Source organism: Streptomyces roseolus, assembly GCF_014649855.1.
In the GTDB taxonomy this organism is placed as follows: Bacteria; Actinomycetota; Actinomycetes; order Streptomycetales; family Streptomycetaceae; genus Streptomyces; species Streptomyces roseolus.
This window is the reverse complement of record NZ_BMTV01000004.1, coordinates 1-113,791: the sequence shown is the minus strand read 5'-3', so window position 1 is coordinate 113,791 and position 113,791 is coordinate 1. Positions and strand designations below refer to the sequence as shown.

Annotated in this window: 99 protein-coding genes, 1 tRNA gene and 1 pseudogene (1 of these 101 cut by a window edge); 46 read left to right on the top strand and 55 right to left on the bottom strand. The window is 73.9% G+C overall.

Annotated features, from left to right (window positions below):
- Window positions 1–59, bottom strand: the beginning of a protein-coding gene (locus IE245_RS05975; protein ID WP_189945671.1) for a hypothetical protein. 118 nt of this gene lie to the left of the window's left edge; the window shows 59 of its 177 coding nt (coding positions 1–59); its start codon is at window positions 57–59; its stop codon lies beyond the left edge, outside the window.
- 220 nt (window positions 60–279) lie between these two features.
- On the opposite strand from IE245_RS05975, the gene IE245_RS05970 reads away from it, so the two are divergent.
- Both IE245_RS05970 and IE245_RS05965 read left to right on the top strand, forming a co-directional pair.
- Window positions 280–2,922 carry an alpha/beta fold hydrolase gene (locus IE245_RS05970; RefSeq protein ID WP_189945670.1) on the top strand — a complete coding sequence of 881 codons (2,643 nt, stop codon included), beginning with the start codon at window positions 280–282 and terminating at the stop codon, window positions 2,920–2,922.
- Window positions 2,919–3,788 carry an ABC transporter permease gene (locus IE245_RS05965; protein ID WP_189945669.1) on the top strand — a complete coding sequence of 290 codons (870 nt, stop codon included), beginning with the start codon at window positions 2,919–2,921 and terminating at the stop codon, window positions 3,786–3,788. Before IE245_RS05970 ends, IE245_RS05965 begins: the two co-directional genes overlap by 4 nt.
- Before the next feature lie 54 nt (window positions 3,789–3,842).
- Here IE245_RS05965 and IE245_RS05960 read toward each other — a convergent pair whose 3' ends face one another.
- Window positions 3,843–4,559, bottom strand: coding sequence for a helix-turn-helix transcriptional regulator (locus IE245_RS05960; RefSeq protein ID WP_189945668.1), 717 nt, complete (start codon window positions 4,557–4,559; stop codon window positions 3,843–3,845).
- Window positions 4,560–4,826: 267 nt separating this feature from the next.
- On the opposite strand from IE245_RS05960, the gene IE245_RS05955 reads away from it, so the two are divergent.
- The 4 genes from IE245_RS05955 to IE245_RS05940 all read left to right on the top strand — a co-directional run bounded on the left by IE245_RS05955 (window position 4,827) and on the right by IE245_RS05940 (window position 10,694).
- Window positions 4,827–6,458: a vWA domain-containing protein gene (locus IE245_RS05955; protein ID WP_189945667.1), complete on the top strand. Its 1,632-nt coding sequence runs from the start codon at window positions 4,827–4,829 to the stop codon at window positions 6,456–6,458.
- Between the two features lie 266 nt (window positions 6,459–6,724).
- On the top strand, window positions 6,725–7,192 hold the full coding sequence (locus IE245_RS05950; protein WP_189945666.1) for an anthrone oxygenase family protein: 468 nt from the start codon (window positions 6,725–6,727) through the stop codon (window positions 7,190–7,192).
- Between the two features lie 297 nt (window positions 7,193–7,489).
- The gene (locus IE245_RS05945) at window positions 7,490–8,497 is read left to right on the top strand and encodes an AfsR/SARP family transcriptional regulator (protein ID WP_229851099.1); all 1,008 of its coding nucleotides are present in this window, start codon (window positions 7,490–7,492) and stop codon (window positions 8,495–8,497) included.
- A 157-nt stretch (window positions 8,498–8,654) separates the two neighbouring features.
- Window positions 8,655–10,694, top strand: a complete 2,040-nt coding sequence (locus IE245_RS05940) for a helix-turn-helix domain-containing protein (protein ID WP_189945665.1) — start codon at window positions 8,655–8,657, stop codon at window positions 10,692–10,694.
- Window positions 10,695–10,843: 149 nt separating this feature from the next.
- Here the strand turns inward: IE245_RS05940 and IE245_RS05935 are convergent, their stop codons facing one another.
- Entirely contained in the window at window positions 10,844–11,971 is a 1,128-nt protein-coding gene (locus IE245_RS05935) for an IS701 family transposase (RefSeq protein WP_444545730.1), read from the bottom strand.
- 544 nt (window positions 11,972–12,515) lie between these two features.
- Here IE245_RS05935 and crcB (IE245_RS05930) point away from each other — a divergent pair.
- The 3 genes from crcB (IE245_RS05930) to crcB (IE245_RS05925) are packed head-to-tail and all read left to right on the top strand — an operon-like array spanning window position 12,516 to window position 13,401.
- A complete protein-coding gene (crcB, locus tag IE245_RS05930; RefSeq protein ID WP_189945663.1) occupies window positions 12,516–12,929 on the top strand; it encodes a fluoride efflux transporter CrcB in 414 nt (137 codons plus the stop codon).
- Window positions 12,926–13,051 (top strand): hypothetical protein, encoded by a 126-nt coding sequence (locus tag IE245_RS37655; RefSeq protein WP_268256520.1) that lies wholly within the window; start codon window positions 12,926–12,928, stop codon window positions 13,049–13,051. Before crcB (IE245_RS05930) ends, IE245_RS37655 begins: the two co-directional genes overlap by 4 nt.
- Window positions 13,048–13,401, top strand: coding sequence for a fluoride efflux transporter CrcB (gene crcB / locus IE245_RS05925; protein WP_189945662.1), 354 nt, complete (start codon window positions 13,048–13,050; stop codon window positions 13,399–13,401). The genes IE245_RS37655 and crcB (IE245_RS05925) overlap by 4 nt, the downstream gene beginning before the upstream one ends.
- Window positions 13,402–13,411: 10 nt before the next feature.
- Here the strand turns inward: crcB (IE245_RS05925) and pucL are convergent, their stop codons facing one another.
- Complete coding sequence (gene pucL, locus IE245_RS05920) at window positions 13,412–14,332, bottom strand: factor-independent urate hydroxylase (protein WP_189945661.1); 921 nt, start codon at window positions 14,330–14,332, stop codon at window positions 13,412–13,414.
- A 266-nt stretch (window positions 14,333–14,598) separates the two neighbouring features.
- Here pucL and IE245_RS05915 point away from each other — a divergent pair, with 266 nt between their 5' ends.
- The 5 genes from IE245_RS05915 to IE245_RS05895 are packed head-to-tail and all read left to right on the top strand — an operon-like array spanning window position 14,599 to window position 19,272.
- Window positions 14,599–14,751, top strand: a complete 153-nt coding sequence (locus IE245_RS05915) for a hypothetical protein (protein ID WP_189945877.1) — start codon at window positions 14,599–14,601, stop codon at window positions 14,749–14,751.
- Window positions 14,748–14,837: a K(+)-transporting ATPase subunit F gene (kdpF, locus tag IE245_RS05910; RefSeq protein WP_123452475.1), complete on the top strand. Its 90-nt coding sequence runs from the start codon at window positions 14,748–14,750 to the stop codon at window positions 14,835–14,837. The genes IE245_RS05915 and kdpF overlap by 4 nt, the downstream gene beginning before the upstream one ends.
- Before the next feature lie 8 nt (window positions 14,838–14,845).
- Window positions 14,846–16,510, top strand: coding sequence for a potassium-transporting ATPase subunit KdpA (gene kdpA, locus IE245_RS05905; RefSeq protein WP_189945660.1), 1,665 nt, complete (start codon window positions 14,846–14,848; stop codon window positions 16,508–16,510).
- Complete coding sequence (gene kdpB / locus IE245_RS05900) at window positions 16,507–18,615, top strand: potassium-transporting ATPase subunit KdpB (RefSeq protein WP_189945659.1); 2,109 nt, start codon at window positions 16,507–16,509, stop codon at window positions 18,613–18,615. The genes kdpA and kdpB overlap by 4 nt, the downstream gene beginning before the upstream one ends.
- Before the next feature lie 6 nt (window positions 18,616–18,621).
- Window positions 18,622–19,272, top strand: a complete 651-nt coding sequence (locus tag IE245_RS05895) for a potassium-transporting ATPase subunit C (protein ID WP_189945658.1) — start codon at window positions 18,622–18,624, stop codon at window positions 19,270–19,272.
- Here IE245_RS05895 and IE245_RS05890 read toward each other — a convergent pair.
- Both IE245_RS05890 and IE245_RS05885 read right to left on the bottom strand, forming a co-directional pair.
- Window positions 19,266–20,438, bottom strand: coding sequence for a winged helix DNA-binding domain-containing protein (locus tag IE245_RS05890; protein WP_189945657.1), 1,173 nt, complete (start codon window positions 20,436–20,438; stop codon window positions 19,266–19,268). The genes IE245_RS05895 and IE245_RS05890 overlap by 7 nt on opposite strands.
- Window positions 20,439–20,541: 103 nt before the next feature.
- Window positions 20,542–20,847, bottom strand: a pseudogene (locus IE245_RS05885) (ATP-binding protein); the annotation flags it as partial.
- 152 nt (window positions 20,848–20,999) lie between these two features.
- Here IE245_RS05885 and IE245_RS05880 point away from each other — a divergent pair.
- The 3 genes from IE245_RS05880 to IE245_RS05870 all read left to right on the top strand — a co-directional run bounded on the left by IE245_RS05880 (window position 21,000) and on the right by IE245_RS05870 (window position 23,237).
- Entirely contained in the window at window positions 21,000–22,100 is a 1,101-nt protein-coding gene (locus IE245_RS05880) for an ABC transporter substrate-binding protein (RefSeq protein WP_189945656.1), read from the top strand.
- Between the two features lie 326 nt (window positions 22,101–22,426).
- The gene (locus IE245_RS05875) at window positions 22,427–22,750 is read left to right on the top strand and encodes an ArsR/SmtB family transcription factor (protein WP_189945655.1); all 324 of its coding nucleotides are present in this window, start codon (window positions 22,427–22,429) and stop codon (window positions 22,748–22,750) included.
- Window positions 22,740–23,237 (top strand): GNAT family N-acetyltransferase, encoded by a 498-nt coding sequence (locus IE245_RS05870; RefSeq protein ID WP_229851098.1) that lies wholly within the window; start codon window positions 22,740–22,742, stop codon window positions 23,235–23,237. The genes IE245_RS05875 and IE245_RS05870 overlap by 11 nt, the downstream gene beginning before the upstream one ends.
- Here IE245_RS05870 and IE245_RS05865 read toward each other — a convergent pair.
- The 3 genes from IE245_RS05865 to IE245_RS05855 form a co-directional block, all read right to left on the bottom strand.
- Entirely contained in the window at window positions 23,234–24,295 is a 1,062-nt protein-coding gene (locus IE245_RS05865) for an ArsO family NAD(P)H-dependent flavin-containing monooxygenase (protein ID WP_189945654.1), read from the bottom strand. The genes IE245_RS05870 and IE245_RS05865 overlap by 4 nt on opposite strands.
- Before the next feature lie 83 nt (window positions 24,296–24,378).
- Window positions 24,379–25,464, bottom strand: a complete 1,086-nt coding sequence (gene arsB, locus IE245_RS05860; RefSeq protein WP_189945653.1) for an ACR3 family arsenite efflux transporter — start codon at window positions 25,462–25,464, stop codon at window positions 24,379–24,381.
- Complete coding sequence (locus IE245_RS05855; RefSeq protein ID WP_189945652.1) at window positions 25,461–25,769, bottom strand: ArsR/SmtB family transcription factor; 309 nt, start codon at window positions 25,767–25,769, stop codon at window positions 25,461–25,463. Before IE245_RS05855 ends, arsB begins: the two co-directional genes overlap by 4 nt.
- Before the next feature lie 74 nt (window positions 25,770–25,843).
- Between IE245_RS05855 and IE245_RS05850 the strand changes: the two genes are divergently transcribed.
- Together IE245_RS05850 and trxB are read left to right on the top strand one after the other, a co-directional pair.
- Entirely contained in the window at window positions 25,844–26,275 is a 432-nt protein-coding gene (locus tag IE245_RS05850; RefSeq protein WP_189945651.1) for an arsenate reductase ArsC, read from the top strand.
- Window positions 26,276–26,282: 7 nt separating this feature from the next.
- Window positions 26,283–27,284 (top strand): thioredoxin-disulfide reductase, encoded by a 1,002-nt coding sequence (gene trxB / locus IE245_RS05845; RefSeq protein WP_189945650.1) that lies wholly within the window; start codon window positions 26,283–26,285, stop codon window positions 27,282–27,284.
- A 56-nt stretch (window positions 27,285–27,340) separates the two neighbouring features.
- Here trxB and IE245_RS05840 read toward each other — a convergent pair whose 3' ends face one another.
- From IE245_RS05840 to IE245_RS05830, 3 genes are read right to left on the bottom strand one after another with little or no spacing between them, the layout of a single operon-like run.
- Window positions 27,341–28,054 (bottom strand): ATP-binding cassette domain-containing protein, encoded by a 714-nt coding sequence (locus tag IE245_RS05840; RefSeq protein WP_308436596.1) that lies wholly within the window; start codon window positions 28,052–28,054, stop codon window positions 27,341–27,343.
- Window positions 28,042–29,874 carry a phosphate ABC transporter permease subunit PstC gene (gene pstC, locus IE245_RS05835; RefSeq protein WP_189945649.1) on the bottom strand — a complete coding sequence of 611 codons (1,833 nt, stop codon included), beginning with the start codon at window positions 29,872–29,874 and terminating at the stop codon, window positions 28,042–28,044. Before pstC ends, IE245_RS05840 begins: the two co-directional genes overlap by 13 nt.
- 3 nt (window positions 29,875–29,877) lie before the next feature.
- Complete coding sequence (locus tag IE245_RS05830) at window positions 29,878–30,795, bottom strand: phosphate ABC transporter substrate-binding protein (RefSeq protein WP_229851097.1); 918 nt, start codon at window positions 30,793–30,795, stop codon at window positions 29,878–29,880.
- A 141-nt stretch (window positions 30,796–30,936) separates the two neighbouring features.
- On the opposite strand from IE245_RS05830, the gene IE245_RS05825 reads away from it, so the two are divergent.
- Entirely contained in the window at window positions 30,937–31,326 is a 390-nt protein-coding gene (locus IE245_RS05825; protein WP_189945648.1) for an ArsR/SmtB family transcription factor, read from the top strand.
- A gap of 24 nt (window positions 31,327–31,350) precedes the next feature.
- On the opposite strand, the gene IE245_RS05820 is transcribed toward IE245_RS05825, so the two are convergent.
- The 5 genes from IE245_RS05820 to IE245_RS05800 are packed head-to-tail and all read right to left on the bottom strand — an operon-like array spanning window position 31,351 to window position 35,779.
- A complete protein-coding gene (locus IE245_RS05820; RefSeq protein ID WP_189945647.1) occupies window positions 31,351–32,058 on the bottom strand; it encodes a glutamine amidotransferase-related protein in 708 nt (235 codons plus the stop codon).
- Complete coding sequence (locus IE245_RS05815) at window positions 32,055–32,408, bottom strand: hypothetical protein (protein WP_189945646.1); 354 nt, start codon at window positions 32,406–32,408, stop codon at window positions 32,055–32,057. The genes IE245_RS05820 and IE245_RS05815 overlap by 4 nt, the downstream gene beginning before the upstream one ends.
- A complete protein-coding gene (gpmI, locus tag IE245_RS05810) occupies window positions 32,405–33,937 on the bottom strand; it encodes a 2,3-bisphosphoglycerate-independent phosphoglycerate mutase (RefSeq protein ID WP_189945645.1) in 1,533 nt (510 codons plus the stop codon). Before gpmI ends, IE245_RS05815 begins: the two co-directional genes overlap by 4 nt.
- On the bottom strand, window positions 33,934–35,235 hold the full coding sequence (aroA, locus tag IE245_RS05805; RefSeq protein WP_189945644.1) for a 3-phosphoshikimate 1-carboxyvinyltransferase: 1,302 nt from the start codon (window positions 35,233–35,235) through the stop codon (window positions 33,934–33,936). The genes gpmI and aroA overlap by 4 nt, the downstream gene beginning before the upstream one ends.
- Before the next feature lie 34 nt (window positions 35,236–35,269).
- On the bottom strand, window positions 35,270–35,779 hold the full coding sequence (locus IE245_RS05800) for a hypothetical protein (protein ID WP_189945643.1): 510 nt from the start codon (window positions 35,777–35,779) through the stop codon (window positions 35,270–35,272).
- Window positions 35,780–36,169: 390 nt separating this feature from the next.
- On the opposite strand from IE245_RS05800, the gene IE245_RS05795 reads away from it, so the two are divergent.
- On the top strand, window positions 36,170–37,102 hold the full coding sequence (locus IE245_RS05795) for a helix-turn-helix domain-containing protein (RefSeq protein ID WP_229851096.1): 933 nt from the start codon (window positions 36,170–36,172) through the stop codon (window positions 37,100–37,102).
- Window positions 37,103–37,210: 108 nt separating this feature from the next.
- Here IE245_RS05795 and IE245_RS05790 read toward each other — a convergent pair whose 3' ends face one another.
- The 3 genes from IE245_RS05790 to IE245_RS05780 all read right to left on the bottom strand — a co-directional run bounded on the left by IE245_RS05790 (window position 37,211) and on the right by IE245_RS05780 (window position 39,810).
- Window positions 37,211–38,812, bottom strand: a complete 1,602-nt coding sequence (locus IE245_RS05790) for a GNAT family N-acetyltransferase (RefSeq protein WP_189945641.1) — start codon at window positions 38,810–38,812, stop codon at window positions 37,211–37,213.
- Window positions 38,813–38,891: 79 nt separating this feature from the next.
- On the bottom strand, window positions 38,892–39,206 hold the full coding sequence (locus IE245_RS05785; protein WP_189945640.1) for a hypothetical protein: 315 nt from the start codon (window positions 39,204–39,206) through the stop codon (window positions 38,892–38,894).
- A gap of 250 nt (window positions 39,207–39,456) precedes the next feature.
- Window positions 39,457–39,810: an ArsR/SmtB family transcription factor gene (locus IE245_RS05780; RefSeq protein WP_030496241.1), complete on the bottom strand. Its 354-nt coding sequence runs from the start codon at window positions 39,808–39,810 to the stop codon at window positions 39,457–39,459.
- A gap of 114 nt (window positions 39,811–39,924) precedes the next feature.
- Here IE245_RS05780 and IE245_RS05775 point away from each other — a divergent pair, with 114 nt between their 5' ends.
- Window positions 39,925–40,989 (top strand): permease, encoded by a 1,065-nt coding sequence (locus IE245_RS05775; protein ID WP_229851095.1) that lies wholly within the window; start codon window positions 39,925–39,927, stop codon window positions 40,987–40,989.
- Between the two features lie 111 nt (window positions 40,990–41,100).
- Here IE245_RS05775 and IE245_RS05770 read toward each other — a convergent pair whose 3' ends face one another.
- Complete coding sequence (locus tag IE245_RS05770; RefSeq protein WP_189945639.1) at window positions 41,101–41,466, bottom strand: ArsR/SmtB family transcription factor; 366 nt, start codon at window positions 41,464–41,466, stop codon at window positions 41,101–41,103.
- 142 nt (window positions 41,467–41,608) lie between these two features.
- Here IE245_RS05770 and IE245_RS05765 point away from each other — a divergent pair, with 142 nt between their 5' ends.
- Both IE245_RS05765 and IE245_RS05760 read left to right on the top strand, forming a co-directional pair.
- Window positions 41,609–41,782 (top strand): hypothetical protein, encoded by a 174-nt coding sequence (locus IE245_RS05765; protein WP_189945638.1) that lies wholly within the window; start codon window positions 41,609–41,611, stop codon window positions 41,780–41,782.
- A 16-nt stretch (window positions 41,783–41,798) separates the two neighbouring features.
- Complete coding sequence (locus IE245_RS05760) at window positions 41,799–43,004, top strand: pyridoxal phosphate-dependent aminotransferase (protein ID WP_189945637.1); 1,206 nt, start codon at window positions 41,799–41,801, stop codon at window positions 43,002–43,004.
- A gap of 73 nt (window positions 43,005–43,077) precedes the next feature.
- On the opposite strand, the gene IE245_RS05755 is transcribed toward IE245_RS05760, so the two are convergent.
- From IE245_RS05755 to IE245_RS05745, 3 genes are read right to left on the bottom strand one after another with little or no spacing between them, the layout of a single operon-like run.
- Window positions 43,078–43,806: a TIGR02391 family protein gene (locus IE245_RS05755; protein WP_189945636.1), complete on the bottom strand. Its 729-nt coding sequence runs from the start codon at window positions 43,804–43,806 to the stop codon at window positions 43,078–43,080.
- Between the two features lie 44 nt (window positions 43,807–43,850).
- Complete coding sequence (locus IE245_RS05750) at window positions 43,851–44,216, bottom strand: ArsR/SmtB family transcription factor (RefSeq protein WP_189945635.1); 366 nt, start codon at window positions 44,214–44,216, stop codon at window positions 43,851–43,853.
- 39 nt (window positions 44,217–44,255) lie between these two features.
- A complete protein-coding gene (locus IE245_RS05745) occupies window positions 44,256–45,311 on the bottom strand; it encodes a flavin-containing monooxygenase (protein ID WP_189945634.1) in 1,056 nt (351 codons plus the stop codon).
- A gap of 106 nt (window positions 45,312–45,417) precedes the next feature.
- On the opposite strand from IE245_RS05745, the gene IE245_RS05740 reads away from it, so the two are divergent.
- Together IE245_RS05740 and IE245_RS05735 are read left to right on the top strand one after the other, a co-directional pair.
- Window positions 45,418–46,812 carry an NAD(P)-binding domain-containing protein gene (locus IE245_RS05740; RefSeq protein WP_189945633.1) on the top strand — a complete coding sequence of 465 codons (1,395 nt, stop codon included), beginning with the start codon at window positions 45,418–45,420 and terminating at the stop codon, window positions 46,810–46,812.
- Entirely contained in the window at window positions 46,809–48,071 is a 1,263-nt protein-coding gene (locus tag IE245_RS05735; RefSeq protein WP_229851094.1) for an MFS transporter, read from the top strand. Before IE245_RS05740 ends, IE245_RS05735 begins: the two co-directional genes overlap by 4 nt.
- Window positions 48,072–48,217: 146 nt before the next feature.
- Here IE245_RS05735 and IE245_RS05730 read toward each other — a convergent pair whose 3' ends face one another.
- The 6 genes from IE245_RS05730 to IE245_RS05705 all read right to left on the bottom strand — a co-directional run bounded on the left by IE245_RS05730 (window position 48,218) and on the right by IE245_RS05705 (window position 52,857).
- The gene (locus IE245_RS05730) at window positions 48,218–48,535 is read right to left on the bottom strand and encodes a hypothetical protein (RefSeq protein ID WP_189945631.1); all 318 of its coding nucleotides are present in this window, start codon (window positions 48,533–48,535) and stop codon (window positions 48,218–48,220) included.
- Window positions 48,536–48,804: 269 nt separating this feature from the next.
- A complete protein-coding gene (locus tag IE245_RS05725) occupies window positions 48,805–49,173 on the bottom strand; it encodes a hypothetical protein (protein WP_189945630.1) in 369 nt (122 codons plus the stop codon).
- Window positions 49,174–49,349: 176 nt separating this feature from the next.
- Window positions 49,350–49,886, bottom strand: coding sequence for a DUF7919 family protein (locus IE245_RS05720; protein ID WP_189945629.1), 537 nt, complete (start codon window positions 49,884–49,886; stop codon window positions 49,350–49,352).
- A 40-nt stretch (window positions 49,887–49,926) separates the two neighbouring features.
- Complete coding sequence (locus tag IE245_RS05715) at window positions 49,927–50,412, bottom strand: Imm21 family immunity protein (RefSeq protein ID WP_189945628.1); 486 nt, start codon at window positions 50,410–50,412, stop codon at window positions 49,927–49,929.
- Window positions 50,413–50,686: 274 nt separating this feature from the next.
- Entirely contained in the window at window positions 50,687–52,534 is a 1,848-nt protein-coding gene (locus tag IE245_RS05710; RefSeq protein ID WP_189945627.1) for a TerD family protein, read from the bottom strand.
- Window positions 52,535–52,784: 250 nt separating this feature from the next.
- Window positions 52,785–52,857: transfer RNA gene (locus IE245_RS05705), tRNA-Arg, on the bottom strand.
- A gap of 299 nt (window positions 52,858–53,156) precedes the next feature.
- On the opposite strand from IE245_RS05705, the gene IE245_RS05700 reads away from it, so the two are divergent.
- The 7 genes from IE245_RS05700 (at window position 53,157) to IE245_RS05670 (ending at window position 62,096) form a co-directional block, all read left to right on the top strand.
- Window positions 53,157–54,776 carry a dynamin family protein gene (locus IE245_RS05700; protein WP_189945626.1) on the top strand — a complete coding sequence of 540 codons (1,620 nt, stop codon included), beginning with the start codon at window positions 53,157–53,159 and terminating at the stop codon, window positions 54,774–54,776.
- Between the two features lies 1 nt (window position 54,777).
- Window positions 54,778–56,622, top strand: a complete 1,845-nt coding sequence (locus IE245_RS05695) for a YfjP family GTPase (RefSeq protein ID WP_189945625.1) — start codon at window positions 54,778–54,780, stop codon at window positions 56,620–56,622.
- A gap of 333 nt (window positions 56,623–56,955) precedes the next feature.
- Window positions 56,956–57,447, top strand: coding sequence for a single-stranded DNA-binding protein (locus tag IE245_RS05690; RefSeq protein WP_189945624.1), 492 nt, complete (start codon window positions 56,956–56,958; stop codon window positions 57,445–57,447).
- A gap of 257 nt (window positions 57,448–57,704) precedes the next feature.
- The gene (locus IE245_RS05685) at window positions 57,705–59,117 is read left to right on the top strand and encodes a Cys-Gln thioester bond-forming surface protein (RefSeq protein WP_373305278.1); all 1,413 of its coding nucleotides are present in this window, start codon (window positions 57,705–57,707) and stop codon (window positions 59,115–59,117) included.
- A 216-nt stretch (window positions 59,118–59,333) separates the two neighbouring features.
- Window positions 59,334–60,998 (top strand): energy-dependent translational throttle protein EttA, encoded by a 1,665-nt coding sequence (ettA, locus tag IE245_RS05680; protein WP_189945622.1) that lies wholly within the window; start codon window positions 59,334–59,336, stop codon window positions 60,996–60,998.
- A 7-nt stretch (window positions 60,999–61,005) separates the two neighbouring features.
- A complete protein-coding gene (locus tag IE245_RS05675; protein ID WP_189945621.1) occupies window positions 61,006–61,431 on the top strand; it encodes an acyl-CoA thioesterase in 426 nt (141 codons plus the stop codon).
- Entirely contained in the window at window positions 61,428–62,096 is a 669-nt protein-coding gene (locus tag IE245_RS05670; protein ID WP_189945620.1) for a DUF8010 domain-containing protein, read from the top strand. The genes IE245_RS05675 and IE245_RS05670 overlap by 4 nt, the downstream gene beginning before the upstream one ends.
- Before the next feature lie 66 nt (window positions 62,097–62,162).
- Here the strand turns inward: IE245_RS05670 and IE245_RS05665 are convergent, their stop codons facing one another.
- The 19 genes from IE245_RS05665 to IE245_RS05570 all read right to left on the bottom strand — a co-directional run bounded on the left by IE245_RS05665 (window position 62,163) and on the right by IE245_RS05570 (window position 90,456).
- Window positions 62,163–62,759: a hypothetical protein gene (locus IE245_RS05665; protein WP_189945619.1), complete on the bottom strand. Its 597-nt coding sequence runs from the start codon at window positions 62,757–62,759 to the stop codon at window positions 62,163–62,165.
- A 47-nt stretch (window positions 62,760–62,806) separates the two neighbouring features.
- Window positions 62,807–63,754: an ABC transporter ATP-binding protein gene (locus tag IE245_RS05660; protein WP_189945618.1), complete on the bottom strand. Its 948-nt coding sequence runs from the start codon at window positions 63,752–63,754 to the stop codon at window positions 62,807–62,809.
- Window positions 63,751–66,624 (bottom strand): ABC transporter permease family protein, encoded by a 2,874-nt coding sequence (locus IE245_RS05655; RefSeq protein ID WP_229851093.1) that lies wholly within the window; start codon window positions 66,622–66,624, stop codon window positions 63,751–63,753. Before IE245_RS05655 ends, IE245_RS05660 begins: the two co-directional genes overlap by 4 nt.
- Window positions 66,624–69,908: an ABC transporter permease gene (locus tag IE245_RS05650; protein ID WP_189945617.1), complete on the bottom strand. Its 3,285-nt coding sequence runs from the start codon at window positions 69,906–69,908 to the stop codon at window positions 66,624–66,626. Before IE245_RS05650 ends, IE245_RS05655 begins: the two co-directional genes overlap by 1 nt.
- A gap of 200 nt (window positions 69,909–70,108) precedes the next feature.
- Window positions 70,109–70,489 carry a globin gene (locus tag IE245_RS05645; protein WP_189945616.1) on the bottom strand — a complete coding sequence of 127 codons (381 nt, stop codon included), beginning with the start codon at window positions 70,487–70,489 and terminating at the stop codon, window positions 70,109–70,111.
- 64 nt (window positions 70,490–70,553) lie between these two features.
- Window positions 70,554–71,102 (bottom strand): FHA domain-containing protein, encoded by a 549-nt coding sequence (locus IE245_RS37900; protein ID WP_308436595.1) that lies wholly within the window; start codon window positions 71,100–71,102, stop codon window positions 70,554–70,556.
- Between the two features lie 1,882 nt (window positions 71,103–72,984).
- Window positions 72,985–74,310, bottom strand: a complete 1,326-nt coding sequence (locus IE245_RS05630) for a vWA domain-containing protein (RefSeq protein WP_189945614.1) — start codon at window positions 74,308–74,310, stop codon at window positions 72,985–72,987.
- Between the two features lie 44 nt (window positions 74,311–74,354).
- Window positions 74,355–75,740: a PP2C family protein-serine/threonine phosphatase gene (locus IE245_RS05625; RefSeq protein ID WP_373305277.1), complete on the bottom strand. Its 1,386-nt coding sequence runs from the start codon at window positions 75,738–75,740 to the stop codon at window positions 74,355–74,357.
- The gene (locus IE245_RS05620) at window positions 75,737–78,298 is read right to left on the bottom strand and encodes a serine/threonine-protein kinase (protein WP_373305276.1); all 2,562 of its coding nucleotides are present in this window, start codon (window positions 78,296–78,298) and stop codon (window positions 75,737–75,739) included. The genes IE245_RS05625 and IE245_RS05620 overlap by 4 nt, the downstream gene beginning before the upstream one ends.
- Window positions 78,295–79,584 (bottom strand): coiled-coil domain-containing protein, encoded by a 1,290-nt coding sequence (locus tag IE245_RS05615; protein WP_189945612.1) that lies wholly within the window; start codon window positions 79,582–79,584, stop codon window positions 78,295–78,297. The genes IE245_RS05620 and IE245_RS05615 overlap by 4 nt, the downstream gene beginning before the upstream one ends.
- Window positions 79,585–79,627: 43 nt before the next feature.
- Window positions 79,628–80,656, bottom strand: a complete 1,029-nt coding sequence (locus IE245_RS05610; RefSeq protein ID WP_189945611.1) for a glutamate ABC transporter substrate-binding protein — start codon at window positions 80,654–80,656, stop codon at window positions 79,628–79,630.
- Between the two features lie 11 nt (window positions 80,657–80,667).
- Window positions 80,668–82,116: a GlnX family signal transduction membrane protein gene (locus tag IE245_RS05605; protein WP_189945610.1), complete on the bottom strand. Its 1,449-nt coding sequence runs from the start codon at window positions 82,114–82,116 to the stop codon at window positions 80,668–80,670.
- A 312-nt stretch (window positions 82,117–82,428) separates the two neighbouring features.
- The gene (locus IE245_RS05600) at window positions 82,429–83,406 is read right to left on the bottom strand and encodes an N-acetylglucosamine kinase (RefSeq protein WP_189945609.1); all 978 of its coding nucleotides are present in this window, start codon (window positions 83,404–83,406) and stop codon (window positions 82,429–82,431) included.
- Window positions 83,397–84,662: a 6-phospho-beta-glucosidase gene (locus IE245_RS05595; RefSeq protein ID WP_189945608.1), complete on the bottom strand. Its 1,266-nt coding sequence runs from the start codon at window positions 84,660–84,662 to the stop codon at window positions 83,397–83,399. Before IE245_RS05595 ends, IE245_RS05600 begins: the two co-directional genes overlap by 10 nt.
- A gap of 7 nt (window positions 84,663–84,669) precedes the next feature.
- Entirely contained in the window at window positions 84,670–85,536 is an 867-nt protein-coding gene (locus IE245_RS05590) for a carbohydrate ABC transporter permease (protein WP_189945607.1), read from the bottom strand.
- Between the two features lie 3 nt (window positions 85,537–85,539).
- Window positions 85,540–86,547, bottom strand: coding sequence for a carbohydrate ABC transporter permease (locus IE245_RS05585; RefSeq protein ID WP_189945606.1), 1,008 nt, complete (start codon window positions 86,545–86,547; stop codon window positions 85,540–85,542).
- 16 nt (window positions 86,548–86,563) lie between these two features.
- A complete protein-coding gene (locus IE245_RS05580; protein ID WP_189945605.1) occupies window positions 86,564–87,910 on the bottom strand; it encodes an ABC transporter substrate-binding protein in 1,347 nt (448 codons plus the stop codon).
- Window positions 87,911–87,967: 57 nt separating this feature from the next.
- The gene (locus IE245_RS05575; RefSeq protein WP_189945604.1) at window positions 87,968–89,176 is read right to left on the bottom strand and encodes an ROK family transcriptional regulator; all 1,209 of its coding nucleotides are present in this window, start codon (window positions 89,174–89,176) and stop codon (window positions 87,968–87,970) included.
- Window positions 89,177–89,388: 212 nt separating this feature from the next.
- Window positions 89,389–90,456, bottom strand: coding sequence for a mechanosensitive ion channel family protein (locus tag IE245_RS05570; RefSeq protein WP_189945603.1), 1,068 nt, complete (start codon window positions 90,454–90,456; stop codon window positions 89,389–89,391).
- 258 nt (window positions 90,457–90,714) lie between these two features.
- Here IE245_RS05570 and IE245_RS05565 point away from each other — a divergent pair, with 258 nt between their 5' ends.
- On the top strand, window positions 90,715–91,278 hold the full coding sequence (locus IE245_RS05565) for an HNH endonuclease (protein WP_043230089.1): 564 nt from the start codon (window positions 90,715–90,717) through the stop codon (window positions 91,276–91,278).
- 51 nt (window positions 91,279–91,329) lie between these two features.
- Here IE245_RS05565 and IE245_RS05560 read toward each other — a convergent pair whose 3' ends face one another.
- Window positions 91,330–94,551 carry a glycoside hydrolase family 84 protein gene (locus IE245_RS05560; protein WP_189945847.1) on the bottom strand — a complete coding sequence of 1,074 codons (3,222 nt, stop codon included), beginning with the start codon at window positions 94,549–94,551 and terminating at the stop codon, window positions 91,330–91,332.
- Window positions 94,552–94,899: 348 nt separating this feature from the next.
- Between IE245_RS05560 and IE245_RS05555 the strand changes: the two genes are divergently transcribed.
- The 3 genes from IE245_RS05555 to IE245_RS05545 are packed head-to-tail and all read left to right on the top strand — an operon-like array spanning window position 94,900 to window position 97,464.
- Window positions 94,900–95,115 (top strand): hypothetical protein, encoded by a 216-nt coding sequence (locus IE245_RS05555; RefSeq protein ID WP_373305285.1) that lies wholly within the window; start codon window positions 94,900–94,902, stop codon window positions 95,113–95,115.
- Window position 95,116: 1 nt separating this feature from the next.
- Window positions 95,117–97,213 (top strand): 4-alpha-glucanotransferase, encoded by a 2,097-nt coding sequence (gene malQ, locus IE245_RS05550; protein WP_189945601.1) that lies wholly within the window; start codon window positions 95,117–95,119, stop codon window positions 97,211–97,213.
- Window positions 97,214–97,233: 20 nt separating this feature from the next.
- Window positions 97,234–97,464, top strand: a complete 231-nt coding sequence (locus IE245_RS05545) for a hypothetical protein (protein WP_189945600.1) — start codon at window positions 97,234–97,236, stop codon at window positions 97,462–97,464.
- A gap of 82 nt (window positions 97,465–97,546) precedes the next feature.
- On the opposite strand, the gene IE245_RS05540 is transcribed toward IE245_RS05545, so the two are convergent.
- The gene (locus IE245_RS05540; RefSeq protein ID WP_189945599.1) at window positions 97,547–98,053 is read right to left on the bottom strand and encodes a MarR family winged helix-turn-helix transcriptional regulator; all 507 of its coding nucleotides are present in this window, start codon (window positions 98,051–98,053) and stop codon (window positions 97,547–97,549) included.
- Window positions 98,054–98,191: 138 nt separating this feature from the next.
- On the opposite strand from IE245_RS05540, the gene IE245_RS05535 reads away from it, so the two are divergent.
- Genes IE245_RS05535 through alc form a run of 4 tightly spaced genes read left to right on the top strand, consistent with a single transcriptional unit; the run spans window position 98,192 to window position 102,213 of the window.
- Entirely contained in the window at window positions 98,192–99,145 is a 954-nt protein-coding gene (locus IE245_RS05535) for an EamA family transporter (protein WP_189945598.1), read from the top strand.
- Window positions 99,146–99,150: 5 nt separating this feature from the next.
- The gene (locus IE245_RS05530; RefSeq protein ID WP_189945597.1) at window positions 99,151–100,080 is read left to right on the top strand and encodes a DMT family transporter; all 930 of its coding nucleotides are present in this window, start codon (window positions 99,151–99,153) and stop codon (window positions 100,078–100,080) included.
- A 23-nt stretch (window positions 100,081–100,103) separates the two neighbouring features.
- Window positions 100,104–101,030 (top strand): LysR family transcriptional regulator, encoded by a 927-nt coding sequence (locus IE245_RS05525; RefSeq protein WP_189945596.1) that lies wholly within the window; start codon window positions 100,104–100,106, stop codon window positions 101,028–101,030.
- 58 nt (window positions 101,031–101,088) lie between these two features.
- Window positions 101,089–102,213 (top strand): allantoicase, encoded by a 1,125-nt coding sequence (gene alc / locus IE245_RS05520; RefSeq protein WP_189945595.1) that lies wholly within the window; start codon window positions 101,089–101,091, stop codon window positions 102,211–102,213.
- Window positions 102,214–102,283: 70 nt separating this feature from the next.
- On the opposite strand, the gene pepN is transcribed toward alc, so the two are convergent.
- A complete protein-coding gene (pepN, locus tag IE245_RS05515) occupies window positions 102,284–104,863 on the bottom strand; it encodes an aminopeptidase N (protein WP_189945594.1) in 2,580 nt (859 codons plus the stop codon).
- Window positions 104,864–105,005: 142 nt separating this feature from the next.
- Window positions 105,006–106,022 carry an aspartate-semialdehyde dehydrogenase gene (locus IE245_RS05510; RefSeq protein ID WP_189945593.1) on the bottom strand — a complete coding sequence of 339 codons (1,017 nt, stop codon included), beginning with the start codon at window positions 106,020–106,022 and terminating at the stop codon, window positions 105,006–105,008.
- A gap of 174 nt (window positions 106,023–106,196) precedes the next feature.
- On the opposite strand from IE245_RS05510, the gene IE245_RS05505 reads away from it, so the two are divergent.
- Together IE245_RS05505 and IE245_RS05500 are read left to right on the top strand one after the other, a co-directional pair.
- The gene (locus IE245_RS05505) at window positions 106,197–106,670 is read left to right on the top strand and encodes an RNA polymerase sigma factor (protein ID WP_189945846.1); all 474 of its coding nucleotides are present in this window, start codon (window positions 106,197–106,199) and stop codon (window positions 106,668–106,670) included.
- Between the two features lie 2 nt (window positions 106,671–106,672).
- Window positions 106,673–107,374, top strand: a complete 702-nt coding sequence (locus tag IE245_RS05500) for a hypothetical protein (RefSeq protein ID WP_189945592.1) — start codon at window positions 106,673–106,675, stop codon at window positions 107,372–107,374.
- Between the two features lie 55 nt (window positions 107,375–107,429).
- Here IE245_RS05500 and IE245_RS05495 read toward each other — a convergent pair whose 3' ends face one another.
- Window positions 107,430–110,747, bottom strand: coding sequence for a S8 family serine peptidase (locus IE245_RS05495; RefSeq protein ID WP_189945591.1), 3,318 nt, complete (start codon window positions 110,745–110,747; stop codon window positions 107,430–107,432).
- A 194-nt stretch (window positions 110,748–110,941) separates the two neighbouring features.
- Window positions 110,942–111,484 carry a CGNR zinc finger domain-containing protein gene (locus IE245_RS05490; RefSeq protein ID WP_189945590.1) on the bottom strand — a complete coding sequence of 181 codons (543 nt, stop codon included), beginning with the start codon at window positions 111,482–111,484 and terminating at the stop codon, window positions 110,942–110,944.
- A 137-nt stretch (window positions 111,485–111,621) separates the two neighbouring features.
- On the opposite strand from IE245_RS05490, the gene IE245_RS05485 reads away from it, so the two are divergent.
- The 3 genes from IE245_RS05485 to IE245_RS05475 all read left to right on the top strand — a co-directional run bounded on the left by IE245_RS05485 (window position 111,622) and on the right by IE245_RS05475 (window position 113,710).
- Entirely contained in the window at window positions 111,622–112,077 is a 456-nt protein-coding gene (locus IE245_RS05485; protein WP_189945845.1) for a VOC family protein, read from the top strand.
- 142 nt (window positions 112,078–112,219) lie between these two features.
- Window positions 112,220–113,101, top strand: coding sequence for a pyridoxamine 5'-phosphate oxidase family protein (locus tag IE245_RS05480; RefSeq protein WP_189945589.1), 882 nt, complete (start codon window positions 112,220–112,222; stop codon window positions 113,099–113,101).
- 54 nt (window positions 113,102–113,155) lie between these two features.
- Entirely contained in the window at window positions 113,156–113,710 is a 555-nt protein-coding gene (locus IE245_RS05475; protein WP_229851091.1) for an HPP family protein, read from the top strand.
- The last annotated feature ends 81 nt before the right edge of the window (window positions 113,711–113,791 follow it).

Here is a 113,791-nt window from a genome sequence, read left to right as displayed (position 1 = left end):
GCGGCGAGGAAGCCGACAGCGAGCAGACCGGCCAGAGCGATCGAGATGCGCCGAAGCATGTTCTCTCCTTCGAGTGGGGGCGTTCGCCACGACTCTTCGGCACCTCCCGGCCCACCGCACGCCGGGAGACGCGATCGGGTGGTGGTCCCACCGCCGCACGGCCGTCCCGGGCGTACCGCGACCGCTGTACGCGGACCCGCCGCGTACGCCTCCAGGAGGCCGCCGATCTCCGCCCCCGGGCGCCGCCCGCGCACAGCCGGTCCGCCTACGCTCGGGGCCATGCGACTCCGACTTCCCCGGTGGGCCGCGGTCACCGCCGCCCTCGCCGTCCTCGCGGGCGCCGGCACCTGGACCGCCGCCGCCCTGGACGAACCCCCGCCCGTCCAGCGCGAGGACCGGCCCCTCACCCTCGACGGGGTGCGGATCGACACCTCGTACTTCACCGCCGGCCCCTCCGGCCGCCGCCCCGCCGTGCTGCTCGCCCACGGCTTCGGCGGCTCCAAGGACGACGTCAGGGCGCAGGCCGAACGCCTCGCCCGCGACGGGTACGCCGTCCTCACCTGGTCCGCGCGCGGCTTCGGCGCCTCGGGCGGGAAGATCGGCCTCAACGACCCCGCGCACGAGGTCGCGGACGTGCGGGGGCTCCTCGACTGGCTCGCCGCCCGCCCCGAGGTCCTGCTCGACGAGGCGGGCGACCCGCGCGTCGGCGTCACCGGCGCCTCCTACGGCGGCGCGATCTCCCTCCTCGCCGCCGGGCACGACCCCCGCGTCGACGCCATCGCCCCCCAGATCACCTACTGGAACCTCGCCGACGCCCTCTTCCCCGGCGGCGTCTACAAGAAGCTGTGGTCCGGGATCCTCTTCTCGATGGGCGCCGACGCCCGGGGCGACGCCTGCGGCCGCTTCGCCCCCGAGATCTGCGCCCTGAAGGAACGCGTCGCCGTCTCCGGCGCGCCCGACGCCGAGGCCCGCGCCCTCCTGGAGGCCCGCAGCCCCTCCGCCGTCGGCGACCGCGTCAAGGTCCCCACCCTGATCGTCCAGGGCCAGACCGACTCCCTCTTCACCCTCGACCAGTCCGACGCCATGGCCCGCGCCCTCGCCGCCAACGGCGCCCCCGTCGCCGTCGACTGGGCCTCCGGCGGCCACGACGGCGGCGACCGCGAGACCGGGCGCGTCGAGGACCGGATCGGCGCCTGGTTCGACCGCTGGCTGAAGGAGGACGCCTCCGTCGACACCGGCCCCGCCTTCCGGGTGAGCCGCACCGGAGGCGTCGACTCCACCGACGGCCGCGCCACCCTCCGTGCCGCCACCGCCGACCGCTACCCGGGCCTGCGCGAAGGCACCCGCGACCTCGCCCTCACCGGACCGCCGCAGCGCTTCGCCAACCCGGCCGGCGGCGCCCCGCCCGCCGTCTCCGCCGTGCCCGGTCTCGGCGGCGGCCTCGGCGGCCTCTCCTCCTCCCTCGGCGTCGGCCTGGCCCTCGACTTCCCCGGCCAGCACGCCCGCTTCGACACCGCCCCGGTGACCGGCCCGCTGCGGATCACCGGCACCCCGACCGCCCGGGTCAGGGTCACCTCCACGGCCCCCGACGGCTCCGCCGTCCTCTTCGCCAAGGTGTACGACGTCGGGCCGGACGGACGTCAGCAGGTGCTGCCCGCCCAGCTCGTCGCCCCGGTCCGCGTCGATGACGCCGGAAAGGGCCGCTCCGTCACCCTCACCCTGCCCGCGATCGACCACGAGGTGGAGGCCGGCCACCGGCTCCGCCTGGTCGTCTCGGCCACCGACCTCGGCTACGCCTCCCCGGCCGCCACCGCCGGCTACACCGTCGCCGCCGAGGGCCCGCTCACCGTGCCCACCGCGCCGGCCGTCACCACCCAGGCCGCCGGCCTGCCCTGGTGGGTCTGGGGCCTGCCGCTCGTCGGCCTGGCCGTCGCCGCCGTCCTCCTCCTGACCGCCCGCCGCCGCGCCGCCGGCCCGGCGCCCGACCCCGGACTCGCCGCCGTACCCCTCCGGATCACCGGCCTGTCGAAGAAGTACAAGGGCGGCGAGCGGTACTCCGTCCGCGACCTCTCCTTCCAGGTCGAACAGGGCCAGGTCCTCGGCCTGCTCGGCCCCAACGGCGCCGGGAAGACCACCACCCTGCGCATGCTCATGGGCCTGATCACCCCCGACGAGGGCGAGATCCGGGTCTTCGGCCAGGCCATCCGGCCCGGCGCCCCGGTCCTCTCCCGGGTCGGCTCCTTCGTCGAGGGCGCCGGCTTCCTGCCGCACCTCACCGGCCGGGAGAACCTGGAGCTGTACTGGAAGGCCACCGGCCGCCCCGCCGAGGACGCCCACCTCGACGAGGCCCTCCGCATCGCCAACCTCGGCGGCGCCCTCGAACGGGCCGTCCGCACCTACTCGCAGGGCATGCGGCAGCGCCTCGCCATCGCCCAGGCCATGCTCGGCCTGCCCGACCTCCTCATCCTCGACGAACCCACCAACGGCCTCGACCCGCCGCAGATCCGCGAGATGCGGGAGGTGATGATCCGGTACGCGGCGGGCGGCCGCACCGTCATCGTCTCCAGCCACCTCCTCGCGGAGGTCGAGCAGTCCTGCACCCACCTCGTCGTCATGGACCGCGGGCAGCTGGTCCAGGCAGGCCCGGTCGCCGAGATCACCGGGGCGGGCGACACCCTCCTCGTCACCCTCGGCGAGCCGGTCGCCGACGCGCTCGTCGAGAAGGTCGCCGCCCTGCCCGGCGTCGGCACGGCGGTCCGCACCGACGGCGGCCTCCTCGTCGGCCTGTCCTCGGCCGACGGCCCCGCCGACCCGACCGCGCTCATCGGCGAACTCGTCCGCCTGGACGTCCCGCTGACCGGGGTCGGCCCGCACCGACGCCTGGAGGACGCCTTCCTGACCCTGATCGGAGGATCCGCATGACCGCGACGGCCCCCGGACCCGACGCCCTCGCCCCCGGCTACCGTCCCGGGCGCACCCTGCCGCTGCGCGTCGAGGCCCTGCGCCAGTGGAAGCGCCGCCGCACCCTGGTGATGGCGGGGGTGCTCGCCGCCCTGCCGCTCGTCCTGATCGTGGCCTTCGCCATCGGCGGCCCCGACGCCGACGACCGCGGCGGGCGGATCACCCTCATCGACACGGCCACCGCCTCGGGCGCCAACTTCGCGGCGACCTGCCTCTTCGTCTCGGCCGGTTTCCTCCTCGTCATCCCCGTGGCGCTCTTCTGCGGCGACACGGTCGCCTCCGAGGCCGGCTGGTCCTCCCTCCGCTATCTGCTCGCCGCGCCGGTGCCGCGGTCCCGGCTGCTCGCCGCCAAGCTGGCGGTGGCGCTCGGCTACAGCGCCGCCGCGCTCTTCCTGCTGCCGCTGCTCGCCCTCGCCGTGGGCACGGTCGCCTACGGCTGGGGACCGCTCCAGCTCCCCACCGGCGGCTCGCTCCCGGCGGGGGAGTCCGTCCTGCGCCTGCTGATCGCCACCTCCTTCGTCCTGGTCTCCCAACTGGTCACCGCGGGGCTGGCCTTCTGGCTCTCCACCCGCACCGACGCCCCGCTCGGCGCGGTCGGCGGCGCGGTCGGCCTGACCATCGTCGGCAACGTCCTGGACGCGGTCACGGCGCTCGGCGACTGGCGCGACTTCCTGCCCGCGCACTGGCAGTTCGCCTGGATCGACGCCCTCCAGCCCCGCCTGGAGTGGGGCGGCATGGCCCAGGGTGCGGCGATCTCCGTCACCTACGCCCTGGTCCTCTTCGCGCTCGCCTTCCGCGGCTTCGCCCGCAAGGACATCGTGTCCTAGGGCCCTGGAGAGCCCCGTGTCCCCGGCCCTGACGGGGCCTTTCGCACCGGGGTCTCACAACCACCCCCTCCGAGCCGCTTCCGCGCCCGCGCGGAAGCGGCTCGTCGTTCCCAGGGCGGCCATCAGCTCGCCCACCCGTCGGCTGTACGTCCGCGCCGACATGCCGAGCCGGGCCGCGGCCGCCTCGTCCGTCAGCCCCGAGACCAGCGCCTCCAGGACGGGGCGCAGCAGCTCCGGTGGTCCGCCCGCCGACCGGGGCGGTGGCAGGCGGACCAACTCCTCCGCCGTCGCCCAGCAGGCGTGATGGGCCCGCACCAGCGCCTGCACCACCACCGGGTCCCGGATCAGCAACAGGCCGTTGTACAGCAGCTCCAGGTCGAGCGGGACCGCCGCCACCGTCCGGTCCACCACGATCAGCTTGAACGGGATCGCGTCGGCGAACCGCGCCCGCCCCGGTATCCGCGGCCCGTCCTCCAGCCGGGGCAGCGCGTGCCGGGGCACGATCCGCCGCACCTCCCCGGCCCGCTCCGCCGCCGCGCGCATGCACGCTCCCGCCAGCTCCAGGAACGGCTCGGGGATCGCACGCGACGCCGAGGCCACCGGGTCGTCGAAGGTCAGCAGCTCGTGCCGGGTCGAGGCGGCCAGCCCGGCGAGCGCCGCGCTGATGCGCCGCGCACCCCGGACCGGCCGCCCCGCCGGCCGCTGTCCCTCGGTCGCGGCCCGGTTCATCGCCGAACGGGCGAGCATCACGGAGCCCGCGCTCTCTGCCACCGCTGACCACCCCCGCCCGATCGATGTCCACTCCATGTACTCATGCGACTGCGCACGGTGACAACCCCTGTGGACAAACCTGGCGTCTCCATGCCACTGCCCCCCGTTCCGCCTTCCGTTGCCACATCGAGATCCATCCGCAACTCCTTCGCGGGGTCCGCCCGCGCCTCCCGTTCGTCACAGTCGCAGAGGCCCGGACGCGGCCCGGCCCCGCCCGGCGGTGCGCCGCGTCCGGCACAACTTCCGTACAGGAACGGGGAGTCGACCATGAAACGTCCGCACTGGAGAAGCACCACCAGGAGCACCACCAGGAGCGCCGCCCTCGCCGGAGCGCTCGCCGCCGCCCTCCTCGTCGGCGGCTGCGCCGGCGAGGCGAACGACTCGACGCGCGCGTCCGGCGACCACCGCGAGGCCGTACCCCGACTGCCCGGCGGCGGCACCGCCGCCCCGCCGGCTCCGGCCGACGGGCGGACGGACGGGCCCGGCGACCAGCGGCCCCCGGGCGCGCCCGAGGGCGAGCAGCGGGCCCCGAGCCCCGCCCCCGACTACCTCTCCACCTTCGCCCTGGACGTCGACACCGCCTCGTACGGCTACGCCCGCCGCTCGCTCGCCGAGGGCCGGCTGCCCGACCCCGCCACCGTCCGGCCGGAGGAGTTCGTCAACAGCTTCCGCCCCGACTATCCGCGCCCCGCCGACGACGGCTTCAGCGTCACCGTCGACGGCGCCCGCACCGGCGAGGAGGGCTGGTCCCTCGTCCGGGTCGGCCTCGCCACCCGGGGTGCCGACCGGGCCGGCGAGCGCCCGCCCGCCGCCCTCACCTTCGTCGTCGACGTCTCCGGTTCGATGAACGAGCCGGGCCGGCTCGACCTCGTCCAGCACGCCCTGCGGCTCGCCGCCGACGAGCTCCGCGACGACGACTCCGTCGCCCTGGTCGCCTTCAGCGACGAGGCGGAGACCCTGCTGCCGATGACCCGCCTCGGCGACGCCCGCGGCCGTGTCCGCGAAGCCGTCGACTCCCTCGCCGTCCGCTCCTCCACCCACCTGGAGGCGGGGCTGCGCACCGGTTACGACGTGGCCGCCGAGGGGCACCGGAAGGGCGCCACCAACCGGGTCGTGCTGCTCTCCGACGCCCTCGCCAACACCGGCGAGACGGCGGCCGACGCCCTCCTCGGCCGCATCGACGAGCAGCGTCGGGAGAAGGGCATCACCCTCTTCGGCGTGGGCGTCGGCAGCGACTACGGCGACGCGCTGATGGAGCGGCTCGCCGACAAGGGCGACGGCCAGACCACGTACGTCTCCACCCGCGAGCAGGCCCGCAAGGTCTTCGTCGACCAGCTGCCCGCCCAGGTCGAGCTGCGCGCCCGGGACGCCAAGGCGCAGGTCGCATTCGACCGGGAGACCGTGGAGCGCTTCCGGTTGATCGGCTACGAGAACCGCGAGGTCGCCGACGAGGACTTCCGGAACGACCGGGTCGACGGCGGCGAGGTCGGCGCCGGGCACACGGTCACCGCCCTGTACGCGGTGAAGACGCGGCCCGGCGCGAGCGGCCGGATCGCCACCGCCACCGTCCGCTGGCTCGACCCCGACTCCCGTTCCCCGCAGGAGCGTTCGGGCACGGTCGAGGCGGGCGCGCTGCGCGCCGGACTCTGGGAAGGGGGCCACGACAGCCTGCAACTCTCGGCGATCTCCGCCTATTTCGCGGAGGAGCTGCGCGGTGGCGGCCGGCTGCCGGGCGCGCCGCGCCTCGGCGAGCTCGCCGGGTACGCCGACGCCATCCGGGGGCGCTCCGGCTCCGCGGTGGTGGGGGAGCTGGCCGAGGCGGTGCGGCAGGCCGACCGGCTGATCGGGGAACGCCCCTCCGAGGAGGGCGAGTTCCGCTCCGGCGACCCGTACTCCTGATCCTTCCCGGCCGGTGCCCCCGTCCGCCCGGCCGGCGCCCCCGATCCGCATGCCCGATCCGTACGTCCGACCCGTACACGCGATCCGTACACCCGGGCCTTCCGGCCCCTGCCGCGCGCGGCAGGGGCCGGACCCGTCCGTGCCGCACGGCCCTGCGCGCCCGTGCCGCACGGCCCAACGCGTCCGCGCGGCAAGGCCCGACGCGTCCGTGCGGCGGGCCCGGAGGGGAACGGGCGGCTCCGCCACGGGCGCGGCATCATGACCCCATGGCCACCCTGCTGCTCGCCCTCGCCGTCGGAAGCACCGGCCTCTACGCCGGTTTCCTCCTCGTCTTCCTCACCGGGATCATGCCCGCCCTGGGCCGCCTCACGGACGCCGCGTTCGTCACCGCGATGCGCCGCGTGAACGAGGCGGTGCCCAGGGCCGTCTTCCTGACGGTCTTCGCCGCCTCCGCGGTCCTCCCGGTCGCCGCCTACCTGGTGCCGGTGGAGGGGCGGACCGGGACGCAGCGGTGGCTGGTCCTCGCGGGCTTCGTGTGCGCGGTCCTCAACCACCTGGTCACCGTCGTCGGGAACGTCCCGCTCAACAACGCGCTCGCCGCGGCCGAGGGCCCCGACGAGGACCCGTCGGCGACCCGCGCCGCCTTCGAGGCACGCTGGAACGGCTACCACCGGCTCCGTACGGCCCTGATCCTCGCCTCCTTCGGCCTTCTCACCGCCGCCGCGGTCGGCTGAAACAGACCGTCGGGTCGGGATGTCCGTCAGGATGGCGTGAACTCATCGAAGATCGCGCTCCCGGCATCCACAGGGTCCCTGCGAAACCAAACCCCCGAGTCCGAAACATGCTGCTGGCATGCATCGGCTTTCGGCCCCTGGCGTGAACGCGACGTTCTTATTTGCTACCAAATCGGGCGAACTTATCTCATTTCAGGGACCCTGATTTCATACCTTCCGGTTTCTTATTGACATGACCAGGGGGGTCTTTTTTTAATCAACCCGAGGATCCGCTTGCGCAGACACCGAGGGGGCATAGTGGACATCCACATCCTGGGGGGACTGTCGGTCCGCGAGGGCGGGGTACCGATCACTCCGACAGCGGCCGCGCCACGCCAGGTCCTCGCCCTGCTCACCGCCTTCGCCGGGCAGGTCGTGCCCGTCACCGTCCTCACCGAGGAGCTGTGGCCGTCCGGCGCGCCGCGCGGCGCCCGCACCGAGATCGCCGCCCACATCGCGGAGCTCCGGGCGCTCATCGCCCGCGCCCTCCACGAGTCGGAGGAGGACGCCGGCGCGGGCGGCTGGACCGAGCGGCGCACCGCCGACGCCGTCCTCGTCTCGCTCCCGGGCGGCTACCGCCTCGACACCGGCGTCGGCATCCACGACATCGGCCAGTTCGAGCGCGCGGCCGGCGCCGGCTACCGGGCCATGGACGCCGGCGACCTGGCCCGCGCCTCGCTGCGGCTCGGCGAGGCCCTCGCCCTCTGGCGCGGCGAACCCTACGCGGGCGTGGCCGCCGGCCCCTGCCTCCGCCGCGAGATAGAACGCCTGGAGTCCGCCCGCCTCAGCGTCCTCGACCAGTGGGTGGAGGCCCAGCTCGGCCTCGGCCGGCACGAGGCGATCCTCTCCGAACTCCCCGGGCTCGCCGCCCGCTACGCCACCAACGAACCGCTCCAGGCCCACCTCATGGTCGCCCTGCTCCGCTGCGGCCGCCACGAAGAGGCCCTCGCCGTCTACGAGCGGCTGCGCACGGTCCTCCAGCGGGAGACCGGCATGGAGCCCTCCGCCCGCCTCCGCAGGCTGCGGCACTCCGTCCTCGCCGTCCGCCACACGCGCGCGGGCGCCGCGACCGGCACCCGCACCTCGCCCACCGGCGGCTCCGAGGGCCTCTTCGGGTACGCCGTCGTGCCCGCGCCCCCGCGCGCGCCCGCCACCGAGGAGACGCCCGCCGTCACCTGGTACGGCCCCACCGTGACGCGCGTCCCCGGCCAGCCCAAGCCGGTCCGCGCCGGCACCGCCACCGCGGGCGTCGCCGTGGCCGTCTGACGCGCCGTCGGTTCCGCCCGCCACGGGAGGGCGGAGCCCGGGGAATGAAGTGCCGCACGTCACCGTTGACCCGCTTCCGGGACCGAATTAGTTTCGGCCGCGAGGACAGGTTTTCTCCGAGGTGCCCGATTTAGGCCTGACGACGGGGGTGGGGGAGATGGACAAGCGGGGCGAGGACCGGGGCGCGGGCGCCGACGCGCTGCTCGCCGTCCTGGAACTGCTCGCCGGACAGGGCGCTCCCGCCCAGTTCGACGCCCTCGTCGACGAGGCCCGCCTCGCCGGACTCGACGGCGCCGGACTCGGCCGCCTGGAGCGGGCCGTCGCCCTGGCCCGCTCCCTCCACGACGAGCGCGCCACCGACCGGGCCCGCGCCGCCCGCAGCGGCGCGTCCCTCGCCGTCCTCACCGACACCGCCCGCGATCTGACGCTCGGCTACGACCTGGACGGCCTGCTGCGGATCGTCACCCGCCGCGCCCGCCGGCTCCTCGGCCTCGACATGGCGTACGTGACGCTCCGCGGCCCCCGGGGCGCCTGCTACATCCGCGTCACCGAGGGCTCCCGCACCGGCGGCGACACCGGCGAGACCACCGGACCCGGTCTCAGCGTCGGCCTGCGCATCGGCGCCGGGAACTGCCTCGGCGGCGTCGTCCAGCGCACCGGCGAACCCATCTGGACCCCCGACTACCCCGCCGACGAGCGGTTCACCAGCGGCGCGGCCCCCGACCCGGCCGCCGCCCTCGACGACGCCGAGGTCGTCGATCCCGGCGACGAGGCCGTCCGCGCCGAAGGCCTCCGCGCCATCCTCGCCGTGCCCCTGCGCAGCGGGGACTCCGTCATCGGCGCCCTCTTCGGCGCCGACCGCCGGGTCCGCGAGCACACCCCGCAGGAGATCGCCCTGCTCGGCGCCCTCGCCGACCTCGCCGCCCTCGCCGTCGAGAAGGCCGGACTCCTCGACCGCACCCGCGCCGAACTCCTCGAACTGGAACGGGACAGCGCCCGCGTGCGCACCAGCCTCGCCCGGATGCGGCACGTATCCGAGGCCCACGGCCGGATCATGAACCTGGTCCTCGCCGGCGGCGACCTCCCGCACGTCGCCAAGGCCGCGGGCGACGCCCTCGACGCCACCGTGATGGTCCGCGACCCCGGCGGCCGGCGCCTCGCCGCCTGCGGCGACTTCCCCGGACTCGACGAGGAGGCCGTCGCCAAGGCCTCCCTCGACGCCCACGCGCTGCGCCGGCCCGTCCTCGCCGCCGACTCCGTCTGGGTCGCCCCCGTCATCGCCGGCTCCGAGGACCTCGGCGGCCTCGTCGTCCGCGTCGACGGAGGCCTCACCGACGAGGACGAACGGCTCCTCGAACTCGTCGCCCAGTCCGTCGCCCTGCTCCTCCTGATGCAGCGTTCCACGGCCGTCGCCGAGGGGCCCGTCCGCGACGAACTCCTCGACGACCTCATCGCCGACCCGCCGCACGCCCCGCAGCAGAGCGCCCGGCGCGCCCGGCGACTCGGCGTGGACCTGCGCAAACCGCACGTCCTCGTGGTCGCCCGGCCCGAGGGCGGCGAGCAGGGCCGGGCCGTGGTCTGGGCGTCCTCGTACGCGTACCGGCTCTCCGGCCTCAAGACCGTGCAGGGCGGCTGCGTGGTGCTGCTGCTTCCCGGAGTCGACGCCTCCGCCGCCGCCTCCGCGGTCTCCGAGGAGCTCACCCCGCTCCTCGGCCACCCCGTCTCCGTCGCCGCCGCGGGACCCGGCGGCAGCCCCGACGCGGTCGGCCCGCTGTACGCGGAGGCGCTGCGCTGCCTGGACGCGATGAGCGCCCTCGGCGGTACGGGCTCCGCAGCGGCCGCCGCCGACCTCGGCTTCCTCGGCATGCTGCTCTCCGACGACCACGACGTCGACGGTTTCGTGGAGAACGCGATCGGACCCGTCCTCGACTACGACGCCGAGCGGCTCACCGACCTCACCCGCACCCTGGAGGCGTACTTCGCCTCCGGAGGCAGCCCCACCAACGCGGCCGAGGCCCTGCACGTCCACCCCAACACCGTCTCCCGCCGCCTGGAACGCATCGGCGAACTCCTCGGCCCCGAATGGCAGAAGCCCGGCCAGGTCCTGGAGGTCCAGCTCGCCCTGCGCCTGCAGCGCACCCGCGAGGTGCTGGGCCGCCGCAGAGCCGCCACCGCGCCGGCCCGCCCCCTCGACTGACCGCGGACCCCGCACCCCGCCCGCCACGCGCGCGTGGGCGCCCGTCCGCGCCGTGCGGACGGGCACCCCTCGGCCCCGGTGGCCCGTTGGGGCGGGCTCGGGCGGACGGCCGGACGGGACCGTCCGGCCGCAAGACGTACCGGAGCGGGTCAGCCGGCGCGCCGCGGGGCGTCGCACGCCGTGTCCCACGACGAGCCGAGCACCGTCGCCGTGTGCGCGGCCGAGGCCAGCGTGATGTGCCGGTGCCAGCCGCGGTACGAACGGCCCACGAAGTCCCGCAGGCCCGCCGCCTCGCCGACCGCGGCGAAGTCCCGCTCCACCCGGTGCGCCAGCTTCGTCAGCCGCAGCAGCGAACCGACCGTCGCCTGCGTCAGATCGCTGATCCACACCCGGGCCGGGCCCCGGCGCGGGTCGTCCCACTCGCCGAGCAGCATCAGCGGCCGCATCCGCTCCCCGCCGGGCGACGGCAGCGCCACCCGGACGGCCGTCGCGAGCGAGGTCCGCGAGGTCCGCGCGCCGCCCACCGTGTCCACCCAGCTCACCGGTCGCCGCAGTCCCTTCAGGGACTCCAGTATCTGAGCCGCCGGCAGCGGGCCCGCGCCGAAGCCCGGCAGCGAGCGGTCCGCGATCGCGAGCCGCGAACCGGCACCGATCCGCGCCACCACCGGCACCCCGGCCGCGGCGAGCCGCGCCAGCGCCGCCCGCCCCGCGCCGCCCCGGATGTCGAGGAGCACCGGCTTGCGGGTGATGTCGGTCCAGCTCGCCGTCTCCAGGGCGGCGGAGACCGCGCACTCCTCCAGCGTCTCCTCGCCGGCCTCCTCGGGGACCTCCGCGCGGTCGCGCCGCGTCCGGTCCTTCACCCACGGATCCGGCAGGAACAGCCGCCAGTTGACCGGGGCGCTCAGCTCCTCCCCGGCGAACCAGACGCCGAAGGCCTGCTGGCCCTGGAAGACCTGCCCGCGCTCCGGGTCGAAACGCCGGTCCACGCCCACCGAGTGCTCGCCGGCCTTCGGGATCGGCATCGGCCGCACCACCCACGCCTGCGGATGCCCGCCGCGCTCCAGGAACCGTCCGAGCGAGGCGCGCATCGGCTGCCAGTCCCAGGTGGAACTGGAGATGAAGTGGTGCAGGCTCTGCTCGGCGGCCGGCCCGCCGATCTGCGCGGCGATGTTCCGGATCGACTTGCGGCCCTGTGCGGTGAGCAGCCCGTGCAGGTACTGCTCGGCCTTCAGCCGCTGGTCGCGGCGGGCGAAGCCGGAGAAGAGCGCGGAGGTCAGCTCGGTGTAGACGTCCGCGCCGGGACGCGGCGCGGCGGCCCGGGGAACGGCGCGGACCCGGGGACGCGGAACGGTCGTCGGGACGGCCACGGCGGCCGCCCCGCGCTTGATTGCGACGGATGTACTCACGACACTCCTGCCCGTCCTGCCCGAGGGTTGCGCAGCTGCCTCCCGCTGCCCCTCCACCGTCTCTCCTCCACCCCCGTCCCGACGAGGTGGACCCGGCACCCGAATCGGCCTCCTGATGGTGGCCGGACCACCGCCCCGCCCCTGACCTGCGCTTCGGCCCCTTCCGTACGGGCCGCGCGGCACCCCGGAACCACCCCGGGGGCGTCCCCCGAGTGCCCCCGCACCCACCTCCCCCACCGGGGGTGGTGGCCGGGCCACACCCCCGGGAGGAGCTGACAGATTCGCCGGACCCGCTTTGACCCGTCGCGCTCCGTCGCCGGACCATCGCAGAGCGAGGCGGCACGGGCAGGACCCGGTTAATGCCCCAGGCCGGTACCGCGGCCCGTGCGCCTCGCACCACCCCTAACCTGGGGGCATGGACATCCGGGAGCAGACGCCGGTCGTCGCGGCGGTCGCCGCGGGCGGTGCCCTCGGCGCGTCCGCCCGCTATGCCGCGACCCTCGCCTGGCCGACCGCGCCCGGCGCCTTCCCCTGGACGATCTTCCTGGTCAACGCGGTGGGCTGTGCCGTGATCGGCCTCCTGATGGTCTTCGCGACCGAGGCCCCGACGGCCCCGCACCCGCTCCTGAGGCCCTTCCTCGGCACCGGGTTCTGCGGCGGCTTCACCACCTTCTCGACGTACGCGCTCGACACCCGGGGCCTGTTCGGCGCGGGCAGCCCCGCCGAGGGCGTCCTCTACCTGGGCGGCACCCTGGTCACCGCGCTCGCCGCCGTCGTCGGCGGAGTCGCCGCGGGCCGGGCCCTGTGGACGCGGAGGGAGCCGGCGTGACCCGGCGGGAGGAGCGGAGGCGCCCCGTGACCGTCCCGGCGCCGCGGCCGACGGTCGTCGTCGGCGAGGCGGTGCGCCGGGCGGGCTCCGCCGACGCCCCGGAAGGGGTGCCGGCGGAGTGAACTGGCTGCTCGTCGCCCTCGGCGCCGCCGTGGGCGCGCCGCTGCGCCACCTCACGGACCGGGCCGTGCGGGCCCGCCACGACTCCGTCTTCCCCTGGGGGACCTTCACCGTCAACGTCGTGGGCTCGTTCGCCCTCGGCCTGCTCACCGGCGTCGCCTCGGCGCAGGCGCACCTGCTCCTCGGCACCGGCCTGTGCGGCGCCCTCACCACGTACTCGACCTTCTCGTACGAGACGCTGAAGCTGTACGAGGGCGGGGCGAAGGGGTACGCGGTGCTGAACGCGGTGGGCGGCCCGGCCGCCGGACTCGGAGCCGTATGGCTCGGGGCCGAGGCGGCCGGGCTGCTCTAGCGGGTGCCCGTCAGGCGGTGATCCAGTCGGACGTGGCGATCACCGGCTGCACGCCGTCGCGGTGGACGGTGCCCTCGATGAGGCCGTACATGCGGTCGGCCGCGAAGTACACCTCGTTGTCGTTCTTCAGGCCGAAGGGCTCCAGGTCCACCAGGAAGTGGTGCTTGTTCGGCAGGTTCAGCCGCACCTCGTTGACGGTGGGCACGTGGTCCAGGACCCGGCAGGCCATCGCGTGCAGGGTCTGCTGGAGCGAGTAGCTGTACGTCTCCGCGAACGCCTCCAGCATGTGCCGGCGGGCCTTCTCGTACGAGCGGTCCCAGTCGTGCTCCGGGTCCGCCGCCGCCGTGGCCGAGTTCGCCCAGCGGGCGGTGACCTTGGTGGCCAGGATCCGGTCGTACGCCTCCTGGAGCGTCGTGTACTCGTCCTTGATGAAGCCGTGGAACTCGGAGTTGGTCGAGTTCATCACGGTCAGGTCCTTCAGACCGGACAGCACCTGGAGACCGGTGGTCTCGCTGTAGGTGACCTGCGCGGTGCGCACCTCCTGGCCCTTGCGGACGAAGGAGTGCTGCTCCTTGCGGGTCGGCACCGGGATCCGCTCCCAGGCGTACTCCTCGACGCGGATCTGCGCCTCGCGGATCACCGGCTGGGAGGTCACGAAGTGCTTCGCGAGGAGGATCGCGAACGCCTCGGGGGAGGCGATGCCGTGCTCCTTGGCGAAGGCGTAGACCGTGTTCTTGGTGGTGTCGGTCGGCAGACAGTTGGCGTTGTCGCCGGTCAGGTGGACGTCGCGGTACTCGCCGCGCAGCGCCACCGACACGTTCAGGTCGCGGATCTCGTGCCAGGCGCCGTCCTCGCCGCCCTTGCGGGCGATCCTGACGATGCGGTTCTCGGCCTTGCCGTACTGGTTCTGGGCCAGGACGTGCTTGCTCATGCGGTTCAGCTCCTGCGGGTACGCGGATACGGGTATCCCGTACGCCCGGCGTCCGGCGCGCCCGCGTCCCGCGGTCGTGCGCCCCCCGCCGTCCGGCCCGTGAACGGCGGACCGCCCCGGGACTGACGAGCATCCCGGTCCGTAGGTGTGGCTCGAAGATAAGCGGCCGGAAGGTCACTGGCAATGGGGGAGCCCCGGACGGGCCGGGTCGTAGGGGAAGCGTCAAGACGGGCATTCGCGGCGTTAGGGGCACGTCAACGGAGGCGGTGGGGGCCCGGGGAGGGGGTTTCCTCATCTCGTCCGAGAATCCTCTCTTCCTTCCCCAGGGAGTCACGATGGCCGATCTGGCCTTCGTCGCCACCACGCTCGCGGTCTTCGCGCTGGTGGCGCTCATCGCCAAGGGGGTGGCGAAGCCGTGAGTGCCGAGAACGTCGTCGGTCTCCTCGTGGCCGCCGCCCTGCTGGGCTATCTCGTCCTCGCCCTCGTCAAGCCCGAGAGGTTCTGAGCCCCGAGATGAGTCCTGTCCTCGCTGGAGTCCTCCAGCTCCTCGCGCTGGTGGCCGCCCTCGGTCTGTCGTACGGACCGCTCGGCGACCACATGGCGCGCGTGTACTCCTCGGAGAAGCACCTGAGACCCGAGAAGTGGGTCTACCGGGCGATCGGCGCGAACCCCTCGGCGGAGATGCGCTGGCCCGCGTACCTGCGTGGGGTGCTGGCCTTCTCCGCGGTCGGCGTGCTGTTCCTGTACGGGCTCCAGCGGGCGCAGGGTTCGCTGCCCGGCTCGCTGGGCTTCGTGTCGATCGACCCCGACCAGGCCTTCAACACCGCCGCCTCGTTCGTGGCCAACACCAACTGGCAGTCGTACTCCGGCGAGCAGACCATGGGCCACGTCGTCCAGACCGGCGGCCTCGCCGTGCAGAACTTCGTGTCGGCGGCCGTCGGCATGGCCGTCGCGGTCGCACTCGTACGCGGTTTCGCCCGGTCCCGCACCGGTGAACTGGGCAACTTCTGGGCCGACCTGGTCCGGGGCGTCGTCCGGATCCTCCTGCCGATCTCGGTGATCGGCGCCCTCGTCCTGGTCGCCTGCGGGGTGATCCAGAACTTCTCCGGGATCCACGAGGTCGGGCAGTTCACCGGCGGTCCGCAGCAGTGGAACGGCGGCGCGGTGGCCTCGCAGGAGGTCATCAAGGAACTGGGCACGAACGGCGGCGGGTACTTCAACGCCAACTCGGCCCACCCCTTCGAGAACCCCAACGGGCTGTCGAACCTCTTCGAGATCTATCTGATCCTCGTCATCCCCTTCGCGCTGACCCGGACCTTCGGGCGGATGGTCGGCTCGCTGCGGCAGGGCTACGCGATCCTCGGCACGATGGCCGTGATCTGGATCGGCTTCACCGCGCTGATGATGTGGACCGAATTCGCGGGCCGGGGAACGGCCTTCGAGCTCGCGGGCGGGGCGATGGAAGGCAAGGAGACCCGCTTCGGGATCGCCGGCTCCTCGCTCTTCGCGGTCGCCACGACCCTGACGTCGACCGGCGCGGTGAACTCCTTCCACTCCTCGTACACGGGCTTCGGCGGCGGCATCACGATGCTCGGCATGCAGCTGGGCGAGATCGCGCCCGGCGGCGTCGGCTCCGGCCTGTACGGCATGCTGATCATGGCGGTCATCGCCGTGTTCCTCGCCGGCCTGATGGTCGGCCGCACACCGGAGTACCTGGGCAAGAAGATCGGCACCCGCGAGATCACGTGCGCGGCCTGCTACCTCCTCGTCACCCCGGCGCTCGTCCTCGGCTTCACGGCCGCGTCGCTCGCCCTCGACACCCCCGCCCACTCGATGACGAACTCCGGCGCGCACGGCTTCTCCGAGATCCTCTACGCGTACACCTCGGGCGCCAACAACAACGGTTCGGCGTTCGCCGGTCTGGGCGCGGACACCCAGTGGTTCAACTCGACGATCGGCATCGCGATGCTCCTCGGCCGGTTCCTGCCGATGGTGTTCGTCCTCGCGCTGGCCGGCTCGCTGGCCGCGCAGCGGCCCGTGCCGGAGACGGCCGGCACGCTGCGGACCGAGAAGCCGCTGTTCACGGGTCTGCTGGTCGGCACGATCACGATCGTCACCGGTCTCACCTACTTCCCGGCCCTCGCCCTTGGCCCGCTCGCCGAAGGACTCGCAGCATGAGCACCCTCACCCCCGCCCGGCCCCCGAAGACCGGGACGCCCGCCGGCACGCCCACCGGGACCGGACGCGTCGGCGGCGGACTCTTCGCCCCCCGGCAGCTGCTCGCCGCCTTCCCGGACGCGCTCAGGAAGCTCGACCCGCGCGTGATGGTGAAGTCGCCGGTCATGTTCGTGGTGTTCGTCGGCTCGGCCGTCACCACCGTCCTCGCCGTCCTGCACCCCGGGGACCGGTTCGGCTGGGCGATCACCGCCTGGCTGTGGCTGACCACGGTCTTCGCCAACCTGGCGGAGGCGGTGGCCGAGGGCCGCGGCAAGGCGCAGGCCGACACCCTCCGCAAGGCCAGGACGGACACCGTCGCCCGCCGGATCATCGGGAAGAACGAGGAACGCGTCCCCGGCACCGAGCTGCGGATCGGCGACCTGGTGGTCTGCGAGGCCGGTGACGTCATCCCGGGCGACGGCGACGTCGTCGAGGGCGTCGCCAGCGTGGACGAGTCCGCGATCACGGGCGAGTCCGCCCCCGTCATCCGCGAGTCCGGGGGCGACCGGTGCGCGGTGACGGGCGGTACGAAGGTCCTGTCGGACCGGATCGTCGTCAAGATCACGACGAAGCCCGGCGAGACGTTCATCGACCGCATGATCAACCTGGTCGAGGGCGCGGCACGGCAGAAGACGCCCAACGAGATCGCGCTCAACATCCTCCTCGCGTCCCTGACGATCGTCTTCCTGCTGGCCGTCGTCACCCTGAAGCCGTTCGCGATCTACGCGGGCGCCGACGAACAGACCTCCCTCGTCGTCCTCACGGCGCTGCTGGTGTGCCTGATCCCGACGACGATCGGTGCGCTCCTCTCGGCGATCGGCATCGCGGGCATGGACCGGCTGGTCCAGCGCAACGTCCTGGCCATGTCGGGGCGGGCGGTCGAGGCCGCCGGCGACGTGTCGACGCTGCTGCTCGACAAGACGGGCACGATCACCCTGGGCAACCGGCAGGCCGCCGCGTTCGTCCCCGTACGCGGGACGACGGAGGCGGAGCTGGCGGACGCCGCCCGGCTCTCGTCCCTCGCCGACGAGACCCCCGAGGGCCGTTCGATCGTGGCCCTGGCCCAGGAGAAGCACGGGCCGCGCGACCTCCACCGGGGCGCACTCGCCGACGCCGCCTGGATCGGGTTCACCGCCCGGACCCGCATGTCGGGCGTCGACGTCGACGGACGCAAGGTCCGCAAGGGCGCGGCCGGTTCGGTCGTGGCATGGGTCGAGGAGCGGGGCGGCACCGTCGCCGAGGACGCGCGGGCGCTCACGGACCGGATCTCCCGGGCCGGCGGCACCCCGCTGCTCGTCGCCGTGGAGGACGGCGACGGCGCGCGCGTCCTCGGCGTGGTCCACCTGAAGGACGTCGTCAAGGAGGGCATGCGGGAACGGTTCGACGAGCTGCGCCGCATGGGCATCAAGACGGTCATGATCACGGGTGACAACCCGCTGACCGCGAAGGCGATCGCCGAGGAGGCCGGGGTCGACGACTTCCTCGCCGAGGCCACCCCCGAGGACAAGATGGCCCTCATCAAGCGCGAGCAGGCCGGCGGGAAGCTCGTCGCGATGACCGGCGACGGCACGAACGACGCGCCCGCGCTCGCGCAGGCGGACGTCGGCGTGGCGATGAACACGGGCACGTCGGCCGCGAAGGAGGCCGGCAACATGGTCGACCTCGACTCCGACCCGACCAAACTCATCGAGATCGTCGAGATCGGCAAGCAACTCCTCATCACCCGAGGAGCCCTGACCGCCTTCTCCCTCGCCAACGACGTCGCGAAGTACTTCGCGATCATCCCCGCGATGTTCGCCGTCGCCCACCCCTCGCTCGGCAAGCTCGACATCATGGGCCTGGCCTCGCCCGAGTCCGCGATCCTCTCCGCCGTCGTCTTCAACGCCCTGATCATCGTCGCCCTCGTGCCGCTGGCCCTGAAGGGCGTGCGCCACCGGCCGGGCAGCGCGGACTCCACGCTCCGCCGCAACCTCGGCGTCTACGGCCTCGGCGGCCTGATCGCCCCGTTCATCGGCATCAAGCTCATCGACCTGCTCCTCACCCTCCTCATCCCCGGAATCGGCTGACCCACGATGAACAACTCCGTAGGAAACACCGGGCGCGTGCTCTGGGCGGGCCTGCGCGCCCTCCTCGTCCTCACCCTCGTCTGCGGCGTCCTCTACCCGCTCGCGGTCACCGGCATCGCCCAACTCGCCTTCCCGGCGCGGGCCGACGGCTCCGAGGTCGAGGACGCGAGCGGGAAGGTCGTCGGCTCCGAGCTCATCGGCCAGACCTACCTCGACGGCGACGCCCCCGACCTCCGCTGGTTCCAGCCCCGCCCGTCCCGCGGCCTCGGCACCAACAGCGTCAACACCCGGTACTCGATCATCCTCTCCGGCGCCACCAACCGCTCCGGCGACAACGAGGACCTGATCCGGTGGGTCACGGACGCCAAGGCGGCCGTCGTCGAGGACAACTCCACCCCCGGACACCCGGTGAAGCCCTCCGACGTGCCCGCCGACGCGGTCACCTCCTCCGGCTCCGGCCTGGACCCGCACATCTCCCCGGAGTACGCGCGGCTCCAGGTCCACCGGGTCGCCGCGCGCAACGGGCTCGACGCCGCGGCGGTCGGGAAGCTGGTCGCCGACCACACCGACGACCGGATCCTCGGCTTCATCGGGGAACCCCGCGTCAACGTCCTGGAGCTCAACGTCGCCCTGCGCGAGCTCGTCGGCCGTCAGTAGGGCAGGACACGGGTCTCGGCCGCCGGCAGGCCCTTCGCCCACCAGTGGTCGTACCGCCCGTACACCCGCGGATCGCGGTCGGCGAGCAGCGCCCCCAGGGACGCCGCCTCGGCCGCGAGCCCGTCCCAGTCGGCGGCCGCGAGCGGGTGGAACGCCGCCGCCTCGATCCCGCCCCCGACCGGCCGCCAGGCGCCCGCCACGTATCCGTCGACCAGGAGCGTCGGCAGCACGTCGCCGTTGACCCGTATGACGTGCTTCCGGTACGCGGCGGGGACGATCCGGCTCCGGTCCGCGTACGCGAGCAGCGTGCTGTCCCACATCGCCATCAGGCGCGGCGGGGCGGGTACGGCGCCGTCCGGGCGGGCCGCCCCCGGCAGGTCGTACAGGACCGCCCCGTCCGGGCCCGCCAGGACCTCCGCCGCGCCCCGCTCGACGAGCGCGTCGAGCGCCGCGCGGGCCCGGCCGCGCTGCACCAGGCCGAACCGGCCCAGATCCGCCGCCGACGCCGGGCCGAACCCCGCGAGATAGCGGCGGGCCAGCGTCCTCAGCCCCTCGGCGGCGGCCTCCGGTCCGGCCGTGGGCGGCCCGGGCGGCGCGGCGACGAAACCGGGGGAGGCGACGTACTGCCACGGCGGGCCGCTCGGCACGTGCCAGAGCGGCGCGTACTGCCGCAGCAGCCGCCCCGCCGCCGGGGTGAGGCGCCCGCCGCCCCACAACTCCTCCGCCCGCAGCCGCAGTTCCTCCCCGGTGCGGGAGCGGCCGGCGTACGCGAGCAGCTCCGGCAGCAGCGCGTCGGCGTCCTCCGGGGCGAGCCCGGTGTCGGTGAACCGCCGGTCCCGCAGCCGGCTGCCGCGCAGCGTCGGCTCCACCGCCGCCCGGAAGGGCCGGTAGTCGTCGGCGTGCACGAGGTGCAGGGTGATCCGCATCAGCGTCGAGCGGACCAGCCGGAAGCCCTCGACGGCCGCGTCGAGGCCGGCCGGGTCGAAGCCCTCCGTCCTGTTCCACAGCGCCACGTACGGCGAGCCCGGCTGCTGCGCCTGGAGCGCCACCACCCGCCGGACCGCCTCCTCCACGGACACCGGCTCCCGCGCGAGCAGCAACTGGCGGGCGAGCGTGGCCCGGTTGAGGGCGCGGGCGGTGAGGGCGGGCTCCACGGACGCGGTCATGGCTCCGATGGTGACAGGCGGCACCGACAATCCCGACGCTTCACCGGCGGTCCCGGGGCCTCCCGGACGGGCCCCGCGCCTCACCGGCGGCCCCGGGGCCCCACTGCTCGCGCAGCCCCCAGGGCGACCCGTACTCAGTGAGCAGGTCCAGGAAGGGCCGCGGGCCGAGGGCCTCGGCGCCGAGGACACCGGAGCCGGCCCGGACGCCGGTGGCGAGCGGTTCGAGCGCGAGGACCGGGTTGACGGCGGTCTGCCGGACGACGGCCTGGGAGCCGTACGCGCGCATCGACCACTCGTTGTCGACCACGTGGTACAGGTACACCTCGCGCGGCGCCCCGTCCTCCACGCCCTTCACCCAGGTGCCCGCGCAGGTCTTGTCGCGCACGCGGTCGCCGAGCGCCGCCGGGTCCGTACGGTCGGGTTCCGCCCGGTGCAGCTCCTGGAGAGCGCGGCGAGGACCCGGCGGCCGTTCGGAAATGCGGCCCCGCCGGAACGGCCCCGCGCGAACAATGGGGAGGGAACCGCACACGCCGCCTCCACCGACCCCCAGGAGCCCCGCCCATGAGCACCCCACCCGCCCCGCGGATCGGCGTCCTCGCACCGCTGAGCCGCCCCGGCTGGACGGAGGCGGGCCGGCATCTGCTGGCCGGTCTGGAACTGGCCGCGGAGGAGGTCAACGCGGCCGGAGGGATCGCCTCCGCCGCCGGGCCCGGCGGCGGGCCGCTGGAGCTCCTGGTCAGGGACACGGCGGCCGACCCGCGCCGGGCCGAGGCGGCCGTGGACGAGCTGGCGGCCCTCGGGGCGGTCGCCCTGGCGGGGGAGTACCACAGCGTGGTGGCCCGGGCCGCCGCCGCCCGCGCCGAAGCCCTCGGCCTGCCGTACCTCTGCTCCTCCGCGGTGATCGACGCGCTGACCGACGCACCGGCGGAACGGGTGGCGCGCCTGGCTCCCGCCCAGTCCCACGGCTGGCGCGTCTACGCGGAGTTCCTCCTCGCCGCGGGCCACACGCGCCTCGCGGTCGCGACCGAGCCGAGCGCCTACTGGGCGGCGGGCACCCGCATCCTCCGCGAGCGGCTGGCCCCGCGCGGCGGCACCGTCACGGAACTCGACGCGCGCGCCCTGGCACCGGCGGCGCTCGCCGACGCCCTGGCCGCCGACGGCGCGACGGCACTGCTCCTCCTCACCGGCTTCCCGGACCCGGCGGTCGAACTGGTCAGGGCCGTCCGCCGCGACCCGCGGCTCGCCGACGTCCTGATCGGCGCGCCGGCCGGCCAGCCGGAGTTCGCGGAGTGGGCGGCGCTGCTCGGCGACGAGGCCGGCGGGGTCCCCTTCCTCCGCTACCTCCCCGCCCGGCCGACCGTCCTCGGCGCCCGCGTGGAGGCGTCCCTCCGCGACCGCCTCGGCGCCGCGCCCTCCTTCGTGGCCTTCGAGGGGTACGACACGGTCACCGTCCTCGCCGGGGCGCTCCGAACCCACGGCACGGACCGCGCGGCCCTCGCCGAGGGCTGGCCGACGGTGGCCGCGCAGGGCACCCGCGGCGAGATCCGCTTCACCCGCCCGTCCCCTTCCGCCCCCGTCTGGCAGTGGACCGGAGCCCCGGTCCAGGTGGCCGACCGCGACCCCGCGGACCCCGCCCGCTTCCGCACCCTCCTCGCGCGGTAGGCGAGCCGAAGGGGCCCCGGCCCGCACCGCGCCACGAGAGGGCCGGGCCACGAGAGGGCCGCGGCCCTGTGCGCCGAGGGCGTCGTCGGCACGCCCGAGGCCGTGGCCCCGGCCCGCCGTGGCCCCGCCCGCTGTGTCGCCGAACGCGCCACCGGGGTGCGTGTGGGCCGCCGTCGGTCGTCCACCCGCTCCTCCCGGCGGACCGTCACCGTGTCCCCTTCCGTCTTGCCGATGGCCTCGCGCACCTCCGCCTGCGCCTGCGCGCGGTGCGCCAGGAAGCCGGGGCGCTGGCCGGAACTCCCTTCATCGAATATCGTCGATGATCGATGAACACCCCAGAGGCGATCACCGAGGACGAGGCCCGTACGTACGCCACGTGGTTCCGGGCCCTCGGCGACCCGACCCGCGTCCGGCTGCTGCACCTGCTCGCCGGGGCGGGGCGGGCGATGACCGTGGGCGAGCTGGTCGCCCGGGTGGACGTCGGTCAGTCGACCGTCTCCCACCACCTGAGGATCCTGGCCGAGGTCCGCTTCGTCCTTGCCGAGAGGCGGGGGACCTCGACCCTGTACGCCGTGAACCGCGCCTGCCTGTCGGTGTTCCCCCGCGCGGTGCGGTCGATCATGGGCGAGGAGGTGCCCGATGGGTGCTGAGTACGTGGTGGGCCCGATGACCGCCGGTCACGCCGAACAGGTCCTGGCGATCTACCGGTCCGGGATCGACGAGGGCGACGCCACCTTCGAGACCGCCGCCCCGACGTGGGAGGTCTTCGACGCCGGCCGGCTGCCCGGGCACCGCTTCGTCGCCCTCGACGGCGCCCGCGTGCTCGGCTGGGTCGCCGCCTCCGCCGTCTCCGACCGCTGCGTGTACGCGGGGGTGGTCGAACACTCGGTGTACGTCCGCCCCGAGGCCCGCGGGCGCGGCGTCGCCGGCGCGCTCCTGCGGGCGCTGATCGACTCCACCGAGGCGGCCGGGATCTGGACGATCCAGTCCGGGGTCTTCCCCGAGAACGCGGCGAGCCTCGCCCTCCACGAGCGCGCGGGCTTCCGCGTCATCGGCCGGCGCGAGCGCGTCGGCCGCCACCACGGCCGGTGGCGGGACACGGTGCTGCTTGAGCGCCGCAGCCGGGTCGTCGGCTAACCCAGGAGTTCGGCGATCGCGCGGGCCGCGTCGCGGGCGGGGCGGCCGACGCCGATGAGGGTGGCGGAGGCGGGACCGGTCCAGTCGCCGTAGCCGAGGAGGTGGAGGCGGGGCTCGCCGACCGCCTGGGTGTTGGTGGTGGGGACGTGGCCTCGGGGGCCGCGCAGGCCGAGCGGGGCGAGGTGGGAGAGGGCGGGGCGGAAGCCCGTGCACCAGATGATCGCGTCGGCCTCGGCCGTGGTGCCGTCGGGTCGTTCCACGCCGGTCTCCGTGAGCCGGGCGAACATCGGCTGGGGCTTGAGGAGTCCGGCGTCGCGGGCGGCGCGGACCGGGGGAACGGCGACGATGTCGCCGAGGGAGGCGACGCCGCCGGTGTCGGTGCGGCCTTCGTCGAGGGCGCGGCGGCGGGCGGTGGCGTGGTCGAAGAGGGCGCGGCCGTCGATGTCGTCGGCGAGGTAGCGGGGTTCGCGGAGGGTGGTCCAGGTGAGGTCGGAGCCGTACGCGAGGTCGGCGGCGATCTGGGCGCCGGAGTTGCCGCCGCCGACCACGATGACCTTCCGGCCCGCGAAGTCGGACGGGCGCCGGTATTCGACCGTGTGGAGCTGGGTGCCCTGGTACTCCGTGCGGCCGGGGACGGCCGGGACGAAGGGGCGGGACCAGGTGCCGGTGGCGCTGACGACCGCGCGGGCCCGCCACGTACCGGAGTCGGTCTCGACGCGGAGGCGTTCGCCGTCGCGGTGGACTCCGGTGACGCGGACGGGGCGGTGGACGGGGAGGTCGTAGCGCTGTTCGTAAGCGGTGAGGTACGCGACGACGTGGGCCGCGTCCGGATACGTCTCGCCCGGCTGCGGGGGCATCGGGCGGCCGGGGAGGGAGGAGTACGCGGCGGGGGAGAAGAGGTGCAGGGAGTCCCAGGTCTGCCGCCAGGCCCCGCCGGGGGCCGTACCGGCGTCCAGGACCACGAAGTCGAGGCCGGCCCGGCGCAGGTGGTAGCCGGCGGCGAGGCCCGCCTGGCCGCCGCCGATGACGACGACGTCGACGGCCTCGTGCTGAGTCATGCCCGGGTTTCCCTTCTCGGCGGCGGTGCCCCGGCCCGCGCGGTTGCGGGACGGGGCGCCTCGGTGGTGACGCGGGACTGTGCCTACTGCTGGGCGGGGGCGAACTTCCTGCGCCAGGCCAGCGACACGTACACCAGAGCGACGAGGACCGGGACCTCGATCAGCGGGCCGACCACTCCGGAGAGGGCCTGGCCGCTGGTGACGCCGAAGGTGGCGATGGCGACGGCGATGGCGAGCTCGAAGTTGTTGCCGGCGGCGGTGAAGGCGAGGGTGGCGGTGCGGTCGTAGTGCAGGCCGATCGCCTTGCCGAGGGCGAAGGTGCCGAACCACATCACCGCGAAGTAGACGAGGAGCGGCAGCGCGATCCGGGCCACGTCGAGGGGCTGCGAGGTGATCGTCTTCCCCTGGAGGGCGAAGAGGATGACGATCGTGAAGAGCAGGCCGTAGAGGGCCCACGGGCCGATCTTCGGCAGGAACGTCGCCTCGTACGACTCCCGGCCCATCCGCTTCTCCCCGATGCGGCGGGTCAGGAAGCCGGCCAGCAGCGGCACGCCGAGGAAGATGACCACGTTCAGGGCGATCTTCCACATCGAGATGTCGAGTGTCTCGCCCTCGCCCAGGCCCAGCCAGTCGGGGAGGAGGTCGAGGTAGAACCAGCCCAGCAGACCGAAGGCCAGGACCTGGAAGACGCTGTTCAGGGCGACGAGGACGGCGGCGGCCTCGCGGTCTCCGCAGGCGAGGTCGTTCCAGATGATGACCATGGCGATGCAGCGGGCGAGGCCGACGATGATCAGGCCGGTGCGGTACTCGGGCAGGTCCGGCAGGAAGATCCACGCGAGCGCGAACATCACCGCGGGACCCAGGACCCAGTTGACGACCAGCGACGAGACCATGAGCTTCTTGTCGCCGGTGACCGCGTCGAGCTTGTCGTAGCGGACCTTCGCGAGCACCGGGTACATCATGATCAGCAGCCCGACGGCGATCGGCAGGGAGATCCCGCCGATCTCGACCTTCGCGAGGGCGTCGTTCAGGCCGGGGATCAACCGCCCCAGACCGAGGCCGAGGCCCATGGCGAGGAGGATCCAGACGGCGAGGAAGCGGTCGAGCGTCGACAGCTTCGCGACGACCGAGGAGTCCTCGGCGGCGGTCGCGGGGGCGGCGGGGGTCACGGGCAGGACCTCTTGGAGTCGGCGTGGGCGCGGGCGGTGGCGGCGAGGCCGGCGAACTGGCCGGCGAGCTGCTCGATGACGTCGGGCCGCAGTCGGTAGTACGTGAACCGGCCGCACGGCTCGGTGTCCACCACGCCCGCCTCGCGCAACACCCTGAGGTGGTTGGAGAGATTGGTCTGTCTGGCTCCCGTCTCCTCGACCAGGTGCGTGGTGCACAGGGTCTCGCGGGCGAGCAGGGTCACGATCTGGAGCCGCAGCGGGTCGGCGAGGACCTTCAACAGCTCAGTGTCGACTGACGTCAGCATGGACTGATACTGTCACATCAGTGAAGGGTGATGCCAGTCCGGGCTGATGCCCGTCTGTCACGAAGGAAGAACCGATGTCCGAGTCTCTGCTCGCGTCCGTGCTGTTCGTCTGCGTCCACAACGCGGGGCGTTCCCAGATGGCCGCCGGCTTCCTCCGGCATCTCGCGGGTGACCGTGTGGAGGTCCGGTCCGCCGGCTCCCTTCCGGGCGACCAGGTCAATCCGGCCGCCGTCGCCGCCATGGCCGAGCTCGGCATCGACATCTCCGACCAGAAGCCGAAGGTCCTCACCGCCGAGGCTGCCCAGGCGTCGGACTACATCATCACCATGGGCTGCGGCGACGCCTGCCCCTACTTCCCCGGCAAGACCTACCTCGACTGGGTCCTGGAGGACCCGGCCGGCCAGGGGGTCGAGGCCGTCCGTCCCATCCGGGACGAGATCAAGGGGCTCATCGAGGGCCTCATCGCAGAGATCGACTCCAAGAACGCCGAGAAGCAGGAGAACTGACCTCACCATGACGACCACCACGACCGGCGCCGAGAACGACGTCCGCGAGGTCATCATCATCGGCTCCGGCCCCGCCGGGTACACCGCCGCGCTCTACACCGCCCGCGCCCAGCTGAAGCCGCTTCTCTTCGGCAGCTCCATCTTCGTCGGCGGCTCCCTCACCACGACCACCGAGGTCGAGAACTTCCCCGGCTTCCCCACTGGCATCGACGGCCCGGACCTCATGGACAACATGCGGGCCCAGGCCGAGCGGTTCGGCGCCGAGATGATCGATGACGACATCGTCTCCGTCGACCTGACCGGTGACATCAAGCTCCTCACCGACTCCGCCGGCACCGTCCACCGTGCCAAGGCCGTGATCATCGCCACCGGCTCCGGCTACCGCAAGCTCGGCCTCCCCAAGGAGGACGAGCTGTCCGGACGCGGGGTCTCCTGGTGCGCCACCTGCGACGGCTTCTTCTTCCGCGACCGCGACATCGTCGTGGTCGGCGGCGGCGACACCGCCATGGAGGAGGCCACCTTCCTCACCCGCTTCGCCCGCTCGGTCACCGTCGTCCACCGCCGCTCCACCCTGCGCGCGTCCAAGACCATGCAGAACCGGGCCTTCGCCGACGACAAGATCTCCTTCGCCTTCGACAGCGAGGTCGTCGAGATCAAGGAGACGAACGGCATGCTGTCCGGAGTCGTCCTGCGCGACGTCATCTCGGGACAGACCCGGGAGCTGGACGCGACCGGCCTGTTCATCGCCATCGGCCACGACCCGCGCACCGAGCTCTTCGCCGACCAGCTCGAACTCGACGACGAGGGCTACCTGAAGACCGAAACCCCCTCGACCCGTACGAGTCTGCCGGGCGTCTTCGGTGCGGGTGACGTCGTCGACCACACCTACCGCCAGGCCATCACGGCCGCGGGCTCCGGCTGCGCCGCCGCCCTGGACGCCGAGCGGTACCTTGCCGCTCTCCGGGACGCCGAACCGGTCGACGGGACCGAGCTCGTCGCCGCGGGCTGAACAGACGCCGGGCCCGGGCCATCGTGCTTTCTCCACGACGGACCGGGCCCGGTTCATCATGCCGGTACGAGCGAAGCCGTCTCGGGCAGCTCCAGTCGCACCGTGCGGTCGCACAGCCGCTCCACCTGGCCGGGGTCGTGCGAGACCAGCAGGACTGTACGGTTGCCGCGCAGGGCGGCGACCGACTCCTCGACCGTGTCCCGGCTGCGCTCGTCCAGGGCGCTGGTCGGCTCGTCGAGCAGGAGCGCCGCCGGCTCCAGGGCGAGGGCCCGGGCGAGGCACAGGCGCTGGCGCTGGCCGTTGGAGAGCGATTGCGCCGGGGTGTCGAGCCGGTCGCGGACCTCGTTCCACAGGCCCGACTCCCGCAGCGCCTTCTCCATCCGGTCCCGCATCTCCGTACGGGAGGCGCGGACCAGGTGGCGCAGGCCGAACAGGGCGTTGTCCATGATGCTTCCGCCGAAGACCACCGGCGTCTGCGGCACCAGGACGACGGTGCTCCGCAGAGAGGCGTCCCCCTTGCCGCAACAGATCGTGCGTCCCTGCACGTCCACCTCGCCGTCGCGGCGCAGGCCGTGCGGCAGCAGATCGACGAGGGCGCGCAGCACCGTCGACTTGCCGGCGCCGGACGGGCCGCACAGGCCGGTCGTGGAGCCGGCGGGCAGCTCGAAGGTGACCGGGCCGACCAGGGTCTTCTTTCCGTCGAGGACGCGCAGATCGCGGACGGCGATCACGTTCTGCGGGTGCGCGTTCCCCGTCTTCACGTTGTCCAACGTCGTGCTCCTTCGAATCGGTTGCGCAGGAAGACGGCCAGGGTGAGCAGTCCGGCGGTGATCAGGACCAGGACGAGGGCGCTGCCCCACGCCTGGGCGATGGCCTCGGGGGCGCCGGAGTCCTGCGACAGGGTGAAGATGTGCGTGGGCAGGGCCTGGACCGGTGCGTTGACGATGCCGGTCGGGAGGGCGGGGGCCCCGAAGAACACGGTGGCCGTGAAGATCAGGGGCGCCGTCTCGCCCGCCGCGCGGGCCAGGCCGAGCAGCAGGCCGGTGAGCGTGGCCGGCCAGGTGTAGGGGATGACGACCGAGCGGATGTACTGCGAGCGGGTCAGGCCCAGCGCGAGCGCGCTCTCGGTGAGTTCGCCCGGCATGCCGCGCACGCGGCCGGCGGTGGTGAGGGCGACGACCGGGACCACGACGGGCACCAGGACCACGGCGCCGGCCAGCCAGGAACGGCCCCAGCCCATGGTCGTGCACAGGAGGACGTATCCGGCGAGGCCGAGCAGGATGGTGGGTGTTCCGCCGACCGCCACGGTCAGCGTCTCCAGGATCCGGGAGGTCTTGGCGGAGGCGCGGGTTCCGATCACGATGCCCGCTCCGTAGCCGAGCGGCAGCGCGATCAGCGCCGTGGTCGCGAGCAGCAGGAGGGTGCCGACGATCTGGTCGCGGATGCCTCCGTCGGCGGCGCCGGCGGACGGGGTGAACCAGAAGGCCGGGTTGAGGGCCGCGCCGCCGCGGGCCAGCAGGATGCCGAGCATGCCGAGCAGGAGGGCGGTCGGCAGCAGCAGGGCGCCGTAACGGACGGCCGTGGTCAGCCGGTCCTTGGGGCCGCGCATCCACGCGGAGGTCCGCCGGACGCGCGGTCCGCGCCGGACCCGGGCCGAGGTGCCGCGGGTGCCCCAGACGGTGGCAGCGGCGACGAGGGCCAGCAGGATGATGCCGAGTCCGCAGAGGGCGGCGAAGTACGGGCCCGAGGTGCCGGCGAGCATGGGTTCGGGGCCGGCGAGCTTGGTGGTGAGCGTCTGGCCGGGGCGGACGAGCGAGGAGAAGAAGTCGCCGAACGACTCCGGGAGGCGCCCGTCGGCGCGGCCGATGACCATGAAGACCGCGATGGCCTCGCCGAGCGCCCTGGCCAGGCCAAGGAGGACGCCGGCGCGCATGCCCGAACGGGCCTGGGGCAGGACGGCGGAGCGGACGACCTCCCGGCGGGTCAGGCCGAGGGAGTACGCGGCCTCCCGGTAGCGGCCGGGTACCGCGGCGAGGGCGTCCACGCTGACCGCCACGATCGTCGGCATGATCATCACGGCGAGGACGATGCCGGCGGCGAGGATGCTGTCGCCGCCCGGCACGTCGCCGAGGCCGGCGACGAACGGCCGGATCACCATGATGCCGATGAGGCCGTAGACGATGGAGGGGACGGCCGCGAGGAGTTCGATGCTCAGGCGCAGCGGCTTGGCGAGGCGGGGCGGCAGGTACTCGGAGAGGGCGATGGCCGCCGCCCAGCCGACGGGTACGGCGAGCACGAGCGCCAGGACGCAGACGACCGCCGATCCGTAGATCATGGCCAGGCCGCCGAAGGCCAGGTTCCCGGGGCTCCAGACGGAGTCCGTGAGGAGGGCTCCCCAGTCGACCGTGCCGCTCGCGATGCCGTCGGCCAGGTAGCCGACCAGGACCACGAGGGCGAGTGCGACGGACAGGACGCCGCTGTAGGCCCAGCCCCAGACCCATCTCGCCCGGCCGGGGCGGCCGCCCTTCTCGGGCGGCCGCGTCGCGGTGGTTCCGGGCGCCTTGGCGGGGCGCTCCAGAGTGAGGCTCATCGGTCAGAGCCCCATCTGCTGACGGGTCAGGTACCCGTGCTTCGGGAGAAGCTTCTGGCCCTCGGCGGAGAGGATGTAGTCGATGTACTGCTTGGCGGCGCCCTTGGGCTGACCGTTGGTGATCATGTACAGCGGGCGGGTCATCGGGTACTTCCCGGAGGCCACGTTCTCCAGGCTGGGGGCGATGCCGTCCAGCGGCACGGCGACCAGGTCGGGGTGGCCGTCGATGAAGCCGGTCGACAGCGGGGCGATGGAACCGCGGGTGGACTTCAGCTTGTTGCGGGTCTCGGTGTTGCCGCCGACGACGGCGTAGTTCGCGGACTGCGGCGGGGCCGGCGGCTCGCCCTTGCCGTAGACGAACTTGTCGAGCACCTCACGGGTGCCGCGGCCGGGCTCCTTGTCGTACACGAAGACCTGCAGGTCGGGGCCGCCGACCTCCTTCCAGTTGGTGATCTTCCCTTCGAACAGGCCCTGCACCTGTGCCTTGGAGAGGCTCTTGACCCCGCCGTCGGCGACCTCCTTGGTGATGATGACGCCGACCGCGTCCGCGCCGATCTGCGTGGTCACGAAGTCGGCGTCCGGGTACGCCTTGCTGTCCTTGTCGGAGAGCGGCTTGGAGCTCAGCGCGATCTCGATCTGGCCGGTGCCGAGCTGGGAGATGCCGCCGGCGGAGCCGCCCTGGGTGGCGACGGTGATGTTCAGGCCCTTGGACTTGAGCGCCTCGGCGGCGTCGGAGGCCACCGGGGCGACCGTGGTGGATCCGCTGGCCTGCAAGGCCCCCGTGTCGGCCTTCGCGGCACCGGCGCAGCCGGTGAGGACGGCGGCGAGGACGAGGCCGGCGGATGCGGCGGCTCCCTGCCGCATCCGGCGCGAGGTGAAGGCCGGCACGGTGCTTCGGAACGTGGTGGAGGTGACAGACATGGCGGTGCCTTTGCGGTGGTGGGGAAGGAAGAAGGAGACGGGCGGGAGCTGTTCGGACATTCGCTGAATGACAGGCGAACAGTGAGTGAACTCGCTCGATGTGACTCAGCCGGTCGGCCGGGCGGACATAGGGTGATCGTCATGTCAGCAGAACAAGCGACCGGTAATCGCTCGGGGTTGCTGCCCTTCGTCTACGAGGATCCGACCTGCGGGCCGCCTCTCGACGTGGAACCGCTGCCCCGGGAGCGGGCTGAGGCGCTGGCCCGGAACGTGAAGGGCATCGCCGACCCGACCCGGTTGCAGATCCTCAGCGTGCTGCTGGCCGCTCCGGACGGCGAGGCGTGCGTGTGCGACATGACGCCGCTGCTGGATCTCGCCCAGCCGACCGTCAGTTACCACATGAAGATCCTGGTGGACACCGGCCTCGTGAGCCGCAGGAAGCGGGGCACGTGGGCCTGGTACGCGATCCGGCCCGAACACCGGGCCGTGCTCGACGCGCTGATCTGGGGCGAGGGCCCGGCGGAGGCGTGAGCCGCCCCGGCCGGGCGCACCGGCTCAGACGGCGACGGCCGCCCGGGCGCTCACCTCGGCCGTGAAGGCCGTGATCAGCCGGTGGATCCGGCCCGGCCCCGAAACCAGCTCGGGCTGGAACAGGGTGCCGATGAAGAACGGGTGGCCCGGCACCTCGGCGGCCCGCGGGGCGCCTTCCTCGTCCCAGCCGCTGAACAGCACGCCCGCGCCGGTGAGCAGCTCGACGAACTCCGCGTTCAGGCCGTACTTGCAGTGGTACGTCTCCGTCGAGCGCTCGGCGCCCTCGTAGACCGCCGCCAGCCGGCTGCCGGCGGTCAGCAGCAGGGGCGCCTGCTCGCCGGCGAGGCAGCAGGTGAGCGGCACGATCAGCGGGGTGGCCGCCTCCGGGTCGTACTGCACGTCGTCGGCGTCGGTGAGACCGGCGACGCTGCGGGCGTACTCGATCAGCGCGTGCTGGAAGCCGCCGCAGGTGCCCAGGTAGGGAACGCCGTTCTCGCGGGCGTGCCGGACGGCGGCGAGGACGCCGTCCTTGTTCTCGTACGGGGAGCCGGGCACGACCCACAGGCCGTCGAAGCCGTCGAACGACTCCGGGCCGGTGATCGTCTCGGTGGGCACCCATACGGTGTCCACCTCCAGCTCGGCGCGGAAGCTGTCGAGCCGGGCGTGCGCGGGGGACTTGCCGTGGTCCCCGATCAGCGCCACGCGCGGACGCGGTCCGGTGACGGTGGTCATGAGGCGTGCTCCTGGTCGGTGTCGAGGGCGCGTCCGAGGCGGACGAACCCGTGGGGGGAGAGGCGGGCGACGAGCAGTCCGTCGCGCTCGGCGGTGGTGGACGCGCCGCCGAGGAACAGCAGCGGTCCTTCGCCGGGCGGCAGCAGCGGTTCGGGAAGCACTTCCTGGACCTCGGAGGTGAGGTTGGTGACGGTCAGCACGTGGGCCGAGCCGTCGGCGCTGACGAGCACCTCGACGGCCAGCCCGGGGCCCGCGTCCGGCTCGTGGCGGACGGCGCCGTCGGCGTAGGCGCCGGCGAAGCGGGTGCCGTCCGGCGTGGCGGTCTGGGCGAGCGGGGGCGCGAGGGTCACAGCAGGCTCCTTCCGGTCATGGCGGGGCCGCTCGGACGACCGAGCAGGGCGAGCACGGTGGGCGCGATGTCGGCGAGGCTGCCGCCGTCACGGAGGGCGTCGGGCAGGAGCTGCCCGGGCGCCGGGACGACGACCGCCGGGACCGGATTGGTGGTGTGTCCGCCGTACGGGAGCGGGGTGCCGTCCGGGCCGGGCTTGGACATCCGCTCGGCGTTCCCGTGGTCGCCGACCAGCACCACCCAGCGGCCGGTGGCCGCGGCGGCGGTCAGGATCCGGTCCACCTGCCGGTCGGTGTGTTCGGCGGCCCTGACGGTGGCGTCGTGGTCGCCGGTGTGGCCGACGACGTCGATGTTGGCGAGGTTGGCCGCCACGAGGGCGACGTCGGTGCGGCCGGCGGCCGCGATCACCGCGTCGGCGACCCGGTCGAGGTTCATCTCGGGCCGCGCGGTGTACTCGGGCGCCTCGTCCGACGTGATCCGGACGTGCTCCTCGACCTCCCGGCGCCGCTCGTCCCGCCCGTTCAGGTAGTACGTGACGTGCTCGAACTTCTCCTGCTCCGCGATCCGTACGGACCGCAGGCCGTGGGCCTCCAGCTGGTCCGCGAGGCCGCCGGAGGCGTCGGCGCGGCCGACCAGGGCGGGGATGTCCGCCTCGGTGTCGTACTGGGTGAGGGAGAGGATCCGTACGTCGCTCTCGGCCAGGTGCTTCACCAGGTCGTCGGCGAGCTGCTGGATGCGGTCGCTGCGGAAGTTGGCGAACAGGATCGCGTCCCCGTCCCGCACGGTCGCCAGCGGTTCGCCGTCGGCGTCGGTGAGGACGGTCGGGGTGACCCACACGTCGCCGTCGCCGGCGCCCGCCAGGATCTGGCCGTGGTCGCGGGCCAGGGCTCCGCGGCCGTCCGCCACCGCCTGGGTGACCTTCGCGGTCAGCTCCAGGTCGCCGCTCTTGTCGAGGGCGTAGCCGCGGCCGGAGACCGTGGCCAGGCGGCCGACACCGGTCGTCGCGAAGAACTCCTCGACCCGGCCGAGGTAGTGGCAGGCCGTGCGGTCGGCGACGTCCCGGCCGTCGGTGATCGCGTGCACCCAGACCCGCTCGACGCCACGGGCGGCGGCGATCGAGAGCAGCTCGTGCAGGTGGTCGACGTGGGCGTGGATCTGCCCGTCGGATGCCAGGCCGATCAGGTGCAGGGCGCCGCCGCCCGCTGCGAGCGCGTCCAGCGCCTCGGTCAGGCGCGGGTTGTCGCGCAGACCGCCGGAGTCGATCTGCCGCTGGACGAGCACGCTGTCGTAGTCCAGCGGGCGGCCGGCGCCGATGACCATGTGGCCGATCTCGGAGTTGCCGACCGTGCCGGGCAGCAGGCCGACGTGCTCGCCGGACGCCTCCACGAGGGTGGCGGGGTACTTGGCCCGGATGCCGTCCAGGACGGGGGTGTCCGCGACCGCGAGGGCGTTGCCGGGGACCGGCTCGGTGTGGCCCCAGCCGTCGAGGACGAGCAGGATGCCGGGACGGGTGTCGGGGGTCTCGGTCATCGCAGGGTGTCCAGGGTCTGCCAGAAGGCGGGGAAGGACTTGGCGACGCAGCCGGGGTCCTTGATGACGACGCCCGGGGTGCGCAGGCCCATGACCGCGAAGGTCATGGCGATGCGGTGGTCGTCGTAGGTGTCGATGACCGCGCCGTGCGAGGGGCCGCCGTGGACGGTCATGGCGTCGTCGTACTCGTCGACCTTGACGCCCATCTTGCGCAGCTCGGTGGTGACGGCCGCGATGCGGTCGCACTCCTTCACCCGCAGGCTGGCGATGTTGGTGATGTGGGTCGGTCCCTCGGCGAAGGCGGCGACGGCGGCGAGTGAGGGGACGACGTCGGGCATGGCGTCCATGTCGACCTCGATGCCTCGCAGCTGCCCGCCCTTGACGGTGACCGAGTTCTCGGTGACCTCGGTGTGCGCGCCCATCCGGCCGAGGACCTCGACCAGGCCGACGTCCCCCTGGTGGGAGGCGGAGCCGATGCCGGGGATGGTGACCCGGCCGCCGAGGACCGCGGCGGCGGCGATGAAGTACGACAGGCCCGAGGCGTCCGGCTCGACGATCGCGTGGCCGCCCTTGAAGGACTGGCCGGCGGGCACCTTGAACCAGCGGTAGCCGTCCCGCTCGACGGTGATGCCGTGCTCGGCGAGGGTCGCCAGGGTCATCTCGACGTACGGCTTGGAGACCAGCTCGTCGACGATCTCGATCTCCGTGTCCTGCTTCGCCAGCACGGAGCTGATGAGGAGCGAGGAGGTGTACTGGCTGGAGACGGCGCCGGAGATCTTCGTCTTCCCGCCGGCGAAGTTGCCGCCGGTGACGCGGATCGGCGGCGAGCCGTTGCCGCGCACGGCGACCGCCTCGACGCCGAGGCCCGGGAGGGCCGCGAGCAGGTCGCCGAACGGGCGCTCCTGCATCCGGGCGTTGCCGGTGATGGTGGTGGTGCCCTCGGCGAGGCCCGCCATGGAGATGAGGAAGCGCAGCGGGGTGCCCGCGCCGCCGACGAAGATCTCCTCCTGCGGGGCCGTCATCGGCTTGCCCGTGGGGGTGAACGAGATGCGCGCGGCCTCGTGGTCGATCTCGGCGCTGACGTGCCCGAAGGACTCGACGGCCTTGGTGAAGAAGACGGTGTCGTCGGAGATGAGCGCGCCGTCGATCACGCCTTCCTTGCCGGACAGGGCGGCGACGGCGATCTGCCGGTTGGTGTAGCTCTTCGAACCGAGGACCTTCACGTCGTGGTCGATGGCGGCCAGCGGCTCGACGGTGAGCTCTTCGGCCTTGAGACGGGGGTCGTTGATGCCGCTCATGGGTGGTACTCCTCGCAGGGGTGTGTGATCTGGATCACGCAGGAAGGGGGCCCGAGCCGGGGAGGGCGTCGGGAAGGCGGGGGGTGGCGGTAATCCGCCAATGAGCCAGAGAAGGGCTGGAATTCAGCGCGCGCAGGCAGATTTCCCACGCGGCGGAAATCGCCTCGGCGGGGTGGCGCGTCCGATGGAAGAAGGTCAGCTCTATTCGACCGGGAGCGGAACTGGCGTGGACATGTTCAAGGTCGTCCTCGGTCATCGCGGACGCCCAGACGATGTCCGTCACCGTCGCCGCCGCCAGGTCTCGGTGTGTGGCGGCGTCGGTGGCGACGAGGGTGGCGGTGGCCATGAGCACGGGGCCTCCCGGTCGGGCGGCGAGCCCGGGTACGGACCACACGTGCTGGTCGGCCACGGCGGGAGCGACCTCGCCGTACAGGTGGGCGTGGCGGCACTTCGGACCGCAGCCGTGCCCGCCGGCGGGCGAGAAGCCCAGGGCGACGGCGGCGGCCCTGTTGGCCAGGCGCAGCAGACTCCGCGCAGCGGACATGGCTGTCCTCCGTGTGTGGTGGATGGAATGCCCCGCGAAAAGGGGCGTGAGGAGAGGTGCGGAATCCGTGGTGCCGGCCTGCCGAACCTTTGTGATCACCAGTCTGCCGAGCCGCCGGGGGAGGCGGAAGGGATATCCCTTGGCATGAACTGCGTCCGGCAACGACCTGCCTGAGAGGGCTAATTCCGGCCGCCGTGAGCGAGGGGGGCGAGGCGTGGCGGCGTCCGATCGCAGGGTGGACACATCTTGTCGACGGATGTCCTGAGCTGCAAAGATCGGCGCTCGCCGATGGACTGACGAGTACGTCTCGCATATTGAGACGTGGGCCGGGGGGTCGCTGTGCTGGCGAGTTTGGGACTGGATGCGGACGCCGAGACGGTCTATCGCCTGATGCTCACGCACCAGGACTGGGGCGTCGGAGAGCTCGCCTCTCATCTGGCCCGCCCTGAGGCGGACATACGTGAGGCCCTGGACCGGCTCGCCGAGCTCAATCTCCTGCGCCGCTCACTCCAGGCCCCCGGCGGCGTGCGCCCCGTCAGTCCCAACCTGGGCTTCCAGCTCCTGCTCCAGCGGCAGCAGGCGGAACTCCTGGCTCAGCAGCAGCAGTTCGCGGAATCACAGGCGGCCATCAGCACGCTGCTCGCCGAGTACGCCGAGCTGCGGACCGGCGAACGACACGGCGTCGAGTACCTCCAGGGCATCGACGCCATCCAGGCCCGGCTCGAGGAGCTGGCCCATCGCAGCACCACCGAGTGCCTGTCCTTCATGCCCGGCGGCGCTCAGTCCGCGGCCAGTCTGGAGGCGAGCCGGCCCCTCGACGAGCAGCTGATGCGGCGCGGCGTGCGCGTCCTGACCGCCTACCTCGACAGCGTCCGCAACGACACCCCCACCGTCGAGTACGCGCACTGGCTGCACGACAACGGCGGCGAGGTGCGCACCGTCCCGGCCCTTCCGCTGCGGATGGTGCTCTTCGACCGCGAGGTCGCCCTGCTTCCCGTCGACCCGGACAACACCAAGAAGGGCGCCGTCCAGCTGACCGGCCCCGGCGTCATGACCGCTCTGGTCGCCCTGTTCGATCAGGTCTGGGAGCGCGCGGCTCCCCTCGGCAGCGTCCGTGACCGGGACGAGGCCGGCCTGACCGCGCAGGAACGCGAACTCCTGCGCCAGCTGACGCAGGGGGCCACCGACGAGATCGCCGCGAAGAAGCTCGGCATCGGCCTGCGCACGGAGCGCCGGATCATGTCCGAGCTGATGGCACGGCTCGGCGCCCGCAGCCGCTTCGAGGCCGGGGTCCTCGCGGCGAAGGCGGGCTGGACGGACTGACGGATCCGCCGACGGCCTCTCGCTGCCGGGAAACACAGGCTGGTCCGGTGCGCGAGGCACCGGACCAGTTCTATGGAGTTGCGGCGAGGAGAGGATCGATTTTGTGGGTCAGCCGCAGCAGCCGCCCTCGGGCTGGAGGGGCTTGATCGGCTCGTAGGCGGTGCTGCCGAGCAGCTTCGCCTTCAGGCGGCCGATCGCCGTCGTCGGCGCCGCTTCCTCGGCCGCGCCGAGCGTCTCGCGGCGGGCCTGGCCGTAGGCGGCGTGCAGCTCGGCGACCTTCGGCCGGAGCGCGGTGTCGGTGACCAGGACGACGGAGCGGATCTGCCCCGGGCGGAAGCCGCGCAGCCGCTTGGCCTCGTCCGCGCCCGGGCCCGCCTCGATCGCGGTGAGGCCCTCGGCGAAGGCGTCGCGCAGCGGGCGGTCGAGCGCGATCTCGAAGTAGACGCCGCTGCGCTCGCCCAGCGCCTCGTAGTCGAAGCCGGCCCACTTCACGAAGAGGCGCTTGCCCCGTCGGACCACCACCGAAGCCGCGACCACTGCCTCGTCCTTGTGGACGACGTACGCGCGAATGTCGGCGCCGCCCTCGACGAGCGCGGTCAGCAGGGCGCCGATGTGCGCCTCGTCCTCACCGCCCTCGTACTTCTGGCGGTTCTGCGTGACGAGCTCGGTGATCCGCCCGATCAGCGGGCGGAGCTCCTCGCGGTCCTTGCGCTCGATGCGGGTGCCGGAGTTGTCTGCGCGCTCGCGGTCCTCCTTCACGCGGCGCCGCTTCCGGGCCGGGAGCGAGGCGAGGTAGGCGTCGTAGCTGTCGTGCTGGAGGTCGAGCAGGTTGTTCTCGCCGTGGAAGGCGATGTCACCGCCGTACGCCTGGAGCGCCAGGGCGAGGACGTCGCTGTAGGCGCTGTTGTGCAGCCACGGGGCGGTGATCGAGCGGATGCCGGCCTCGATCGCCGCCGGGACGACGCGGTCGACCAGGTCGGCGACGAGCAGCGGGTCCTCGACGGAGGCGGTCGCCTCGGAGCGGTAGCCGAGCGGCGAGCCGAGCAGCAGTGACGGGAAGAACGCGTCGGTGCCGAGGGCCTCGACGGCGTCGGTGGCGGACTCGCAGCAGGAGGTGGTGGCCGAGCAGCAGGCGGCGGTGCCGTCCTTCGGCTGCCAGCCGAGGAGTGTACGGGGGTCGGCGTCCACGATCGGGTCGACGTCGAAGACGTACCCCGGGAGGAAGGCGATGTCGCCCTCGCCGCGGTCGGCGACGGTGTGCCACGCCTTGGCGCCCTGCAGGCTCTCCTCGGTCGCCCTCAGCCAGTCGACCTGGGCGTACGGGGTGGGGTCGGTGGCCTGCGGGATGCCGCCGCCGAGCGCCGTGATCGCGTCGTCGAGGGAGAGGCCGGTGCGCACCTCGGCGGGGTGGGCCTGCTCCTCCTGCGGGCCGCAGCAGCCGGAGGCCACGACCGGCTCGGGCTCCGCGGGGCCGCAGCAGCCCGACGCGGCGGGCTCGGCCTCCGGCTCGGCGGCCGGGGTGCCGCAGCAGCCGGACGCCTCGACGGGCTCGGGCTCGGCGGTTTCGCTGCCGCAGCAGGAGGACTCCTGCTCCTCGGCGGCCTTTTCAGCCGGCTCGGGGGCCGAGCAGCAGCCGGTGGAGGCGGTCTCGACGACCGGGAGGGCCGGGGAGGGTTCCTCGGCGGTGGTGCTGCAGCAGGTGGTGCTCATGGGGTGCTCTCCTCGTGGGGTCGGCGGTGCGCGGGGGTGCGGGGTGGGCTGCCCGGGGGGAAGGGCGAGGGCTGGCTGGTCAGTCCCGGCCGGCGCCGTCGGTGGAGGGGTCGGTCGGGGCCGAGTCCCAGCCGGCGCCGTTGGAGCCGTCGTTCGTCGTGGTGGGCGCCACGTCCCAGCCCGCGCCGTCGATGGAGGAGGCGAGGACGACGGTCGGGGCCACGTCCCACCCCGCGCCGTCCGTGGAGTCGGTGGGCGCGGTGGGGGCCGTGTCCCAGCCCGCTCCGGCGAGGGCGGGGACGGCGCCGGCGCCCAGGGTCGAAGTGGCACCGAGTCCGATCACGGCGACGAGTGCGGCGGTGGCAAGACGCATCGAGGTACGCGAAACAGACATGGCTCTCCCCTGGCGATGACGGTGGCTTTTTGTCGGCCGGCGGCCTTGGCGGCCGTTCCCGGTGTCCCGGGGGCTTGTCGCCCTTCCGGTGTTCATGAGTCTGTCCGAGCTCACCCAGGGTGTGGAAGGGATCACCGCTGGCAGGAAACGCGTCCGGCATCCACCTGCCTGAAGATGCCGAAGGGCCGGTTCCGAGCGCGTGACGCGCGCATGAACCGGCCCTTGGCGGAAGGTGAGTCGGCGAGGCTCCTCAGCCCGTGGCGAGGAGCTGGGGCGACGGGTCCAGTGCCTGGCAGAGCACGCTCATGCTCTCCGGGGCGATCCGGTAGTAGGTCTGGCGCCCGCGCTTCTCGCGCTCCAGGAACCCGGCCTCGTACAGCACCCGCAGGTGGTGCGTGACGGTCGGCTGGGTGAGTCCCAGGGGTTCGGTGAGGTCGCAGGTGCACGCCTCGCCGCTCGGCTGGGAGCGGATCAGGCCGAGCAGGCGCAGGCGGGTGGCGTCGGCGACCACCTTCAGGGCGGTCGCGAGATCGTCGGCGGCCTCGGGCGTGAGCGGGCCGGCGAGCACGGGGGAGCAGCACAGCTCCGAGATCGACGTGGGCATACCGGACTCAACGATGGCCGTCTATGAATTGTTCCCGAGATGCATTGACAGTCATCTATGAGTTCCGGCAGAGTCTGACTCATCGACAGCCGTCTATGAATTGCTGGAGCCCCCGTGATCGACACCGTCCTCGACGTCCTGTGGCGCACCGCCCAGGACGTCGGCCACTCCCTCGCCGCCAACTGGCCGTTCCTGCTGATCAGCGTGGTGCTGGCCTCGGCCATCCCCGTCTACGTCGGAGCGGACCGCCTGTCGGCGTGGATGCGGCGCAAGACCGCGGTCGCGGTGCTCGGTGCGATCGTCCTGGCGACCCTCACCCCCTTCTGCTCCTGCGGCACGACCGCGGTGGTGCTCGGGGCGCTCGCCTCCAGCGTTCCGTGGGCCCCGGTGGTCACGTTCATGGTGGCCTCGCCCCTGACCAGCCCCGAGGAGTACGTGCTGTCGACCGGTCTCTTCGGCTTCGACTTCGCCACCACCTTCTTCGTGGCCGCGATGGTCCTCGGCGTCTTCGCCGGCGTCATCACCTGGCTCATCGAGAAGACCGGCTGGCTGGAGGGCCAGGCCCGTCTCACCGCGAACCAGGCGGAGGAGAAGGCGTCCGAGGGCTGCTGCAGCGACGAGGGCGAGACCGGGGGCGGCTTCGGTGGTGGCGTCTCGGCCGGTGGCGGCGTCCCCGCCGGTGGCGGCGGCCTGGCCCGTACGGCCCTGCTCACCCGCCCGGTCGCGCCGAAGCCGGCCCCGGCGCCGGCCCCTGTCGGCGTCGTGGAGCGCCTGAAGCTCAAGGAGTTCGGCGAGGAGCTGAAGGTCAACGTCAAGCGCCTCGCCCTCTACTTCCTGGGCTTCGCCACCCTTGGCTTCCTGCTCATCAACTCGATCCCGACGCACTACCTCACCGAGTTCCTCGGTGACGGCAACGTCTTCGCGGTCCCGGTCGCCGCCCTCATCGGCATCCCGGTCTACCTGAACTCCGACGGCTCGCTCCCGCTGGTCGCCACCCTGATGCAGGGCGGCATGGGCCCCGGCCCGGCGCTCGCCTTCCTCGTGACCGGCGCGGGCACCAGCATCGGCGCCATCAGCGGCATGCTCCTCATCGCCCGCTGGCGCGTCGTCGCCCTGGTCGTCGGCATCCTCTTCGCCGGCGCGCTCGTCCTGGGCTACACGGCCCCCATCTGGCTCTGACCCTCGCGGGCCGGCACCCGGCACCGCGAGCGCCACCGGCGCCGGCACGCGTAAGACGGCATCGGCCCGCCCCCAGGCTTCGGGGCGGGCCGCAGCCGTTTCCGCGGGTTCTCAGCAGCGTGACGGTTCACGGGCCGCGCTCCGCATTCCCGCCAGCGGGCCCATCAGGTGCTCGATCCGGTCCGGGCGGACGAAGTAGTAGACCTCGTTCGCGCGCCGTTCCGAGGCGAGGATGCCGGCCTCGCGCAGCTTGCGCAGGTGGTGGCTGATGGTCGGCCCGGTCAGGTCGAACTCGGCGGCGATCTCTCCCATGCACACCTCGCCCGCAGGGCAGCAGGCCACGATGCTGGCGATCCGCAGGCGCACCGGATCCGCCAGGGCCTTGAACATCCCCGACAGCTCCTCTGCCTGATCCGGCGTCATGGGGACGGGGCAGCAGGAACCGGACGGCGTCACGGTGGTCAAGGGCTCGATCATGCGGCCCAATGTGGCCGATGGTGACGCGCCGCGTCCAGAGTCGACCGCCTCCCGGACCCGTCGTGGCTGATTCATTGACAGTCATCTATGGGTTGGGTCATACTCATCTCATAGATGAGCGTCTATGAATCGAGGTCGCGTCATGTCGTCCCTTCTCGCCTCCTTCCGTCGCCTGCGCGTCACCCGCCGCCCCACCCGCACGACCGACGTGCGGTTCTGCGACAGCTGCGTGGAGGTCGTCGACCGGGGCGCCCGCGCGGCGGCCCTCCGGCGCGGCCACGAGACCACGCTCACCCACCTCGCCGTCCGCCTCTGACCCCGTAGGGAACCCCGTGAACCCGCTCCGTCCCTCCGCGCGCGCCGCCGCCGTTCCGCCCTCGGCCACCGCCGCGCTCGACGCCCACGCCAAGGCGCTCGTCGCCGCGGGCGCTGACGTCATCAACCTGACCAGCGGCGAGCCGGCGTTCCCCACCGTCGAACCCGCCGCACGCGCGGCGGAACAGGCCGTCGCCGAGGACTTCACCCGCTACACCCCGGCTGCCGGCATCCCCGAACTCCGTACGGCGATCGCCGCGCACCTCAACCGCCACGGCACCGCGTACGAGGCGTCGCATCTCGTCGTGACGGCGGGCGCCAAGCAGGCCCTCCACTACGCCTTCACCGCCCTCCTCGAACCGGGCGACGAGGTGCTCGTCCCGGCCCCGTACTGGGTCAGCTACCCCCACCTCATCGCCTTGGCCGGCGGAACCCTGGTCCCCGTCCGCCCCGCCCCCGGCGCCGGCCTGAAGGTCACGCCCGAGCAGGTGCGGGAAGCGGTCACCGACCGCACGCGGGTCCTCCTCCTCAACAGCCCCGCCAACCCCTCCGGCGTCGTCTACAGCCGCTACGAACTGGCCGCCCTGGCCGAAGTGGCCGTGGAACACGACCTCGTCGTCGTCAGCGACGAGATCTGTGACCACTGGGTCTTCGGCGACGCCCGCTTCGCCTCCGTGGCGGCGCTGGGTGCCGAGATCGCCGCCCGTACCGTCACCATCGGCGGCGTCTCCAAGACCTTCGCCATGACCGGCTGGCGCATCGGCTGGCTCGCCGCCTCCGCCGAACTGGCCTCCACCGTCACGGCCCTGCAGAGCCACACCGCCTCGGCCCCGTCCTCCATCGCCCAACGGGCGGCCCTCGGCGCGCTGACGGCCGACCTCGGCACCGAACTGGAACGCCGCCGCTCCGCGCTCGACGCCCGCCGCCTCGCGACCGTCAAGGCGATCGGTGACGTCCCTGGTCTGCGGGTCGACGGCGACCCCGAGGGCGCCTTCTTCCTCCTCGCCGACGTCACTGGCCTGTACGGGAGGACGTGCGCCGGCCGCACGATCACCTCCGCCGCCGAATTCGCCGAACTCCTCCTGAGTGAAGCCCAGGTGGCGGTCGTCCCAGGCGCGGACTTCGCGGCCCCGGACCACGTCCGCATCTCGTACACGGTCCCGCCCGAGCAGCTCGACGAGGCGCTCGGACGTCTGGCGGGGTTCGTGGGCGCGTTGTCCTGACTCCCGAAGACCACCACCCCGTCCCCCCACCGAGAAGGGGCGCCGATCGCGACGGTCGGCGCCCCTTCCGCGTTCACCGCTCGACGGTGGCCGAGTCCACCCAGCGCGCGAGCACGCTGATGGCCGCAAGCTGCTCCAGTGCCTCGTGCTCCGGCAGCTCCGACAATCCGTCCTCATGACTGTTGGGGTTCCGAATGCCCGCGAAGCACCCCTCGGCGAACGAGGCCGCACCCCGGTGAACGCTCTTGAAGGTGTCGCTGCCGTCGTCCGGCATCAGGCGGAGCCGAGGCTGGCCAGGCTTGGGGGCGTCCTTGGAGAAGGCGTTCACGAAGAGGGCCGTCTCGCTGGCGTCCCGCCGACCCAGCTTGTTCTGGGTCTCGGCGTTCACCTTGCGCGCGGCCGCGGTGACAGCCTGCCGGAAGTGGCCGCTCTGCCAGAGGGCCCGGGCGCCTTCCCAGGCCCAGGGGTGCATGGTCGAGGCGCTGAGTTGGGGAGCGTCGTCCCCGAGTCGTTCGCGGATTTCCGCATCTCGCTGGAGGGCGACATCGGCCCTCTGGGCTGCTTCCCGGTGCTGGTACCAGCGATTTGCCGCGTTTTCCTCCGAGGGGACGCTGGTCCGCCACGTGGGTAGGACACGGTCCAGGATCTGCTCGACCGCCTGGGCGCTCGCGACGATCTCGTCGTCGGAGCCGAACGTCAGCATGCGGGACGTGATGAAGGTGCGGGTCGATGCCGAGCGCATCGTCGTCAGCGTCAGGAACTTGGCGATCTCGGCTCGCGCCCAATCGACATCAATGGCCATACCGTCATCATGCGACCGGCCACTGACAATTGAGCGGGCTTCGCTCAGGCTGTGGCCGCCGTCGGGCTCAGCAACTGTCCCATCGCCGCCAGGACCCCCGGCTCCACCCGGTAGTACACCCAGGTCCCACGTCGCTCGGAGGTGAGCAGGCCGGCTTCCTTCAGCTTCTTCAGGTGGTGGGAGACGGTCGGCTGGGAGACGCCGACATCGGAGATGTCGCACACGCACGCCTCGCCGCCCTCGTGGGAGGCGACGGCGGAGAACAGCCGCAGGCGCACCGGGTCGCCCAGCGCCTTGAACATCAGGGCGGTCCGCTCGGCTTCCGCGGCGGTCAGGGGCCGCTCGGTGAGCGGTGGGCAGCACGGTTCGACGGCGGGCTCCAGCAGCGGCAACACCTTCGCGTTCGACATATGTCTATGTTGACACACGTCAAAGCAAAGGTCCCGGGGTCATGGGAGACGCAGCTCGCGCGCCAGGCGCGCGGCGACGCGTCGGGCGTCGCGGCCGACCCCGCGGAGGGACGCGGACGACAGGCTGCGCTGCCGTTCCAGCCCCACGTGCGCCAGGCGGGGGTGGGCGAGTGAGGTGCCGCCTCGATGCCGGGGCCCGTCGGCGCGGTCGAGGGTGTCGAGCGGGGCGAGGTAGCCGAGGTCGGGCCGGTAGCCGGTGGCCAGGATGATCGCGTCCACCTCTTCCGTCACGCCGTCGGCCCAGGTCACGGACGGACCGTCGATACGGGCGAAGAGGGGGCGTCGATCGGGCCGGCCGGAGTCGAGGGCGGCGCGGTAGCGGCCGTCGTCGATGACCGCCATCGTCGCCGGACGCCGCTGGAAACGGCCCAGCGGCGCCGCGTCCACGCCGGTGACCGCGAGCCAGAAGTGCAGGTCCCGCCCGAACGGCCGCTGTGCGAACCAGCGCACCGGAGCCCGGCTCGCCAGGCTCACCCGCGCCGCCCCGGCGAGTTCGACCGCGACCTGCACCGCAGAGTTCCCCGCGCCCACCACCACGACCCGCTGCCCCGCGAACGGGACCGGGGTGCGGTACTCCGAGACGTGCGTCACCGTGCCGGTGAAGGAGTCCAGTCCGGGCAGTGCGGGCCGGTTCGGCCGCCCGAAGCCGCCGGTCGCCGTGACCACCGCATCGGCACCCAGCGTCCGCCCGTCGGCGAAGTCGAGTTCGAAGCCCTTCCCGGCCGTGCGCACCGCGGTCACGCGATGTCCGGTGCGCAGGTCGGCGCCCAGGCGCTCGGCGTACCGCAGCAGGTAGGCCACCACCTCGTCCCGGTGGGGATGGCGGTCCGGGTCGCCCCCGAAGGGCAGTCCCGGCAGCGAGCTGTACCGGGCGGGCGAGAACAGGGTGAGGCTGTCGTAGTACCGCGGCCACGAACCGGTCGCCCGGTCGGAAGCCTCCAGGATCACCGGGGTCAGCCCTTCGCGCAGGAGGTGGTGCGCCGAGGCGAGGCCCGACTGCCCGGCTCCGATGACGGCCACATCGACGTGCTCCACGAACGCTTCTCCGTTTCGATGAATGTCTATGTTGACGTCTATCGATATCCGATGCATGCTGAGGGCGCAAGAGATCGACGGACGTCGAAACACAAGGGGACTCGTCATGAACGCCACCGCCACCGAGCACCTGCCCGTCGTGGTCGTCGGAGCCGGTCCCGCCGGCCTGGCCGCCGCCGCCCACCTCGTCGAACGCGGTCTGGAGCCCCTGGTCCTGGAGGCCGGTGCGCGGGCGGGCGCGGCGGTACGCGAGTGGGCCCACGTGCGGCTCTTCTCGCCCTGGAGCGAGGTCACCGATCCGGCGGCGGAGAAGCTGCTGGCCCCGACCGGCTGGGCGAAGCCGGACCCGGCGGCGTACCCCACCGGCGGTGACTGGGCGGACCGCTACCTCCAGCCGCTCGCCGACGTCCTCGGTGCCCGCGTCCGCACCGGCGCCCGCGTCACCGGCGTCTCCCGCGCCGGCCGGGACCGGATCGTGGACGCCGACCGCGAGGCCCAGCCGTTCGCCGTCCACGTCACGTACGCCGACGGGCGCGAGGAGCGGATCCTGGCCCGTGCGGTCGTCGACGCCTCCGGCACGTGGGCCCTCCCCGGTCCCGCAGGCGCCGACGGCCTCCCGGCCCTCGGCGAACGGGCCGCCGCCGACCGGATCTCGTACCGCGTCCCCGACCTCACCGACCCCACCACCCGCGCCCGGTACGCGGGCAGGCGCACCGCCGTCATCGGCTCCGGCGCCTCCGCCTTCACCGCGCTCGCCTCCCTCGCCGCCCTCGCCCGCGAGGAGGCGGGCACGAAGGCGCTCTGGGTCCTCCGCCGGGGCCTGACCGGCTCCACCTTCGGCGGCGGCAGCGCCGACCAGCTCCCCGCCCGCGGTGCCCTCGGCCTCGCGGCCAAGGCCGCCGTCGACGACGGGCACGCGGACGCCGTCACCGGCTTCCGCACCCAGGCGATCGAGCGGGCCGCCGACGGGCGCCTCGTCCTGGTCGCCGAGGACGGCCGCCGTCTCGACCCGGTCGACGAGGTGATCGTCCTCACCGGCCTGCGCCCCGACCACTCCTTCCTCGGCGAACTCCGCCTCGGCCTGGACGACCGCCTCCAGGCGCCGGTCGAACTGGCCCCGCTCATCGACCCCAACCAGCACTCCTGCGGCACCGTCTACCCCCACGGCCACCGCGAGCTCTCCCACCCCGAACAGGGCGTCTACCTCGTCGGCATGAAGTCCTACGGCCGTGCCCCCACCTTCCTCGCCCTCACCGGCTACGAGCAGGTCCGCTCCGTCGCCGCCGCCCTCGCCGGCGACCTCGACTCCGCCGACCGCGTCGAACTCACCCTCCCCGAGACCGGCGTCTGCGGCGGCTCCGGCCTGTACGACGCCCCCGCCACCGAGTCCGGCGACTCCGCCGGCTGCTGCGCCCCCGCCCCCCGGCTCGTACAGCTCGGTGCCCCCACCGCCCTGCCCCTCGTCACCGAGCCGTCCACGGGTGGATGCTGCGGCTCGTGACCAGCATCGACACCCCGTCGCACGGGGCCGTGACCGACTCGAAGGAACGGTCACGGCCCCGCGCCGTCCTGCCCGCGCTCTGTCTCACGCAGATCACCGGATGGGGCATCGTCTACTACGCCTTCCCGGTCCTGAACCCGCAGATCACCGCTGCCACCGGCTGGTCCACGAGCCTCACCACGGCCGCCTTCTCGCTCGCCCTGGTCGTCTCGGGCGTCGCCGGCATCGGTGTGGGCCGGATCATCGACCGGCACGGCCCCCGCGCCGTCATGACGGCGGGTTCGGTGTCGGGAGCGACCGGCCTGATGGTCATCGCCCTCGCCCCGAACCCGCCCGTCTTCTTCGCGGGCTGGCTCCTGGCCGGACTCGGCATGGCGGCCACCTTCTACCAGCCCGCCTTCGCCGCCCTCACCCGGTGGTGGGCGCCCGATCACGTCCGCGCCCTCACGATCGTCACCCTCGCGGGCGGCCTGGCCTCCACGGTCTTCGCCCCGCTCACCGCGACCCTCGCGACTCACCTGACCTGGCGCCACACCTACCTCGTGCTGGCCGGGATCCTCGCGGCCCTCACGATTCCCGCCCACGCCCTCGCACTCCGGGCCCCCTGGCCACCGGCACCGGCCGTCCTGCCCGCCACGTCCGACGACCTACCCGCCGCGATCGTCCGCAGCCGTCCTTTCGTCCTCCTCGGCGTGGCCTTCACCCTCTCCGCGTTCACGATGTACGCCGCCGTCATCACGCTCGTCCCCCTCCTCGTCGAACGGGGCTACACCACCACCCAGGCCGCCTGGGCCCTCGGTCTCGGCGGCGCCGGGCAGACGCTCGGACGCCTCCTCTACGCCCCGCTGGCCCGCCGCACCGGCACCACTCCGCGCACGGTGATCCTCGTCGCCCTCGGCAGCCTGACCACCGCCGCCCTCGCCCTCGTCCCCGGCCCCTACGGCCTCCTGGTCGCAGCCTCCGTCGTCGCCGGCACGGTCCGCGGCAATCTCACCCTCCTCCAGGCCACCGCCGTCACCGACCGCTGGGGCGCCCGGCACTACGGCCAACTCTCCGGCCTGCTCGGCGCACCCGCGATGGCGGCCTCCGCCCTGGCGCCCTTCGCCGCGGCCTTCTTCGCGGCCCCGCTCGGCGGATACCCCGCGCTCTTCCTGGTCCTGGCGGCCCTGGCCGGGGGCGCCGCGGTCATCGCCACTGGTTCGTCGGTCCGGAAGACGGCACCGGCCGGCTCTACTCAGGGCTCGCGACCTCGGGGGTAGCTCCGGCCGATTCGGCAGGCCGCTTCCGGGGTTGGGCCGGGGGAGACCCGGCCTCCCGGACAGAGCGCTGCCGGTGGCGGGGAGGGTCCCGCCACCGGCCGGTTATTCCGCAGCGGATCTGGTCCGTTTCTGCTGTTTCTCTTGGGTTAGGAATCGGCGTCTGCGGTGATGATGCCGCACAGCCGGTCGTATTCGAGCATGTCCTCGTGGGTCATGAACTGGACGAGGGCCACGTGATGGTCCAGGGCGTAGGAATAGATCAGCTTGGCGAGTTCGGTGACGGCTGCTTCGGCTTCGGTTCCTGCTTCGGGGTCGTGGATACGAACGCCGACGGCCTGGAATTCTTCGAGAGTCGCGTCATCGGCGATTGCCTGCTCTTCGTCGGTGAGGGGGCGGCCGTCGAGATGACGGAAGGTGCGGGTGCCCCGCGGTCGGTCGAAGTCCGTGTCGAACAGCAGGGCCATGACCACAGGTCGCCGACTGGGCCGGCAACAGCGTCCCCGTCCTGCTCTCCACGTACGCCCGCTGCATCACCGGCCAGACCGCCGAGCTCCAGCGACGCATCGAGGGACCCCGGGCGCTTCCGGGTATGCGAGCGCCTTCAAGTCCTGCGGTTCCGCGCCCACCGGCTACCCGAAGGAGCCCGGGCCGCGTTCGCTGACGACAGGCTGGTATTGCCGGGTGATGACCCCGATGGCGTGCTCGTCGGGTGAACGCGGCAAGCCGGTGCACCTCAACGGACCCTGGGCCTGTCGTGACGTACCGCGTGACACCTCCCTGGTGTCCGGCGCCGTCCTTGTTCTACTCGTATCTCGTTGATTGGTTTGATGCGATTGTGGCGGCCGAGGACGGCCGGACGTTGCACGGCGAGGTGGCAGAAGTCGGCCAGTGCTCGTGGGACGGAACCGGGCACGCCGGCGACCGGCTCCTGGGGGTGGGTTGCCGGGTACCAGTTCGTCAAGAAGCGCTTGAGGGCCTGACCGGTGTTCGTCTGCACGTCGCCGAGCCAGTCCACCGCGGGAACCGGGACTGCCTGGCTGTCTGGACCGGCAAGACCGAGAGTCGCATCCATATCGACCCGGGTGAAGAGGTCGGGGTTCATCGCCGAAGCGTAGGCGTCGGAACGATCAGACACAGACGGCGTCGGACAACCATGGCCCGGGATCCTTGCCCGACGAGGTCCCTCGCGGCGGTGAGCGCCTTGCCGCGTGCCTGATCAGGCTTATCCGGATGTGGGCCGACAGAGGTTCGCCCTGATGCTGTTCATCGAAGGGGGCGTTACTCGAACCTGGCGTCGTACAGTTCGGCGTCGTCGGGGATCCAGGGGAAGGCGATCCAGGGATACGTGGTCGAGCGGTGCTGGAGGTCGAAGGCGAGGACGGCGTCGACGAACTCGCGGGGTGGCAGGTAGCTGTGATCGAGTACGTAGTGCCCGATCAGGCAGGGGGCTGCGTAGGCGGTCCCGGGAGCCCCAGGTACCCGTATCTCTCCTGTACCGGCGCTGGCGCGTCGATGCCCCGGCCGGGGTTCGTACCAGGGACGGGCGTCGTCGAGCGGTTCGGGGCACAGGTCGCACTCGTGCACGCCGAGAGCCTGGTTCACGGCCTGCTCCCCCAGCACCGTCGACAGCTTGGACGCGAACTCCGCGGGAGCCGGCCCCGCGGTCCAGGGCCGTCCCGTCTCCAGCCAGCCGATGTTGAGCCGGCGGTAGGCATCGCGCACGGTGACGAACCGCACGCCGCTGCCGACCTCGGTGAACACGTCGCCGTCCTCGGTGACGGGGTAGGCGTAGGGGCTGAGATCGTCGTAGTACATGACCGCATCCCACCAGAGGGAAAGACCTCGGGCTTGTCGATCATTCGGGCAGCAGCCGTTCCAACATGAACTGTGTATTGGGGTCGGGATCGACGATCAGGGACTGGACGCGATAGCGGCCCGGTGACAGTTCGACGCGGAGCGCCTCCGCCGGCTGCTGTGCATCCTGCAGGGAGTCGAGGATCCTGTCGGCCTCGTAGGCGGCGTCGGCCAGGACGTATCGTCCTCCGAGTCCGAGGGTGAGGACGTCCTTCCAGCCGTCGGCGGATCCGGCGGCGTGGACGGCGGACAGCAGTCCCGTGTCGTCGTCGGCGTAGCACCAGCGCGCGAACGTGAGGGGCTCGGCGAGCCAGGTGACGGACAGGGGCTCGGCGCCGAGCGTCAGGATGTCGTGGCCGGCCATCCTCAGGGCCGAGACGTACTCGTCGATCACCTCCTCCGCCTCGGTCCCTTCCCACGTCGGAAGGATTTCCTCCGGGATGAGCGCGTAGCGGGCGAAGTCGGTGCTGTCGAGCCAGGTAGCCATGCGGCGGATCATCACACCCGCTTCTGACAAGCGTCGAGCACGGACGCGAGATCGGATCAGAGGGGCTCGGCCGTGGCCGGGCCCCTCTGCTGTGCCAGTTCACCGGAGGTAGAGGGAGAAGAACCTCAAGGCTGGATACGGCCCTGCGGCCGGTCAACGTAGACGACTGCCCAGAACCCCGACCTCGCGGAGGCGCCCTAAACGGGCAGCGCAACCACGAGCCCCCTCTTGGACCCGTTGGACCGGGCTTCCGCCATCTGGCAGTCGACGAGGGTTACTTCACGTCGACGCCGTATCCACGTACGAGGGTCTCCAGACCGTGGTCGTAGCCCTGACCGACGGCGCGGAAGCGCCACTTGGGGCCCCGGCGGTAGATCTCGGCGAGGAGCAGGGTGCGCTCGCTGGTGGCGGCGTCCAGAGTGGCCTGGGCCGTGGCCGGAGCATCGACGCCCGGGGCGAGGGTCATCTGGACCGCTCCGATGTCCCCGAAGGCGGCGGCGCCGTCGATGGCGGCGGCGATCGCGATCCTGTGGGCGGCGGGCGGCAGCGCCGCGAGGTCGACGGTGATGGTCTGCTCGGTCGGGCCGTCGCAGAGGAGGCGGGTAGCTCCGTCGGGGCTTTCCGGTGCGCCGTAGAAGACGAAGTCCCCGTCGCTGGAGACCTGCTCGTCCTCGTCGAGGACGAAGGCGACGACATCGACCTCGCAGTTCGTCTGCTGTGCCCAGGAGGCACCTACGTGCCACTGGCCGGCGGCGGGGAGCGTGGGGAGATCGATGACTCCGCCGCGCGGCAGAACGCCGGTCATCGCACCGTCCTGGGCGGGGACGTCGGCCGACTCGGAGGCGGGGGCTCCGAGCCATTCGTGCGCGTGGACCGGAAGCCCCAACGCGGTGACGCGGGTCATGCGGCGGTCGAGTTCGCCTCCGGGGAAGAGGACGACGTCTGTGACGCTCGCCGAGAGGTTGATCGCGGCGGCTCCGCCCAGCTCGACGACCCTGGCCCGCGCGGCGGACGCCTCCTCGTGGGTGCCGCCCAGAACCAGGACCCGCCGACGGCCGAACGGCTTGGCGGAATGCGTGGGCTCGGGTCGCCTGGGCGGCGGCATGTCCGCGACGGCTGCGGTCGCAGCGGGGGCTGGCGTCGGCGTGGTGGGCGGCGTGGCCGGGGTCGCCGCTTCCGGGGTCTTCTTCGGTGCCTGATTCTCGTGCGGTGTTCCGGGTCGCACCTCTCCCAGCAGCTTGAGGAACGTGTGCTCGTCGATGACCGTGACGCCCTCGGCGATCGCGCGTCGTGCCTTCGCCGAGCCCGAAGCCGCGTCGTTGGCGACGAGAGCGCTGGTGTGCCGACTGACCGACGACATGATGTTCAGGCCGGCGGCGACAGACCGGGCCACCAGCTCGGCCCGGGAAGTCGCGGTCTCGCCCGTGACGGCGATCTTCATGCCCTGGACGAGCGGATCGCCGGGTGTCAGGCGACCCGGGTTCCGGTAGGTGCACGGGGTCTTCGGCGGATTCGGCGCGAACTGGGGATCCTGCCGGGGAGGGCAGGGCACCAGCGGCAGCGGGACGTCCAGCCGTGCGGCTTCGGAGAGGGAGGAGCGGAAGATCCCCGCGAGGACGCGAGTGTCGTCCAGCGCGTCATGGGCGCGGGTCTGCGGCACGCCGTAGTGGGCGGCCAGGGACGCCAGGCTGAAGTCGGCGGCAGGCGGTTCCACACGCCGGTTCAGGGCCAGGGTGCACAGGCGCTGGGCGACCGGGAGACAAAGCCGGGCGCGGGCGAACTCATGGGCCAGAAAGTCGTAGTCGAACTGTGCGTTGTGGGCCACCATGACGCGGTCCTGCAGGAGCGCTCCGATCCGTCCGGCTACCTGCTCGAAGGTCGGGGCGCCGCTCAGCCGTTCCGCGGTCAGGCCGTGGATGTGCACGGGACCGGGGTCGCAGCCCGGGTTCAGAAGGGTGGAGTACTCGTCGGTCTGAGTCCCGTCCGGCCCGAAGGTCAGCACCGCGATCGAGAGGATCCGGTCACGCCGGGCGATCAGGCCGGATGTCTCGACGTCGACCAGAGCCCAGTCGTACGCGTAGTCGGGCAGGTGTGACACGTCGAGCGCGGCGGCGAGAGACATGACGGTAAGGATGATCCGGGCGTGACCGTCGCTTCAACCCGAATGCCGATTTGTCCACTCGATCCTGCCGAGAGAGCGTCCCGAAACTTCGGGACGTTTTCGGGCCGAACGGCCGCCGAAGGTCGCTTCCGGCCGGCTCCAGCCGGACAGAACGAGCCATCCGAGGTCGTCTCCCCGACGCCTCTGCCACCGACTGAAAACCTCCCCTGACCAGCGAAAAGGCCCCTCCCGAAGGAGGGGCCTCGCTCTGCGCCCCCGGCAGGACTCGAACCTGCGGCCAAGTGCTTAGAAGGCACCTGCTCTATCCGCTGAGCTACGGGGGCCGGTGGTGGCCCTGGGCCTGGTGGCCCGGGTGGGTGGGGTGGGGCTGCCGGGACAAGGATAGGGGTCCTGGCGGCTCGGCCCGGGTGCTTCGCCTGCGTGGCACTATGTGGAGGTTCGGTGAAGCGAACCGATAATCGCAGGCAGGTGCGATTTGCGCAGCGCTTTTCGCGCCGTGCGCTGCGGGTGTTGTGCACTCGTTATGCCCGGGGCTCCGGCCGGGCTCCTCTTCTTCGGCGCGCAGGGTAGCCATACGCTTCAAAAACGCTCATAAATTGGGCATTCTTCGCATGTGGTGACCTTGGACGCACGGCCTCAGCTGATCGACGCACTCTCCGCCCTGCGCGACCGAGTCGCGGCCGTGCGTCTTCCCCTTCCCCTGCCCGACGCGCCGCGTGCCCGGCAGACGCGGACCGAGCTGCTCGCACAGCTCGACGACTACCTGGTGCCGCGACTGAAGGACCCCGACGCGCCGCTGCTCGCCGTCGTGGGAGGGTCGACGGGAGCCGGCAAGTCGACGCTCGTGAACTCGCTCGTCGGACGACGGGTCAGCGAGGCGGGGGTGCTGCGGCCGACGACGCGGACGCCGGTGCTCGTCTGCCACCCCGAGGACCAGCACTGGTTCGCGGGGCTGCGGGTGCTGCCGCAGCTCACCCGCGTGTGGCTGCCGCAGGCCGACGAGGACCACCCCGGCGAGGACGGCGACGCCGAGGACAACGCGCTGCGGGTCGAGACCGCCGCCGGGCTGCCGCGGGGACTCGCCCTCCTCGACGCCCCCGACATCGACTCCCTCGTCGTCGAGAACCGGCTGCTCGCCGCCGAGTTGATGTGTGCCGCCGACATCTGGGTGATGGTCACCACCGCCTCCCGGTACGCCGACGCCGTGCCCTGGCACCTGCTCCGTACCGCCAAGGAGTACGACGCCATGCTCGTCACCGTCCTCGACCGGGTGCCCCACCAGGTCATCGGCGAGGTCTCCCGGCAGTACGGGGCGCTGCTCGACAGGGCCGGGCTCGGGGACGTGCCCCGTTTCACCATCCCCGAGCTGCCCGAGTCGACCGGCGGCGGCAGCGGACTGCTGCCCGAGAGCGCCGTCGCCGCGCTCCGCGGCTGGCTCGCGCACCGGGCCGAGGACCCGGCCGCGCGCCAGCAGGCCGTCACCCGCACCGCCACCGGCGTCATCGACTCGCTCGACCGGCGGCTCCCCGAGCTGGCGGGGGCCGTCGCCGCCCAGTACGCCGCCGCCGTACGGCTCCGGGCCGCGGTCGAGAGCGCCTACCGGCGGCAGGGGGCGCGGGTCAGGAAGGAGCTGGGGAAGGGCGCCGTGCTCGCCGGGGACGCGCGGGCCCGGTGGCGCGCCTACCCGCGGGACAGCACCGCGGACGAACTCCTCGACGCCCTCACCGAATCCCTCGCCGCCCTCCTCCACTGCGCCGTCTCCGCCGCCGAGGAATCGATTCGGGACGCCCACCGGCGGGAGCCCGCCGCGGGCGCCCTCGGCCCGGTCTCCGGCGGCGCCGACCGGGCCGTCGCCGAACGGGTCGGCCTGGAGGTGCGGCACTGGCGGCGCGTCCTGGAGGAGCTGGCCGAGGAGGAGGCGCGCGCCGTGGAGAAGCCCGCCGGGCGCGGCGCCGCCCGCGCCGCCCTCCCCGACGCCGAGACCGTCGCCGCCCTGCTCGCCGCCTCCCTCCTCGGCGGTCGCCGCGCCCGGCCCGCCGGCGAGCGGCTCGCCGAACTCCTCGGCGCCCAGGCCGCCCTGCGCCTGCGCGACAAGGGCGGCGACCTCGTCCTCACCCACGTCGACCGCGTCCTGCACGCCGAGCGCGACCGCCGCCTCGCCCCGCTCGACGCCCTCGACGTCACCCCCGAGCCGCAGGCGGAGCTGATCGCCGCGCTCTCCGTACTGCAGAAGGAGAAGTGACGTGGCCGAGAAGGCGACGGAGAACGACGACCGCGAGCGGTGGGACGACGGGCTGATCGCCCGGCGGGCCGCCGCACGGCTCGCCATCGGGGGCCCGGCCCCCGCGCCCGACCCGGAGGCGGAGGCCGACGCCGAGGACGCGCGGGGCTTCGGAGGGACGTACGGCGGCGGGCTGCGGACGCGGCTCGACGCCCTCCACGAACTCGTCGGACTCTCCCGCACCCGGGTCGACGGCGACGCGCTCGCCGAGGCCGGGCGGGTCCTGGACGAGGCCGCCGCCCGCCAGCGGCTCTCCTCCCGGCACACCGTCGTCGCCCTCGCCGGCGCCACCGGCAGCGGCAAGTCCACCCTCTTCAACGCCCTCGCCGGCGTCTCCGTCTCCGAGACCGGGCTGCGCCGGCCGACGACCTCCGCGCCGCTCGCCCTCACCTGGTCGGAGGGGGCCGCCGGACTCCTCGACCGGCTGGGCGTGCCCGGCCGGCTGCGCCGGCGCCCCCTCGCGGGCGGCGCCGCCGACGCCGAACTCCAGTCGCTCGTCCTCATCGACCTGCCCGACCACGACTCGGCCGTCACCGCCCACCGCGACCAGGTCGACCGGGCGCTCGGCCTCGTCGACGCCGTCATCTGGGTCGTCGACCCGGAGAAGTACGCCGACGCCGCCCTCCACGAGCGGTACCTGCGGCCGCTCGCCGGGCACGCGGAGGTCACCTTCGTCGTGCTCAACCAGATCGACCGGCTCGGCCCCGAGGCCGCCGAACTCGTCCTCGACGACCTGCGCCGCCTCCTCGACGAGGACGGCATGGCCCTCGGCGAGCACGGCGAGCCCGGCGCCACCGTGCTGCCCGTCTCCGCCCTCACCGGCGACGGCGTGTCCGAACTCCGCGAGCTCCTAGCCCGGTTCGTCCAGGAACGCACCGCCCCCGAGCGGCGCATCGCCGCCGACATCGACGCCGCGGCGGCCAGGCTGCGGCCCACGTACGTCGCCGCCGACGCGCGGGCGGGCCTCGGGGAGCGCAGCCGCGAGGAGTTCGCCGGCCGGCTCGCCGTCGCCGTCGGCGCGCAGGCGGCCGGCGAGGCCGCCGAGCGGGTCTGGCGGCGCGGCGCCATCCGCGCCTGCGGCTCGCCGTGGCTCCGGCTCCACCGCTGGTACGGGCGCAAGCGCGCGCACGGCTCCACCGACCCCCGGCTCGCCGCCCCCGTCGAGGACGAACTGACCGCCCGGCAGCGCGTGGAGCAGGCGGTACGGATCGTCGCCGACGAGGCCTCGCGGGGCCTGCCGGCGCCCTGGGCCCACGCCGTGCGGGAGGCCGCCGCGCGCGGCGCCGAGGGGCTGCCCGAGGCGCTCGACGAGCTGGCCGTCGCCCTCGGCGACCCCGCCGCCCGGCCGCCGCGCCCCGCCTGGTGGCCGGCCGCCGTGCTCGCCCAGGCCCTGATGACGCTGCTTCAGCTCTTCGGCGCGCTGTGGCTGGTCGGCCAGATCGTGGGCGTCGTGGAACCCGGGCTGCTGCCGCCGGTCCTGGTGATGCTGGGCGGGATCGTCGGCGGCCCGCTGATCGAATGGGCCTGCGAGAGCGCGGTGAAGGGGCCGGCCCGGCGGTACGGGCAGGAGGCCGAACGCGCCCTGGCAGAGGCGGCCGCGGCCTGCGGCCGGGCCCGGGTCCTCGACCCCGTCTCCGCCGAGCTGCTGCGCTACCGCGAGGTGCGCGAGCAGTACGCGAAGGTGGCCGGACCCCGGCCCTCGCCGAGGATCGTCGGGGCGGGCGGCCGCGCGGGCGGCCGGGGCGTCGGCGGCCGCGGCGGCACCCCGCGGCTGGGGGCGACCCGGGCGGGGGCCCGTCTCCGGTAACGGATCCGCCCGTTCCCGCCTCACCCGCCCGTTCCCGGACTCGCCCGTCCGTTTCCGGCCCCGCCCGTCTGTTCCCGCCCTCACCCATCTGTTCCCGCCCTCACCCATCCGTTCCCGCCCTCACCCATCCGTTCCCGCCCTCACTCATCCGTTTTCGATCCTTTTCTGCCCGCCTTCTGACCCGTATTCGCCCGTCCTCGCCCCGTCGGTCCCCCGCCCGGGTGGGCGAGTTGTCCACAGCCCGTCGGTCGTCCACAGGCACGGGCGGGCTTTCCGCTGCCGCGCCAGCATGGTTCCCACAGAGGCCGGTACGGCAGAGGAAGAGGGACGGACATGAACGACACGACGGTGACGCTGGTGGGGAACGTGGCGACGGCGCTGGACTTCCGGGACACGCCGGCCGGGCCCGTGACCCGGTTCCGGTTCGCGGTGACCGCCCGGCGGTGGGACCGCGGGCGGGCGGTCTGGACGGACGGCGCCACCAGCTTCTACACGGTCTCGGCGTGGCGGGCGCTCGGCGCCAACCTGATGGCCTCGGTCTCGGTGGGGGAACCGCTCGTGGTGCACGGGCGGCTGAAGGTCCGTGAGGGCGAGCGGGACGGGCAGCGCAAGACCTTCGTCGACGTCGACGCGCTCGCCGTCGGACACGACCTGACGCGGGGGACCTCGGCGTTCCGGAGGACTTCGCGGGCGGAGCCGAGGGCCCCGGGGGAGGGCGACCTGACGGAGAACGAGGAGGCGGCGGGGGCCGTGCCGAGGCTCGTGACGGCGGACGGGAAGGACCCCTGGACGGAGGCCGCTCACCAGCTGGTGACCGCTCCCTGACCTTGAGTTGTGGGGATTTGTCGACCAACTCGCCGAGGACATAACGATTCCGAGACGGAATGGTTATCTCGCTGTAGGACCGGGGACCGGGGGCTTCCGCCTCCCTAGGATTCCCGAGTACTCATGCGGCACGTGAGCCCATCGAGTCACTGAGTCTGCTGGCGGGCGCTCCCCCCACGTGAATCGACCAAGTTCGCGGAGCGACTCGCCCGGAGGGGAATGCAATGTTTTCAGTTCGTGGGCGCGCTGCTGCCCGCATGGCCGCGGCGACCCTGGTCTCGGGCCTGGTCGCCTCCAGCGCGATAGCCCTCGCGGGACCGGCGATGGCCGACGGCGGGGCCAACGCGACGCTGGGCGGACTCAAGGAGTCCGGCGACATCTGGATCGGTGACGAGGAGGGCGACCCGATCTCGGGCGGTCTCTTCGAACTGACCGTGGACGACGGCGGCTCGCTCCAGGCGTACTGCATCGACCTGCTGACGCCGACCGACCCGGGGACGAAGTACAAGGAGACCGACTGGGACAAGTCGACCCTCCACGACAACCCGAACGCCGGCAAGATCCGCTGGATCCTGCAGAACTCCTACCCCGAGGTGAACGACCTCGGGGCGCTGGCCGGCAAGGCCGGTGTCGACGCCCTCACGGGTGACGAGGCCGCCACCGCGACCCAGGCCGCGATCTGGAAGTACTCGGACAACGTGAAGGCCACCCCGGTCGACCCGGAGGCCAAGGCGCTCGCCGCCTACCTGGTGGCCGAGGCCGCCAAGGCGCCGGAGCAGGAGGAGCCGAAGGTCTCCCTGGCCGCCGCCCCGGCGTCCATCGCGGGCAAGGCCGGCGACAAGCTCGGCCCGGTCAAGGTCACCACCACGGCCGCCGACGGCTCCGTCAAGGTCTCCCTGCCCGCCGACGCCCCGGCGAACGTCAAGGTCGTGGACAAGGACGGCAAGGCCGTCACCTCCGCGGGCAACAACACCGAGCTCTTCCTGGACGTCCCGGCGGGCACCCCCGACGGCACGACCAAGATCGGTCTGCAGACCGAGACCGAGGTCGCGATCGGCCGTGTCTTCGGCAGCGTCGAGGGCCACGAGCAGACCCTGATCCTGGCCGGCAGCAGCAAGTCCACGATCAACGCCGAGGTCACCGCCGCGTGGGCGAAGAAGGGTGCGGTCCCGGCCGTCACCGTCGCCGAGAACTGCGCCAAGGGCGGCCTCGACATCACCGCCTCCAACGAGGGTGACGAGGACTGGACCTTCGACGTGAAGGGCGTCTCCTACACGATCAAGGCCGGCGAGACCAAGACCGTCACGGTCCCGGTCGCCGAGGACACCGCGTACGACTTCACCATCACGGGCCCGAACGGCTTCTCGAAGTCCTTCCAGGGCGTCCTCGACTGCAAGACCGCCCCGAGCCCGGAGCCGTCCACCGGCACCCCGTCGGCGACCCCGTCGACCGGCACGCCGACCGAGACCCCCTCGGCGAGCGCGTCCACCCCGGCGCCCACCGCCACGGACGCCTCCACGGGCACCACCGGCACCACCGGCGGTGACCTGGCCGAGACCGGCAGCTCCAACGCCACCCCGATGATCGCCGGCATCGCCGTCGCGCTCGTCCTGGCCGGCGGAGGCGCGGTGTTCTTCCTCCGCAAGAAGAAGGCCGCCGCCGGTCAGTGAGCACGGCAGAGCCTGACGTCACGGGGTGATCGCACCCCGTGACCCCGACGGCCCCGGACGCACCCGCGTCCGGGGCCGTCGCCCGTCCGTGGTCCGTCCGTCGCCCGTCCGTGGTCCGTCCGGCGCCCGCGCGCCAGGTACTGGTTTCCGCCTGGGGGCGGCAGTGCGGCAAGATGGGTGTATCTGCCCACTCACTCTCCTGCCGGACGGTTTCTCTTGGCTGAGTACATCTACACGATGCGCAAGACGCGCAAGGCGCACGGCGACAAGGTCATCCTCGATGACGTGACGCTGAGCTTCCTGCCGGGTGCGAAGATCGGTGTGGTCGGCCCGAACGGTGCCGGTAAGTCCACCGTTCTGAAGATCATGGCGGGCCTGGAGCAGCCGTCCAACGGCGACGCCTTCCTCGCCCCCGGCTACTCGGTCGGCATCCTCATGCAGGAGCCGAAGCTCGACGAGTCCAAGACCGTCCTGGAGAACGTCGAGGACGGCGTCGCGGAGATCAAGGGCAAGCTCGACCGGTTCAACGCCATCGCCGAGGAGATGGCCACGAACTACACGGACGAGCTCATGGACGAGATGGGCAAGCTCCAGGAGGACCTGGACCACGCCGAGGCGTGGGACCTGGACGCCCAGCTGGAGCAGGCCATGGACGCCCTGGGCTGCCCGCCCGGCGACTGGCCGGTCAACAACCTCTCCGGTGGCGAGAAGCGCCGCGTGGCGCTCTGCAAGCTCCTCCTGGAGGCCCCCGACCTGCTGCTCCTCGACGAGCCCACCAACCACCTCGACGCCGAGTCGGTGAACTGGCTGGAGCAGCACCTCGCCAAGTACAAGGGCACCGTCGTGGCCATCACCCACGACCGGTACTTCCTCGACAACGTGGCCGAGTGGATCCTGGAGCTCGACCGCGGCCGCGCCCACCCGTACGAGGGCAACTACTCGACCTACCTCCAGAAGAAGGCCGAGCGCCTCAAGGTCGAGGGCAAGAAGGACGAGAAGCGCGCCAAGCGCCTCAAGGAAGAGCTCGAGTGGGTGCGGTCCAACGCCAAGGGGCGTCAGGCCAAGTCCAAGGCGCGTCTCGCCCGCTACGAGGAGATGGCCGCCGAGGCCGAGAAGATGCGGAAGCTGGACTTCGAGGAGATCCAGATCCCGCCGGGCCCGCGTCTGGGCTCCGTCGTCGTCGAGGTCAACAACCTCTCGAAGGCCTTCGGCGAGAAGGTCCTCATCGACGACCTGTCCTTCACCCTGCCCCGCAACGGCATCGTCGGCATCATCGGCCCGAACGGCGCCGGCAAGACCACGCTCTTCAAGATGATCCAGGGCCTGGAGAAGCCGGACTCCGGCGACATCAAGATCGGCGAGACGGTCAAGATCTCCTACGTCGACCAGGGCCGCTCCAACATCGACCCGAAGAAGACGCTGTGGGCCGTCGTCTCCGACGAGCTGGACTACATCAACGTCGGCCAGGTCGAGATGCCGTCCCGCGCCTACGTCTCCGCGTTCGGCTTCAAGGGCCCGGACCAGCAGAAGCCGGCCGGCGTGCTCTCCGGCGGTGAGCGCAACCGCCTCAACCTCGCGCTCACCCTCAAGCAGGGCGGCAACCTGCTGCTCCTCGACGAGCCCACCAACGACCTCGACGTCGAGACCCTCTCCTCCCTGGAGAACGCGCTCCTCGACTTCCCCGGCTGCGCCGTGGTCGTCTCCCACGACCGCTGGTTCCTCGACCGGGTGGCCACGCACATCCTCGCGTACGAGGGCGACTCCAAGTGGTTCTGGTTCGAGGGCAACTTCGAGTCGTACGAGAAGAACAAGGTCGAGCGGCTCGGCCCGGACGCCACCCGTCCGCACCGCGCCACGCACAAGAAGCTCACCCGGGGCTGAGGCCGTCGTGGCGAGACACCTCTACAGCTGCCCCCTCCGCTGGTCGGACATGGACGCCTTCGGGCACGTCAACAACGTGGTCTTCCTCCGCTACCTGGAGGAGGCCCGGATCGACTTCATGTTCCGGCTGGCGCCGGGGGACGGCAGCCCGTCCTTCTCCGGCGGGTCCGTCGTGGCCCGCCACGAGATCGACTACCTCCGCCCGCTGGTCCACCGGCACGAGCCGGTGACCATCGAGTCGTGGGTCACGAAGATCGGCGCGGCGTCGCTGACGATCGCGTACGAGATCAAGGACCCCGAGGTCACCTACGTACGGGCCTCGACGGTCGTCGTGCCCTTCGACCTGGAGGCGCAGCGACCGCGCCGCATCTCCGATGAGGAGCGCCGCTTCCTCCAGGAGTACGTCGACGACGGGATGACGTCCGCCGCATGACCGTGCTCGCCCCGCTGCACTTCGCCGACCCCAGGGAGGCGGCGGCCCTCGCCGCCTTCCTGGGCCGGCTCGTGCACTACGACCGCGCCGCCGCCGTCCGCCTGCGGGCCGCCGGCGGCGCGCTCGCCGTCTTCGGACGCCCGCCGTCCTTCGAGGTCCTCGCGATCCGCACGGCCCGCCTGGAGGACGCGGTCGACCTCGACGTCACCGTCTCCGCCGGCGAGCTCCTCGACGGCGTCGAGGAGACGTCCGGCAAGGCCGTCGTCCCCGGCGCCGTCACCGGCCCGCCGTGGGCCGGCGTCCTCCCGCCGCGCACCGGCTGGCGGCCCGTCGAGGGACTGCCGGGCGCGGCGGAGCTGCGCGGGGCGGTCGTGGCGGCCGTCGCCGAGTTCCGCCGCCGGGACGCGGAGCTGCCCGAGGAACGGCGCACCCGCGCCGAGCGCGACCGCGTCGGCCGGGAGATCTGGTCCCGTGTCCTCGGCACCACCGGCCTGCCGCTGCGGGCCGTGCACGCCGCCCAGTCGCTGGGCTTCCTGCCGCCCCGGGACGTGCCGGTCGCCCTGATGGCCGCCGGGCCGTGGCTGCGGCTGCGCACCCCGTACGGCTCCGTCGCCCTCCGTACCGCCCCGGCCTCGCTCACGGTCACCCCGGCGCCCCCGGCGTAAGCGGCGCGGCACCCGTGCCGGGGGCCCCGTGGCCCCGGCGTCGTACGCCGGGGAACGCCGGCCCCGTCACCAGACCCGTTCGCCCGTGCCCTCCAGGGCGACCGCCGTCACCGACAGGGCCGCGGCGAGGAGCAGCAGCACCGCCGGGATCACCGGCGACCCCCGGGCGACGTTCTCGTCGGCCGGGACCGGGTCCATCCGGCGCGCCGGGTCGTAGGCGATCGTGAGCGGCTTGCCCGCCTCGCCGAGCTTCTCCTCCCAGGCGAACTCCTTCGGGTAGCCGCCGGGGCAGTCCAGCGGGTGGTGGTACAGCCGCTTCGCCTCCGGGGCGCCCTCGCCGAAGGTCGGATGGTCGGTGACCCGCACCTTCCCCACCACCACGCACTCCACCGTCGCCCCGCGCACCCGCGAGTCCCGGGCCTCGATCCACACCGCGCCCAGGCCCGCGAGCAGCAGGAGCAGCGCCAGGACGCTGCCGCCCTCGCGGAAGAGCGCGTTGTGCGCCGCCACCGCGAGCCCGGCGAGGACCAGGCCGACGAGGACCGCGAGCGCGGTCGGCGTGCCCAGCGGCGACCGCATCGACCAGCTTCCCCACAGGTGCAGCAGCGCGCCGGCGCCGAGCGGCACGGCCACCGCCCCGGCGTACGCGAACACACGACCCATCCCGACCACCCCCCCGACTGGGACGGGCCGGGGCCGGAGCCGGTTCCTCAGCGCTCCGCGTCGTCCGGCCACACCCCGATGTGGTCCCGCTCCAGCTCCAGCGCCACCCGGTGCTCCATCCCGAGCGCCGCCGTGTAGTCCGCCGGGAGCTGGAGCCGGCCCGCGCGGTCGAGCATCGCGTACTCCCGCGCCACCAGCGACTCCTGGCCCTCCGCGTCGACCTCGGTGCGGCGCAGCACCTCGGAGGAGGTGCGGCCGTCGCGGATGGCGACCGTGCGGCGCACCTCGGTGGCGACCGCCTGGTCGTGGGTGACGATGACGATCGTCGTGCCCAGCTCCTCGTTGGCCCGGCGGAAGGAGGCGAAGACCTGCTCGCCGGTGGCCGAGTCCAGCTCGCCGGTCGGCTCGTCGGCGAGGAGCACCTTCGGGCCGCACGCGAGGGCGACGGCGATCGCGACCCGCTGCTGCTGGCCGCCGGAGAGCTGGTGGGGCCGCCGGTCCCGGCAGTGCGCGATGTCCATCATCGCGAGCAGCTCCTCGGCCCGCTCGGCCCGCTTCCCCTTGATGCCCGCCAACTGCATCGGCAGCGCCACGTTCTGGGCGGCCGTCAGGTAGGGGAGGAGGTTGCGGGCGGTCTGCTGCCAGACGAAGCCGACGACCTCGCGGCGGTAGCGCAACCGGTCCTTGCCGGTCATCGCGAGCAGGTCGAAGCCCGCGACCCGGGCGGCGCCCGCGGTGGGCACGTCCAGGCCCGCGAGGATGTTCATCAGGGTCGACTTGCCGGAGCCGGACGCCCCGACGAGGGCCATCAGCTCGCCCTCCTTCACGAGGAGGTCGAGTCCCTGGAGCGCCTGCACCTCCACCCCGTCGGTGGTGAAGATCCGCACCAGGCGGTCGCAGGCGATCAGTGCGTCATGGCCGTACGAGGGCCGGTCACGGTGCGCGGTGGCCCGCCGCTCCAGCTCCTCCAGGGTCGCGTTCGCGGTCGTCGTCATCGTGCGTCTCCTGCCCTGAGTTCCTTCACCGAGCTCCTCCGGCCCGTCCACCACGCCTGTACGCCCGCCGCCGCCCCGGTCAGGAGGACCACGGCCACGGCCGGCAGGACCAGCGACCACGGGTCTGCCCGCAGCCGCGTCCCGCCGAGCGCCGCGCCGCCCTCCGCCATGGCGAGCGCCAGCCGGTGCAGGTCGACGCCCGGGGCGAGCAGCGGCACCGTCGCCCACCCGGCGAGCGCCCCGCCGAGCGCGGCGAAGACGGCGGGCGGCAGGGCCTCCAGGCCGAGCAGCCGCCGGCCCTGCCCGCGGGTGAGGCCCATGGTCCGCAGCCGGGCGAGGAGCGTCGCCCGCTCGGGCCCGCTCCGCGTCAGCGACAGCAGCACGGCGACCACGGCGTAGGCCGCGCCCGCCCCGATCGCCGCCGCGTACAGCCCCTCGGCGCCGGACTGGAGCGGCGAGTCCACGTAGGAACCGCGGGTCTCGCTCCGCAGCGTCACCGCCAGGTCCTTCGACTTCCCGGCGACGGCCGCCCGCAGCGCCGGGCCGTCGGGGGTGCCGGTGGCGAGCACGACGGTCGTCCGCCGGTTGGTGACGTCGGCGGCGTTGACCACCAGGAAGTTCTCGCCGCGTATCGCCGGGGTGGAGTCCCGCACCGCCACCACCTTCACGTGGAAGGAGCCGGCCGCCGCGATCAGCAGCATGGGCCGGTCGCCGAGGCGTGCGGCGACGTCCGGGGAGGCGATCGCGGGCAGCACCCGGTCGGTGTCGCCGACCGCCTCCGGCCCGCCCTTCCCGGTGGAGGCGAGCAGCCCGGCGGGGAAGGCGCCGTTGTCGGCGCGCGCCGCGAGGCGGGCGTACGCGGCCGGGTCGACGGCGACGAGCGCGGAGCTCATCGGCTGGTCGGTGGCGACCGGCGAGGGCAGTTCGAGGCCGTACTCGACCTGGACGGGCTGCGCCTCCCGCACGCCCTTCGTGCCGCGCACCGCCTCCATGACCTCGGGCGTCACCGGCACGTTCTCCGTGGTGCCCTCGATCCGGACGTCGGAGCCGGTGGAGAGCAGCGCCGCCCGGTCGCGGGCCTCGGCGACCCCGGCGAGGACCGAGCCGCCGAAGGCGGCCGTCGTCAGCGCGAGGACGAGCGCGAGCAGCGGCAGCACGCCGGTGGACGAGGCCCGTCCGGCACGGGCGAGGGCCAGCGGCCCGACGGCGCCGCGCATCCGGCGGGCCGGGCGGGCCAGCCAGCGCAGCGGCAGCGGCTGGAGGCGTACGAGCACGAAGGCGGCGATCACGCCGACGAGCACCGGGGCCGCGCTGACCAGGTGGTCGCCGGAGTCGGAGGTGCCGCGCAGCCGCAGCGAGGCGATCGCGCCCGCCGCGAGGACGAGCGCGGTCAGCTCGGCTACGAGGCGGCGCCGGGACGGTTTGGCGTCCACCATGTCCTCGCGGGCCCCGTGCAGCCGGGGCCGGCGGTGCCGCAGCACGGCCCGGGCCGGCAGCACGAGGGCCGCGACGAGGGCCACCAGGGCGGCGCCGAGGACGGACGGCAGGAGCGGCGCGGAGCCGGTGAGGGCCGGGGCGCCGGGGGTGTCGGGGCCGCGGACCAGGGCGACGGCGGCCAGCAGGCCGAGCAGCGCCGCGGGGACCGTGACGGCGGCGGTCTCGCCGAGCAGCCGGAGCCCGATGCCGGGCAGGGAGGCGCCGCGGGCGCGCAGCAGGGTGAGTTCTCCGTCCCGGCGGGAGAGGAAGAGGCCACCGGTCATGGCGATGACCACGGCCGCAACCGTGCCGATGCCGAAGACGGCGACGGCGACGACGGGGGAGATCGCGGCTCCGTCGGCGTGGTGGGCGGCGACGATGCCGTCGAGGTTGGTGGCGACCTGGCCGGCGGGACCGGTGATGTCGAGCACTTTCACCAGGGCCGGGCCGCCGGTCAGCGAGTCGAGGGAGGCGGCGAGCGGTCCTTCGTCCCGAGCGGTGAGGCGGCCGGGGTCCGTCGGAAAGCGCCAGTAGGCCTCCAGCGTGCTCTTGGTGGAGGAGAGGGCACTGCTCGCCTCCGGGGAGACAAGGAGGCCGGCTTGCCAGTAGTAGATGAGCTGCGTCGGGTCCGGCTTGGTGGTCAGCACGGGGCTCGCCAGCCGAGGTTCCACGGCCCAGTAGGGGCGTTCGGGATCGTGCGGCTGGACGATGCCCGTGACGGTGAAGGCGACCGGCTCGGGGGTGATGCCGGGCACGTGTACGACGGATCCGGCCTTGATTCCAAGGGCTTCGGCGGTCGCCACCGTCACCGCGGCCTCCGGCCGCGTCCCGCTGCCGGAGGGCATCCGGCCCTGCTTCAGCGTCGCGTGCGAGCCGAGGTCCGAGGGAGAGGCCAGAGTGAACTCCACCGGTACTCTGCTCGGCCTGGGCAGCCACGGGTCGAGCCCCGCGACTCGGACCATCGTCCGGATACCGTGGACGGTCTGCGCGCGGTCGGTGCGCAGCGGCGCGGCCAGGAGCCCCCGCAGTTCCTCCTGGTCCTTCCACAGCGACTCGGGCGGGATCGTGTCGCCCTGCTCCAGCGGGGTGGTGACCTCCACCTGGGAGAGCTGGACGGGGGCGGAGCGGATGGCGTGCCGTAGCCCCTCCGTCTCGTACGCGTCGACCACCCGCGGCAGCGCGGCGGCGAGCAGCGCTGTGATGAACACCAGCAGCGCCAGGCCGCCGGAGGCGCCCGGCGCGGCCCGCAGCCGGGTCCGTACCCAGGGCGCAACGGCCGGGGCGTGGGACTTCTCGTATGCGCCGGCCGGCGGAGGTAGGGGCGTCGGCCGGTGGGCGGGCGACTCGCCTGCGGTCTGCATCGGGTGGGACTCCTCGCGCGGGACATCGGACATCAGTCGTCTCCCTGGTGGCGCAGGGACACCGCCGGGTCGTTGCGACGCAGGGCGATGGCTGCGACGGCTGCGAGCGGCAGGGCGGCGACTCCAGCAAGGAGCAGGGCGACCTCACCGAGGGGCAGTTCGACCAGGACCGGTGGCACGAGCCGCGTCGCGCGGCTGGTGAGCACCACCAGGGGAACGACGACCCGGGCTAGCAGGGCGCCGAGGGCGACGCCCACCAGGAGCCCCACGCCGATCAGGACGCCCTGCTCGGCGGCGAGGAGCCGGGTGAGCCGACGGCGGGGCGCGCCGAGGGCCCGCAGGATGGCGAACTCGGCGGCCCGCTCGCGTACGGACCCCGCCACGCCGACTGCGAAGCCGACGGCCGCCAGCGCCGCGGCCGCGGCGGCCACCGCCATCAGGGCGGTGTGGGGACCCGCGCCGAGCGGGTCGCCGAGCAGCTCGGCGGCGATCGCGTCGCGGGCGACGACCTCGTCGGGCCCGCCGTCGGCGCGCAGTGCCGACGCGATGGCGTCCGCCCGGCCGGGCTCGGGTGACAGCCACCACTCGGTGGGCGTCACCGACGCCATCGGGTTGTTGGTGGCCAGGAACAGGTTGGCCGCCTTCAGGTCGACCAGCACGCCGCCCCCATCCGTGTCGGCGTCCCGGCTCGAGGCGCCGGTGGTCGGTAGCTGCGCCACGACCCGGGTGACGACCACATCGATCGCCCGTCCGTCGAGCGAGAGCCGGACGGTGTCGCCCGGTTTCGCCTCAGACGCCGCCATGAAGTCCTCGGACGCGATCGCCGGCAGGCGTTCGGGCCGTGCGCCCACGGGCGCGGTCAGCCGCACTGTGTAGTCCTCGGAGAGCGGCCCGAAGGGGGCGTCGAAGGAACCGGTCAGTGTGTAGGGGACGGAGTATGGGGCTGCCTTGCCGCCGGTCGTCGGCACTCCGGCGGCACCGGTCAGCCGGTGCGGGTCATCGATTTCGCCGCGGACGGTCTGCTCGCCGACAGCGCTCCAGGAGGCGAGCGCGCGCGCCGGCTCGACGGCGCGCGGCGTCCCGTCCGCCCCCGTCGTGGCGAGCCCGACGACGTGGAGGGATTGCGCGCGCCGGGTGCCCTCGGTGAAGTCGGCGGTGAGCTCGATGCCGGTGAGGCCGAAGCGGGCGCCTCCGGAGGTCAGCCGGGAGACGTCGAGCGTCAGCCGGTGGACGCGGCCGTCGGCGGGCAGGGTGCCCGCCGGCCGCCGGTACGGGACTCCGTACGCGTCCTCCAGAGTAAGGATGATCCGTCCGGCGCTCGTGCCGGGCGGTGCCTCGCTGCGCAGGTCAACGGCGAGTGAACGGCTCTCCTCCGGCAGGGCGAGCCCGCGCCGCGAAGCGTCTTTCGGGGCGAGCGGGGCGAGCAGCTCGGCCGGCGTGCCGTCCGCCAGGTCCTCGCGCAGCAGCAGGCCGCCGGGGAGGCGGTCGGTGGCGGCGGCGAGTACGGTCGCGGTGCGTCCGGCGACGTCCATGGTGGCCCGGTGGACCGGAGCGACCTCGCGCACGCCGGGGACGCGGGCGAGCCGCGCGGCCCGGGTCGCGTCGCCGGGGCCGACGCCGAGGACCCGCACGGCCGTGCCGGCCCGGAAGTCGGCCTGGTCGTGCTGCGACCGCTCCCACGAGCGGCTCTGACCGATCGCCAGCATGCCCATCGCCACGGCGAGGACGAGCAGCAGCACCGGGCCCGCGCCGCGCAGCGGCCGGCGGCTGAACTGCCAGCCGGCCAGCGCGGCCGACAGGCCCCGCCCGCCGGCCGCCCGCCGCTCGGCCAGCTTCGCGGCGGGCGGCAGCAGACGCAGCGTCAGGACGGTGCCGGCGAGCAGCGCGAGCGCGGGCGCGGCGATGAGCACCGGGTCGACCCCGGACCCGTCGGCGGCGGCCTCCGGGGTCCGTCGGAGCTGCCAGAGCGCGATGCCGGCGATGAGGAGCAGCCCGAGGTCCGCGCCCGCCCGCACCGGCCACGGGAGCGTCTCCGCGCGGGCCTTGCGCAGCGAGACGGCGTCGCCGTCGCGGGTGGCGAGCGCGGGGGCGACGACCGCCGCCGCACAGACCAGCGCCACCCCGGCGGAGACCAGCCAGACCGTGGCGCCGGGCGTGGAGTCGAGGCGCACGCCGAGCTCGGACAGCGCGGACCGCTCGGCGAAGAGCCGGGTCAGCGGGTCGCTGAGCAGCGGTGCGAGGAGCGCGGCGGGCAGGGCCAGGAGCAGGGCCTCGGCGGCGGCGAGTCCGGTGATCCGGCGCCGGGAGCCGCCGCGGGCCCGCAGCAGCGCGGTCTCGCCGGAGCGTTCGGTGCTCAGCAGCCGGGCGACGAGCAGCAGCGCGTAGGCGGCGAGCAGCACCAGCTGCACGGCGACGATGAGGAGGACGGAGCGGGAGACGGCGAGGGCGCGTTCGGTCTGCGCGAGGACGGTCGGCAGGCCGGTCTCGACGCTGATCGTCGTCCCGAAGGCGGTCGTGTCGGCGAGCAGCCGGGCCGGCTCCCGGGTCGCCGCCTCGCGCAGGGACGCGATGCCGCCGGTGTCGAGGCGGGAGAAGTCGGCCTCGGCGAGCCAGGAGGTGTCGCCGAGGGCGAAAGCGCCGGAGGAGAGGACGGCCGGGTCGGCGAGCAGCGGCCCGTAGGTGGTGAAGGAGACGGTCCGCACGCCGCGGCCGCCGACCGGGTCGAGCAGCCAGTACGGGTCGCCGGGGTCGGTCGTCCTGTAGACCCCGGTGATCCGGGCCTTCACCGTCTTCTCGGTGAGCCGGTCGGTGAGTTCGAGGACGGTGCCGGGGCCGGTGCCCAGCCGCTTCGCCGCCTCCTCGGGCAGCGCCGTCTCGATGACGCCGCCGGGGCGGGCGGCCGACGGCCAGGCGCCGCGGACGAGGGTGAGCCGCGCGCGGTCGAGCGTCGCGAAGTGGGTCAGGTCCGGGTCGCCGGCGGGGGCCGCGGGCGGCTTGAGCGAGCGGGGCAGCGCGTACGGCCCCGAGGACTCCAGGCGCCGCACGGTGACGGGCAGTCCGTCGAAGGTGCGCCGGGCGCTGTCGGCCACGGCCGCTTCGGCGGCGGCCCGCCGCTCGGCCGGGACCTGCCCGGAGACGAGCAGGGTCGCGGCGGCGGCCGAGCGGTCGCGCAGCCCGGCGTGGAGCGCGGCGTTCCCGATCGAGGAGGAGAAGCCGGCGAGGGTGGCGAGCACGGTCGTCGTCAGGACGACGGCGAGCAAGGCCGCGCCGAGCAGCAGCCGGTGAGCCCTGACGCGCAGAAGTACGAACCCCGTCACCCATCCCCCTGGCCGCCCGCGAACCCCCGAAGCCTTGAGCTTCGAAACGTTCCGGGAATGCTTTCATCGGCCACGGGTCGGTGGAAACCGCTTGCGCACCGACCTTGATGGGATCGTGACCGTTAATCGGTCGTTCATCCCCGGAATGTGTTCATCCGGTGGCATGGAGTGGTCTGTACCGCCCGGGGAGCGGAAGGGGCTCAGCCGTCGGTGTTCACCATCGAGGCCGCCGCGTACGTCATGTACCGCCACAACTGGGCGTCGTGCTCCGGCGTCAGCTCCAGGCTGTCGATCGCGGCGCGCATGTGCCGCAGCCAGGCGTCGTGCGCGGCCCGGTCGACGGCGAAGGGGGCGTGCCGCATCCGCAGCCGCGGGTGGCCGCGGCGCTCGCTGTAGGTGCCGGGACCGCCCCAGTACTGCATCAGGAAGAGGGCGAAGCGCTCCTCGGCGGGGCCGAGGTCCTCCTCGGGGTACATCGGGCGGAGCAGCGGGTCCCCGGCGACGCCCTCGTAGAAACGCCGGACGAGGCGACGGAACGTGTCCTCGCCGCCGACCTGCTCGTAGAAGCTCTGCTCGTTCACCGTTCCATCGTCTCAGACGGACCGGCGGAGGACCGGAGGTCTAGGACCCCCGGCCCTCCCGGGCTCAGCCGCGCCGGACGGTGATCGTCGTCCAGGCGCCGACGTGCACCCGGTCGCCGTCCTGGAGCTGGACCGGGACGTACGGCTGGATCGGCTCCTCGCCGCCGTTGACCGTGGTGCCGTTGGTGGAGTTCTGGTCCACCACCGCCCACGAGCCGTCCGGCTGCTGCACCAGCACGGCGTGCTGGTGCGAGACGCCCGGATCCTCCGGCGGCACGGACAGGTCGATGTCCGGCGCCTCGCCGGTGGAGTGCCGGCGCCGGCCGATGGACACCTGGTTGCCCTGCAGCGGCAGCTGCTTCGGCGGCGCGTACGCGGGCAGGTTGAGCCCCGACGCCTCCGGGCCGCTGCGGCGCATCATCGCCATGAAGTAGTCACGGTCCGGCCCGACGTACGCCGTCCACCCCTGCGGGGCCCGCTGCTGCGGGGGCTCCGGGGCCTGCGCCTGCGACGGCGGGGACAGCACCCAGTCGTCGTCGGCGGCGGCGCCGGCGCGCGGCGGTGCCTGGTGGTGCGTCGGCTCGGCACCGAGCGGCTCGGCCGGCCGGTTCACCTGCGAGGGCCGCGAATCGTGGTACCCGAACGGATCCTGCGGCGCGCCCGGCCCGGGCGCCGGCGGCGGAGCCGGGAACCCCGGAGGCGGCGCCGAAGGACGCTGGGCCTGCGGCGGCGCGATCGGCGTGTACGAGGTCGCGGTACCGGTCAGGAAGTTCCACCGGCACTCCTCGCAGAACGGCGCCATGTGCTCGCGCGGCGTCCGGCACTGCGGGCACAGCTCCGCCTGCGCGGTCGCGTTCGGATCCCCTCCGAACCCACCGGGCCCGTTGTGGCCACCCGGTCCGCCGAGGCCGCCGGGGCCGTTGGGCGCACCCGGGCCGCCGGGGAACGAGGGCCCGCTGCCCGGACCGCCCGGACCGCCCGGGGCACCGGGACCACCGGAGAAGCCGGGCCCACCGGGGGCGCCGGGACCGCCGGAGAAGCCGGGCCCACCGGGGGCGCCGGGACCGCCGGGGAAACCGGGTCCGCCAGGGGCGCCGGGACCGCCCGAGCCGGCGGGGGCGCCGGGGCCGCCCGGATAGCCGGGACCGCCCGGCGTACCGGGACCGCCCGGTCCGCCGGAGAAGCCGGAACCGCCAGGGGCGCCGGGCGCACCAGGGCCACCGGAGAAGCCAGGACCGCCCGGGCCACCGGAGCCGCCGGGACCACCCTGCGGGCCGGGGCCGCCGGGGAAGCCAGGACCGCCGGGTGCCCCAGGGGCACCCGGGAAGCCGGGAGCGTCCGAGCCGCCGGGACCGTTGGGGCGGCCGGGGCCGCCCGGCGCACCGGAGAAACCGGGGCCGCCCGGAGCACCGGGGAAGCCGGAACCTGCCGGACCGGCAGGAGCGCCCGGTCCACCGGGCCGACCGGCCCCGCCCGGGCCGTCGGGGAAGCCGGGGCCACCGGGTCTACCCGGCCCGCCGGGACCGGCGGGACCGTCGGAGAAGCCGGAACCGCCCGGGAAGCCGGGGCCGCCGGGGGCGCCAGGACCACCGGGTCGACCGGCCCCGCCCGGGCCGGCGGGGAAGCCGGGACCACCAGGTCCCCCCGGCCTGTCGGGGCCGTTGGGAACGTCGGAGAAGCCGGAACCGCCCGGGAAGCCGGGTGCACCCGGTCCACCCGGCCTGCCGGGGCCGTCGGGGCCACCGGGCCTGCCAGGTCCGCCGGAACCGCCCGGGAAGCCGGGGCCGCCCGGCGCACCAGGTCCATCGGGCCTACCCGGTCCATCGGGTCGGCCGGCCGCGTTCGGGCCGTCGGGGAAGCCGGGACCACCCGGACCCCCAGGGCCGCCGGCGCCACCCGGGCCACCGGGGAAGCCGGGCGCACCCGGTCCGCCCGGCCTGCCGGGGCCGTCGGAGAAGCCGGAACCACCGGGACCACCCGGAGCACCGGGGAAGCCAGGACCTCCGGGGGCGCCAGGGCCACCGGGTCGACCGGCCGCGTTCGGGCCGTCGGGGAAGCCGGGTCGGCCGGCTCCGCCCGGACCGTCAGGGAAACCGGGGCCACCGGAACCGCCAGGCCGGCCGGCTCCGCCCGGACCGTCAGGGAAACCAGGACCACCGGAACCGCCAGGGCCACCAGGCCGGCCGGCCCCGCCCGGGCCGTCGGAGAAGCCGGGGCCGCCAGGACCGCCGGGCGCACCAGGGCCGCCGGGCCGGCCGGCTCCGCCCGGGCCGTCGGGGAAGCCGGGGGCGCCGTTCGGGTGCGGGTAGCCGTAGGCGGGGGGCGGGGGAGGGGGGCCGGGGGGGCCCGGGGGGGCGGGGGCCGGCTGCGCACCCGCCCCGGCCATGCGGTGGCCGCAGACCTCGCACCAGTCGTCGGAGACCGACTGGTGTCCGTTCGGGCAGGTCGGCATGTCGGTGCTCCCCCTCTCATCGTCCGGCCCGGGCGGGGCCGGGCTACCTCTTGACGCGAACGGTCTTGGTGGAGCGCGTCTCGAGTGTCATCTCGTCCGCCTCCGCGACCTTCGCCTTCAACCGCACAGTACCCGCCGCCGCGTCGACCACGTCCACCACCTTCGAAAGGAGTTTCGCGGTATCCGCGTTCCCGGAGGCCGCCGCGAGCTGCACCGCACGGCCCAGTTTCGCGGTCGCTCCGTCCTGATCGCCCGATTTGCGGGCGTCCAGACCGGCCTGGATGGCGTCCGCGAGCTCCGCCTGGCCGGTGTAGTGCGCGACCTGGGGGTCGATGGCCGTGGTCATCGCCACGTCGTTCGTCCACACGGCCCGTATCAGTCCTTGGGACACCGGCCGGGCGTCGCCGCCCAGCGGGTCGGGGACGACGAGGGAGGCGCGGGCGGCGAGCATCTCCTGCCCGACCGCGTTCGCCGGGACCCGTACGCGCACGTGGTAGTCGCGGGACTCGTCGCCCCACGAGCCGAGGGGGTAGTCGCCGGAGCGCGGCCCGGTGTCCGTCCGGCGGGCGGTGAGGTCCGCGACCGTCGGGGCGACCTGCTTCACGAAGACGAGCTCCGCGCCGACCGGCGTCCACAGCCGCAGCGCCACGTCGGCGACGCCCTTGCCCATGACGTTCTCCATCATGGCCGTGAAGTCGGCGGCGAGCGCGGCCGGATCGGCGACGATGTCGGCGGAGCCGAGCAGCGCCGAGGCGATCCCGGTGACCTCCTTGACCTCCCAGTCCGTGCCGACGCCCCGCGCGTCGCAGGTGAAGCGGCCCGCGCAGGCGTCGAGCGCGGCCCGCAGCGCCTCGGGCGTCTCGTGCTCGTTGCGCCCGTCGGTGAGCAGCACCGCGTGCCGGATGGCGAGGTCCTCCCCGCCGAGGAGCGCGTCGGCGAGCCGCAGCCAGGTGCCGATCGCGGTGCCGCCGTCGGCGGTGAGCCGCCCCAGCGCCTCCTTGGCCTCGGCCCGGGTCCGCGCGCCGGCGACGGCCAGCCGGCCGTGGTCGGGGTAGAGGGGGACGGCGGCGTGGTTGCCGGCGACGACGGCGAAGGACGTGCCGTCGCGGAGGGTGTCGATCGCGGCGGCGGTCGCGGCCCGGGCGCCCTCCATCTTCGTCGGCGGGTAGTCCATCGAGCCCGAGCAGTCCACCACGATCACCACTCCGGCGGGTCCGCCGGTCGTGACGCCCCGCGCCCCGCTGGTGCCGCCGCCGGTCGCCGTCACGGTGACGACGGCGTCGACGTCCCGCCCGCCGACCGGCAGGTACTCGTTCTGGTAGACGTCCACCGAGAACTGCGGGACGGACGGCTTGGCGAAGTTCGCCATCTGGTTTCGGCTCCTCGGGGACGACGGCGGAAGGTGACGGGCGGTCAGGGAGAGGGTGCCCCCGGCGGCGTCGGGGTGAACGGCGTCACCGCGACCGTGATGTTGTCGTGGCCGCCGCCGTCGAGGGCGTGGCCGACGAGGACCCGGGCCGCGTGCAGCGGCCGGAGCGCCGCGTCGGCGGGGACGGTCCCGGCCATCGCCTCGGCGGCCTCCGCGTAGTTCCACAGCCCGTCGGTGCAGACGACGACGACTCCGGCCCGGTCGGGTTTGAACGCGGCGGTGTGCGGCTCCAGCTCGTACGCGTCGGCGCCGAGCCAGCCGGTGATGGCGTGGGCGCGCTCGTCCGCGTACGCCTGCGCCTCGTTCATCAGGCCCGCCTTGACCATCTGCGCGGCCCACGAGTCGTCCTCGGTGAGCCGGGCGGCGGGCGCGGTGCGGTCGTCGGGCACCCAGTAGGCGCGGCTGTCGCCGACCCAGCCGACGACGAGCAGCCCGTCGGTGACGACGGAGCCGACGATGGTGCAGGCGGGGGAGTTGCCGCCGTGGAGGGAGTCGGCGCCGGCGTCGGGCCCTTCGGTGCGGGCCAGCGCGGTGACGGCCGCGGCGGCGGTGACGATCGCCTCGTGCATGGCCTGCTGCGGGTGGGTGCCGCGCGGCAGCGCCTCGCCGAGCACGGCGCCGGCCGCGCGGGCGGCGGCGGCGGACGCCTCGTCGGGGCGGTGGGCGGAGGAGACGCCGTCGCAGACGATCGCGACGGTCGCCGGCCGGCCGTCGGGCAGGCTGGTCTCGGTGATCGCGAACGAGTCCTCGTTGCGGTGGTGGCGCAGCCCCCGGTCGCTGACGGCGGCCACCGTCCCGAGCTCCCGCTCCATGTGGTCGCGCTCGCGGGGCTGGGCGTGCCCGCAGTTCTCGCAGTAGCCGTCGCCGTCGACCCGCCCGGCGCGGCAGGCCACGCAGAGCCCCTCGGCCGCCTCCCCGGCAGGCTGCGGAGCCGTAGCGGAAGGCCGCGGAGCCGCACCGGAAGGCGCCTCCGGCTCCACCCGCACGGCGGCCCGCGGATCCGGCGCGGCGAGCTCGAAGTCGCCGCCGCCGCGCACGGTCTCCCCGCGCGGCGGCGCCACCGGCCCGTCCGTGCGCACCGGGACCGTCGGCAGGTCGCGCCCGCCCGAGTCGGTGCCCGGCAGCTCGCCCGGGTGCTGGGTCAGCGTCGACAGCGAGCCGGGGTCCCGGGGCGGGGCCTCGGGCCAGACGGGCGCGGCGATCGGCATCGTCGGCCGGTCCTGCCCGGCCGGCAGCTCGGCGGCGGCCGTCAGTTCGTGGCCGCAGGCCCCGCAGAAACGGTCTCTCGGGTCCACGGGCTCCCCGCACTCCGGGTCCGGGCAGACGGCGAGGCCGTGCGACGGCGGCTGGGGCTTCTGGGACATCCTCACACCCACGTCCTGGGGCGGTAGCGGTTGGCCCGCTCCACCAGTTCGATCCTCTCCTCGCCCCGCTGGGCGAGCCGGGCCAGCGCCCGGTAGGCGCGCTCCAGGCCGAAGCGGAGCCCGTTCTCGTCCAGTGCGCTCCCGAGCAGCGGCTCCCCGCCGCCCGGCGCGGCACCGGGACTTCCGGAGAGTACCCAGTCGAGGGCGGTACCGAGCACTTCCGTCGACAACCGCTCCCGGCGCACCGGGTCGAGGCCGAAGCCGCCCAGCGCGGAGACCTGCGCGGCGGCCGCGGTCAGGTCGGCGCCCAGCGGTTCGCCCGGCGGCCGCCGCCGCAGCCGGGCCCGGACGGCCGCGACCCGGGCCGCCGTGTAGTGGATGGAGGACTCCGGTACGGATTCGAGGGCGGCGACCGCCCCCGTGCGGTCCCCGGCGGCGAGCCGCACCCGGGCGAGGCCGAAGGCGGCGCTGACGAAGCCGGGGTCGGTCGCCCACACCAGGTGGTAGTACTCGGCGGCGTTGTCGAGCTGGCCGAGGACCTCCGCGCAGACGCCGAGCGCCAGCTTGGGCGCCGGTTCGCCGGGGAAGGCGTCGTAGACCGCGTCGAAGGCGAGCGCCGCGTGTGTCAGGTCGCCGCTCACGAGCGAGGCCACGCCCCGGTGCCACACCACCCGCCAGTCGTCGGCGTCCCACTGCTCCAGGGCGCCGAGCGTCTGCCCGGCGGAGGTCAGGTCCCGCAGGTCGAGCTGGGCCCGCAGGGCGCGCAGCCGCAGCTCGGGGGTGTCGGCGGGCGCGGCCCGCAGCGCGCCGAGGAGTTCCGCGGGCGCGGCGGCGAGGAGTCCGGCGAGGAAGCCGGCGTTGGCGTCCGCCGGGTCGACCCGCGGCGCCGGCAGCGCGAGCGCGGTGGCCGCCACGTCGAGCGGGGCGAGCAGCGCGCCGAGGCCCTGCCCGGCGGGGACGCCGGCCGCCGCGGGCGCGGTGCGCCGGGCCCGGCCGGTGCGGCGGGCGCCGAGCACGGAGACGTCCTCGGTCTGCTCGGCGAAGAGGACCGTGTCGGTGACCTTGACCTCCGCGCCGAAGAGCGTGGAGAGCGCGGGCCGGGGCCGCCCCGACTGGAGGGCGACGACCTCCCGCAGCACGCCGGTGAGCTGCTCGGCCATCTCCTCGGCGGAGGCGAAGCGGCGCGCCGGGTCCGGGTCGGTGGCCCGCACCAGGAACCGGTAGAAGGACTCGTACCGCTGGAAGACCTCGATGTGCTCCGGCTCGGGCAGCGAGTCCGCGAAGACGTTGGTGTAGCCCTGGAAGTCGAAGGTGAGGACGGCGAGCGTGCGCGCGACCGTGTACAGGTCGCTGGCGACGGACGGCCCGACCTCGGCGACCTCGGGCGCCTGGTAGCCGACCGTGCCGTAGATCGCCGACTCGTCGTCGTCCATCCGCCGGACCGCGCCCATGTCGATGAGCTTCAGCTGGTCCTCGGTCTGCAGGGCGTTGTCCACCTTGAAGTCGCAGTACAGCAGGTTGCGGCTGTGCAGGTGGCCGAGGGCCTCCAGGGCCTCGATGCCGTAGGCGCAGGCCTGCTCGACGGGGAGCGGGTCGCGCCGGCCCCCGGGGGTCCGCCGGTCGTTGGCGATCTCCTTGAGGGACTTGCCGCCGACGTACTCCATGACGATGTAGCCGTCGAGGGAGCCGGTGCGCGGGTCGAGGTGCTCGACGAAGTTGTAGATCCGGACGATGTTGGAGTGCTCGATCTCGGCGAGGAAGCGGCGCTCCGAGATCGCCGCCGCCATGGCGTCCTGGTCGCCGGTGTCGAGCAGGCCCTTGAGGACCACCCAGCGGTCGGAGACCGCCCGGTCGACGGCGAGGTAGATCCAGCCGAGGCCGCCGTGCGCGAGACAGCCCGCCACCTCGTACTGCCCGCGCACCACGTCGCCGGCGCGCAGCTTCGGCACGAAGGAGTACGGGTGCCCGCACGAGGTGCAGAACCCCTCGGTGCGGCCCGGCCGGTCGCCGCGCGGACGGCCCACCGGCGCCCCGCAGTCGGACCGCGAGCAGAATCGCTTCCGCTCGGGCACCTCGGGGTCCGCCATCACCGCCGCGCGCGGGTCGGGGCGCGGCACCTCCGGGATGGTGACGAGCCCCGCGCCCAGCCGCTTCCGGGCCGACTGCCCGGTCGACGAACCCGAGCTGCGCACGGACACCGAACGGCCGGTGCTCCGCCCCGACAGCGCCCGCGACAGCCGCCCGGACACCGAGCGGCGCGAGGACGACGAGCGGGACGAGGCTCGCGAGGACGCCCGCGAACCGCTGCGCGCCGACGCCGAGTCGGGCCCCCAGGCCGCCGCCTCGGACGGCGCGCCGAAGCCCGCGTCCGTGCCGGTGCGCGTCCCCGTCCCGGGCCTGCCGGGCACGGCGACCCCGGTCGGATTGGCCTGGAGGCGGCCGCTCGGCGCCACCACCGGCGCGAGCCCGCACGTGTCGCAGTACAGCTCGCCGCCGCCCACGTCCTCGTACGCGCCCTCGCAACCGGGCCGCTGGCAGCCCCCCGGCGCTCCGATACCGCTCACCACTGTCGTCCTCCCGTGTCCGACGGACCGTCCGACGGACCGGACACCAGGTCCGCCACCGCCCGCTGGTAGCGCAGCACGGCCTGCTCCGCCGCCCGCAGGTCGCAGGGCGCGCTCCACAGCATGCGACGCGCCGTGTCGTACCGCTCGGTCAGGAACGGGTCGTCCGCCCCGCCGAGCCGGGCCGCCTTCGCCCGGTACGCGTCGAGCCGGCCGCGCAGCTCCGCCCGCACCGCGAGCGGCGCCGTCACCGCCGTCAGCTGGTCCCGGGCGCGCAGCAACTCCTCCTCCGCCTCCCGCTCCAGTGCGTCGAGCAGGGGCGAAAGGCGGTGCCACCGGGCGTGCCTGCGGTGCTCGGCGGCGGCCTGGAGCCGCTCCTGGAGCGCCGTCGGCGGCCCGCTCACGGCCGGCACCTCGGAGGCGGCGATCTTCGCGAGGACCTCGCCGCGCGCCACCCGCGCCTCGGCGAGCGTCCGGTCGGCCCGGGACAGCACGTCCCGCAGCCGCAGCAGCCGTTCCTCGGAGTCCTGCCGCACCGCGAGGACCGCCTCGATCTCCCGGCGCACGTCCTCCAGGGCGAGCGCCGCCCGGTCGTACCGCTCGGTGTCGGGCCGGCCGCCGCCGGGCGCCGAACTCCCCGCCGCCGGGCGCCAGAACGCCAGCGGGTCGGTCACCACCAGGGAGCGCAGCTCGGTCAGCTCGGCGGTGATCGACTCCAGCTCGTCCCCGGCCGGATGCTCCCCGGGCCGCACCCCCACCGAGTGCGCGAGGGACCGCGTCCGCCCCAGTTCGGCGGCGAGCAGGTCTATCCGGGCGGGCAGTGCCGACCACACCGCGTCCGCCGTGACCACCACGTCGAGGGAGGCCGCGTACAGCTCGTTCATCCGCCGCACCAGGCCGTCGAGGGTGAACCGCTCGGCGAGCAGCGCCTCTTCGCCGGCGCCGCCCGGCACGTGCACCGAGGCGCCGCGCAGCCGCTCGGTCAGCTCGGCCAGCTCCTCCCGGTTCGGCCACTTGTGCCGCGAGCGGACCTCGCGGGCCTCGCGCAGCGCCGCCGTGTAGGCGTCGAAGCAGCTCCAGAGCACGGTGATGGTCCGCTCGGTCGTCGCCCAGCGCTCCCGGGTGGTGCCGGTGAGCCCGGCGCCTTCGAGGAGCCGCCGGCCGGCGTGGTCCTGGAGCGCGAGGAGCGAGTCCTCGACCGCCTTGTGCTCCGCGCCGAGGCGCGCCAGCGCACGGTCCACCTCGTCCCGGTCCATCACCGGCCCGGGGGGTCCCGTGACGCCCATCGCTCTCCTCATCTCCGTCGGTCCGTGCGGGGCCCTGCCGGGCCTACTTGTACAGCGGCTCGGGCGGCTCGGCCTTCCCGAGCCCGGCCTCCAGCCAGACCCCGTACGCCTCCTGCCAGCGGCCCTTGCGGTAGTCCTCCAGGACCTTGTTGACCCGGCGCACCAGGTCGTCGTTGCCGAGCCTGGCCGCCACCCCGTAGTACTCCTCGGTGAACGGCTCCCCCTTCAGCTCCACCGCCGGGTCCTGCGCGGCCTGTCCGGCCGCCAGGGCGTTGTCGGTGACGATCGCGTCGACCTCGCCCATCTGGAGCCGGGCCAGGCAGTCCAGCTGGTTGGGCACGGTCAGCAGGTTCCGGTCGGCGGGAGTGCCCTCGCCCTCGTCCTCGATGATCGCGCCGAAGGACCGCTCCACCAGCGCCTCGTGGGCGGTGGAGCCCTCGGCGGTGCAGATCCGGCGGCCCTTCAGGGAGGCGTCGTGGCCGGTGATCGGGGAGGTCTTCGGGGCGAGGACCTGCTGGCCGGCCCGGAAGTAGGCGGTGGAGAAGGCCACCTGCTTGATCCGCTTGCAGTTGATGGTCATCGTGCGGACCACCAGGTCCACGGTGCCGCCGTCCAGGGCGGCGATCCGCTGGTTGGTGGGCACCGCGCGGAAGACGACCGCGTCCTCGCTGCCCAGCAGGTCCTTGGCTATCGCCCGGGCCAGGGCGATGTCGAAGCCCTCCAGGGTGCCGGTCTCCGGGTCGCGGAAGCCCCAGCGGTAGCTGGACTGGTCGACGCCCACGATCAGCTTGCCCCGCTGCTTGATCGCGGTGACCGAGGGGCCGTCCTCGGTCGAGGGCCGCAGCGAGGCCTCAGGGTTCTCGCAGGTGTCGGCCTTGGCCTGGAGGGCGGTGCCCGCGCCGGGGCCCGGCCCGAAGGGACCGGTGGGTGCGGCGGCGTCCCCGCCGCGGGTCAGCGGCAGCAGGGTCAGGGAGGCGGTCAGCGCGCAGGCCACGCCCATCGCCGCCACCCCGCCCCAGCCGCGCGCCCGCCGGGCCGCCCGCCGCGCCACCGGCTCGTCGTCGGGTGTCATTCCGCCTCCTCTCACCGGTACTCCGACAGTCTTCGGTTGATGCCGAGCACCGCGCCGAGGGCGCCGAGGGCGCCGAGCGCGGCCGCGCCGAGCGGCAGCCCGGTCAGCGCGTCCACCGCGCCGCGCGCGGAGCGGGTGAACTGCTCCTGCTCGTGGGCGAGGGCCCGCTCCAGGGCCGCGTCGACCTGGTCGAAGGACCAGCCGGCCGACTCCTTCGCCCCGTCCGTCCCCTTCGGGCCGATGATCCGGTCCAGGGCTGCCTGGTAGTCGCCCGCCTCGCCGAGCTTCCGCGCGGCGGCGTGCCGCTCGCGCCACTCGCCGGCCCGGGCCGTGGCCTCGGTCAGCGGCGTCCGGCCGGCCTCGTCCTCGGCGAGCCGCGTCGCGCGGGCCAGCGCGTCGGTGAGCGCCGCCATGCCCTTCGCGTACTCCGCCTCGTACTTGTCGTCCTTGCCGTCCTCGGTGAGGACCGCACCCCGCGCGACCTGCGTCAGGTTCTCGTTGGCGCGGGCCTTGAGGGAGCTGATCCGCGCCTCGTTGAGCAGCTGGAGCGACTGCTGGCCCTCGGTCTGCGCCGAGCCCAGGGCGGCCCGGGCCACGGCGTGCGCCCCGGCGAGCCAGAGCAGCACCACCACGGTGGCGGCGGTGGCGGCGAGCAGTCCCCGGCTGAACACGCGGTGGGTCCGGCGGTACTCGCGCCGCTGCGCCCACACCAGGACGCCGAGGGCGAGCACTCCGACGCCGAGCGCCAGGTGGGGCCAGGTGCGGGCGTCGTCGTCGTCCCGGTGCAGCCGGGCGGTCTCCGCCGCGTAGAGCCGTTCTGCGGCGGGCAGCAGCCGGGTGGTCATCTCCTGGTTGGCGTACCGCAGGTAGGCGCCGCCCAGGGGGAGGCCCTGACGGTTGGCGGCCCGGGCCCGCTCCATCAGCCCGGCGTAGCGCGGCAGCAGTTCGCCCAGCGCGGTGATCTCGCGGGCCGACTCGTCGGAGCCGTCGGTGTTCGCGGCGGCCTTCACCAGGAGCCGGGAGGCGGTGGCGAGGTCGCGGTCGTAGCGGGCGCGGGACTCGGCCGGTTCGAGGGTGCCGGCGAGGAAGCCGGCCGCGGCGGTCGAGTCGGCGTCGGCCAGCGAGCGGTAGATCGCGGCGGCGTCGGCGCTCAGCGGCTGGCTGCTGCCGACGACGGCCTCGGCGGAGCCGGCCCGGTCGGCCGCCTCCAGTCCGGCGACGGTGCCGAGGGCGAGGACGAGCAGCGCCAGGACGGCCCCGAGGATCCGCAGCCGTCCCGGTTCGGTCGTCGCGGCCTCGCGCAGCACCTCGCGCCCGGTCGCCCACGCGCCCCGCGCGGGCGGCGGCGGCGCGGCCCCGACGGCGGCGGCGCGCGAGACCTGCCCCGGCACGACCGGCCGCGCGGGCGCGGCCGCCGGCCCGTGCGGCGCCGCGGCGGGCGCGCTCGGTGGCTGTGTCACGTGACCTCCCCCTCGGTCTCGACGTCGATCGACCCCGGCGAGCAGTATGGCCGCAGGCGGCCCGGCCGCACACCGGGAATGACACGATCTTGTGCCTATCGTGCCCCACGCGCGGGGGACTTCGGCGGTCGAGCCCCCCTCGCCGCCGCCCCGGAGCCCCGTGCCCCCCCTTCGAACTCCCCTCGACGTCCTCTCGCACCCGGCTCGAACCGGACGCGCGTCCGACGCGAACACCCTCCACTCCGAAAACGCCCGATCCCCCGGGTCGGTTCCGCCCGGGGGATCGCTCGAACAGGTGAACGTGGTGCGGGGTCAGCCGGGGTACTGCTCCCGCAGCCGCTCCGCCGCCCCCGGCTCCGCACCACCCCACTCGTCCAGCGCGAGGAGCCCCGCGCCGAGCACCGGCGGCGCGGTCACGAACCGCACCACGGCCTTCGGGGCCCGCACCGCGAGGAGTTCGCGGATCCGCTCCTCCAACTGCGGGTGCCGGGCGGCGAGCACGCTGCCGCCGAGGACCACCGGCGCCTCCTCGCCGAGGAGTCCGAGCCGCCGCAGCGCCACCGCCGACAGGGCGACGACCTCCTCGGCCATCCGGTGCACCAGGCCGAGCGCCACCGGGTCGCCCTCCGCCGCCACCCGGAACAGCACCGGCGCCAGCTCGTGCCGCCGCCCGTGCGGGATCCGGTCCAGGTGCAGCGCCTCGATCAGCGCGTACATCGACTCCAGGCCGAAGTGCGCGGGCAGCGCCCGCGCCAGCTCGGTCGGCTCGCCCCGGCCGTCCTCGGCGCGGGCCGCGAACCACAGGGCCTCCTCGGAGAGCCCGCCGCCCCCGCCCCAGTCGCCGGAGATCTTCCCGATCGCCGGGAAGCGGGCGGTCCGCCCGTCCGGGGTCATCCCCACGCAGTTGACGCCCGCGCCGCAGACCACGGCCACGCCGCGCGGCTCGTCGAGCCCCGCCCGCAGGATCGCGAAGGTGTCGTTGTGGACCCGCACCGAAGCGCTCCACCCCCGCCCCAGCAGCTCCCGCTCCAGGGCGGCCTCCTCGACCGGCAGGTCCGCGTTGGCGAGGCAGGCGGTGACGTGCGCGAAGGACAGCGGCACGCCGGCGTCGGCCGCCGCCCGGCCCACGATCTCCGCGAGCCCGTCGACCGCCGCCGCCACCCCCACCACCGGCGGCTGGAACCCCCCGCCGCGCGCCGAGCCGAGGACCGTGCCGTCCGGCGCGAGCACCGCCGCGTCGGTCTTGCTGTTGCCCGCGTCGACCGCGAGCAGCGTCCCGTTCACACCCACGCCAGGTGCTCCCGGTTGTGCGCGATCAGCCGGTCGGTGAGCTGCTCGGCGTACGCGTACTGCCCGACCAGCGGGTGCGCGAGCAGCGCCTTGAAGACCCGCTCCCGGCCGCCGCGCAGGGCCGCGTCGAGCGCCAGGTCCTCGTAGGCCGACACGTTCGCGATCAGCCCGGCGTACAGCGGGTCCACCGGCGCGACCGGCAGCGGCACCGCCCCGCCCGTGCCGACCGCCGCCTGCGTCTCGATGACGGCGTCGTCCGGCAGGAACGGCAGCGTGCCGGCGTTGAGGGTGTTCACCACCTGGTACGGCGAGCCCGCGCCCCCGAGCAGCGAGGCCGCCAGGTCCACGGCCGCCTCCGAGTAGAAGGCGCCGCCGCGCTTGCCGAGCAGCGCCGGCTTCTCGTCGAGCGCCGGGTCGCCGTACATCTCCAGGAGTTCCTTCTCCATCGCGGCGACCTCGGCGGCCCGCGAGGGCCTGGTGCGCAGCTCCTCGACGACCTCGTCGTGCGCGTAGTAGTAGCGCAGGTAGTACGAGGGGACGACGCCGAGCCGGTCCACGACGGGGCGCGGCAGGTGCAGGTCGGCGGCGAGGGCGTCGCCGTGCTCGGCGAGCAGCCGCGGCAGCACGTCCTCGCCCTCGGGGCCGCCGAGCCGGACGCCGGTCTCCCAGGTGAGGTGGTTGAGGCCCACGTGGTCGAGGTGGACCTCGGACGGGGCCACGCCGAGGAGCCCCGCGAACTTCCGCTGGAAGCCGATGGCCACGTTGCACAGGCCGACGGCCTTGTGCCCGGCCTTCAGCAGGGCGCGGGTGACGATCCCGACGGGGTTGGTGAAGTCGATGATCCAGGCGTCCGGGTTGGCGCGCCGGACCCGCTCCGCGATGTCGAGGACGACGGGCACGGTGCGCAGCGCCTTGGCGAGGCCGCCGGCGCCGGTGGTCTCCTGGCCGACGCAGCCGCACTCCAGGGGCCAGGTCTCGTCCTGGTTCCTGGCGGCCTGGCCGCCGACGCGGAGCTGGAGGAGGACGGCGTCGGCGCCCTCGACGGCGGCGTCGAGGTCGGTCGTGGTGGTGATCCTGCCCTCGTGGGCCTGCTTGGCGAAGATCCGGCGGGCGAGCCCGCCGACGAGGTCGAGCCGGTCGGCGGCCGGGTCGACGAGGACGAGTTCGGTGAGGGGCAGGGTGTCGCGCAACCGCGCGAATCCGTCGATCAGTTCGGGGGTGTAGGTGGACCCGCCCCCCACGACAGCGAGCTTCATTCCGGTATCAGCCCTTCACTCCGGTCAGGGTGACTCCCTCGACGAACGCCTTCTGGGCGAAGAAGAACACGAGGATCACGGGGGCCATGACCAGGACGGTCGCGGCCATGGTCAGGTTCCAGTCGGTGTGGTGCGCGCCCTTGAAGGACTCCAGGCCGTAACTGAGCGTCCAGGCGGCCGGGTTCTCGGAGGCGTAGATCTGCGGCCCGAAGTAGTCGTTCCAGCAGTAGAAGAACTGGAAGAGGGCGACGGCGGCGACGGCCGGCTTCGCCATCGGCAGCACGACCCGCAGCAGGATGCGCAGTTCGCCGCAGCCGTCGATCCGGGCCGCCTCGACGTACTCGTCGGGGATGGTGAGGAGGAACTGGCGCAGCAGGAAGATCGCGAAGGCGTCGCCGAAGGCCATCGGGAGGATCAGCGGCCACAGCGTCCCCGACAGGTCCATCTGCTGGGCCCAGAACAGGTACATGGGGATGATCACGACCTGCGGCGGCAGCATCATCATCGAGATCACGAGCAGCAGCGACAGGTGCCGGCCGCGGAAGCGGAACTTGGCGAGCGCGTACGCCACGGGCACGGACGAGACCACGACGAGGACGGTGCCGAGGCCCGCGTACAGCAGGGAGTTCCTCCACCAGGTGAGGAAGCCGTCGGTCTCGAAGACCTTGAGGTAGTTCTCGAAGTGCCAGGAGTCCGGGGTGAGGTCGCGGGTGAGCGCCTGCTGGTCGCTCATCAGCGAGGTGAGCAGGACGAAGACGAACGGCAGCACGAAGAAGAGGGCCGCGGCGATCCCGAGGGAGTGCACGGCGATCCAGTGCAGCAGCTCCTTGCGGCGGGCCGTCCGGGCGGCGGGCGCGGTCGGGGACACGGTCATGGTTCAGTCACCCGAGCCGATCAGGCCGCCGCGCCGGCGCATGAGCAGCGCGGTGAAGGCCATGGAGAAGGCGAAGAGCACGAGCGCCACCACGCAGGCCGCGCCGTAGTTGAACTGGCTGAAGCCGAGGCTGTAGACGAGCTGCGGCAGGGTCAGCGTGGAGTCGTCCGGATAGCCGGGGACGAAGGTCTGACCGGAGCCGCCCATGTTGCCCGAGGCGACCTTCGAGGCCACGATCGGCTGCGTGTAGTACTGCATCGCGCCGATGATCCCGGTGACGACCGCGAAGAGGATGATCGGCGAGATGTTCGGCAGCGTGATGTGCCGGAACCGCTGCCAGGGGCCCGCGCCGTCCAGCTCGGCGGCCTCGTACTGCTCCTTGGGCACGTCGAGCAGGGCGGCCATGAAGATGACCATGAGGTCGCCGATGCCCCACACGGCGAGGAGGGTCAGGGCCGGCTTGGCCCAGGCCGGGTCGGTGAACCAGGCGGGGGCGGGCAGGCCGATGCCCTCCAGGAGGGCGTTGACGGGCCCGGTGCCGGGGTTGAGCAGGAAGACGAAGGCGAGCGTCGCCGCCACCGGCGGGGCGAGGAACGGCAGGTAGAAGAGGGTGCGGAAGATCCCCGCGCCCGTCTTGATCTTCGTGATGAGCATGCCGACGCCGAGTCCGAAGACGACCCGGCAGCTCACCATCACGACGGCGAGCCAGAGGGTGTTCCGCAGGGCGGGCCAGAACTGCGGGAAGGACGTGAGGACGTACTCCCAGTTGGCGAGGCCGCGCCATACGGGCGGGTTGAGCCCGTCGTACTTCATCAGCGAGAAGTAGACGGTCGAGACGAGCGGGTAGGCGAAGAAGAAGCCGAAGCCGATCAGCCAGGGCGACATGAAGGCCAGGGTGCGCAGCGCGCCCAGCCGGCGCCGGGCACGCAGCGTGTTCCGGCCGGCCGCGGCGCCGGGGCCGGAGGCGGCCGGGGAGGCCGCCTCCTTCGCGGGCAGGGTGTCCGTGCTCATGAGCGGTGTCCGGCCGTCACTTCGCCGCGGCGATGTCGCGGTCGATCTGGGCGGCGGTGTCGGCGAGCCCCTTCTTCAGGTCGGTGACCTGGCCCTTCTCGTACTGCTGGGCGAACTTCTGGAGGGTGTCCTGGTACGCCGAGCCGTTCACCGCGCCGTCCGAGGTGGTGGACTTCGGGTGCTTGGCGATGTCCAGGAAGGTCTGGAAGCGGGGGTCGAGCTTCAGGTCCGGGGACTTCAGGGCCTCCAGGGTGGAGGGGACGTTCCCGATGGCGTTGGCGAAGCCCACCACCGCCTCGGTGTCCGTGGTCATGTACTTGACCAGCTCCCAGGCCGCGTTCTGCTTCTTCGACTGCGGCGCGATGCCCATGATCGTGCCGGAGAGGTAGCCCTTGCCGTACTCGGCGACCTCGTCGTCGGCGACCGGCAGCGGCGCCACGCCGACCTCGAAGGGCACCTTGGCCTCCTCGGTGAAGTTCAGCCGCCACTCGCCGTCCAGCTGCATGGCGACCTGGCCGGTGTGGAAGGGGTGCTTGGCGCCCCACTCGTCACCGAAGGTGGTGCGGTACTTGTCCAGCTTCTGGAAGCCGCCGAGCGCGTCCACCAGCGACTTCTGGTACGTCATCATCTCGGCGAACGCCGGGTCGGACGCCGCCGTCGACTTGCCGTCCGCGTCGAAGTAACCGCCGTGGCCCCACTGCGACATGTAGTGCGAGACGACCGTCTCGTAGCCGAGGTAGTTCGGCATGAAGCCGAGCTGCTCGTACGAGTCGCCCTTCGCCTTCGTCAGCTTCTTGGCGACCTCGGTGAACTCGGACCAGGTCTTCGGCGGGGCCTCCGGGTCGAGCCCGGCCTTCCTGAAGGCGTCCTTGTTGTAGTAGAGCCCGTACGCGTCCGAGAGCAGCGGCATCGTGCAGCGCTTGCCCTCGAACTGCGTGTAGTCCTGGAGGACCTTCGGGAAGATCTTGTCGAGGTCCAGCCCGTCCTTCTCGACGAAGGGCTTCAGGTCGGCGAGCGCGCCCGTGTGGCAGAACTTGCCGACGTTGGCCGTGGTGAACGAGGCGACCACGTCGGGGCCGTTGGAGCCGCCCGCGCGCAGCGCCTGGCCGAGCTTGTCGTCGTTGACGTTGCCGACGACCTTCACCTTGATGTTCGGGTGGGCCTTGGTGAAGCGGGCGACGTTCTCCTCGATCGCCTCGACCTCGGAGGGCGCCGACCAGCCGTGCCAGAAGGTGAGGGTGGTCTCGGCCTCGGGGTCGTCGCTCGCCGCGTTGCCGGCGGAGCCGGTACACGCGGAGGCGAGGAGGGCGACGGAGGCGGCGGCGGCGAGCGCGGCCGCGGTTCTGCGCGGGCGTACGGGCATGGCGGGGTCTCCCTGGGGCGGGCTGAGGGGAAAGGGGGGAGGAGCGGGCGGGGCGGGTCAGCGCGAGGTGTCGAAGACCTCGTCGCGGGTGGTGGCGAGCGCGCTCTCCAGCGCGCCGCGCAGCACGGGTTCGCGGGGGACGGCGGTGAGGACGAGGCGCGGCCGGGAGGCCGCGAGGTCGGCGAGCTCGGTCTGGACGCGGGCGCGCAGCGGCTCGCCGCCGGCGACGAGGACGTCCCCGGAGAGCACGATCAGCTCGGGGTCGAGGACGGCGGTGAGCGAGGCGAGACCGGTGGCGAGCCGCTCGGCGTAGCGGTCGAGCAGCTCCGCGTGCGGCCCCTCGTCGGGGCTCTCGGCGGCCCGGGCGAGCAGCCCGCACGCCACCGGCACATAGGGGCGTTCGGGGGTGTCGATGCCCGCCGCGCGGGCGATCCGGGGCACCGACTGGACGCCGGCGAGCTCCTGGAAGCCACCGGAGTTGGCCTGGGCGACCCGGCGGACCAGCGGGGTGCCGGGGACCGGCAGGAAGCCGACCTCGCCGGCGCCGCCGGTGAAGCCCCGGTGCAGCCGGCCGCCGAGGACGAGGGCGGCGCCGAGGCCCTCCTCGTTCCACAGCAGGACGAAGTCCTCGTGGCCGCGGGCGGCGCCGACGGCCCGCTCGGCGATGGCCACCAGGTTGACGTCGTTCTCGTACTCGAAGGGCATGGGCAGGACCGCGGCCAGCTCCTCCAGGAGGGTGGGGGAGTGCCAGCCGGGCAGGTGGGAGGCGTACCGGAGCCGTCCGGTGGCGGGGTCGAAGGCGCCGGGGGTGCCGATGACCAGGCGCCGGACGTCGGCCCGGGTGAGCCCGGCGGCCTTGACGGCCCCGTCGAGGGCGTCGGTGACCTGCCGGACCACGCCGTCGCCGGTACGCCCCCCGGTGCGGAGCTCGTACTCGCCGGCGACGGCGCCGGTGACGTCGGCGACGGCGGCGCGGATGCGGTGCTGGTTGACGTCGAGCCCGGCGGCGTATCCGGCGTCCGGGTTCAGGGCGTACAGCTGGGCGCTGGGGCCGGGGCGGCCCTCGGTGGTGCCGGTGACGCGGACCAGGCCCGCCGCTTCGAGGCGGGCGAGGAGCTGGGAGGCGGTCGGCTTGGAGAGGCCGGTGAGCTTGCCGATCCGGGTCCGCGAGAGCGTGCCGTGCTCCAGGAGGAGGTCCAGCGCGGCGCGGTCGTTCATGGCCCGCAGGACGCGCGGGGTGCCAGGGGTTCCCTGGGTTCCTGCCATGACGTGCGCACCTGCCCTTCGACGCGGGGAGACCCATGGTGGCACCTGGCGGCGACCGTGCTCCCGACGACACTGTTAGGAAAGTTTCCTATCCGGTGGGAGGACGGTAGGACGGACGCCACCGGGCCGTCAATACCCGCACACGCACCACACCCCCGACGGCAACCGAAGCGTTACCGGCGGGGGTGTCGAAGCCCGGGGAGGGGCCGGGGTCAGGGCTTGTGGAGGTCCGGCCTCGGCAGCGGGGTGGCCGCCGCCGACTGCGGCGACGTCGCGTTCGAGAACACCGAGGGGGCCGCCATGCCCGCCGTCGGGTCGGCCGGCGCCTCCTCCGCGACCTGCGCGGGCAGCCCGCCGACGATCCGGATCCCGGCCTCGTCCAGGCCCCGCTTGATCCGCCAGCGCAGCTCGCGCTCCACGCCCAGCTTCTTGCCCGGCATGGTCTTCGCCGAGACGCGGACGGTCATCTGGTCGAGGAGCACCTCGGTCAGACCGAGGACCTCCACCGGGCCCCACAGCCGCTCGTTCCACGGCTCGTCCTTGGCCATCGCCTCGCCGGCCGCCGCGATCACGGACTGCACCCGGTCCAGGTCCTCCGTCGGACGGACGGTCACGTCCACCGCCGCCGTCGCCCAGCCCTGGCTGAGGTTCCCTATGCGCTTGATCTCGCCGTTGCGCACGTACCAGATCTCGCCGTCGATCCCGCGCAGCTTCGTCACCCGCAGCCCGACCTCGACGACCTCGCCGGAGGCGACGCCCGCGTCGACCGAGTCACCGACGCCGTACTGGTCCTCCAGGATCATGAAGACGCCGGAGAGGAAGTCCGTCACCAGGTTCCGCGCGCCGAAACCGATCGCCACACCGGCCACACCGGCCGAGGCGAGCAGCGGCGCCAGGTCGATGTCGAAGGCCCCCAGGACCATCAGCCCCGCCGTGCCCAGGATCAGGAACGAGGCCACCGACCGCAGCACCGAGCCGATCGCCTCCGACCGCTGCCTCCTGCGCTCCGCGTTGACGAGCAGTCCGCCGAGCGCCGTCCCCTGCACCGCCTGGGCGGAGCGGTTCATCCGCTCGATCAGCTTCGTCAGGGCGCGCCGGACGGCCCACCGGAGCAACAGGGCGACGATCACGATCAGCAGGATCCGCAGACCGGTGTTGAGCCAGGTGGACCAGTTCTCCTCCACCCAGCCGGCCGCGTTGGTGGCCTTCTCCGCCGCCTCGTCCAGAGTCACCGGAAGCGGCTCGGGTTCGGTGGCGGCGGCCAGGACTGACCAGGACACGGGACAACCTCCAGGCATCGCGTACGCAGGCCATCCACACTAACGGGGCGTCGGACGTGACCCGGCCGCCCTGTTCGAGGGAGAGACCGACCTCACCCGGGCACATACCCGGGAGACATGCCGATGTGGTCGAGAACACGTCCGCCCCGTCCCCGGAGATCGCGGGAACGTGGTGGCGCACCGACCAGGCATGAGGAGAGACTGAGAGCAGTTCGTCCCGGCGCGAGCCACGCGCCGCCGGCGCCATAGGAGGCATCCGTGCCGCATGTCCTGGTCCTCAACGCGTCGTACGAGCCCCTGGGCGTCGTACCGCTCCGCCGCGCACTCGTCCTCGTACTGGAGAACAAGGCCCTCTGCATCGAGGAGTCCGGCGCCTTCCTGCACAGCGAGCATCAGATCGTCCCCGCGCCCAGCGTGGTACGGCTGAAGCGGTTCGTGCGGGTCCCCTACCGGGGGCCCGTTCCCCTGACCCGCAGGGCCCTCTTCGCACGCGACGGCGGGCGCTGCATGTACTGCGGGGGAGTGGCGACCAGCGTCGACCACGTCATCCCGCGCAGCAGGGGAGGGACGCACGCCTGGGAGAACGTGGTGGCGGCCTGCCGCCGCTGCAACCACCTCAAGGCCGACAAGCACCTGCGGGAGATCGGCTGGCGGCTGCGCCACCAGCCCGCGCCGCCCACCGGCCTGGCCTGGCGGATCATCGGGACCGGCCACCGGGACCCGCGGTGGCTGCCCTACCTCACGCCGTACGGCGCCGAGGACGCGATGGCCCGGATCGACTCGGTCGCCGACACCCCCGCGGGGGCGTTGACGACCGGCTGAGATCCGGGCCGTCCGCGTCCCCGGGACAGGGCGCGGAGGCGAGGGCGCCGCTCAGGGGGTGGCGCCCTCCTCCGGCGTGTCCCGCCCGGGAGAGTCCGGCCGTTCCGTGGTCCGCGGCGCCTCCGGGGACTCCGGAGTCCGCGGGGCCTCCGGCGTGCCCTGGGCCTCCGGTGCCTCCGGTGCCCGCGGGGTCTTCTCCGCGGGGGTCACCGCGTACGTCTCCACCGACCAGAGCGAGTAGCCGTACTCCGTCGCCCGCTTCTCGCCCTGCACCCGCAGGAAACGGGTGTCCGCCGCGTCCATCCGCACCGACTCCCGGCCGCCGCGCCCGTCCGTGACGGTCGCCGCGGTCCGCCAGTTCCGGCCGTCGGCCGAGACCTGAACCCGGTAGCGGGAGGCGTGCGCGTCCTGCCAGTGCAGCACCAACTGCCCTATCCGGGCCGGTTCGGCCAGCTCCAGCTGGAACCAGGCGCCGTCCTCCGCCGGCGAGGACCACCGGGTCGCCGGATCGCCGTCCACGGCCAGCGCGGCCGGGAAGTCCGGCGTCTCGTCGCCCGAGGAGGAGGCCGTCGCCGACCGTGCCAGGTCGGGGCCGCCCGTGCGCGGGAAGACCCGCACCGTCAGCACCCGCTCCTCGCCCGCGAACGCCACCGGAACCCGGTACTCCCCGGACGGCGTGTCCGCCGCCGCCGACACCTCCATCGGCACCGTCGTCGTGCCGCCGCGCTCCACCGAGGCCTCCTCCGGCAGCCGTACGGTGATGCCCTCCGGCGCCCGCGCGGTCAGCGGGCCCCGCACCTCGGCGGCCCGCCGCCCCGTCAGCTCCAGGTCCACCCGGCCCGCCGGGCCGCCCGCCTCCAGGTCCGTCCCGGTGCGGGCCAGCTCCAGGCCCGCCTTCGGCCCGTCCGCGAACCACGGCACCAGGGACCGCACGTCGGGCGCCGGGCCCTCGCCGTCCCAGACGATCCGCAGCGCCTCCGCGCGCAGCCCCTTCAGCTCGGTCTGCGTCCAGCCGGAGGAGTCCAGCGGCCCCAGCGACCGCCAGCCCTCGCCCGTCACCAGCGCCTCCACGCGCGCGTGCGCGGCCTTCTCCGCGCCCGGCTTCCCGCCGCCGGAGGCGCCCTCGGCCGGCTTCCCGGTCAGCACCGTCACCGACTCCACCGGCCGCGCCCGGTCCAGCTTCACCGTGTACGAGCCCGTGGCCCGGTCCACCGTGCGCTCCGGGTCCCGGTCGACGCCCGTCCAGGCCGCCGCCTCCTTCGCCGCCCGGTCCAGGAACGGGTCCAGGACCCCGGTGCCGACCGTGACCCCGCTCGCCGCGATCCCCGGCCGCAGCGGCTCCAGGCGCAGCTGCGCCTGCCAGGCCGCCGGGCCGTCCCCCCGCGCCTGCGCGAGGAGCATGTCGACGGCCGCCTCGCCCGCCGCCCCGTACCGGGACAGCTGCTCCAGCCACGGCCCCGACTCCGCCTCCAGCGCGCCGTCCGCCGTGCCGGCGAGCCGCGCGGGCGCCTCCCGCATCACCGTGAAGGCGGCCCGCAGCTCGCGGCCCGCCTTCTCCCGGGCCGCCGCCGGGCCTCCGGCCCGGGCCGACCAGAAGGCGCTCATCAGCGGCTTCAGCCCGGCCGACTCGGCGTCCGGGGCGAGGATCGAGGAGGCCGCGTTCCCCGCCAGGGCGCCGAGCGCCTCCCGGGCGGCCGGCTCGGGGCCCGCCAGGTCGGCGACGGCCGCCCGCCAGGACTCGCCGGGCCGGTAGCCGCGCGGGTTCCAGGCGAAGTCGGCGGTGGTGAAGAGCGGGATCCGGGAGGCGGCGGGCTGCTCCATCGCGTGCGCCAGATAGGCGGCGGAACCGGCCGCCACGGCCGGCTCGCGGCCCCGGCTGGGGCCCAGGAAGAGCCGGTCCTGCGCGTAGTCGTTCACCGGGTAGTTGTCCATGGTGACCAGCGGGCGCTGCCCCAGGGCCGCCCGCACCCCGGCCAGTTCGGTGCCGGTGATCGTCCGCGGCACCACCCCGACGCCCGTCCACGCCACCCGCACGCGCGCGTCCAGGGCGCCGGCGAGCGCCGAACGGTACTCGCTGGTGCCCTCCTGGTAGTACTCCGTCGGCAGCACCGTCAGCGGCTCCGCGTCCGGAACGTGCTCGGCGAGGTGGCGGGCCACCGTGTTCGCCACGCGCGCGTGCGCCCGGGCGGCGCCGGCCGCGTCCCGGCCGAACTCGTCGGCGTCCTCGTCGCAGGTCCACTCGCCGAACCCGGCGTCCGGGAACTGCAGCTGGAAGGAGCGGAAGCCGAGCTCCCGCATCGCGTCCAGCTTCCGCGTCAGCACCGCCACGTCCCCGTCCGACGACAGGCACATCGACTGCGCGGGCGCCACCGCCCAGCCCAGCGTCACGTGGTTGGCCCGGGCCCGCTCGGCGAGCGCCCGGAACCCGGCCCGCTGCGCCTCCGGGTAGGGCTCGCGCCACCGCGCCGCGCGGTACGGGTCGTCACCCGGTGCGTACAGGTAGCGGTTCTGCTTGGTGCGGCCCAGGAAGTCGAGCATCGCGAGGCGCTGCCCGGTCGTCCACGGCGTGCCGTAGAAGCCCTCCGCCACCCCCCGCTCGGCGGTGCCCGGCCAGTCCCGGACGACGACGCCCGGCACCTCGCCGCCGACGCCCTCCGGCCCCTCGCCGAGGAGCTGGCGGAGCGTCTGCACGGCGTGGAAGAGGCCGTCCCGGCCCGCCCCGTCGAGGACCACCGTGTCCCGCCCGCCGAAACGGCCGGTGGCCAGCCGGTAGCCGCCGTCCGGCAGATCGGCCCGCTCGGCCACCCCGAAGGAGGCCAGCGCCTCCTGCGCCGCCTCCCCGGAGGGCCCCGAGACCCGGACGACCGGGCCCGCGCCCGGCAGCCCCTCGTGCACGGTCCGCACCCCGGCGGCGGCGAGCAGCCCCCGCAGCGCCGCGAGGGCGTACGGGTCGGCGTCCTCGTCCGCGACCAGCGTCACCCGGTCCCCGAGGCGCACGGCGGGCCCGGCGGCCGTCAGCGACTGCGGCCGGGGCCAGACGGCGGGCACCGGCGCCGCCGCGCGCGCGGTGCCGGTCCTGGGCGCGGGCACGGCCGGGCGCGCGGCGGGTCCGGCGGGCGCGTGGACGAGCTCCTGGGGCGCGGCGGCCAGGTCGGGCGCCGCCACCGGGAGGGGCACGGCGCCCGCCGAGCCGGGCACGGCACCGCCGAGCAGGCCGCCGATCACGGCGGCGGCGACCGCGGTCGCCGTGCGCGGTCCGCGTCCGGAACGCACGGGGGTCACGAAGGCTCCCTTCGCCGGGGTCCGGGCCCACCGGTCCGTCAGGAGCGGGCCCCACCCGGCAGGTTGGTAACGAGGGGATCACGAGCCCACCACCCGTCGCACGGAGGTGTCAATGCGAGGGGGCGAAGTGTCGGCTTTGCCCGGTGAACCACCGGCGTGCTGTCGCCCTTTCGGCACGTCCCCCCGGTAAAAGGGGCAAAGGCAGTCAGGGTGGGTAGGGCTCACTCGTCCCACCCCGTGGACGCCGGCCACCCGCCGCGCGTCCGGCCGCCCCGTCGAGACCAGACCCGGGAGACCCCCGTGACCACGTCAGCCCGCCAGCACTCCGAGCGGATACGGATCCCACGCCAGACCGCCCCCGGCGGACCCGCCCCGGCCACCGCGCCGCCGACCAGCGAGCCCCCGGGCGCCGGCTCCGCGCCGCTGACCAGCGAGCCCCCGCTCGCCGGTGCGGCACCCCTCACCAGCGAGCCGCCCCTCACCGGCGCGGCACCCCTCACCAGCGAGCCCGCCGCCCCCGCCGGCCGGTGCGGCACGGAGCCCCCCGGAGTGTGAAGTGACCCTGGCCCGCCTCGCCGCCCGTCACGGCGTCGCCACCGCGTTCAGCCCGTCCGAGGGCGTCACCACGCCCGTGCCCGAGTCGACCGTGGTCGCGGTGCTCGGCGCCCTCGGGGTCGACGCGACCACCCCGGAGGCGGTCGCCGCCTCCCTCGGCGCGGCGGAGCGGGCCGACCGGGAGCGGCTGCTCCCGCCCACCCTCGTCCGGCACACCGGCGACGGGCCGGTGCGCCCGCCCGCCGGACTGCCCGACGGCACCCGGCTCCGCGTCACCACCGAGACCGGCGAGGTCCGCGACGGCGACGACGGCGCGGACTGGGAGCGGCTGCCGCTCGGCGTGCACACCGTGGACGCCGAGGCCCCCGACGGGCGCACCGCCCGCGCCACCCTCGTCGTCGCCCCCGCGCGCGTCCCGGCCCCCGCCACGCGCGCGTACGGCCTGCTCGTCCAGCTCTACTCGCTGCTCTCCGACCGCTCCTGGGGCATGGGCGACCTCGGTGACCTGCGCGAACTCGTCTCCTGGGCGGGCCGCGCGCACGGCGCCGGCTTCGTCCAGGTCAACCCGCTGCACGCGGGCGTGCCCGGCGAGCCCTCGGACCCCTCCCCGTACCGCCCCTCCTCGCGCCGCTTCCCCGACCCCGTCCACCTGCGGATCGAACGGATCCCCGAGTACGCCCACCTGGGCCCCGGCCACCGCGAGGAGCTGGACCGGATCCTCACCGCCGCCGCCGAACTCCGCGAGCGCGTCCTCGACAAGGGCACCGCCATCGACCGGGACGCCGTCTGGGCGCTCAAGCTCCGCGCCCTGGAACTCCTCGCCACCGTCGAGCTCGGCCCCGGCCGGCGCGCCGACTTCCACGACTTCCTCGCCGAACGCGGCCGCGCCCTGGAGGACCACGCCACCTACCAGGCCCTCGCCGAACTCCACGGCCCCCACTGGCGCTCCTGGCCCGAGCCGCTGCGCACCCCGGGGGGTGCGGCGGCGGAGGTCCGCGCCGACGCCGCCCTCGCCGCCCGCGTCGACTTCCACTGCCGCCTCGCCTGGCTGACGGACCGGCAGCTCGGCGAGGCCGCCGACGCGGCCCGGGAGGCCGGGATGGCCGTCGGGATCGTCCACGACCTCGCCGTCGGCGTCCACCCGGAGGGCTCCGACGTCTGGGCCCGGCAGGGCGACTTCGCCGCCGGCATGTCGGTCGGCGCCCCGCCCGACGCCTTCAACTCCCGCGGCCAGGACTGGGGCCTGCCGCCGTGGCGCCCCGACGCCCTCGCCGCCGCCGGCTACGCCCCGTACCGCGGGCTGCTGCGCGAACTCCTCCGGCACGCGGGCGCCCTGCGCATCGACCACGTCATGGGCCTGTTCCGGCTCTGGTGGGTGCCGGAGGGCCGGGAGCCCGTCGAGGGCACCTACGTCCGGTACGACGCCGAGGCGATGCTCGCGGTCCTCGTCCTGGAGGCGCACCGGGCCGGCGCCCTCGTCGTCGGCGAGGACCTGGGCACCGTCGAGCCCGGCGTCCGCGAGGCCCTCGCCGCGCGCGGGGTGTTCGGCACCTCCGTGCTGTGGTTCGAGCGGGACTGGGAGGGCGGCGGCGCCCCGCTGCCGCCCGAGGAGTGGCGGGCCGACTGCGTGGCCACCGCCACCACCCACGACCTGCCGTCCACCGCCGCCCGGCTCTCCGGCGACCACGTGCTGCTGCGCCACCGGCTCGGGCTGCTCCCCGGCGACCTGGCCCGCGAGCGCGCGGCGGACGCGGCGGAGACCGCCGAGTGGCGCGCGGTCCTCCAGCGGCTCGGGCTGCTCCCGGAGGGCCCCGGCGGCGAGGAGGCCGAGATCCGGGCCGTCCACCGCTTCCTGGCCCGCACCCCGGCCCGGATGGTGGGGGTGTGGCTGCCGGACCTGGTGGGGGACCGCAGGCCGCAGAACCTGCCGGGCACCTGGGACGAGTACCCCAACTGGCGGCTGCCGGTCGCGGGTCCCGACGGGCAGCCGCTCACCCTGGAGCGGATCGCCGCCTCGCCCCGCGCGCACGCCCTGCTGCGGACCGCCGCCGAGGGCGTCGGAGCCCGTACGGCACCCCCGGGCGCGCGGGCCGTTTAGGTGTTCGCTACTTTTGCACCGTGGACAAGAAGAACGCCCTGCGCGCCGGCGCCGTCGCGGCCGGTACGACGCTGATGATGCTGCTCATGTCGTCCCCCGCGCTCGCGCTGACCCGCGACGACGGTGACGACCCGGCCCCCAAGCTGGAGGTCATCGAGACCCTCGGCCTGTTCGTGGCGGCTCCGCTGGTGCTGTTCCTGGTCATCGCCGGCCTGGTGGTGGTCCTCGACAAGTCCCGCAAGAAGGCCTGACCGCCTCCTCCGCCCGTCTTCGAGGGCGCCGCACGGCCATCGTGGCCGTGCGGCGCCCTCGCGTTCTCTCCGCCGCCCTCCCTCAGGCGGCCGTGGCCAGCAGCTTCCGCAGCAGGCCAGCCAGCTGCTGGGCCTCCTCCTCGGTCAGCGCGGCCTCCAGCGCCTCCCGCTGACGCGCCAGGCCCGCGCCGACGGCCTGGTCGACCAGCTCCCGGCCGCGTCCGGTGAGCGTGACGCGCAGTCCGCGCCGGTCGTTCGGGTCGGGGCTGCGGGTGAGCAGCCCGGCCTTCTCCAGCTTGTCCAGGCGGCCGGTCATCCCGCCGGTGGTGATCATCAGGGTGGCGGTCAGCTCGCGCGGCGAGAGCGTGTACGGCTCGCCCGAGCGGCGCAGGGTCGCCAGCACGTCGAACTCCCCGAGCGCCATGCCGTAGGGCGCGTACGCCTTGTCCACCTTGCCGCGCATGGCGGCGGCCAGCCGGTAGATCCGCCCGAAGACCGCCATGGGGAGCGTGTCCAGATCGGGGCGGACCACGGCCCACTGGGCGGCGATGGCGTCGACGGGGTCGGGTGCGGGCGGCTGCGTGTTCATGACCTCAGTGTTCCGTTCCCTCCGGGTCGAGGGCAAGAAAGCCACTTGCAAGTAAGTAGCTTAGTGCTAAGTTAATTACCGCCAAGCCAGTCGTGCTCCGGACCGCCGGGGCGCAACCGCTTCAGGGGGAGTCCCGTCATGTCCCGCAAGGCCGCCGTCGTCGCGCTCACCGCCCTCGCCCCGATCTCCTGGGGCTCGACCTACTTCGTGACCACCGAGTTCCTGCCCGCCGACCGGCCGCTCTTCACCGGCCTCATGCGGGCCCTCCCGGCCGGCCTGCTGCTCCTCGCGCTGACCCGCAAGCTCCCGAGCGGCGCCTGGTGGTGGAAGTCGGCGGTCCTCGGCGCCCTCAACATCGGAGCCTTCTTCCCGCTCCTCTTCCTCGCCGCCTACCGGCTGCCCGGCGGCGTCGCCGCCGTCGTCGGCTCGGTCGGCCCGCTCTTCGTCGTCGGCCTCGCGGCCCTCTTCCTGGGCGAGAGGCCCACCGTCCGCACCCTGCTCACCGCGGTCGCCGCCGCCTTCGGCGTCAGCCTCGTGGTCCTCAAGGCGGGCGCCGCGTTCGACCTGATCGGCGTCGGCGCCGGACTGCTCTCCTCGCTCTCGATGTCCGCGGGCGTCGTCCTCACCAAGCGCTGGGGCCGGCCCGAGGGCGTCGGCGCCCTCGCCCTCACCGGCTGGCAGCTCACCGCCGGCGGCCTGGTCATCCTTCCCCTCGCCTTCCTGGCCGAGGGCGCCCCGCCCGCCCTCACCGGCACGAACCTCGCCGGCTACGCCTACCTCGCCCTCGGCAACACCGCGATCTCCTACTTCCTCTGGTTCCGCGGCATCGAGCGGCTGAGCGCCTCCTCGGTCACCCTCCTCGGCCCGCTCTCCCCGATCACCGCCGCCGTCATCGGCTGGGCCGCCCTCGGCCAGGCCCTCGGCCCGGTGCAGGTGCTCGGCATGGTGATCGCCTTCGGGGCCACCCTGGCCGGCCAGTTGACCCCCGCGAAGCCCGAGGCCGTCGCCACCGCTCCCGTATCGTTCAGTTCCACTGAAAAGAACAGTCAGGAACTTTCGATGTACCTGGAGGTTTCGACGGTGCGACGGTAGGCGGCATGACCCTCACGACAGCACGCCGCCCGACCCCACCCGACGAAGCCGCCCCGAGACCGGCGCCCGCCAAGGGCGCCGGTCTCGGCCTGCTCCTCGCCCTCCTCGCCACCGTCGTCTGGTCCGGCAGCTTCGTCGCCACCCGCGACATGGCCGACACCGTCCCACCCGTCCAGGCGGTCTTCTGGCGCTGGACCATCGCCCTGCTCGCCGTCGCCCCCCTCGCCGCCCGCCCCTTCTGGCGGCAGCGCGCCCTCCTCCGCCGCCACCTCGGCTTCACCGCCCTCGCCTCGCTCTTCGGCGTCGCCCTCTACAACACCCTCGTCCACCAGGCAGGCCTCACCACCTCCGCCACCAACATGGGCATGATCATGGCCGCCTCCCCGGTGATCATGGCCGGCTACGCCCGGCTCGGCGGCGAACGCCTCGGCGCCCGGCGCCTCCTCGGCATGGCGATCGCCGTCCTCGGCGTCCTCCTCCTCGTCGGCGAGGGCTCCCTCGCGATCGACCTCTCCGCCGGCGATCTCTGGATGTTCGCGGCCGCCCTCTCCTTCGCCTCGTACAGCGCCCTCCTCAAGCGCCGGCCCCCGGAGATCGACGGACTCGCCTTCCTCTTCGCCACCTTCGTGCTCGGCGCCCTCATGCTCGCCCCCGCCTACGCCGTCTCCCTCGCCGTCCAGGGCGGCTTCCCCGCCACCCCCGGCACCGTCGGCCCCCTCCTCTACATCGGGGTGTTCTCCTCCGCCGTCGCCTTCTTCGCCTGGAACAAGGCGATCTCCCTCGTCGGCGCCGCCCGCGCCGGACTCGTCTACTACCTCCAGCCCGTCTGCGTCGCCCTCCTCTCGTACGCCCTCCTCGGCGAGGAACTCGGCCTCGCCGGCGGCGCCAGCATGGCCCTCATCCTCGGCGGGGTGGCGCTCGGTTCGGCCCGGTGACCGGGGCCGGATAGGTTGCGCCCATGACCGAGTGGGACATCAAGAAGCTGCGCGTCCTGCGCACCCTGCGCGACCGGGGCACTGTCACCGCCACCGCCGAGGCGCTGCTCATGACCCCCTCGGCCGTCTCCCAGCAGCTCACCAACCTCGCCAAGCAGCTCGGCGTGCCGCTCCTGGAGGCCCACGGGCGCCGCGTCCGGCTCACCGACGCCGCCCACCTCGTCCTGCGCCACGCCGAGGCCGTCTTCGCCCAGCTGGAGCGCGCCGACGCCGAACTCGACGGCTATCTGCGCGGCGAGGCCGGCCAGGTGCGGGTCGCGGCCTTCTCCACCTCCGTGCCCGCGCTCCTCGTCCCCGCCGTCCGCCGGCTCCGTACCGCCCACCCCGGCCTCGCCGTCCGGATCCGCGAGGCCGAGGCGGCGGAGGCGTACGAGCTGCTCGCCGCCGGCGAGGTCGACCTCGCGCTCTCGCTCGCCGCCCACGCGCCCACCGCCCGCGACCCCAAGTACACCCGGCTGCCGCTGCTCGCCGACCCCCTCGACATCGCCCTGCCGGCCGGCCACCCCCTCGCCGACGCCCCCGGCCTCCGCCTCGCCGACCTCGCCGCCGAACCCTGGATCTTCGGCGGCTCCGGCCCCTGGTCCGAGATCACCACCGCCGCCTGCGAGGCCGCCGGCTTCGTGCCCGAACAGGCCCACAGCGCCTCGGGCTGGACCGCGATCCTCGCCATGGTCGAGGCAGGACTCGGCATCGCCCTCGTGCCCCGGATGGCCTCCGCCGACCGGCGCGGCGGCAGCGGCGTCGTCATGCGGGTGCTCTCCGCCGACCAGCCGCGCCGCCACGTCGTCGCGGCCGTCCGCCGCGGCGCCGAGGACGGACCCGCGGTCGGCCGGGTGCTCGCCGCGCTCCGCCAGGAGGCGGCCGCCCGCCAGACCGTTCAGCGGAACTGAACGACACCGTCGAAAACATTCGATGGACCCCGGCCCTCCGGCGCGCCACAGTCGAACCATGACCGGAACCGAGGACATCCAGGACCCGCACGCCAACGACGCCGCCCCCTACGGCGGAGGCGACCCGTACGCCGACTACCGCACCGGCGACTTCCCCTTCACCGAACTGGTCGACCTCGCCGACCGCCGCCTCGGCGCCGGCGTCGTCGCCGCCAACGACGAGTTCTTCGCCGAGCGCGAGAACCTCCTCGTCCGCGAGCGGGCCGTCTTCGACCCGGAGCACTTCGGCCACAAGGGCAAGATCATGGACGGCTGGGAGACCCGCCGCCGCCGCGGCGCCGACGCCGAGAACGTCTTCCCCGCCCCCGAGGACCACGACTGGGCGATCGTCCGCCTCGGCGCCCCCGGCGTCATCCGGGGCCTGATCGTCGACACCGCCCACTTCCGCGGCAACTACCCGCGGAAGGTCAGCGTCCAGGCCACCGCCGTCGAGGGCAGCCCCGGCCCCGAAGAACTGCTCGACGCGAAGTGGGAGGAGCTCGTCCCGCCCACCCCCGTCCGCGGCCACGCCGCCAACGGCTTCGCGATCGACAGCGACCGCCGCTGGACCCACGTCCGCCTCTGCCAGCACCCGGACGGCGGCATCGCCCGCTTCCGCGTCCACGGCGAGGTGCTCCCCGACCCCGAGTGGCTCGACCTCCTCGGCACCGTCGACCTGCTCTCCGTGCTCAACGGCGGGTCGTACGAGGACGCCTCCGACAGGTTCTACTCCTCGCCCACCCAGATCATCCTGCCCGGCACCTCCCGCAAGATGGACGACGGCTGGGAGAACCGCCGCCGCCGGGTCCGCGGCACCAACGACTGGGTCCGCTTCCGCCTCCCCGCCCAGGGCGTCGTCCGCGCCGTCGAGATCGACACCGCCTACCTCAAGGGCAACTCGGCCGGCTGGATCGCCCTCCACGGCCGCGACGGCGAGTCGGGCGAGTGGTTCGAGATCGTCCCCCGCACCCGCCTCCAGCCCGACACCCTGCACCGCTTCAAGCTCCCCGCCCACGCGGTCGTCACCCACGTCCGGCTCGACGCCTTCCCAGACGGCGGCGTCGCCCGCATGCGCCTGCACGGCTCCCTGACCGAAAAGGGCGCCGCCGACCTGCGCGCCCGCTTCGAGCGCGCGAGCCGGTAACCCCCACGGGCACGACGAAGGAGCGCCCCCCACGGGGGAGGGCGCCCCTTCTCCGCGTCCGCCTGCGGGACTACCGCGCGGCCGCCGCGTCCGCCGCGCGGGCCTTCAGGGCCCGCTCGACACCGGCGCGGGACTCGGTCACCATGCGGCGCAGCGCCGGGACCGGGTCGTGGGCCGCGATCCAGGCGTCCGTGGCCTCCAGCGTCTCCGGGGAGACCTGGAGCGTCGGGTAGAGGCCGACCACGATCTGCTGGATCATCTCGTGGCTGCGGGTCTCCGCCACGCCCTTGATCGACGCGAAGTACTTCTCCGTGTACGGGGCGAGCAGCTCGCGCTGGTCCGCCTGGACGAAGCCGACGATCACCGCCTCCTGCACCGCGTTCGCCAGCTTGTCGTCCTCGACGACCGCCGCCCACGCCTCGGCCTTCGCGGCCTCGGTCGGACGGGCCGCGCGGGCCGTGGCCGCGTGCCGCTCGCCGGCGGCGGTGCGGTCCCGCTCCAGCTCGGCCGCGATCTCCGGCTCGTCGTAGACGCCGGTCGCGGCGAGACGCTGCACGAACACCCAGCGCAGCTCGGTGTCGACGGCCAGGCCCTCGATCGTCTCCCGGCCCTCCAGGAGCCCGGCGAGCAGGTCGAGCTGCTGCGGCGTCCGGGCGGTCGCGGCGAAGGCCCGTGCCCACGCCAGCTGGTGGTCGCTCGCCGGCTCGGCCGCCTTGAGGTGGGTGAGCGCCGCCTCGGTCCAGCGGGTCAGGCCCGCGTCCCGCCACTCCGGCGCCGCGTACAGGTCGAGGGCCGCCTTCACCTGGCCCTGGAGCGACTGCACCACGCCGATGTCGGTCTCCTTGGCGATGCCCGAGAGCACCAGCTCCAGGTAGTCGCGGGTGGCCAGCTCGCCGTCGCGGGTCATGTCCCAGGCCGAGGCCCAGCACAGGGCGCGCGGCAGCGACTCGGCGAAGTCGCCGAGATGCGCGGTGACGTTCCGGAGCGACACCTCGTCGAGGCGGACCTTGGCGTACGACAGGTCGTCGTCGTTGAGCAGGACGACCGCCGGGCGGGGCCTGCCGACCAGCGCCGGCACCTCGGTCAGCTCGGCCGCCTCGATGTCCAGCTCCAGGCGCTCGCCGCGGACCAGCTTGCCGGAGGCGTCGAGGTCGTAGAAGCCGATCGCGATGCGGTGCGGGCGGAGCACGGCCTCGCCCTTGGCGCCGGCGGGCAGCGCCGGGGCCTCCTGGCGCACCGCGAAGGAGGTGATCGAGCCGTTCTCGTCGGTCTCGATCTCCGGCCGCAGGACGTTGATGCCGGCCGTCTCCAGCCACGCCTTCGACCAGGTCTTCAGGTCGCGCCCGGAGGTCTCCTCCAGGGCGCCGAGCAGGTCGCCGAGGCGGGTGTTGCCGAAGGCGTGGCGCTGGAAGTACGCCTGCACGCCCTTGAAGAACTCGTCCTGGCCGACGTAGGCGACGAGCTGCTTGAGGACCGAGGCGCCCTTGGCGTACGTGATGCCGTCGAAGTTGACGAGCACGTCCTCCAGGTCGTTGATCTCGGCCATGATCGGGTGCGTCGACGGCAGCTGGTCCTGGCGGTAGGCCCAGGTCTTCTCCGCGTTGGCGAAGGTGGTCCAGGCGTTCGGCCAGCGGGTGCCCGCGACGGAGGCCTGGCAGGCGACCGAGGTGTAGGTGGCGAACGACTCGTTCAGCCACAGGTCGTTCCACCACTCCATGGTCACCAGGTCGCCGAACCACATGTGGGCCAGCTCGTGGAGGATGGTCTCGGCGCGGCGCTCGTACGCGGCGTCCGTGACCTTCGAGCGGAAGACGTACTGGTCGCGGATGGTGACCGCGCCCGCGTTCTCCATCGCGCCCGCGTTGAACTCCGGCACGAACAGCTGGTCGTACTTGGCGAACGGGTACGCGTAGGCGAACTTCTCCTGGAACCAGCCGAAGCCCTGCCGGGTCACGTCGAAGATGTGGTCCGCGTCCAGGAACTCCGCCAGCGACGGACGGCAGTAGATGCCGAGCGGGACGACCTGCCCGTCCGGGCCCTCGTACGTCGAGTGCACCGCGTGGTACGGGCCGACGATCAGGGCGGTGATGTACGAGGAGATCCGCGGGGTCGGCTCGAAGGCCCACACCCCGTCCTTCGGCTCCGGGGTCGGCGAGTTGGAGATGACGCTCCAGCCCTCCGGCGCCCTCACGGTGAACTGGAAGGTCGCCTTCAGGTCGGGCTGCTCGAAGGAGGCGAAGACGCGGCGCGCGTCCGGCACCTCGAACTGGGTGTACAGGTACGCCTGGCCGTCGACCGGGTCGACGAAGCGGTGCAGACCCTCACCGGTGTTGGTGTACGCGCAGTCCGCGACCACCCGCAGCTCGTTGCGGCCCTGCTTGAGGCGGGGCAGCGCGATCCGCGAGTCGCGGAAGACGGCGGCGACGTCGAGGGAGCGCCCGTTGAGCACGGCCTCGTGCACGGCGGGGGCGACGAGGTCGATGAAGCTCTCGGCGCCCTCCTCGGCGGAATCGAAGCGGACGGTGGTGACGGACCGGTAGGTCCCTCCCTCCTGCGCGCCGGTGAGGTCCAGTTCGACCTCGTACGCGTCCACGGTCAGCAGCGCCGCCCGCTGCTGGGCCTCTTCACGGGTCAGGTTCGTACCAGGCACCCGGTCAACTCCTCGGTTTCGTGACGTTTGGCCCATCCTTCCACGGGGCCCTCGGCCGGCGCATCGCGCATTTCCCAGGGCGAACACGCAAGAACGGCGGCCGTCCACCCGGACGGCCGCCGTTCTTCGCGTGGACGCGGGGTCAGCCCTTGAGCTCGGCCGCCACCAGCTCCGCGATCTGCACCGCGTTCAGCGCGGCGCCCTTGCGGAGGTTGTCGTTGGAGAGGAAGAGCGCGAGGCCGTTCTCGACGGTCTCGTCGACGCGGATGCGGCCCACGTACGAGGCGTCCTTGCCGGCCGCCTGGAGCGGGGTCGGGATCTCGGACAGCTCGACGCCCTCGGCGTCCTTCAGCAGCTCGTAGGCGCGCTCGACGCTGATCGGACGCTCGAAGCGGACGTTCACCTGGAGCGAGTGGCCGGAGAAGACCGGGACGCGGACACAGGTGCCGGAGACCTTCAGCTCCGGGATCTCCAGGATCTTCCGGGACTCATTGCGGAGCTTCTGCTCCTCGTCGGTCTCGAACGAGCCGTCGTCGACGATCGAGCCGGCCAGCGGCAGCACGTTGAAGGCGATCGGACGCTTGTAGACGCCGGGCTCCGGGTACTCCACGGCCCCGCCGTCGTGGGTCAGCTCGGTGGCGCGCGCGGCGACGGCCTTGACCTGGCCGTCGAGCTCGGCGACGCCGGCCACGCCCGAACCGGAGACGGCCTGGTAGGTGGTGGCGATCAGCGCGGTGAGGCCGGCCTCCTGGTGGAGCGGCTTGAGGACCGGCATGGCGGCCATCGTGGTGCAGTTCGGGTTGGCGATGATGCCCTTGGGGCGGTCCTTGATCGCGTGCGGGTTGACCTCGGAGACGACGAGGGGGACCTCGGGGTCGCGCCGCCAGGCGGAGGAGTTGTCGATCACGACGGCGCCCTGGGAGGCGACCTTCTCGGCGAGGGCCTTCGAGGTGGCGCCGCCGGCCGAGAAGAGCACGATGTCCAGGCCGGTGTAGTCGGCGGTCGAGGCGTCCTCGACCGTGACGCCGTCCACGACCGTGCCGGCCGACCGGGCGGAGGCGAAGAGCCGCAGCTCGTCGACCGGGAAGTTCCGCTCGGCCAGGATCCTGCGCATGACTGTGCCGACCTGACCGGTGGCTCCGACGATTCCGACCTTCACGGGGACTCCTCCGTACGTGTGTGCAGATGCTGCCGCACCCCATGATGCGTCCCGCCTGCCGTTCCTTGTCCAATCCATTGTCCGAGGGGCGGGACGCGGTCCGACGGGTGAACGTTCCGGGACGGTCGCGCGTCGAAGGGGGGTCACCGGCAGGGAGGAGGCGGGGTGGAGCAGATGGACGCGGCGCTCGTGGACCGGGTGCGGGCGGTCCTGGCGCTGGGCGGGGTGCCGTACGCGGAGCTCCAGGACGGCGTGCAGCAGGTGGGCCTGCGCCTCCTGGAGGCCCGGGCGAAGGGAGAACCGCCGCGTTCCCCGGCCGCCTGGTGCGCGGTGGTCGCCACCCGGGTGGCCGCCGACTGGCACCGGGCCCGCCGCCGCGACGAGCGCCTCGGCGCACGCCTGACCGCGCTGCCCGCCCAGCCGGGCGGGGGCGGCGAGGAGGCCCGGCTGCTCGCGCTGACCGTCGCGGACGGTCTGGACGCGCTGCCGGAGAAGCAGCGGCAGGTCGTGGTGCTCCGTTTCTACGCCGACCTGCCGGTGGCCCGGATCGCCGAGGAACTGGGGGTCCCGGAGGGGACCGTCAAGAGCAGGCTGCACGCCGCCGTCCGCGCCCTGCGGGAGCGGCTCCACGCGGACGAGGTGGTGTGAGGGTGGACGAGCAGGAGCGGGACCCGCTGGAGCTGGTGCTGTTCCCGGAGGACGGCGGGCCGCCGCGCCCGGGCACCGGGGACGACCCCGACGTCGCCCGGGCCCTCGCGGACGTGGCCCTGATCCGCGAGCAGCTGGGTGTGCTCGCGGACGCCTTGACCGCCCCGCCGGAGCCGCGCGTACGCCCCCGGCGGGCCCGCGCCGTCGCCTGGGCGCTCGCCGCCTGTGCGGCGCTCGGCGTGCTGGGGACCGGCGGGGCCTGGCTGGCGGCCCGGCCCGGGGGCGGCGGCGTCGACGGTGCCGGGGACGACGCCAAGCGCACTCCGGGCGGGATCGTGGCCTGCGCCACGGACGTCGCCGAGGGCACGGTCGCCCGGGCCGAGCCACTGCCGGGGGAGGAGGCGGGCGCGTACCGGGTGGTGCTGCGGGTGGAGCGCACGTACAAGCCGACGGGCGGGGGCCCGGGCGAACTGGCCTTCGAGGGCTGGGCGGCGGACCGGTCGTACTACCGGCCCGGGGCCAGGATGGTGGTGGTCGTCTCCCGCCTTCGCGGCGAGGGGGTGCTCACCTTCCGGGAGGACAGGGAGCCGCCGGGCGAGCTCGGCCTGCCCCTCGGGCCGGTCCGCGACGAGCTGGAGTACGGCCGCGCGTGGGTGGCCGCCGCCCTGGCGGAGGGGCCGGCCGACTGCTCCGGCGAGGGCTGAACGCGGAAGGGGCGGGCACCCGTGTGGATGCCCGCCCCTCGTACCGCTCGGGGTGTTACGGGGTGACGCCGCCGATCAGGACGCTGCCGGAGCCCGCGACGGTGCCGCGGGCGTTGACGAGCTGGACCTGGCCGAAGAACTGGCGTCCCTCGGGGGCCGGGCCGCCGACGACGACCTCGGCCGCGACCCCGGTGCTCGCGCCGTTGGCGAGCGGGTAGGTCTTGGCCTCGTCGACCTTCACGGTGCCGAGCGCCGCGGAGTAGTACACGTCCTTGTAGTCGTAGGTCGTGCCGCCCTCGGCGTGGACCGCGTAGCCGTCGACGACGACGGTGTACGTGCCGGCCTTCGGCTTGACGAGGGAGACGGACTCCTCCGAGTCGCCGTCGGCCGACTGGCCGACCTGCGCGCCGTTCAGCAGCACGGTGAGGTCGAGGTCGGCGGCCTTGTCGGAGGTGTTGCCGATCGCGATGTCGAGGCGCTCGACGCCCTCACCGATGGTGACGGTCCTCGTCTGCTGCTCGTGGTGCCGGATGGTCGGCGTCTCGGACTTCTGCGAGCCCAGCGGGCCGCCCTTCAGCTTGCCGTCGAGGGCGGCGAAGCCGTTGGTGACGGTCCACTCGACGGCGGCCGGGGTGCCGATCTTCGCCTCGGCGACCGTCTGGACGGCCGGGTCGAAGGCGGCGCCGAGCACGGCGACGTCCAGCTTGAACGGGTTGTCGAGGTCCGGAGAGGTGCGGCGCGCCTCGACCTCGATCTCCCAGACGCCGGGCTGCGGGGCGGTGTACGAGCGCAGGTCCGGGCGGCAGGTGTTCGCCGGGTTGTAGTGCGGGTAGCAGCCCGTGGTGGCGGTCGGGTCGACCGGGACGCCGTACGGGTGGATGGCGATGAAGCGGGTCTGGCTCTTCGCCTTCAGGCCGCCGATCGCCACCTCCAGGGAGGTCGCGCCCTGCGGCACGGTCACGAAGTACGACTTGGTGCTGTTGCGCTGGACCGAGCCGTCGGCGGAGAAGCCGTAGCCGGGGGCGGCCAGGTCGCTCGCGACGACCGAGGTGGCCATGATCTGCTTGTCGACGCCCTCGGTGCGCTCGTCGTCGGCCTCCAGGAGCACGCTGTGCACGCCGGCGGTGCGCGGGCGGGCCTCCAGCCTGACGGTGACCGGCTTGTTCAGCGGCAGGTCGACCTCGTCGTCGCCGAGGATCCGGAAGGTGCCGTCGTTGTACTTGAGGTCCAGCTCGTGCTCGATGGCACGGGCCGGGCCGCTGGTGCGGGTGACGGTGACGTCGTAGACCTTCTTCTGGCCGACCTTGAGGCCGCCCTCGCGGTCGTACACGCCGGTGCCGGTGTGCGGGGCCGGGAAGATCGCGGTGTCGACCGGGGCCTCGACCTTGTAGGAGTGGGCGGTGGCCCCGTCCTTGATCGACTCCCAGGCCTCGACGACGTCGACGAGACCGGCGCCCTGCTCGTGCGCCGCGACACCCGGGATCCGCTGCGCGGTCGAGGTGAGGGCGGTGCGCAGGGTCAGCGGGGAGAGCTCGATGCCGCGCTGCTTGGCGGCGGAGAGCAGCAGCGCGCCGACGCCCGCGACCTGCGGGGACGACATCGAGGTGCCGTTGAGCATGCCGTAGCCGGCGGGCAGCGCGTAGCCGGCCTCGGGCACGCCGGAGCCGGCCTGCCAGGTCGGGATGGTGTTCACGGCCGAGCCCGGGCCGGTGACCAGCGGGGCGGCGCCGCCGTCCTCGCGCGGACCGCGCGAGGAGAACGGGAACATGGCGTACTTCTTCTCGACGGCCGAGCCGTAGTTGGCGGCCCAGGTCGACCGGGAGACCGCCGCGCCGACCGAGAGGACCTTGTCGGCCAGGCCGGGGTCGCCGATCGTGTTGGTGCCCGGGCCGGAGTTGCCGGCCGAGATCACCAGCTGCACGCCGTACTCGTCGATGAGACGGGTGTAGAGGCGGGCGCGGACGTTGTCGCCGTCGTTCAGCGCGGGCAGGCCGCCGATCGACATGTTGACGATGTCGACGCCGCGGTTGACGACGAGGTCGACCATGCCCTCGGTGAGGGCGGTGTTGGTGCAGCCGCCGGTCCAGGTGCAGGCGCGCGAGGAGACGATCTTCGCGCCGGGCGCGGCGCCGTTCATCTTCCCGCCGAAGAGGCCCTTGGCGGCGGTGATGCCGGCGACGTGGGTGCCGTGCGAGGACTCGACGACGCCGATGTTGACGAAGTCGCGCTTCTGGCCGACCCAGGAGCCGCCCAGCGGGTCCATCGGGACGTCCTTGCGGATCTCCACGACGAACGGGGTGCGCTCGGCGACCTCGGTGGCCGGGTCGTCGGTGCCGAAGTACCCGACCTGGTAGCCGTCCTTGTACGGCTTCATCGGCTCGTTGTCCGTGAAGTCGAAGTCCTGGTCGGTGTCGACGCGGACGGTGCCGGCGGCGGGGTCGTACAGCATGCCGAAGACGTCGGTGGTGTCGCCGTCGCGGTTGATGTCACCGGCCGGGTCGCCGCCCGCGGTGACCGACTCGCTGAAGCGGCTCCACTGGTAGGAGCCCTCGGGCGCCTTCCAGGACTGCGTGGCGGCGGTGAAGACCGGGCCCGCGACCGGGGTGATCTGGGCGCGCCAGGTGCCGTCGCTCTCGGTGAGCGGGTCGGTGGCGGTGACCCAGTCGACGATCTTGCGCTCGCCGGTGGTGGTCTTCTGCAGGGCCGGGTGGCCCAGGTCGACGCCCGAGTCGAGGATGCCGATGGTCACGCCGCGGCCGTCGGCGCGCGGGTGGTCCTCGACGAACTCGACGGCGCCCGTCTCGTGGGACGGGTTGTACGGGTTCTTCGCCGCGGTGTTCTTCGACGGCGCCGGGTACGTGCGGGTCACCGTGGTGCCCTCGACGGCGCCGGAGACACCGGCGTCGGGGCGCGGGTCGTCCAGCTGGATCTCGGCCTGGAGGTCGACCGACTGGACGGCGGAGAGCTTGGTGGCGGCCCTGATGGCGGCGTCGGCCTTGCCGGTCGGCAGGGTGGCGCGGACGTAGCCGAGGTCGTCGTTGCGGTTGCCGACCGAGGCGCCGGGGACGGCGTCGAGCTGGCCGGCGACCTGCTCGGTCGCGCCGGGCGCGGTGGCGACCAGGATGGTGACGTGCGACTCGCCGGCGGCCTCGGCCTCGGACAGGCGCTGCGCGTCGAGGGCGCCGAGCTTGTCGGAGGGCTCCGCGGTCTTCACCGGGGGAGTGGCGGCCGCCGGGTCGTCGACGGCGAGGACCGGGGCGGCACCGGCCGCGACGAGCGCGGTCACCAGGCCGGCGGCGGCGGCGATCCGGGCCGCTCGTCTGGTCCCGGTCGAGCGCCCGGGTATGGAGCTCTGCGTTTCGGGGGTGGTCATTTATATCCCTGTGGTGAAAGGAGAGGGTCCGGAATCCGGTACCGGATGACCGCTCAGCCTTTCGCAACTGACAGGGTTTTGTGGAGAGTCAGCGGAGGGCAGGTTGTGTCGATGGCGTACATCCGCCACCGCGCCGCATGCGCCACAGAAGACGAATCGCCCTCAACGGGGGTGATTCGACGCGTGCGCGGGGCTCACTGGTCCTTGGTGCGGGCGTAATGCCGGGACGCCTTCGCGCGGTTGCCGCAGGTCGCCATCGAGTGCCAGCGCCGGGTGCCGTTCCGCGAGGTGTCCAGGAAGTGCAGGATGCACGCCTCGTGCGCGCAGATCCTGATCCGGTCCGGCGCGGTCCGCAGCAGGTCCAGGTAGTCGCGGGCGGCCGTCCACCCCGGCCCCCACGCCGGCTCGGCGAACTCGACGCGCTCGCCGGGCCCTTCGGCGGTGAGCTCCGCGCGGATCCGGCCGTGCTCCAGGACGGCGTCGACCCGTGCGGTCGCGTCCGGGTCGCCGGGCCGGTCGACCAGCGCCTTCAGCGCCTCGCGGGCGGTCCTGGTGCGGTCCAGCGTGGCCCCGTCGGAGGCGAACCGCCCGTCGAGCCCGTGGGCGGCGAGCCAGACCGCCAGCCCCTCGGTGTCGGCGAGGAGGTCCCGGGGCTCCCCGTCGCTCATCCACCGGGTGTTGAGCAGGTCCAGGGAGAGGGGCTCGCCGGTCAGCGGCCGCGGGTCGGTGACGGTCATGACGGGCATCCTCCTCGACCCCCGGGGCGATCTAACCCCTCAAGCGTACGTGACGGGTTGCACCTCGTGAGTTATAACCTTTAAAGTCGAGTTAAGTGGTTAGCCCGAAGGGGGCGACCGAGAACGAGGGGACCGTCATGTCCGCGATCGGCACGCTGAACACGGCACACATCGGCATCAACGTCACCGACCTGGACCGCTCGCTCCGCTTCTACGGGGAGGTCCTCGGCTTCGAGACGATCGGCGTCGGCGACGCCGACGGCCGGCGCTACGCCTTCCTCGGCCAGGAGGGCCGGCTCACGCTCACCCTCTGGCAGCAGGCCGAGGGCGGGTACGAGGCGAACCGCGCCGGCCTCCACCACCTGGCCTTCCAGGCCGAGTCCCTCGAGAAGGTCCGCGAGGCCGAGGCCGCGCTCAAGGCGCGGGGCGTCGACTTCGCCTACGACGGCGTCGTCGCCCTCCGCGAAGGCGCCACCGCCGCCGGCATCTTCTTCCACGACCCCGACGGCACCCGCCTGGAGATCAACGTCCCCCAGGGCGCCGAAGGCGCCCCGGCCCCCAGCACCACGGCCCCGACCTGCGGCTTCTTCTAGGCACCCGGACGGTGGGCACGCCGCCGTCGTGCCCCGCGCCCAGGGCCGTACCCGCCCCCGCTCAGGGCCGCACCCGCACCCCCGGCCCCGGGCGGTACCCCCACCCCCACCACCCCCCGCCCCACCCCACCCGGAGCCCGCCATGAGCAGCACCGCCTACCACCACGGCTCGCTGGCCGTGCAGCAGAGGCTCGGCGTCCAGGACGCGGCCGCCCACATCGCGCCGAGCATCCGCCCCGGCATCCGCCAGGTCGCCGCCGCCTTCCTGGAGCTCCAGCCCATGCTGGTCCTGGGGGCGGCGGCCCCGGACGGCCGCGTCTGGGCGAGCCTGCTCACCGGCGCCCCCGGCTTCGCCCGCGCGACCGACCCGCACACGATCTCCGTCGCGGCCGTGCCCCGCCCCGACGACCCGCTCGCGGAGGCGCTGACCACCGGGACCCCCGTCGGCACCCTCGCCCTCGACCCCCGCACCCGCCGCCGCATGCGCCTCAACGGCACCGTCCGCCCCGGCGCCCGCGGTCTCCTGATCGAGGCGGAGCAGGTCTTCGCCAACTGCCCCAAGTACCTCCAGAGGCGCGAGCTGTACGCCCCCGGCCCCGCCGGCCCCGGCGCCGCCGCCCACCGGGGCGACGCCCTCACCGAGGCCCAGCTCGCCGCCGTCCGCGCGGCCGACACCTTCTTCGTCGCCACCGTCGGACCGGACGGCGCCGACGCCAGCCACCGCGGCGGCAACCCCGGCTTCGTCCACGCCGGGAACCCCCGCGAACTCCTCTGGCGGGACTACCCCGGCAACGCGATGTTCCTCACGCTCGGCAACCTGGAGACCGACGACAGGGCGGGTCTCCTCTTCCTGGACTGGGAGACGGGGACGACCCTCCAGCTCAGCGGCCGGGCGGAAACGGTATACCGTTCTGGTGAGCGGTTCGTCCGCTTCCGGGTCGACAGCGTCGTCGAGACCCCGGCCGCCAGCCCCCTGCGCTGGTCCGCGCCGGAATACTCCCCGGCCAATCCGACCACCCCCTGATCGCGCACCCTGCCGCCCGCACGCGGACTCCCGATCCCCGATCCCGAGGAACCCGTGACCACTGCCGCCCAGACGATCGAGGCCACCACGCCCCCGCCGTCCGCGACCGTCCCCGCACCCGCCCCCGTACGTCGCCCCGGGCCCCCGCCCCGGCCCCGCCCGCTCGCGGTCCTCGTCGCCACCGGCACCAGCACCGCCGCCCTCCTCCTCCTCGTCGCCCTCGGCACCGTGCTGCACCACCCGCTGCTCATCCCGCCGCTCGCGGCGAGCATGGCGCTGGTCGCCGCCTCCCCCGACCTGCCGCTCTCCCAGCCCCGGTCGGTCATCGGCGGCCAGCTCCTCTCCGCCCTCGCCGGCTTCGCCGTCGTCGCGGTCGCGGGCCCCGGCCTGTGGAGCGCGGCCGTCGCCGGCGGCGTCGCCCTCGGCGCGATGATGCTCGCCCGCGCCCCGCACTCCCCGGCCGCCGCCACCGCGGTGATCGTCGCCCTCGGCAGCCCGCCGTTCTGGACCTTCACCGGTCTGCTGACCACCTCCTGCGCGCTGCTCGTCGCGGCCGGCTGGCTCATGGCGCGCGCCACCCGCCGTACGTACCCCGTGTACTGGATCTAGCCATCCGCCTAGGGTCTGTTGCGAAAGTGGATCTTGTTCGTTGATGATCACGTCCTGTGGGACGTGGGGATCTGACGAACG

Bases quoted from the DNA above. Each gene is read 5' to 3' on its own strand.
- IE245_RS05970 (WP_189945670.1), top strand. From the start codon at position 280: ATGCGACTCCGACTTCCCCGGTGGGCCGCGGTCACCGCCGCCCTCGCC.
- IE245_RS05965 (WP_189945669.1), top strand. From the start codon at position 2,919: ATGACCGCGACGGCCCCCGGACCCGACGCCCTCGCCCCCGGCTACCGT.
- IE245_RS05955 (WP_189945667.1), top strand. From the start codon at position 4,827: ATGAAACGTCCGCACTGGAGAAGCACCACCAGGAGCACCACCAGGAGC.
- IE245_RS05950 (WP_189945666.1), top strand. From the start codon at position 6,725: ATGGCCACCCTGCTGCTCGCCCTCGCCGTCGGAAGCACCGGCCTCTAC.
- IE245_RS05940 (WP_189945665.1), top strand. From the start codon at position 8,655: ATGGACAAGCGGGGCGAGGACCGGGGCGCGGGCGCCGACGCGCTGCTC.
- crcB (WP_189945663.1), top strand. From the start codon at position 12,516: ATGGACATCCGGGAGCAGACGCCGGTCGTCGCGGCGGTCGCCGCGGGC.
- pucL (WP_189945661.1), bottom strand. From the start codon at position 14,332: ATGAGCAAGCACGTCCTGGCCCAGAACCAGTACGGCAAGGCCGAGAAC.
- kdpA (WP_189945660.1), top strand. From the start codon at position 14,846: ATGAGTCCTGTCCTCGCTGGAGTCCTCCAGCTCCTCGCGCTGGTGGCC.
- kdpB (WP_189945659.1), top strand. From the start codon at position 16,507: ATGAGCACCCTCACCCCCGCCCGGCCCCCGAAGACCGGGACGCCCGCC.
- IE245_RS05895 (WP_189945658.1), top strand. From the start codon at position 18,622: ATGAACAACTCCGTAGGAAACACCGGGCGCGTGCTCTGGGCGGGCCTG.
- IE245_RS05890 (WP_189945657.1), bottom strand. From the start codon at position 20,438: ATGACCGCGTCCGTGGAGCCCGCCCTCACCGCCCGCGCCCTCAACCGG.
- IE245_RS05880 (WP_189945656.1), top strand. From the start codon at position 21,000: ATGAGCACCCCACCCGCCCCGCGGATCGGCGTCCTCGCACCGCTGAGC.
- IE245_RS05875 (WP_189945655.1), top strand. From the start codon at position 22,427: ATGAACACCCCAGAGGCGATCACCGAGGACGAGGCCCGTACGTACGCC.
- IE245_RS05870 (WP_229851098.1), top strand. From the start codon at position 22,740: ATGGGTGCTGAGTACGTGGTGGGCCCGATGACCGCCGGTCACGCCGAA.
- IE245_RS05865 (WP_189945654.1), bottom strand. From the start codon at position 24,295: ATGACTCAGCACGAGGCCGTCGACGTCGTCGTCATCGGCGGCGGCCAG.
- IE245_RS05855 (WP_189945652.1), bottom strand. From the start codon at position 25,769: ATGCTGACGTCAGTCGACACTGAGCTGTTGAAGGTCCTCGCCGACCCG.
- IE245_RS05850 (WP_189945651.1), top strand. From the start codon at position 25,844: ATGTCCGAGTCTCTGCTCGCGTCCGTGCTGTTCGTCTGCGTCCACAAC.
- trxB (WP_189945650.1), top strand. From the start codon at position 26,283: ATGACGACCACCACGACCGGCGCCGAGAACGACGTCCGCGAGGTCATC.
- pstC (WP_189945649.1), bottom strand. From the start codon at position 29,874: ATGAGCCTCACTCTGGAGCGCCCCGCCAAGGCGCCCGGAACCACCGCG.
- IE245_RS05830 (WP_229851097.1), bottom strand. From the start codon at position 30,795: ATGTCTGTCACCTCCACCACGTTCCGAAGCACCGTGCCGGCCTTCACC.
- IE245_RS05825 (WP_189945648.1), top strand. From the start codon at position 30,937: ATGTCAGCAGAACAAGCGACCGGTAATCGCTCGGGGTTGCTGCCCTTC.
- IE245_RS05820 (WP_189945647.1), bottom strand. From the start codon at position 32,058: ATGACCACCGTCACCGGACCGCGTCCGCGCGTGGCGCTGATCGGGGAC.
- gpmI (WP_189945645.1), bottom strand. From the start codon at position 33,937: ATGACCGAGACCCCCGACACCCGTCCCGGCATCCTGCTCGTCCTCGAC.
- aroA (WP_189945644.1), bottom strand. From the start codon at position 35,235: ATGAGCGGCATCAACGACCCCCGTCTCAAGGCCGAAGAGCTCACCGTC.
- IE245_RS05800 (WP_189945643.1), bottom strand. From the start codon at position 35,779: ATGTCCGCTGCGCGGAGTCTGCTGCGCCTGGCCAACAGGGCCGCCGCC.
- IE245_RS05795 (WP_229851096.1), top strand. From the start codon at position 36,170: ATGCTCACGCACCAGGACTGGGGCGTCGGAGAGCTCGCCTCTCATCTG.
- IE245_RS05790 (WP_189945641.1), bottom strand. From the start codon at position 38,812: ATGAGCACCACCTGCTGCAGCACCACCGCCGAGGAACCCTCCCCGGCC.
- IE245_RS05785 (WP_189945640.1), bottom strand. From the start codon at position 39,206: ATGTCTGTTTCGCGTACCTCGATGCGTCTTGCCACCGCCGCACTCGTC.
- IE245_RS05780 (WP_030496241.1), bottom strand. From the start codon at position 39,810: ATGCCCACGTCGATCTCGGAGCTGTGCTGCTCCCCCGTGCTCGCCGGC.
- IE245_RS05770 (WP_189945639.1), bottom strand. From the start codon at position 41,466: ATGATCGAGCCCTTGACCACCGTGACGCCGTCCGGTTCCTGCTGCCCC.
- IE245_RS05765 (WP_189945638.1), top strand. From the start codon at position 41,609: ATGTCGTCCCTTCTCGCCTCCTTCCGTCGCCTGCGCGTCACCCGCCGC.
- IE245_RS05755 (WP_189945636.1), bottom strand. From the start codon at position 43,806: ATGGCCATTGATGTCGATTGGGCGCGAGCCGAGATCGCCAAGTTCCTG.
- IE245_RS05750 (WP_189945635.1), bottom strand. From the start codon at position 44,216: ATGTCGAACGCGAAGGTGTTGCCGCTGCTGGAGCCCGCCGTCGAACCG.
- IE245_RS05740 (WP_189945633.1), top strand. From the start codon at position 45,418: ATGAACGCCACCGCCACCGAGCACCTGCCCGTCGTGGTCGTCGGAGCC.
- IE245_RS05730 (WP_189945631.1), bottom strand. From the start codon at position 48,535: ATGGCCCTGCTGTTCGACACGGACTTCGACCGACCGCGGGGCACCCGC.
- IE245_RS05725 (WP_189945630.1), bottom strand. From the start codon at position 49,173: ATGAACCCCGACCTCTTCACCCGGGTCGATATGGATGCGACTCTCGGT.
- IE245_RS05720 (WP_189945629.1), bottom strand. From the start codon at position 49,886: ATGTACTACGACGATCTCAGCCCCTACGCCTACCCCGTCACCGAGGAC.
- IE245_RS05715 (WP_189945628.1), bottom strand. From the start codon at position 50,412: ATGGCTACCTGGCTCGACAGCACCGACTTCGCCCGCTACGCGCTCATC.
- IE245_RS05710 (WP_189945627.1), bottom strand. From the start codon at position 52,534: ATGTCTCTCGCCGCCGCGCTCGACGTGTCACACCTGCCCGACTACGCG.
- IE245_RS05690 (WP_189945624.1), top strand. From the start codon at position 56,956: ATGAACGACACGACGGTGACGCTGGTGGGGAACGTGGCGACGGCGCTG.
- IE245_RS05685 (WP_373305278.1), top strand. From the start codon at position 57,705: ATGGCCGCGGCGACCCTGGTCTCGGGCCTGGTCGCCTCCAGCGCGATA.
- IE245_RS05670 (WP_189945620.1), top strand. From the start codon at position 61,428: ATGACCGTGCTCGCCCCGCTGCACTTCGCCGACCCCAGGGAGGCGGCG.
- IE245_RS05665 (WP_189945619.1), bottom strand. From the start codon at position 62,759: ATGGGTCGTGTGTTCGCGTACGCCGGGGCGGTGGCCGTGCCGCTCGGC.
- IE245_RS05660 (WP_189945618.1), bottom strand. From the start codon at position 63,754: ATGACGACGACCGCGAACGCGACCCTGGAGGAGCTGGAGCGGCGGGCC.
- IE245_RS05655 (WP_229851093.1), bottom strand. From the start codon at position 66,624: ATGTCCGATGTCCCGCGCGAGGAGTCCCACCCGATGCAGACCGCAGGC.
- IE245_RS05630 (WP_189945614.1), bottom strand. From the start codon at position 74,310: ATGGCGAACTTCGCCAAGCCGTCCGTCCCGCAGTTCTCGGTGGACGTC.
- IE245_RS05615 (WP_189945612.1), bottom strand. From the start codon at position 79,584: ATGGGCGTCACGGGACCCCCCGGGCCGGTGATGGACCGGGACGAGGTG.
- IE245_RS05610 (WP_189945611.1), bottom strand. From the start codon at position 80,656: ATGACACCCGACGACGAGCCGGTGGCGCGGCGGGCGGCCCGGCGGGCG.
- IE245_RS05595 (WP_189945608.1), bottom strand. From the start codon at position 84,662: ATGAAGCTCGCTGTCGTGGGGGGCGGGTCCACCTACACCCCCGAACTG.
- IE245_RS05590 (WP_189945607.1), bottom strand. From the start codon at position 85,536: ATGACCGTGTCCCCGACCGCGCCCGCCGCCCGGACGGCCCGCCGCAAG.
- IE245_RS05585 (WP_189945606.1), bottom strand. From the start codon at position 86,547: ATGAGCACGGACACCCTGCCCGCGAAGGAGGCGGCCTCCCCGGCCGCC.
- IE245_RS05580 (WP_189945605.1), bottom strand. From the start codon at position 87,910: ATGCCCGTACGCCCGCGCAGAACCGCGGCCGCGCTCGCCGCCGCCGCC.
- IE245_RS05575 (WP_189945604.1), bottom strand. From the start codon at position 89,176: ATGGCAGGAACCCAGGGAACCCCTGGCACCCCGCGCGTCCTGCGGGCC.
- IE245_RS05540 (WP_189945599.1), bottom strand. From the start codon at position 98,053: ATGAACACGCAGCCGCCCGCACCCGACCCCGTCGACGCCATCGCCGCC.
- IE245_RS05535 (WP_189945598.1), top strand. From the start codon at position 98,192: ATGTCCCGCAAGGCCGCCGTCGTCGCGCTCACCGCCCTCGCCCCGATC.
- IE245_RS05530 (WP_189945597.1), top strand. From the start codon at position 99,151: ATGACCCTCACGACAGCACGCCGCCCGACCCCACCCGACGAAGCCGCC.
- IE245_RS05525 (WP_189945596.1), top strand. From the start codon at position 100,104: ATGACCGAGTGGGACATCAAGAAGCTGCGCGTCCTGCGCACCCTGCGC.
- alc (WP_189945595.1), top strand. From the start codon at position 101,089: ATGACCGGAACCGAGGACATCCAGGACCCGCACGCCAACGACGCCGCC.
- IE245_RS05505 (WP_189945846.1), top strand. From the start codon at position 106,197: ATGGACGCGGCGCTCGTGGACCGGGTGCGGGCGGTCCTGGCGCTGGGC.
- IE245_RS05495 (WP_189945591.1), bottom strand. From the start codon at position 110,747: ATGACCACCCCCGAAACGCAGAGCTCCATACCCGGGCGCTCGACCGGG.
- IE245_RS05490 (WP_189945590.1), bottom strand. From the start codon at position 111,484: ATGACCGTCACCGACCCGCGGCCGCTGACCGGCGAGCCCCTCTCCCTG.
- IE245_RS05485 (WP_189945845.1), top strand. From the start codon at position 111,622: ATGTCCGCGATCGGCACGCTGAACACGGCACACATCGGCATCAACGTC.
- IE245_RS05480 (WP_189945589.1), top strand. From the start codon at position 112,220: ATGAGCAGCACCGCCTACCACCACGGCTCGCTGGCCGTGCAGCAGAGG.